The sequence below is a fragment of the uncultured Clostridium sp. genome (assembly GCF_947072515.1).
Taxonomy (GTDB): domain Bacteria; phylum Bacillota; class Clostridia; order Clostridiales; family Clostridiaceae; genus Clostridium.
Genome location: NZ_CAMTIG010000003.1, coordinates 1 through 115,343 on the forward strand (window position 1 = coordinate 1; position 115,343 = coordinate 115,343).

120 protein-coding genes, 2 riboswitches and 1 other annotated feature (1 of these 123 running past the window's edge) are annotated in these 115,343 nt (G+C 29.6%); of the genes, 101 read left to right on the plus strand and 19 right to left on the minus strand.

Features of this window, described 5'->3' with window-relative positions; genetic code table 11:
* The first annotated feature begins 712 nt into the window (after nucleotides 1-712).
* The 46 genes from rpsJ to Q0W06_RS01965 all read left to right on the plus strand — a co-directional run bounded on the left by rpsJ (nucleotide 713) and on the right by Q0W06_RS01965 (nucleotide 32,716).
* Nucleotides 713-1,021: a 30S ribosomal protein S10 gene (gene rpsJ / locus Q0W06_RS01740; protein ID WP_002598903.1), complete on the plus strand. Its 309-nt coding sequence runs from the start codon at nucleotides 713-715 to the stop codon at nucleotides 1,019-1,021.
* Between the two features lie 73 nt (nucleotides 1,022-1,094).
* Nucleotides 1,095-1,724 carry a 50S ribosomal protein L3 gene (rplC, locus tag Q0W06_RS01745; RefSeq protein WP_297630522.1) on the plus strand — a complete coding sequence of 210 codons (630 nt, stop codon included), beginning with the start codon at nucleotides 1,095-1,097 and terminating at the stop codon, nucleotides 1,722-1,724.
* A gap of 25 nt (nucleotides 1,725-1,749) precedes the next feature.
* The gene (gene rplD, locus Q0W06_RS01750; protein ID WP_297630524.1) at nucleotides 1,750-2,370 is read left to right on the plus strand and encodes a 50S ribosomal protein L4; all 621 of its coding nucleotides are present in this window, start codon (nucleotides 1,750-1,752) and stop codon (nucleotides 2,368-2,370) included.
* Entirely contained in the window at nucleotides 2,370-2,663 is a 294-nt protein-coding gene (gene rplW / locus Q0W06_RS01755) for a 50S ribosomal protein L23 (RefSeq protein ID WP_297630525.1), read from the plus strand. Before rplD ends, rplW begins: the two co-directional genes overlap by 1 nt.
* Before the next feature lie 69 nt (nucleotides 2,664-2,732).
* Entirely contained in the window at nucleotides 2,733-3,566 is an 834-nt protein-coding gene (gene rplB / locus Q0W06_RS01760; RefSeq protein ID WP_297630527.1) for a 50S ribosomal protein L2, read from the plus strand.
* 66 nt (nucleotides 3,567-3,632) lie between these two features.
* On the plus strand, nucleotides 3,633-3,908 hold the full coding sequence (rpsS, locus tag Q0W06_RS01765) for a 30S ribosomal protein S19 (protein ID WP_297630530.1): 276 nt from the start codon (nucleotides 3,633-3,635) through the stop codon (nucleotides 3,906-3,908).
* A 23-nt stretch (nucleotides 3,909-3,931) separates the two neighbouring features.
* A complete protein-coding gene (rplV, locus tag Q0W06_RS01770) occupies nucleotides 3,932-4,267 on the plus strand; it encodes a 50S ribosomal protein L22 (protein ID WP_297630533.1) in 336 nt (111 codons plus the stop codon).
* A gap of 18 nt (nucleotides 4,268-4,285) precedes the next feature.
* Nucleotides 4,286-4,954: a 30S ribosomal protein S3 gene (rpsC, locus tag Q0W06_RS01775; RefSeq protein ID WP_297630536.1), complete on the plus strand. Its 669-nt coding sequence runs from the start codon at nucleotides 4,286-4,288 to the stop codon at nucleotides 4,952-4,954.
* Nucleotides 4,955-4,980: 26 nt separating this feature from the next.
* Nucleotides 4,981-5,415: a 50S ribosomal protein L16 gene (gene rplP, locus Q0W06_RS01780; RefSeq protein WP_002598895.1), complete on the plus strand. Its 435-nt coding sequence runs from the start codon at nucleotides 4,981-4,983 to the stop codon at nucleotides 5,413-5,415.
* Nucleotides 5,415-5,630 (plus strand): 50S ribosomal protein L29, encoded by a 216-nt coding sequence (rpmC, locus tag Q0W06_RS01785; RefSeq protein ID WP_297630540.1) that lies wholly within the window; start codon nucleotides 5,415-5,417, stop codon nucleotides 5,628-5,630. The genes rplP and rpmC overlap by 1 nt, the downstream gene beginning before the upstream one ends.
* 23 nt (nucleotides 5,631-5,653) lie before the next feature.
* Nucleotides 5,654-5,908 carry a 30S ribosomal protein S17 gene (gene rpsQ / locus Q0W06_RS01790; RefSeq protein WP_297630543.1) on the plus strand — a complete coding sequence of 85 codons (255 nt, stop codon included), beginning with the start codon at nucleotides 5,654-5,656 and terminating at the stop codon, nucleotides 5,906-5,908.
* 30 nt (nucleotides 5,909-5,938) lie between these two features.
* The gene (rplN, locus tag Q0W06_RS01795; protein WP_002598892.1) at nucleotides 5,939-6,307 is read left to right on the plus strand and encodes a 50S ribosomal protein L14; all 369 of its coding nucleotides are present in this window, start codon (nucleotides 5,939-5,941) and stop codon (nucleotides 6,305-6,307) included.
* A 15-nt stretch (nucleotides 6,308-6,322) separates the two neighbouring features.
* Nucleotides 6,323-6,637 carry a 50S ribosomal protein L24 gene (gene rplX / locus Q0W06_RS01800; protein WP_297630547.1) on the plus strand — a complete coding sequence of 105 codons (315 nt, stop codon included), beginning with the start codon at nucleotides 6,323-6,325 and terminating at the stop codon, nucleotides 6,635-6,637.
* Between the two features lie 24 nt (nucleotides 6,638-6,661).
* Complete coding sequence (gene rplE, locus Q0W06_RS01805) at nucleotides 6,662-7,201, plus strand: 50S ribosomal protein L5 (protein ID WP_297630550.1); 540 nt, start codon at nucleotides 6,662-6,664, stop codon at nucleotides 7,199-7,201.
* 15 nt (nucleotides 7,202-7,216) lie between these two features.
* Nucleotides 7,217-7,402 carry a type Z 30S ribosomal protein S14 gene (locus tag Q0W06_RS01810; RefSeq protein WP_297630553.1) on the plus strand — a complete coding sequence of 62 codons (186 nt, stop codon included), beginning with the start codon at nucleotides 7,217-7,219 and terminating at the stop codon, nucleotides 7,400-7,402.
* 32 nt (nucleotides 7,403-7,434) lie between these two features.
* The gene (gene rpsH / locus Q0W06_RS01815) at nucleotides 7,435-7,833 is read left to right on the plus strand and encodes a 30S ribosomal protein S8 (RefSeq protein WP_297630555.1); all 399 of its coding nucleotides are present in this window, start codon (nucleotides 7,435-7,437) and stop codon (nucleotides 7,831-7,833) included.
* A 61-nt stretch (nucleotides 7,834-7,894) separates the two neighbouring features.
* Nucleotides 7,895-8,434, plus strand: a complete 540-nt coding sequence (rplF, locus tag Q0W06_RS01820; RefSeq protein WP_297630557.1) for a 50S ribosomal protein L6 — start codon at nucleotides 7,895-7,897, stop codon at nucleotides 8,432-8,434.
* Nucleotides 8,435-8,455: 21 nt separating this feature from the next.
* Nucleotides 8,456-8,815, plus strand: a complete 360-nt coding sequence (rplR, locus tag Q0W06_RS01825) for a 50S ribosomal protein L18 (RefSeq protein ID WP_297630560.1) — start codon at nucleotides 8,456-8,458, stop codon at nucleotides 8,813-8,815.
* Between the two features lie 20 nt (nucleotides 8,816-8,835).
* Nucleotides 8,836-9,333: a 30S ribosomal protein S5 gene (rpsE, locus tag Q0W06_RS01830; RefSeq protein WP_297630563.1), complete on the plus strand. Its 498-nt coding sequence runs from the start codon at nucleotides 8,836-8,838 to the stop codon at nucleotides 9,331-9,333.
* A gap of 12 nt (nucleotides 9,334-9,345) precedes the next feature.
* On the plus strand, nucleotides 9,346-9,525 hold the full coding sequence (rpmD, locus tag Q0W06_RS01835; RefSeq protein ID WP_297630565.1) for a 50S ribosomal protein L30: 180 nt from the start codon (nucleotides 9,346-9,348) through the stop codon (nucleotides 9,523-9,525).
* A 17-nt stretch (nucleotides 9,526-9,542) separates the two neighbouring features.
* Nucleotides 9,543-9,983 (plus strand): 50S ribosomal protein L15, encoded by a 441-nt coding sequence (gene rplO / locus Q0W06_RS01840; RefSeq protein ID WP_297630567.1) that lies wholly within the window; start codon nucleotides 9,543-9,545, stop codon nucleotides 9,981-9,983.
* A gap of 2 nt (nucleotides 9,984-9,985) precedes the next feature.
* Nucleotides 9,986-11,266 (plus strand): preprotein translocase subunit SecY, encoded by a 1,281-nt coding sequence (gene secY, locus Q0W06_RS01845; protein ID WP_297630570.1) that lies wholly within the window; start codon nucleotides 9,986-9,988, stop codon nucleotides 11,264-11,266.
* Nucleotides 11,267-11,290: 24 nt separating this feature from the next.
* Nucleotides 11,291-11,935: an adenylate kinase gene (locus tag Q0W06_RS01850; RefSeq protein WP_297630573.1), complete on the plus strand. Its 645-nt coding sequence runs from the start codon at nucleotides 11,291-11,293 to the stop codon at nucleotides 11,933-11,935.
* A 1-nt stretch (nucleotide 11,936) separates the two neighbouring features.
* Nucleotides 11,937-12,683 carry a type I methionyl aminopeptidase gene (gene map / locus Q0W06_RS01855; protein WP_297630576.1) on the plus strand — a complete coding sequence of 249 codons (747 nt, stop codon included), beginning with the start codon at nucleotides 11,937-11,939 and terminating at the stop codon, nucleotides 12,681-12,683.
* A 73-nt stretch (nucleotides 12,684-12,756) separates the two neighbouring features.
* Nucleotides 12,757-13,038, plus strand: a complete 282-nt coding sequence (locus Q0W06_RS01860) for a KOW domain-containing RNA-binding protein (RefSeq protein WP_297630578.1) — start codon at nucleotides 12,757-12,759, stop codon at nucleotides 13,036-13,038.
* Between the two features lie 7 nt (nucleotides 13,039-13,045).
* Nucleotides 13,046-13,264 (plus strand): translation initiation factor IF-1, encoded by a 219-nt coding sequence (gene infA / locus Q0W06_RS01865; RefSeq protein WP_297630581.1) that lies wholly within the window; start codon nucleotides 13,046-13,048, stop codon nucleotides 13,262-13,264.
* A gap of 40 nt (nucleotides 13,265-13,304) precedes the next feature.
* Entirely contained in the window at nucleotides 13,305-13,418 is a 114-nt protein-coding gene (rpmJ, locus tag Q0W06_RS01870) for a 50S ribosomal protein L36 (protein WP_002509257.1), read from the plus strand.
* 222 nt (nucleotides 13,419-13,640) lie between these two features.
* Complete coding sequence (gene rpsM / locus Q0W06_RS01875; protein WP_297630611.1) at nucleotides 13,641-14,006, plus strand: 30S ribosomal protein S13; 366 nt, start codon at nucleotides 13,641-13,643, stop codon at nucleotides 14,004-14,006.
* 16 nt (nucleotides 14,007-14,022) lie between these two features.
* The gene (rpsK, locus tag Q0W06_RS01880) at nucleotides 14,023-14,412 is read left to right on the plus strand and encodes a 30S ribosomal protein S11 (protein ID WP_297630614.1); all 390 of its coding nucleotides are present in this window, start codon (nucleotides 14,023-14,025) and stop codon (nucleotides 14,410-14,412) included.
* 33 nt (nucleotides 14,413-14,445) lie between these two features.
* Entirely contained in the window at nucleotides 14,446-15,066 is a 621-nt protein-coding gene (gene rpsD, locus Q0W06_RS01885; protein WP_297630616.1) for a 30S ribosomal protein S4, read from the plus strand.
* A 78-nt stretch (nucleotides 15,067-15,144) separates the two neighbouring features.
* Nucleotides 15,145-16,092, plus strand: a complete 948-nt coding sequence (locus Q0W06_RS01890) for a DNA-directed RNA polymerase subunit alpha (RefSeq protein ID WP_297630618.1) — start codon at nucleotides 15,145-15,147, stop codon at nucleotides 16,090-16,092.
* A gap of 12 nt (nucleotides 16,093-16,104) precedes the next feature.
* Nucleotides 16,105-16,446, plus strand: coding sequence for a 50S ribosomal protein L17 (gene rplQ, locus Q0W06_RS01895; protein ID WP_297630621.1), 342 nt, complete (start codon nucleotides 16,105-16,107; stop codon nucleotides 16,444-16,446).
* 395 nt (nucleotides 16,447-16,841) lie between these two features.
* Nucleotides 16,842-17,696, plus strand: a complete 855-nt coding sequence (locus tag Q0W06_RS01900; protein ID WP_297630624.1) for an energy-coupling factor transporter ATPase — start codon at nucleotides 16,842-16,844, stop codon at nucleotides 17,694-17,696.
* A complete protein-coding gene (locus Q0W06_RS01905; RefSeq protein WP_297630627.1) occupies nucleotides 17,681-18,541 on the plus strand; it encodes an energy-coupling factor transporter ATPase in 861 nt (286 codons plus the stop codon). Before Q0W06_RS01900 ends, Q0W06_RS01905 begins: the two co-directional genes overlap by 16 nt.
* Before the next feature lie 15 nt (nucleotides 18,542-18,556).
* Nucleotides 18,557-19,357 carry an energy-coupling factor transporter transmembrane protein EcfT gene (locus Q0W06_RS01910; protein WP_297630629.1) on the plus strand — a complete coding sequence of 267 codons (801 nt, stop codon included), beginning with the start codon at nucleotides 18,557-18,559 and terminating at the stop codon, nucleotides 19,355-19,357.
* On the plus strand, nucleotides 19,357-20,091 hold the full coding sequence (gene truA / locus Q0W06_RS01915; protein ID WP_297630632.1) for a tRNA pseudouridine(38-40) synthase TruA: 735 nt from the start codon (nucleotides 19,357-19,359) through the stop codon (nucleotides 20,089-20,091). The genes Q0W06_RS01910 and truA overlap by 1 nt, the downstream gene beginning before the upstream one ends.
* A gap of 168 nt (nucleotides 20,092-20,259) precedes the next feature.
* Nucleotides 20,260-20,694, plus strand: a complete 435-nt coding sequence (gene rplM / locus Q0W06_RS01920) for a 50S ribosomal protein L13 (protein ID WP_297630635.1) — start codon at nucleotides 20,260-20,262, stop codon at nucleotides 20,692-20,694.
* A gap of 29 nt (nucleotides 20,695-20,723) precedes the next feature.
* Nucleotides 20,724-21,116, plus strand: coding sequence for a 30S ribosomal protein S9 (rpsI, locus tag Q0W06_RS01925; protein ID WP_297630637.1), 393 nt, complete (start codon nucleotides 20,724-20,726; stop codon nucleotides 21,114-21,116).
* A 362-nt stretch (nucleotides 21,117-21,478) separates the two neighbouring features.
* On the plus strand, nucleotides 21,479-23,356 hold the full coding sequence (gene glgB, locus Q0W06_RS01930; protein ID WP_297630640.1) for a 1,4-alpha-glucan branching protein GlgB: 1,878 nt from the start codon (nucleotides 21,479-21,481) through the stop codon (nucleotides 23,354-23,356).
* Between the two features lie 11 nt (nucleotides 23,357-23,367).
* Nucleotides 23,368-24,798: a glycogen synthase GlgA gene (glgA, locus tag Q0W06_RS01935; protein ID WP_297630643.1), complete on the plus strand. Its 1,431-nt coding sequence runs from the start codon at nucleotides 23,368-23,370 to the stop codon at nucleotides 24,796-24,798.
* 77 nt (nucleotides 24,799-24,875) lie between these two features.
* Nucleotides 24,876-27,314, plus strand: coding sequence for a glycogen/starch/alpha-glucan phosphorylase (locus Q0W06_RS01940; protein ID WP_297630646.1), 2,439 nt, complete (start codon nucleotides 24,876-24,878; stop codon nucleotides 27,312-27,314).
* 53 nt (nucleotides 27,315-27,367) lie between these two features.
* Nucleotides 27,368-28,534, plus strand: coding sequence for a glucose-1-phosphate adenylyltransferase (locus Q0W06_RS01945; protein ID WP_297630647.1), 1,167 nt, complete (start codon nucleotides 27,368-27,370; stop codon nucleotides 28,532-28,534).
* Nucleotides 28,535-28,750: 216 nt separating this feature from the next.
* On the plus strand, nucleotides 28,751-30,385 hold the full coding sequence (locus tag Q0W06_RS01950) for a Na/Pi cotransporter family protein (RefSeq protein WP_297630650.1): 1,635 nt from the start codon (nucleotides 28,751-28,753) through the stop codon (nucleotides 30,383-30,385).
* Nucleotides 30,386-30,495: 110 nt separating this feature from the next.
* A complete protein-coding gene (locus Q0W06_RS01955; RefSeq protein WP_297630653.1) occupies nucleotides 30,496-31,185 on the plus strand; it encodes an N-acetylmuramoyl-L-alanine amidase in 690 nt (229 codons plus the stop codon).
* A 114-nt stretch (nucleotides 31,186-31,299) separates the two neighbouring features.
* Nucleotides 31,300-32,142, plus strand: a complete 843-nt coding sequence (locus tag Q0W06_RS01960; RefSeq protein WP_297630656.1) for a fumarate hydratase — start codon at nucleotides 31,300-31,302, stop codon at nucleotides 32,140-32,142.
* 16 nt (nucleotides 32,143-32,158) lie between these two features.
* The gene (locus Q0W06_RS01965) at nucleotides 32,159-32,716 is read left to right on the plus strand and encodes a Fe-S-containing hydro-lyase (protein WP_297630660.1); all 558 of its coding nucleotides are present in this window, start codon (nucleotides 32,159-32,161) and stop codon (nucleotides 32,714-32,716) included.
* A 56-nt stretch (nucleotides 32,717-32,772) separates the two neighbouring features.
* On the opposite strand, the gene Q0W06_RS01970 is transcribed toward Q0W06_RS01965, so the two are convergent.
* The gene (locus tag Q0W06_RS01970; RefSeq protein WP_297630662.1) at nucleotides 32,773-33,630 is read right to left on the minus strand and encodes a YitT family protein; all 858 of its coding nucleotides are present in this window, start codon (nucleotides 33,628-33,630) and stop codon (nucleotides 32,773-32,775) included.
* A 219-nt stretch (nucleotides 33,631-33,849) separates the two neighbouring features.
* Here Q0W06_RS01970 and Q0W06_RS01975 point away from each other — a divergent pair, with 219 nt between their 5' ends.
* The 10 genes from Q0W06_RS01975 (at nucleotide 33,850) to iadA (ending at nucleotide 45,316) form a co-directional block, all read left to right on the plus strand.
* Nucleotides 33,850-34,014, plus strand: a complete 165-nt coding sequence (locus Q0W06_RS01975) for a hypothetical protein (protein ID WP_297630665.1) — start codon at nucleotides 33,850-33,852, stop codon at nucleotides 34,012-34,014.
* 98 nt (nucleotides 34,015-34,112) lie between these two features.
* A complete protein-coding gene (locus tag Q0W06_RS01980) occupies nucleotides 34,113-34,796 on the plus strand; it encodes a response regulator transcription factor (protein WP_297630668.1) in 684 nt (227 codons plus the stop codon).
* Nucleotides 34,774-36,693 (plus strand): HAMP domain-containing sensor histidine kinase, encoded by a 1,920-nt coding sequence (locus tag Q0W06_RS01985; RefSeq protein WP_297630669.1) that lies wholly within the window; start codon nucleotides 34,774-34,776, stop codon nucleotides 36,691-36,693. The genes Q0W06_RS01980 and Q0W06_RS01985 overlap by 23 nt, the downstream gene beginning before the upstream one ends.
* A gap of 1 nt (nucleotide 36,694) precedes the next feature.
* Nucleotides 36,695-37,051 (plus strand): Spx/MgsR family RNA polymerase-binding regulatory protein, encoded by a 357-nt coding sequence (locus tag Q0W06_RS01990; protein WP_297630671.1) that lies wholly within the window; start codon nucleotides 36,695-36,697, stop codon nucleotides 37,049-37,051.
* A 370-nt stretch (nucleotides 37,052-37,421) separates the two neighbouring features.
* Nucleotides 37,422-39,644 carry a ribonucleoside-diphosphate reductase subunit alpha gene (locus tag Q0W06_RS01995; RefSeq protein ID WP_297630673.1) on the plus strand — a complete coding sequence of 741 codons (2,223 nt, stop codon included), beginning with the start codon at nucleotides 37,422-37,424 and terminating at the stop codon, nucleotides 39,642-39,644.
* A gap of 11 nt (nucleotides 39,645-39,655) precedes the next feature.
* Nucleotides 39,656-40,699, plus strand: a complete 1,044-nt coding sequence (locus Q0W06_RS02000) for a ribonucleotide-diphosphate reductase subunit beta (protein ID WP_297630675.1) — start codon at nucleotides 39,656-39,658, stop codon at nucleotides 40,697-40,699.
* Nucleotides 40,700-41,203: 504 nt separating this feature from the next.
* Nucleotides 41,204-42,820, plus strand: a complete 1,617-nt coding sequence (gene ptsP / locus Q0W06_RS02005) for a phosphoenolpyruvate--protein phosphotransferase (RefSeq protein WP_297630677.1) — start codon at nucleotides 41,204-41,206, stop codon at nucleotides 42,818-42,820.
* 163 nt (nucleotides 42,821-42,983) lie between these two features.
* Complete coding sequence (locus Q0W06_RS02010) at nucleotides 42,984-43,523, plus strand: chromate transporter (protein WP_297630680.1); 540 nt, start codon at nucleotides 42,984-42,986, stop codon at nucleotides 43,521-43,523.
* Nucleotides 43,520-44,047 carry a chromate transporter gene (locus Q0W06_RS02015; protein WP_297630683.1) on the plus strand — a complete coding sequence of 176 codons (528 nt, stop codon included), beginning with the start codon at nucleotides 43,520-43,522 and terminating at the stop codon, nucleotides 44,045-44,047. Before Q0W06_RS02010 ends, Q0W06_RS02015 begins: the two co-directional genes overlap by 4 nt.
* 96 nt (nucleotides 44,048-44,143) lie before the next feature.
* Nucleotides 44,144-45,316, plus strand: coding sequence for a beta-aspartyl-peptidase (gene iadA, locus Q0W06_RS02020; protein WP_297630686.1), 1,173 nt, complete (start codon nucleotides 44,144-44,146; stop codon nucleotides 45,314-45,316).
* Between the two features lie 105 nt (nucleotides 45,317-45,421).
* Here the strand turns inward: iadA and Q0W06_RS02025 are convergent, their stop codons facing one another.
* Entirely contained in the window at nucleotides 45,422-46,390 is a 969-nt protein-coding gene (locus tag Q0W06_RS02025) for a DUF4003 family protein (protein WP_297630689.1), read from the minus strand.
* Nucleotides 46,391-46,640: 250 nt separating this feature from the next.
* Between Q0W06_RS02025 and pulA the strand changes: the two genes are divergently transcribed.
* Complete coding sequence (pulA, locus tag Q0W06_RS02030) at nucleotides 46,641-48,611, plus strand: type I pullulanase (RefSeq protein ID WP_297630692.1); 1,971 nt, start codon at nucleotides 46,641-46,643, stop codon at nucleotides 48,609-48,611.
* Between the two features lie 24 nt (nucleotides 48,612-48,635).
* Complete coding sequence (locus Q0W06_RS02035) at nucleotides 48,636-49,610, plus strand: ROK family protein (RefSeq protein WP_297630695.1); 975 nt, start codon at nucleotides 48,636-48,638, stop codon at nucleotides 49,608-49,610.
* A gap of 117 nt (nucleotides 49,611-49,727) precedes the next feature.
* Here Q0W06_RS02035 and Q0W06_RS02040 read toward each other — a convergent pair whose 3' ends face one another.
* Entirely contained in the window at nucleotides 49,728-51,080 is a 1,353-nt protein-coding gene (locus tag Q0W06_RS02040; RefSeq protein WP_297630698.1) for an NCS2 family permease, read from the minus strand.
* 68 nt (nucleotides 51,081-51,148) lie between these two features.
* A riboswitch (purine riboswitch) is annotated at nucleotides 51,149-51,247 on the minus strand.
* 358 nt (nucleotides 51,248-51,605) lie between these two features.
* On the opposite strand from Q0W06_RS02040, the gene Q0W06_RS02045 reads away from it, so the two are divergent.
* On the plus strand, nucleotides 51,606-53,174 hold the full coding sequence (locus Q0W06_RS02045) for a nitrite/sulfite reductase (protein WP_297630701.1): 1,569 nt from the start codon (nucleotides 51,606-51,608) through the stop codon (nucleotides 53,172-53,174).
* Nucleotides 53,175-53,372: 198 nt separating this feature from the next.
* Nucleotides 53,373-54,818: an NADP-dependent glyceraldehyde-3-phosphate dehydrogenase gene (locus Q0W06_RS02050; RefSeq protein WP_297630703.1), complete on the plus strand. Its 1,446-nt coding sequence runs from the start codon at nucleotides 53,373-53,375 to the stop codon at nucleotides 54,816-54,818.
* Between the two features lie 43 nt (nucleotides 54,819-54,861).
* Here Q0W06_RS02050 and Q0W06_RS02055 read toward each other — a convergent pair whose 3' ends face one another.
* Both Q0W06_RS02055 and Q0W06_RS02060 read right to left on the minus strand, forming a co-directional pair.
* Nucleotides 54,862-55,524 carry a cell wall hydrolase gene (locus tag Q0W06_RS02055; protein WP_297630706.1) on the minus strand — a complete coding sequence of 221 codons (663 nt, stop codon included), beginning with the start codon at nucleotides 55,522-55,524 and terminating at the stop codon, nucleotides 54,862-54,864.
* Between the two features lie 63 nt (nucleotides 55,525-55,587).
* On the minus strand, nucleotides 55,588-56,580 hold the full coding sequence (locus tag Q0W06_RS02060; protein ID WP_297630708.1) for a hypothetical protein: 993 nt from the start codon (nucleotides 56,578-56,580) through the stop codon (nucleotides 55,588-55,590).
* 154 nt (nucleotides 56,581-56,734) lie between these two features.
* On the opposite strand from Q0W06_RS02060, the gene cdaA reads away from it, so the two are divergent.
* The 7 genes from cdaA to glmM all read left to right on the plus strand — a co-directional run bounded on the left by cdaA (nucleotide 56,735) and on the right by glmM (nucleotide 64,700).
* Nucleotides 56,735-57,586, plus strand: a complete 852-nt coding sequence (gene cdaA, locus Q0W06_RS02065; RefSeq protein ID WP_297630711.1) for a diadenylate cyclase CdaA — start codon at nucleotides 56,735-56,737, stop codon at nucleotides 57,584-57,586.
* Nucleotides 57,556-58,905 carry a CdaR family protein gene (locus Q0W06_RS02070; RefSeq protein WP_297630714.1) on the plus strand — a complete coding sequence of 450 codons (1,350 nt, stop codon included), beginning with the start codon at nucleotides 57,556-57,558 and terminating at the stop codon, nucleotides 58,903-58,905. Before cdaA ends, Q0W06_RS02070 begins: the two co-directional genes overlap by 31 nt.
* Nucleotides 58,906-58,919: 14 nt before the next feature.
* Nucleotides 58,920-60,515, plus strand: a complete 1,596-nt coding sequence (locus Q0W06_RS02075) for an FAD-dependent protein (RefSeq protein WP_297630717.1) — start codon at nucleotides 58,920-58,922, stop codon at nucleotides 60,513-60,515.
* Nucleotides 60,516-60,820: 305 nt separating this feature from the next.
* A complete protein-coding gene (gene ptb, locus Q0W06_RS02080) occupies nucleotides 60,821-61,729 on the plus strand; it encodes a phosphate butyryltransferase (protein ID WP_297630720.1) in 909 nt (302 codons plus the stop codon).
* Between the two features lie 23 nt (nucleotides 61,730-61,752).
* Nucleotides 61,753-62,820, plus strand: a complete 1,068-nt coding sequence (gene buk, locus Q0W06_RS02085; protein WP_297630723.1) for a butyrate kinase — start codon at nucleotides 61,753-61,755, stop codon at nucleotides 62,818-62,820.
* Nucleotides 62,821-62,968: 148 nt separating this feature from the next.
* Nucleotides 62,969-63,280: a YerC/YecD family TrpR-related protein gene (locus tag Q0W06_RS02090; RefSeq protein ID WP_297630726.1), complete on the plus strand. Its 312-nt coding sequence runs from the start codon at nucleotides 62,969-62,971 to the stop codon at nucleotides 63,278-63,280.
* A 73-nt stretch (nucleotides 63,281-63,353) separates the two neighbouring features.
* A complete protein-coding gene (gene glmM, locus Q0W06_RS02095) occupies nucleotides 63,354-64,700 on the plus strand; it encodes a phosphoglucosamine mutase (RefSeq protein WP_297630729.1) in 1,347 nt (448 codons plus the stop codon).
* 90 nt (nucleotides 64,701-64,790) lie between these two features.
* On the opposite strand, the gene Q0W06_RS02100 is transcribed toward glmM, so the two are convergent.
* Nucleotides 64,791-65,006, minus strand: a complete 216-nt coding sequence (locus Q0W06_RS02100; RefSeq protein WP_297630732.1) for a hypothetical protein — start codon at nucleotides 65,004-65,006, stop codon at nucleotides 64,791-64,793.
* Between the two features lie 243 nt (nucleotides 65,007-65,249).
* Between Q0W06_RS02100 and Q0W06_RS02105 the strand changes: the two genes are divergently transcribed.
* Both Q0W06_RS02105 and Q0W06_RS02110 read left to right on the plus strand, forming a co-directional pair.
* Nucleotides 65,250-65,705 (plus strand): LytTR family DNA-binding domain-containing protein, encoded by a 456-nt coding sequence (locus tag Q0W06_RS02105; protein ID WP_297630734.1) that lies wholly within the window; start codon nucleotides 65,250-65,252, stop codon nucleotides 65,703-65,705.
* A gap of 1 nt (nucleotide 65,706) precedes the next feature.
* Nucleotides 65,707-66,393 carry a hypothetical protein gene (locus Q0W06_RS02110; RefSeq protein WP_297630736.1) on the plus strand — a complete coding sequence of 229 codons (687 nt, stop codon included), beginning with the start codon at nucleotides 65,707-65,709 and terminating at the stop codon, nucleotides 66,391-66,393.
* Nucleotides 66,394-66,567: 174 nt separating this feature from the next.
* Here Q0W06_RS02110 and Q0W06_RS02115 read toward each other — a convergent pair whose 3' ends face one another.
* Nucleotides 66,568-67,836: a DUF4317 domain-containing protein gene (locus Q0W06_RS02115; protein ID WP_297630739.1), complete on the minus strand. Its 1,269-nt coding sequence runs from the start codon at nucleotides 67,834-67,836 to the stop codon at nucleotides 66,568-66,570.
* Nucleotides 67,837-68,419: 583 nt separating this feature from the next.
* Here Q0W06_RS02115 and kdpF point away from each other — a divergent pair.
* The 17 genes from kdpF (at nucleotide 68,420) to ilvC (ending at nucleotide 86,935) form a co-directional block, all read left to right on the plus strand.
* Nucleotides 68,420-68,497 carry a K(+)-transporting ATPase subunit F gene (gene kdpF, locus Q0W06_RS19630; protein ID WP_366516746.1) on the plus strand — a complete coding sequence of 26 codons (78 nt, stop codon included), beginning with the start codon at nucleotides 68,420-68,422 and terminating at the stop codon, nucleotides 68,495-68,497.
* Between the two features lie 18 nt (nucleotides 68,498-68,515).
* Nucleotides 68,516-70,201 carry a potassium-transporting ATPase subunit KdpA gene (gene kdpA / locus Q0W06_RS02120; protein ID WP_297630742.1) on the plus strand — a complete coding sequence of 562 codons (1,686 nt, stop codon included), beginning with the start codon at nucleotides 68,516-68,518 and terminating at the stop codon, nucleotides 70,199-70,201.
* A gap of 13 nt (nucleotides 70,202-70,214) precedes the next feature.
* Nucleotides 70,215-72,287, plus strand: a complete 2,073-nt coding sequence (kdpB, locus tag Q0W06_RS02125; protein ID WP_297630745.1) for a potassium-transporting ATPase subunit KdpB — start codon at nucleotides 70,215-70,217, stop codon at nucleotides 72,285-72,287.
* Nucleotides 72,288-72,297: 10 nt separating this feature from the next.
* Nucleotides 72,298-72,894, plus strand: a complete 597-nt coding sequence (locus tag Q0W06_RS02130) for a potassium-transporting ATPase subunit C (protein ID WP_297630748.1) — start codon at nucleotides 72,298-72,300, stop codon at nucleotides 72,892-72,894.
* A gap of 87 nt (nucleotides 72,895-72,981) precedes the next feature.
* Nucleotides 72,982-74,139, plus strand: a complete 1,158-nt coding sequence (locus Q0W06_RS02135; RefSeq protein ID WP_297630750.1) for a universal stress protein — start codon at nucleotides 72,982-72,984, stop codon at nucleotides 74,137-74,139.
* A 36-nt stretch (nucleotides 74,140-74,175) separates the two neighbouring features.
* Nucleotides 74,176-74,559, plus strand: a complete 384-nt coding sequence (locus tag Q0W06_RS02140; protein ID WP_297630753.1) for a helix-turn-helix transcriptional regulator — start codon at nucleotides 74,176-74,178, stop codon at nucleotides 74,557-74,559.
* 107 nt (nucleotides 74,560-74,666) lie between these two features.
* Nucleotides 74,667-75,302, plus strand: a complete 636-nt coding sequence (locus tag Q0W06_RS02145) for an isoprenylcysteine carboxylmethyltransferase family protein (RefSeq protein ID WP_297630756.1) — start codon at nucleotides 74,667-74,669, stop codon at nucleotides 75,300-75,302.
* Nucleotides 75,303-75,837: 535 nt separating this feature from the next.
* A complete protein-coding gene (gene yjeM / locus Q0W06_RS02150; RefSeq protein WP_297630759.1) occupies nucleotides 75,838-77,406 on the plus strand; it encodes a glutamate/gamma-aminobutyrate family transporter YjeM in 1,569 nt (522 codons plus the stop codon).
* 214 nt (nucleotides 77,407-77,620) lie between these two features.
* The gene (locus Q0W06_RS02155) at nucleotides 77,621-78,058 is read left to right on the plus strand and encodes a LytTR family DNA-binding domain-containing protein (RefSeq protein ID WP_297630762.1); all 438 of its coding nucleotides are present in this window, start codon (nucleotides 77,621-77,623) and stop codon (nucleotides 78,056-78,058) included.
* Between the two features lie 9 nt (nucleotides 78,059-78,067).
* Complete coding sequence (locus tag Q0W06_RS02160) at nucleotides 78,068-78,787, plus strand: hypothetical protein (protein ID WP_297630764.1); 720 nt, start codon at nucleotides 78,068-78,070, stop codon at nucleotides 78,785-78,787.
* Between the two features lie 368 nt (nucleotides 78,788-79,155).
* Nucleotides 79,156-79,668, plus strand: a complete 513-nt coding sequence (gene ilvN, locus Q0W06_RS02165) for an acetolactate synthase small subunit (protein ID WP_297630767.1) — start codon at nucleotides 79,156-79,158, stop codon at nucleotides 79,666-79,668.
* 27 nt (nucleotides 79,669-79,695) lie between these two features.
* A complete protein-coding gene (gene leuC, locus Q0W06_RS02170; RefSeq protein ID WP_297630770.1) occupies nucleotides 79,696-80,955 on the plus strand; it encodes a 3-isopropylmalate dehydratase large subunit in 1,260 nt (419 codons plus the stop codon).
* Nucleotides 80,956-80,968: 13 nt separating this feature from the next.
* A complete protein-coding gene (gene leuD, locus Q0W06_RS02175; RefSeq protein WP_297630772.1) occupies nucleotides 80,969-81,463 on the plus strand; it encodes a 3-isopropylmalate dehydratase small subunit in 495 nt (164 codons plus the stop codon).
* Nucleotides 81,464-82,543, plus strand: coding sequence for a 3-isopropylmalate dehydrogenase (gene leuB, locus Q0W06_RS02180; RefSeq protein WP_297630775.1), 1,080 nt, complete (start codon nucleotides 81,464-81,466; stop codon nucleotides 82,541-82,543).
* A 2-nt stretch (nucleotides 82,544-82,545) separates the two neighbouring features.
* Nucleotides 82,546-84,204 (plus strand): dihydroxy-acid dehydratase, encoded by a 1,659-nt coding sequence (gene ilvD, locus Q0W06_RS02185; RefSeq protein WP_297630778.1) that lies wholly within the window; start codon nucleotides 82,546-82,548, stop codon nucleotides 84,202-84,204.
* Between the two features lie 40 nt (nucleotides 84,205-84,244).
* Nucleotides 84,245-85,915, plus strand: a complete 1,671-nt coding sequence (gene ilvB, locus Q0W06_RS02190; RefSeq protein ID WP_297630780.1) for a biosynthetic-type acetolactate synthase large subunit — start codon at nucleotides 84,245-84,247, stop codon at nucleotides 85,913-85,915.
* A gap of 15 nt (nucleotides 85,916-85,930) precedes the next feature.
* The gene (gene ilvC, locus Q0W06_RS02195) at nucleotides 85,931-86,935 is read left to right on the plus strand and encodes a ketol-acid reductoisomerase (protein WP_297630783.1); all 1,005 of its coding nucleotides are present in this window, start codon (nucleotides 85,931-85,933) and stop codon (nucleotides 86,933-86,935) included.
* Nucleotides 86,936-87,040: 105 nt separating this feature from the next.
* Here the strand turns inward: ilvC and Q0W06_RS02200 are convergent, their stop codons facing one another.
* Together Q0W06_RS02200 and Q0W06_RS02205 are read right to left on the minus strand one after the other, a co-directional pair.
* Nucleotides 87,041-87,361, minus strand: a complete 321-nt coding sequence (locus tag Q0W06_RS02200) for a bacteriocin immunity protein (RefSeq protein ID WP_297630786.1) — start codon at nucleotides 87,359-87,361, stop codon at nucleotides 87,041-87,043.
* Nucleotides 87,362-87,422: 61 nt separating this feature from the next.
* Nucleotides 87,423-87,743 carry a bacteriocin immunity protein gene (locus Q0W06_RS02205; RefSeq protein WP_297630789.1) on the minus strand — a complete coding sequence of 107 codons (321 nt, stop codon included), beginning with the start codon at nucleotides 87,741-87,743 and terminating at the stop codon, nucleotides 87,423-87,425.
* Between the two features lie 784 nt (nucleotides 87,744-88,527).
* On the opposite strand from Q0W06_RS02205, the gene Q0W06_RS02210 reads away from it, so the two are divergent.
* On the plus strand, nucleotides 88,528-89,193 hold the full coding sequence (locus Q0W06_RS02210) for a SprT family zinc-dependent metalloprotease (protein ID WP_297630792.1): 666 nt from the start codon (nucleotides 88,528-88,530) through the stop codon (nucleotides 89,191-89,193).
* Between the two features lie 71 nt (nucleotides 89,194-89,264).
* Nucleotides 89,265-89,954: a hypothetical protein gene (locus tag Q0W06_RS02215; RefSeq protein ID WP_297630795.1), complete on the plus strand. Its 690-nt coding sequence runs from the start codon at nucleotides 89,265-89,267 to the stop codon at nucleotides 89,952-89,954.
* A gap of 48 nt (nucleotides 89,955-90,002) precedes the next feature.
* Here Q0W06_RS02215 and thiT read toward each other — a convergent pair whose 3' ends face one another.
* From thiT to Q0W06_RS02230, 3 genes are all read right to left on the minus strand, one after another.
* Nucleotides 90,003-90,695 (minus strand): energy-coupled thiamine transporter ThiT, encoded by a 693-nt coding sequence (gene thiT / locus Q0W06_RS02220; protein ID WP_297630798.1) that lies wholly within the window; start codon nucleotides 90,693-90,695, stop codon nucleotides 90,003-90,005.
* Nucleotides 90,696-90,746: 51 nt separating this feature from the next.
* Nucleotides 90,747-90,848, minus strand: a riboswitch (TPP riboswitch).
* 150 nt (nucleotides 90,849-90,998) lie between these two features.
* Entirely contained in the window at nucleotides 90,999-92,285 is a 1,287-nt protein-coding gene (locus tag Q0W06_RS02225) for a CapA family protein (RefSeq protein WP_297630800.1), read from the minus strand.
* Between the two features lie 2 nt (nucleotides 92,286-92,287).
* Nucleotides 92,288-93,094 carry a M15 family metallopeptidase gene (locus Q0W06_RS02230; RefSeq protein WP_297630802.1) on the minus strand — a complete coding sequence of 269 codons (807 nt, stop codon included), beginning with the start codon at nucleotides 93,092-93,094 and terminating at the stop codon, nucleotides 92,288-92,290.
* Between the two features lie 216 nt (nucleotides 93,095-93,310).
* On the opposite strand from Q0W06_RS02230, the gene Q0W06_RS02235 reads away from it, so the two are divergent.
* The 3 genes from Q0W06_RS02235 to Q0W06_RS02245 all read left to right on the plus strand — a co-directional run bounded on the left by Q0W06_RS02235 (nucleotide 93,311) and on the right by Q0W06_RS02245 (nucleotide 97,072).
* Nucleotides 93,311-94,453, plus strand: coding sequence for a cysteine desulfurase family protein (locus Q0W06_RS02235; RefSeq protein ID WP_297630804.1), 1,143 nt, complete (start codon nucleotides 93,311-93,313; stop codon nucleotides 94,451-94,453).
* A complete protein-coding gene (gene thiI / locus Q0W06_RS02240) occupies nucleotides 94,453-95,607 on the plus strand; it encodes a tRNA uracil 4-sulfurtransferase ThiI (protein WP_297630805.1) in 1,155 nt (384 codons plus the stop codon). Before Q0W06_RS02235 ends, thiI begins: the two co-directional genes overlap by 1 nt.
* Before the next feature lie 70 nt (nucleotides 95,608-95,677).
* Entirely contained in the window at nucleotides 95,678-97,072 is a 1,395-nt protein-coding gene (locus tag Q0W06_RS02245) for a PTS transporter subunit IIC (protein ID WP_297630807.1), read from the plus strand.
* A gap of 66 nt (nucleotides 97,073-97,138) precedes the next feature.
* Here Q0W06_RS02245 and Q0W06_RS02250 read toward each other — a convergent pair whose 3' ends face one another.
* Genes Q0W06_RS02250 through Q0W06_RS02260 form a run of 3 tightly spaced genes read right to left on the minus strand, consistent with a single transcriptional unit; the run spans nucleotide 97,139 to nucleotide 101,182 of the window.
* Nucleotides 97,139-98,992 carry an ABC transporter ATP-binding protein gene (locus Q0W06_RS02250; RefSeq protein ID WP_297630809.1) on the minus strand — a complete coding sequence of 618 codons (1,854 nt, stop codon included), beginning with the start codon at nucleotides 98,990-98,992 and terminating at the stop codon, nucleotides 97,139-97,141.
* Nucleotides 98,985-100,718 (minus strand): ABC transporter ATP-binding protein, encoded by a 1,734-nt coding sequence (locus tag Q0W06_RS02255; protein ID WP_297630812.1) that lies wholly within the window; start codon nucleotides 100,716-100,718, stop codon nucleotides 98,985-98,987. Before Q0W06_RS02255 ends, Q0W06_RS02250 begins: the two co-directional genes overlap by 8 nt.
* Nucleotides 100,715-101,182, minus strand: coding sequence for a MarR family transcriptional regulator (locus Q0W06_RS02260; protein ID WP_297630815.1), 468 nt, complete (start codon nucleotides 101,180-101,182; stop codon nucleotides 100,715-100,717). The genes Q0W06_RS02255 and Q0W06_RS02260 overlap by 4 nt, the downstream gene beginning before the upstream one ends.
* 145 nt (nucleotides 101,183-101,327) lie before the next feature.
* Between Q0W06_RS02260 and Q0W06_RS02265 the strand changes: the two genes are divergently transcribed.
* The 7 genes from Q0W06_RS02265 (at nucleotide 101,328) to Q0W06_RS02295 (ending at nucleotide 108,048) form a co-directional block, all read left to right on the plus strand.
* Complete coding sequence (locus Q0W06_RS02265; RefSeq protein WP_297630817.1) at nucleotides 101,328-101,570, plus strand: GIY-YIG nuclease family protein; 243 nt, start codon at nucleotides 101,328-101,330, stop codon at nucleotides 101,568-101,570.
* A 435-nt stretch (nucleotides 101,571-102,005) separates the two neighbouring features.
* Nucleotides 102,006-103,832 (plus strand): glutamine--fructose-6-phosphate transaminase (isomerizing), encoded by a 1,827-nt coding sequence (glmS, locus tag Q0W06_RS02270; protein ID WP_297630820.1) that lies wholly within the window; start codon nucleotides 102,006-102,008, stop codon nucleotides 103,830-103,832.
* A 43-nt stretch (nucleotides 103,833-103,875) separates the two neighbouring features.
* Nucleotides 103,876-104,031 (plus strand): hypothetical protein, encoded by a 156-nt coding sequence (locus Q0W06_RS02275; RefSeq protein WP_297630823.1) that lies wholly within the window; start codon nucleotides 103,876-103,878, stop codon nucleotides 104,029-104,031.
* Between the two features lie 159 nt (nucleotides 104,032-104,190).
* On the plus strand, nucleotides 104,191-104,661 hold the full coding sequence (locus Q0W06_RS02280) for a pyridoxamine 5'-phosphate oxidase family protein (protein WP_297630826.1): 471 nt from the start codon (nucleotides 104,191-104,193) through the stop codon (nucleotides 104,659-104,661).
* A gap of 173 nt (nucleotides 104,662-104,834) precedes the next feature.
* Nucleotides 104,835-105,623 carry an electron transfer flavoprotein subunit beta/FixA family protein gene (locus Q0W06_RS02285; RefSeq protein ID WP_297630829.1) on the plus strand — a complete coding sequence of 263 codons (789 nt, stop codon included), beginning with the start codon at nucleotides 104,835-104,837 and terminating at the stop codon, nucleotides 105,621-105,623.
* A 12-nt stretch (nucleotides 105,624-105,635) separates the two neighbouring features.
* Nucleotides 105,636-106,646, plus strand: coding sequence for an electron transfer flavoprotein subunit alpha/FixB family protein (locus Q0W06_RS02290; RefSeq protein ID WP_297630832.1), 1,011 nt, complete (start codon nucleotides 105,636-105,638; stop codon nucleotides 106,644-106,646).
* A gap of 1 nt (nucleotide 106,647) precedes the next feature.
* Nucleotides 106,648-108,048 carry an FAD-linked oxidase C-terminal domain-containing protein gene (locus Q0W06_RS02295; RefSeq protein WP_297630835.1) on the plus strand — a complete coding sequence of 467 codons (1,401 nt, stop codon included), beginning with the start codon at nucleotides 106,648-106,650 and terminating at the stop codon, nucleotides 108,046-108,048.
* Between the two features lie 41 nt (nucleotides 108,049-108,089).
* Here the strand turns inward: Q0W06_RS02295 and Q0W06_RS02300 are convergent, their stop codons facing one another.
* Nucleotides 108,090-109,802, minus strand: coding sequence for a cell shape-determining protein (locus tag Q0W06_RS02300; RefSeq protein WP_297630839.1), 1,713 nt, complete (start codon nucleotides 109,800-109,802; stop codon nucleotides 108,090-108,092).
* Nucleotides 109,803-110,045: 243 nt separating this feature from the next.
* On the opposite strand from Q0W06_RS02300, the gene Q0W06_RS02305 reads away from it, so the two are divergent.
* From Q0W06_RS02305 to Q0W06_RS02315, 3 genes are all read left to right on the plus strand, one after another.
* Complete coding sequence (locus Q0W06_RS02305) at nucleotides 110,046-110,420, plus strand: RidA family protein (RefSeq protein WP_297630842.1); 375 nt, start codon at nucleotides 110,046-110,048, stop codon at nucleotides 110,418-110,420.
* 122 nt (nucleotides 110,421-110,542) lie between these two features.
* A complete protein-coding gene (locus Q0W06_RS02310) occupies nucleotides 110,543-111,106 on the plus strand; it encodes a 5-formyltetrahydrofolate cyclo-ligase (RefSeq protein ID WP_297630844.1) in 564 nt (187 codons plus the stop codon).
* A gap of 21 nt (nucleotides 111,107-111,127) precedes the next feature.
* Nucleotides 111,128-112,402 carry an O-acetylhomoserine aminocarboxypropyltransferase/cysteine synthase family protein gene (locus Q0W06_RS02315; RefSeq protein ID WP_297630847.1) on the plus strand — a complete coding sequence of 425 codons (1,275 nt, stop codon included), beginning with the start codon at nucleotides 111,128-111,130 and terminating at the stop codon, nucleotides 112,400-112,402.
* Between the two features lie 55 nt (nucleotides 112,403-112,457).
* On the opposite strand, the gene thrS is transcribed toward Q0W06_RS02315, so the two are convergent.
* The 3 genes from thrS to ispF form a co-directional block, all read right to left on the minus strand.
* A complete protein-coding gene (thrS, locus tag Q0W06_RS02320; protein ID WP_297630850.1) occupies nucleotides 112,458-114,389 on the minus strand; it encodes a threonine--tRNA ligase in 1,932 nt (643 codons plus the stop codon).
* A gap of 60 nt (nucleotides 114,390-114,449) precedes the next feature.
* Nucleotides 114,450-114,662 (minus strand) — a binding site (T-box leader).
* A gap of 73 nt (nucleotides 114,663-114,735) precedes the next feature.
* Nucleotides 114,736-115,146, minus strand: coding sequence for an HNH endonuclease signature motif containing protein (locus Q0W06_RS02325; RefSeq protein ID WP_297630853.1), 411 nt, complete (start codon nucleotides 115,144-115,146; stop codon nucleotides 114,736-114,738).
* 68 nt (nucleotides 115,147-115,214) lie between these two features.
* Nucleotides 115,215-115,343: the end of a 2-C-methyl-D-erythritol 2,4-cyclodiphosphate synthase gene (ispF, locus tag Q0W06_RS02330; RefSeq protein ID WP_297630856.1), read on the minus strand. Its footprint extends 339 nt past the window's final position; only the last 129 of its 468 coding nucleotides appear in the window; its start codon lies beyond the right edge, outside the window; its stop codon occupies nucleotides 115,215-115,217.

The following is a 115,343-nucleotide window of genomic DNA, read 5'->3' on the forward strand; positions in this document are numbered from 1 at the left end:
CTATCAGAGAAGGTGGAAGAACTGTAGGTTCAGGAGTTGTTACTAAAGTTTTAGCTTAATTTCTAAAATTAATAGCAATTTATATAGAAGAGTTAGGAAGACGTTCCTAACTCTTTTTTTTTATATAAAAATATAAAGTTTATAAGTAATAAAATAATGCGAATAGAGTCTGATTTCAAGAATAGAGAAGTTTATTAATATTAAAACCGTATGTTTAAAGAATTGAAAGAAGGTAAAGAATATAAAGAAGGATAAAAAAATTAAAAATTAAAAATTACTATAAATAAAGAATTGGTACTAAAAAGAAAAAGTTGAAATTTAAAAAGTGAGAAAAACAGTGTCTATTAAAAAGAAAATTTAAGAAGAAAAATAATATAAAGAATGAATAAAAAAAGTCTTGAAATTTTATTTAAATACATATAAAATAGAGAAAGCGACGAACAAGAATTGGATAAAAAATATTTATTCAAAAGGCTTGAAATACTTCTTATAAAATAGTATAATATAGAAGTTGTATAGCATGCGGCGAGGATTCAAGAGGTTGCCGGACTTCCGGGTAATTCTTGATGAGTATGTCAGGATCTAGAATCCGACGACAGGGATTTTATATTCTTTCCGTTTGATAAATTTTATGAAACACCAGGAACAGTTTATAGAATAACCGCTGTTGTACGTTAGAAGTAAAGCGTACATGAAAAGGAGGGAAACCGAGATGTCAAAACAAAAAATAAGAATTAGATTAAAGGCTTTTGATCACACTATATTAGATCAATCAGCTGAAAAAATCGTTGAAACTGCAAAGTCAACAGGAGCTAAAGTTGTAGGACCAGTTCCATTACCAACTGAAAAAGATGTTGTAACTATATTAAGAGCAGTTCACAAATATAAAGACTCTAGAGAGCAATTTGAAATAAGAACTCACAAGAGACTTATAGATATCGTTAATCCATCACCAAAAACTGTTGATGCATTAATGAGATTAAATCTACCAGCTGGTGTAGATATCGAAATCAAATTATAATATTATCAAATATTAAGACATTGAACTATTAAGATTGGTAACAATCCGCTAGTAGTTTGGGAGGTGTAAATACATGAAAAAAGCTATAATAGGTAAAAAAATAGGTATGACTCAAATTTTCGATGAAAATGGTAAAGTTGTTCCTGTAACTGTAGTAGAAGCTGGTCCATGTGTTGTTGTTCAAAAGAAAACTGTTGAAAAAGACGGTTATGAAGCAATACAAGTTGGTTTTGGAGACATAAGAGAAAAATTAGTTAACAAACCAAGACAAGGACAATTTGCTAAAGCTGGAGTTTCATTAAGAAGAACTCTTAAAGAATTCAGATTAGAAAATGTTGCTGAATACGAAGTAGGTCAAGAAATAACTGCTGAAGTATTTGCTGCAGGAGATAAAGTAGACGTATCAGGGGTTTCTAAAGGTAAGGGATTCCAAGGTACAATAAAAAGATGGAACGCTCAAAGAGGACCAATGTCACACGGTTCTAAGTTCCACAGAGCACCAGGTTCTATGGGAGCATCTTCAGATCCTTCAAGAACATTCAAGAATAAGAAAATGCCAGGACACATGGGTGCAGAAAATAAAACTGTTTTAAACTTAGAAGTAGTAAAAGTAATTGCTGATAAAAACTTAATACTAATTAAGGGTGGAATCCCAGGACCTAACAAAGGTACAGTAGTAATAAGAAATACAGTAAGAGCTTAATTTCTAGAAGAAAGGAGGAAGCAGGATGCCTACAGTAGGATTATTTAATAAAGATGGTAAAAAAGTTGAAGATATCCAATTAAATGATGGAATCTTCGGAGTTGAAATAAATGAAAATGCTATGCACCAAGTAGTTGTTGCATTATTAGCTAACAAAAGACAAGGAACTCAATCAGCTAAAACAAGAGCTGAAGTTAGAGGAGGCGGAATTAAGCCTTGGAGACAAAAAGGAACTGGTAGAGCAAGACAAGGTTCAATCAGAGCTCCACAATGGATCAAAGGTGGTATAGTATTCGCACCAAAACCAAGAGATTACAGAATGGCAATACCAAAGAGCATGAAGAGAGTTGCAATGCTTTCAGCTTTAACAACTAAAGTTCAAGACGGACAAATGGTTGTAGTTGAAGATTTAGCTTTTGATTCAATCAAAACTAAAAATGTTGTGAACTTCTTAAACGCAATTGAAGCTAAGAAAACTTTAATTATTACAGCTGAATCAAACGAAGTTGTTTATAAGTCAGCAAGAAACATTGAAGGAGTTGCAGTTATACCTGCAAACAACATCAACGTTTATGACTTACTTAAGTTTGAAAAAGTAGTTATGACTAAAGATGCCGTATCAAAAATTGAGGAGGTGTACGCATAATGAATTTAACAAGCCATGATATCATAAGAAAGCCTGTTATAACTGAAAAAAGTATGGCAGCAATGGCAGAAAATAAGTACACTTTCATAGTTCACATCAATGCTAACAAATCTCAAATAAAGAGAGCAGTTGAAGAAGTATTCAACGTTAAAGTTGCTGATGTTAAAACATTAAGAACTATGGGAAAAACAAAGAGAATGGGCGTTCACGTTGGAAAGAGAGCAGACTTTAAAAAAGCTATGATCACTTTAGCTGAAGGAAGCACAATCGAATTCTTCGAAGGAATGCAATAATAGCAGCCCATTAAGTGATTTATTGGCCCCATGAGCGGCCAGATAAGCTAATTCAAGGAGGGAATTTAAATGGCAGTTAAAACATTTAGACCTACCACTCCTTCTAGAAGAAACATGACAATGGCTACATTTGATGAGATTACTACAAGCTCACCAGAAAAGTCACTTTTAGTTTCTTTAAAGAAAACAGGTGGTAGAAATGCACAAGGTAAGATAACTGTTAGACACCATGGTGGTGGTGCAAAAAGAAAATACAGAATAATAGATTTCAAGAGAAATAAAGATGGAGTACCTGCAAAGGTTGCAACTATCGAATACGATCCAAACAGATCAGCATATATTGCTCTTGTTGTTTATGCAGATGGGGATAAGAGATACATAATCGCTCCAAACGGATTAAACGTTGGTGATGTTGTAGTATCAGGACCAGATGCAGATATAAAACCAGGAAATGCATTACAATTAATTAACATTCCAGTTGGTACATTCGTTCATAATATCGAATTACAAGCAGGAAAAGGTGCTCAATTAGTAAGAGCAGCTGGTGGATCAGCACAGCTAATGGCTAAAGAAGGTAAATATGCTACATTAAGATTACCTTCAGGAGAAATGAGATATGTTAGAATCGAGTGTAGAGCTACTATCGGTACAGTATCTAACCCAACTAACGATATCGTTAAGATTGGTAAAGCTGGAAGAAAGAGACACATGGGATGGAGACCTACAGTAAGAGGATCTGTTATGAACCCTTGCGACCATCCACACGGAGGAGGAGAAGGTAGATCACCTATCGGAAGACCTAGTCCTGTAACTCCATGGGGTAAACCAACACTTGGTTACAAAACTAGAAAAAATAAAAAATACTCAGATAAATTTATTATTAAGAGAAGAAATAGTAAATAGTATGAAGAGAATACTAATTCTCTTCATGGCTGAGAATGTAAAAGTTCTGAAGGGAGGCAATATATAATGAGTAGATCAACTAAAAAAGGGCCATTCGTTCATGATAAACTAATAAACAAAATAGAAGAAATGAACGCTAATGGAGAAAAGAAAGTTGTTAAAACTTGGTCAAGAAGTTCAACAATATTCCCACAAATGATTGGACACACAATCGCTGTTCATGATGGAAGAAAACACGTACCTGTTTATATATCAGAAGATATGGTAGGTCACAAACTTGGTGAATTTTCACTAACTAGAACATTCAAAGGACATGATGATAAAACATCAAAAAGAAAGTAGTACCCTGGAAAGGAGGAACATAAATGGAAGCTAGAGCTATAGCTAAGTATGTAAGAATGTCTCCAATAAAGGTAGGAGCTGTTCTTGATTTAATAAGAGGAAAGAATGTTAAAGAAGCTTTTGCTATCTTACAATACACTCCAAGAGAAGCAGCAGTAGTAATTAACAAAGTGTTAAAATCAGCTGTTGCCAATGCAGAAAATAATTTTGCATTAGATACTGACAAATTAGTAGTATCTGAAGCGTTCGTAGGTCAAGGTCCAACTTTAAAGAGATTTAGACCACACGCTCAAGGAAGAGCATTCAGAATCAACAAAAAAACAAGCCATATAACAATAGTTGTTAAAGAAAGAGCTTAGAAGAAGGAGGGAAACGAAGTGGGTCAAAAAGTAAATCCTCACGGACTTAGAGTAGGAGTTATCAAAGGCTGGGATGCAAAATGGTATGCTAATAAAAAAGATTTTGCTGACAACTTAATTGAAGATAACCAAATAAGAAATTTTGTTAAAAAAGAACTTTTCACAGCTGGTATTTCTAGAATAGAAATCGAAAGAGCTGCTAAAAGAATTAAGTTAAATATACACACTGCTAAGCCTGGTGTTATAATTGGAAAAGGCGGATCAGGAATTGAAGCTTTAAAGAAAAAATTAGTTCAATTTACTGCAGGTAGAAACTTACTAATCAACATCGTTGAAGTGAAAAATGTAGAAAGAGATTCTCAACTAATGTCTGAAAATGTTGCAGCACAATTAGAAAAGAGAATATCATTCAGAAGAGCTATGAAACAAACTATCCAAAGAGCTATGAAGCACAATGGAGTTAAAGGGGTTAAAATAGCTTGTTCAGGAAGACTAGGTGGAGCAGAAATCGCTAGAACTGAACAGTACCATGAAGGTACAATTCCACTACAAACTTTAAGAGCTGATATTGACTATGGATTTGCAGAAGCAGATACAACATACGGAAAAATCGGAGTTAAAGTTTGGGTTTATAATGGAGAAGTTCTTCCAACTAAAAAAGTTGAAAAGGAAGAAACTAACGCATAGGACGCATCGGAAAGGAGGAATAAATCATGTTAATGCCTAAAAGAGTTAAGCATCGTAAGGTACAACGTGGTAGAATGAAGGGTAAAGCTACAAGAGGAAACTTTTTAGCTTATGGTGATTACGGAATACAAGCTACAACTTGTGGATGGATCACTAGTAACCAAATAGAATCTGCCAGAATTGCTATAAATAGATATATCAAAAGAGGAGGAAAACTTTGGATAAAGATCTTCCCGGATAAGCCAGTTACTGAAAAACCAGCTGAAACAAGAATGGGTTCAGGTAAAGGTTCACCAGAATACTGGGTAGCAGTAGTTAAACCTGGTAGAGTATTATTCGAACTATCAGGAGTAAATGAAGAAGTTGCAAGAGAAGCTATGAGACTTGCATCACACAAGCTTCCTGTAAAGACTAAGTTCGTTACAAGAAGAGATTTTGAGGAAATGGGTGGTGAAGAATAATGAAGGCTAAAGAATTAAAAGAATTAAGAGCAAGTAATCCTCAAGATTTAAAGGCTAAATTAGGAGAATTAAAAGCTGAGTTATTCAACTTAAGATTCCAATTAGCTACAGGACAATTAGAAAATCCTATGAGAATAAGAGAAGTGAAAAAATCTATAGCCCAAATAAAAACCATCTTAAGACAAGAAGAGTTAAGGGCTGTTGAACAACAGTAATTACTGGAAGGAGGTACGCCCTAATGGAAAGAGGTTTAAGAAAGAAAAGAATTGGTAGAGTTGTTTCTGATAAAATGGATAAAACTATCGTAGTTGCAATCGAAACTAAGGTTAGACATCCACTATACGGAAAAACTGTTAACGTAACAACTAAATTCAAAGCTCATGATGAAAAGAATGAAGCAGGAATTAATGATAGAGTATTAATAATGGAAACAAGACCATTATCTAAAGATAAAAGATGGAGACTTGTTGAGATAGTTGAAAAAGCTAAATAGTAGCTTTGTGACTGAAAGGAGGGTAATTCAATGATACAACAACAAACTAGACTTAAAGTTGCTGATAATTCAGGTGCTAAAGAAATCATGTGTATCAGAGTTTTAGGTGGTTCTAAAAGAAAGTATGGTAACATTGGAGATATAATCGTTGCTAGCGTTAAAAGTGCAACACCAGGCGGAGTTGTTAAAAAAGGTGACGTAGTTAAAGCTGTTATCGTTAGATCAGTAAAAGGAATGAAAAGAGCAGACGGTTCATACGTTAAGTTTGACGAAAATGCTGCTGTTATAATAAAAGATGATAAGCAACCAAGAGGAACTCGTATCTTCGGGCCTGTTGCAAGAGAGCTAAGAGATAAAGAATTCAATAAAATCTTATCATTAGCACCAGAAGTTCTATAAGAGGAGGTGGCTGATTTGAAAATACACGTTAAAAAGAACGACACAGTTATGGTTATATCAGGAAAAGATAAAGGTAAAACAGGTGAAGTTTTAAAAGTATATCCAAAAACTGGTAAAGTACTAGTTCAAGGAATTAATATAATAAAGAAGCACCAAAAAGCAAGTAGAACGCAAGCTGAAAGTGCTATAATCGAAAGAGAAGCTGCTATAAATAGTTCAAAAGTTATGTTATATTGTACAAAATGCAAGAACACTACTAGAATTAGCAACAAAATCTTAGAAGATGGATCAAAAGTTAGAGTGTGCAAAAAGTGCGGAGAAACATTCTAAAAGGTTTGAAAGGAGGGCATTGATATGACAAGACTTCAAGATAAGTATGAAAAAGAAATAATTCAAGCAATGATGGAAAAATTCACTTATGATAACATAATGGAAGTTCCAAAACTTGAGAAGATAGTAATTAATATGGGAGTTGGAGAAGCTAAAGAAAACCAAAAGGTTTTAGAATCAGCAGTATCTGACTTAACTTTAATAGCTGGGCAAAAGCCAATATTAACAAGAGCTAAAAAATCAGTTGCTAACTTTAAAATAAGAGAAAACATGGCATTAGGATGTAAAGTTACATTAAGAAAAGCAAATATGTATGAATTTGCGGACAAATTAATGTCAATTGCTTTACCAAGAGTTAGAGACTTTAGAGGAGTTTCAAGTAAGTCATTTGATGGTAGAGGAAACTACTCTCTAGGAATTAAAGAACAATTAATATTCCCAGAAATTGAGTATGATAAAATCGATAAAGTTAGAGGAATGGATATAATCTTCGTTACTTCAGCTAAGACTGACGAAGAAGCAAGAGAATTATTAAGATTCCTTGGAATGCCATTCGCTCAATAATAAGGAGGGAAACTTATGGCACGTAAAGCAATGATAGAAAAATGGAATAAAGAACCTAAGTATAAGACTAGAGCTTATACTAGATGCAGAATCTGTGGAAGACCACACTCTGTATTAAAGAAATTTGGTATTTGCCGTATCTGCTTTAGAGAACTTGCATACAAAGGACAAATCCCTGGTTGTAAAAAAGCAAGTTGGTAATACTGAAGATATAGCGAAAGGAGGCACAATAAATGGTTATGACAGATCCAATAGCAGATTTGCTAACTCGTATAAGAAATGCAAATGCTGTTAAACACGAAGTAGTTGAGGTACCTTCTTCAAACGTAAAGAAGGCCGTTGCAAATATATTATTACAAGAAGGATACATCAAAGAAATAGATGAATATAACGATGGTGTAGTTCCAATGTTAAGAATAGCTCTTAAATATGGAGCAAACGGTGAAAAAGTAATCACTGGTCTTAAGAGAATATCAAAGCCAGGATTAAGAGTTTACTGTAAAAAAGACGAAACTCCTAAAGTACTTAACGGTTTAGGAATAGCTGTAATATCAACTTCAAGAGGAATCATGGTTGATAGAGACGCTAGAACTAACCAAGTAGGTGGAGAAGTTCTTTGCTACGTTTGGTAGTATAAAATTTTAGAGATTAAGTTAAATTTATATAGATATATAAAATACAGGAGGTGCAATTATGTCAAGAGTAGGTAGATTACCAATAGCTATTCCTGCAGGCGTAACTATTACTGTAACACCAGAGAACGTTGTTACTGTAAAAGGGCCAAAAGGTGAGTTATCTCAAGCTATGAACGCTGACATTAATGTAGCAGTTGAAAACAACGAAGTAGTTGTTACTAGACCTAGTGATATTAAAGAGTACAGAGCTCTTCATGGATTAACTAGAGCGTTAATAAACAACATGGTAATTGGAGTTGAAAAAGGATTCCAAAAGACATTAATATTAAACGGTGTTGGATATAGAGCTCAAAAACAAGGAAACAAACTTGTAATGAACCTTGGATATTCACATCCAGTTGAAATAGAAGCAGTTGAAGGCGTAGAATTTGAAATACCAGAAACTACTAAAATAGTTGTTAAAGGAATCAACAAACAAAGAGTTGGTGAAGCAGCAGCTAAGATCAGATCATGGAGAAAGCCTGAACCTTATAAAGGTAAAGGAATTAGATATGAAAACGAAGTGATCAGACGTAAAGAAGGTAAAACTGGTAAGTAATAAAAGAAAGGAGTGATTTTTATGTTCAAGAAGGTAGACAGAAAATCAAAAAGACTAAAACGTCACCTTAGAGTACGTAAGAAAGTTTTCGGTACTCCTGAAAGACCAAGACTTTCAGTATACAGAAGTGAGAAAAACATATATACACAAATTATTGATGATATAAATGCTATAACTTTAGTTTCAGCTTCAAGCTTAGAAAAAGATTTCTCAGCTAAAGGTGGAAATAAAGAAGGCGCTAAATTAGTAGGTGAATTAGTTGCTAAAAAAGCAATTGAAAAAGGATTAACTGAGGTAGTATTCGACAGAGGTGGATATGTATACCATGGTAGAGTTCAAGCATTAGCTGAAGGCGCAAGAGAAGCAGGACTTAAATTCTAATCAAACAAGGAGGGAAATCAATGAGAATCGATCCTAGTACACTAGACCTTAAAGAAAAGGTTGTTAATATAAATAGAGTTACTAAGGTTGTTAAAGGTGGTAGAAACTTCAGATTCGCAGCTCTAGTAGTTGTTGGAGACGAAAACGGACACGTTGGAGTTGGTATGGGAAAATCTATCGAAATACCTGAAGCAATCAAAAAAGGAATAGAAGATGCTAAGAAAAACTTAGTTTCAGTTTCTGTAGTTGGAAACACTGTTCCTCACGAAATACATGGTATGTTCGGAACAAGTGATGTTCTAATAATGCCAGCTAAAGAAGGTACAGGGGTTATTGCTGGAGGACCAGCAAGAATCGTACTTGAATTAGCAGGATTAAAAGATGTTAGAGCGAAATCATTAGGTTCAAACAATCCAAATAACATGGTTAAAGCAACAATCAGCGGATTAGCTAACTTAAGAGCAGCAGACGAAATTGCTAAATTAAGAGGTAAATCTGTTGAGGAAATATTAGGTTAGGGGGAAAACGCAATGGCTAAATTAAGAATAACATTAGTTAAAAGCTTAATAGGTAGAAAAAAAGAACATATTGCTACTGCTAATGCCCTAGGACTTAACAAGATCGGTAAGACAGTAGAACATGAGGGAACTCCTCAAATAAATGGTATGATCAATAAGATAAGCTACTTAATTAAAGTAGAAGAAATATAAGAGGAGGTGCACTTAGTATGAAACTTCATGAATTAAAACCTGCTGCTGGTAGCAGAAAAGCTCCAAAAAGAGTTGGTAGAGGTACTGGTTCAGGTTTAGGAAGAAACGCTGGTAAAGGTGAAAAAGGACAAAACGCTAGATCAGGCGGTGGAGTTAGACCTGGATTTGAAGGGGGTCAAATGCCTCTATACAGAAGACTTCCTAAAAGAGGATTCACTAACATCTTTGCTAAGAAAATCGTTAGCATAAATGTTGACAGATTAAACATCTTTGAAAACGGAACTGAAATTACTCCAGAATTATTACTTGAAACTAGAGTAATATCAAAAGTTCTTGACGGAGTTAAAATTCTTGGTAACGGAAATTTAGAAAAGAGTCTAACTCTTGTAGGATGTAATTTCTCAAAAACTGCTAAAGAAAAAATCGAAGCAGCTGGAGGAAAAGTTGAGGTGAAATAATAATGCTATCAACCCTACGTAATGCCTGGAAGGTTCCAGAATTGAGAAAAAGATTTTACTGGACAATATTTTTAGTAGCAATTTTCAGGATAGGAAGTCAAATTCCTGTTCCTGGGATTAATACTTCATATTTACAGCAAATGGCTCAATCTGGTAGCTTATTAGGTTTCTATGATTTAATATCAGGAGGAGCCTTTAGTAAATTTAGTATTTTTGCATTAGGAGTAATGCCTTACATTAATGCATCTATTATTATGCAATTGTTAACAATTGCAATTCCACCATTAGAACAACTTTCGAAAGAAGGGGAAGATGGTAGAAAAAAAATACAGGATATAACTAGATATGCTTCAATAGCTATATCTATAATTCTTGCAGTTGGAATGTATATTACAATTTCAAGAATACCTGGTGCAACTTTAGGGATAAGTGATCCTGAAATAATGATCGTTATATTAGCTCTAATAGTTGGTGCTACATTCTGTATGTGGTTAGGAGATCAAATAACTGTTAAAGGATTTGGTAATGGTATTTCAATACTAATCTTTATAAACATTATTTCAAGATTACCTTCCGAATTTAGTTCATTAATAATGCAAAAACAACAAAATGAAATCAGCATAGTTGAAATAGTTATATTTGCTGTTGCTGCACTTGTTGTATTAGGTTTAGTAATATACTTCTCTCTAGCAGAAAGAAGAATTCCAGTACAATATGCAGGAAAAGCAGTTGGAAACAAAATGACAAAAGCTCAATCAACTCACATACCTTTAAGTATTGTTGGTTCAGCAGTTATTGCAATTATCTTTGCAATGTCAGTTATGCAATTTCCACCAACTATAGCAGGATTTTTCCCAGATAAGGCTTGGTCTATCTGGATAAGAAGTAATAGTATGAGCATATTTAATCAACAAACATGGATGTATCCAGTTGTTTATGCCATATTAACTATTTTCTTCACATGGTTCTATACTCAGGTAACTTTTAAACCAGATGAAATGTCAGAGAACTTACACAAGTCTGCTGGATTTGTACCTGGAATAAGACCTGGAGAGCCAACTACAGAATACTTTGAAAAAGTTTTAAATAGAGTTTCTGTTATTGGTGGTTTATTTGCGGCTATTTTAGCTGTAATGCCAATATTGGTTTCAAATTATACGTCTATTAAGGGTGTACAATTTGGAGGAACAGCACTTCTAATTGTTGTAAGTGTTGCTTTAGACTTTATGAGAAGACTTGAGTCTCAACTAGTAGTGAGACATTACAAAGGATTCCTTAAATAAGAATAGATAATGGAGATGATGCCGGTGAAGATTATATTATTAGGTCCTCCTGGAGCAGGTAAGGGAACACAGGCAAAATCAATTAGTAATAGATATTCTATACCACACATATCAACAGGAGATATTTTTAGAAAAAATATTTCTGAAAACACTCCTTTAGGTATAGAAGCTAAAAAGTATATGGATGGTGGGCAATTAGTTCCAGATTCAGTTACTATTGATATGGTAAAAGATAGACTTCAAGATGATGACTGTAAAAAAGGATATTTATTAGATGGATTTCCAAGAACAGTTAATCAAGCTGAAGCATTACAAGAATTCTTAGATAGTAGAAACGAAAAGTTAGATACAGCTTTATGTATAGAAGTACCTAGTGAGTTTATACTTGAAAGAATGACTGGTAGAAGAGTTTGTCCATCATGTGGAGCAAGTTATCATGTTAAATTCAATCCAACAACGGTTGAAGGAAAATGTGATGTTTGTGGAAGTGATGTTATACAAAGAAAAGACGATACAGTTGAAACTGTAAAGGAAAGACTGGATGTATATGAAAGACAAACACAACCACTAATTGATTTTTACAGAGAGAAAAGTTTACTTTCAACTGTTGATGGCACACAAGCTATTAATTTAGTATTTGAAAGTATATGCAAAGTTTTAGGGGAATAAGATGATTTTTTTGAAAAATGATTCTGAAATTTCTAAAATGAGAGCTGCAGGAAGAATAGTAGGAGAAACTCTTTTACTATTGGAAAAAAATATTAAACCTGGAATAAGTACTGCAGACTTGAATAAAATCGCAGATGATTTCATAGTGAGTAGGGGAGCTAAACCTTCTTTTAAAGGATTATATGGTTTTCCAGCAGCATTATGTATTTCTATAAATGATGAGATTATTCATGGAATACCAGGAAAATATATTCTGAAGGATGGGGATATAGTTAGTGTTGACTGTGGAGCTTATTTAGATGGGTTTCATGGAGATGCAGCTAGAACTTTTCCTGTAGGAAATGTAACAGAAGAAGCCAAAAAGCTTATCGAAGTTACAAGACAATCTTTCTTTGAAGGCATAAAGTATGCTAAAAAAGGATATAGATTATCAGATATATCACATGCAATACAGAGTCATGCTGAGGCTCATGGGTTTTCAGTTGTTAAAAATTTTGTAGGGCACGGGATAGGCAGAGATCTACATGAAGATCCTGAAGTACCTAATTTCGGAAATCCGGGTAAAGGTCCAATCCTGAATAATGGCATGGTTTTAGCAATAGAACCGATGATAAACGTTGGATCATTTAGAACAAAAACCTTAAAAGATGGATGGACAGTTGTAACCAGTGATGGAAGCCTATCAGCACATTACGAGAATACAATTGCAATATTACCAGATGGACCCGAAATATTAACACTAATTTAAAAAGTGAGTGTTTCTTAGTTATAAACGAGCAGAAATGCAGTTTATATCTAAGGTAATCATCGAGGTGAATAATTTGCAGAACAATGACTTGATTGGAAAAGTGGTACTTTCTTTATCTGGTAGGGATAAAGATCATTTATATGTAGTTGTAGATTCTGACAAAGCCAAGAATTTATTACTAGTAAACGGAGATAATAAAACTATTAGTAATCCGAAAAAGAAAAATATTAAGCATTTATCTTTTATAGATGATATAGATGATGAACTTAAGACTACCATTATGGATAAAAAGAGAAATGCAGACTTAAGAATTAAGAGATTTCTAAAATTAAGATACATTGTTAAGGAGGGTTGATTACCTTATGTCAAAAGCTGATGTTATAGAAATGCAAGGAGTGGTTTTAGAATCACTACCAAATGCTACTTTCGAAGTAGAACTAGAAAGTGGTCACAAGATCCTAGCACATATATCAGGAAAATTAAGAATGAACTTCATAAGAATTTTACCAGGTGATAAAGTTACAGTGGAACTTTCACCATACGATTTAAGTAAAGGTAGAATTACTTGGAGAGCAAAATAAGATAGCAAAATCTATCTAAATATTACAAGGAGGGTTAGCGATGAAAGTAAGACCATCAGTTAAGCCTATTTGCGAAAAGTGCAAAGTAATAAAAAGAAAAGGAAAAGTAATGGTTATCTGTGAAAATCCTAAGCACAAGCAAAAACAAGGCTAATATAAAATATTAGGCAAAAAATACAGATTAGGTATTTAAAATTAGTTGACTTTTTTTCAAAAGTCAAATATGATTATATAGGCATTTAATTCAATAATTAGATTTTAGGGCGGCTGACAATAGGGAAAAAAATCCACTATTGGCCTAAAATTTTATTATATATATTTTTTAAAATTATCGTAAGATAATATACATTTCAATTACCAGGAGGTGTAAATTTTAATGGCAAGAATAGCAGGTATTGACCTACCAAGAGAAAAAAGAGTTGAAATAGGTTTAACTTACATTTATGGAATCGGGTTACCTACTTCACATAAGATATTAGCAGCTACAGGAATTAGTCCTGATGCAAGAGTTAAAGATTTAACTGAAGATGAAGTTAATGCTTTAAGAACTTATATTAAGGAACTTACTATTGAAGGTGACTTAAGAAGAGAAATCGCTCTTAATATCAAAAGATTAATTGAAATTGGTTGTTATAGAGGAATGAGACATAGAAGAGGTCTTCCAGTAAGAGGACAAAAAACTAAGACAAATGCGAGAACAAGAAAAGGTCCTAAGAAGACAATCGCTAACAAGAAAAAATAGTTAAGGAGGGAAGGCAATGGCAAAGGTTAAAAAAACTAGAAGAAGAAAAGAGAGAAAAAACGTTGAGCACGGTGCTGCACACATCAAATCAACATTCAACAATTCAATAGTTACTTTAACAGATGCAGCTGGAAATGCATTATCATGGTCAAGTGCTGGAGCTCTAGGCTTCAAGGGATCAAGAAAAAGCACTCCATTTGCAGCGCAAATGGCAGCAGAAACTGCAGCTAAAGTAGCAATGGAACACGGATTAAAAAGCATAGAGGTTTACGTAAAAGGACCTGGATCTGGAAGAGAAGCAGCTATCAGATCTTTACAGGCAGCTGGATTAGAAGTAACTTTAATTAAAGATGTTACTCCAATTCCACACAATGGATGTAGACCACCAAAGAGAAGAAGAGTTTAGTACCGATTTAAAACAATAGGAGGTGTAAGTTTAATGGCAAGATATACTGGAGCTACATGTAGATTATGTAGAAGAGAAGGTATGAAGTTATTCCTTAAAGGGGATAGATGTTATACAGATAAGTGTGCTTTTGTAAGAAGAAGTTACGCACCAGGACAACACGGAGCAGCTAGAAAGAAATTATCTAACTACGGTGTACAACTAAGAGAAAAGCAAAAAGCTAGAAGAATATACGGAGTGTTAGAAGGTCAATTCAGATCATACTATGAAAAGGCTGAACACATGAAAGGTATCACTGGTGAAAACTTATTAAAGTTACTAGAATTAAGATTAGATAACGTTATATATAGATTAGGTTACGGAGCTTCAAGAAATGAAGCTAGACAATTAGTTAACCACGGACATTTCTTAGTAAATGGTAAGAAAGTTGATATAGCTTCATTTAAAGTTGGAGTTAATGACGTAATTGCTGTTTGTGAGAAGAGCAGAGGAAGCGAAAAGTTCAAAACTTTCGTTGAAAATCCAAAGACTTTACCAAAATGGTTAGAAGCTAACGTTGAAAACTACGAAGGCAAAGTAGTTGCTATGCCAGAAAGAGAAGACATTGATGTACCAGTTAATGAAACTCTTATCGTTGAGTTATATAGCAAATAATTAAAGTATTTGTTTTAAACAGATATGAATCAGTTGCCCTCAGAATAGGTTGCCATTTTATAATATAGGAGGGTTCGTATGTTAGAAATCGAAAAGCCAATAATTGAATGTGTAGAATCTAGTGAAGATGGTACTTATGGTAAGTACTCAATTGAACCACTTGAAAGAGGATATGGTATTACTCTAGGAAATGCTCTTAGAAGAATACTATTATCTTCTTTACCAGGTGCTGCAGTTACTTCAGTAAAAATAGATGGAGTACTTCATGAGTTTTCTACTATCCAAGGAGTTAAAGAAGATGTTACTGAAATTATTCTTAACATTAAAGCTTTAGCTTTAAAGATGAATGGTGAAGGTCCTAAAACTATATATATAGATGCAAAAGGACCAGGTGTAGTTACAGGTGCTGATATAAAAACTGACGGAGATGTTGAAGTTGTTAATAAGGATTTACATATTGCAACTTTAGATAACGATGGAAGACTTTATATGGAGTTAACTGTAAATAGAGGAAGAGGTTATGTTACTCAAAATAAAAATAAGAGTGATGAATTACCGATATCAGCAATAGCTGTAGATTCTATATATACACCAGTTAAAAGAGTTAACTTTAAAGTTGAAAATACTAGAGTAGGTCAGATCACTGACTACGATAAGTTAACTTTAGAAATATGGACAGATGGTACTGTTAAGATTGATGAAGCTATAAGCTTATCAGCTAAAATCTTAATAGAACATTTTAAATTATTCATGTCATTAACTGATAACACTAATGATGTTGAAATAATGATTGAAAAAGAAGAAGACAAGAAGGAAAAAGTACTAGAAATGACTGTAGAGGAACTTGATTTATCAGTTAGATCATATAACTGTTTAAAGAGAGCTGGAATCAATACAGTTCAAGAACTTGCTCAAAGATCTATGGATGATATGATGAAAGTAAGAAATCTAGGAAAGAAATCCTTAGAGGAAGTTGAAAAGAAACTTAAAGAATTAGGTTTAAGTTTAAAATTAAGCGACGAGTAAGGAGGTAAATCCATGGCAAAACAACGTAAGTTAGGTCTTCCTACTGACCAAAGAAGAGCTATGTTAAGAGGTCTTGTAACTAGTTTTTTAAAGTATGGTAAGATTGAAACAACTGAAACTAGAGCTAAAGAAACTAGACGTATTGCTGAAAAAATGATAACTCTTGCTAAAAGAGGAGATCTTCATGCTAGAAGACAAGTTTTAGCATTCGTTCAAGAAGAAGTAGTAGTTAAAAATTTATTTGATAAAATAGCTCCACAATACACTGAGAGAAACGGTGGATACACTAGAATGATCAAAAAAGGTCCTAGAAGAGGAGACGCAGCTGAAATGGTTATACTTGAATTAGTATAATTTTTTCAGAAGGGATTAGGTTTTTACTTAATCCCTTTTTTGTATAAAAAAATATTATTACAAATAATGGAGAAAATATTAGGATATAAGTTAGGCAATTTAATTAAATAAAAATTAAATCTCAAATATTTATATTATATAATTTTAAAAGATAGATAAATTAGTATATAATAGTCTTGGATTATATGAACTAATAAAATATATAGTTGAATTTTATTAGTGAGTAAGATATTCTTAATATTAATTTGATTTTAAAATTAAAAAAAATCAAATTCATTAATAAAATTTAATTATTAAAATATTTAGAGTTATTTTGGGATAAAATTTAATTATTTAAAAATAGTTAGAGTTATTTTAAAATGAAAATTTAATTATAATTTTAATTGGAGGTATTTATGGCTAGTGAAGATATGATTAAATGTGAGAAATTATCTTTTAAATATACAGCTGATGAAGGCGATAATGTTGTAGAAAGATATGCAATTAAGGATATAGATTTAACAGTTGAAAAAGGAGAATTTTTAGTTGTCTTAGGACACAATGGATCAGGTAAATCTACTGTAGCAAAACATATGAATGCGTTGCTTATTCCAAGTAGTGGAGTAATATATGTAGATGAATTAGATACAAGAGATGAGAAGAATGTTTGGACTGTAAGATCTAAAGCGGGAATGGTATTTCAGAATCCAGATAACCAAATGGTTGCAACAATAGTTGAAGAAGATGTTGCCTTTGGTCCGGAAAATTTAGGAGTACCACCAGAAGAAATAAGAAGACGTGTTGATGAAAGCCTAGAAAAAGTGGGAATGACAGAGTATAAAAGACATGCTCCACATTTGCTTTCAGGAGGACAAAAGCAAAGAGTAGCTATTGCTGGAATACTTGCAATGCAACCAGAATGTATAATATTTGATGAACCTACAGCTATGCTAGACCCATCGGGTAGAAAAGAAGTATTGAAAAATATTAAAGAAATAAATGAAGAGTATGGAATAACCATTGTATTAATAACACATTACATGGATGAAGCAGCAGAAGCAGATAGAGTGGTTGTAATCGATGGTGGAAAAGTAGTTCTTGAAGGAAAACCAAAAAAAGTTTTTTCAAATGTAGAGAAAATGAAGGAGTTAGGATTAGATGTTCCACAAGTAACAGAAATAGTATATGAATTAAATAAATGTGGATTTAATCTTGATGAGGAAATATTAAATGTAGATGAAATGGTGGATGCGTTATGTCAATTAAAATAGAAAATTTAAAACATGTGTATATGCCAGGTAGTCCTTTTGAAAAAGTTGCACTTAATAATATAAATCTTGAAATAAAGACAGGAGAATTTGTAACTTTGATTGGGCATACTGGTTCAGGAAAGTCTACTCTAATACAACATATGAATGGGCTTTTAGAAGCAACAGAAGGAAAAATAATAGTTGATGGAGAGGATATTACAGCTAAGGGTGTAAAACTTGCTAATATAAGAAAAAAAGTTGGATTAGTATTCCAGTATCCTGAGTATCAATTATTTGAAGAAACAATAGAGAAAGATATTCAATATGGACCAAGAAACTTAGGTCTTGATGAAGAAGAAATATTTAGAAGAGTTAGAAGATCTATGGAAATGGTTGGACTTGATTATGAAAAATTTAAAGATCAATCACCTTTTGATTTAAGTGGAGGACAAAAAAGAAGAGTAGCAATAGCAGGAGTTATAGCTATGGAACCTACTACACTTATTTTAGATGAGCCTACGGCAGGATTAGATCCTAAAGGAAGAGATGATATATTAAAACAAATTCAAATTCTTCATAAAGAATATGGAATGACCATAATCTTAGTTAGCCATAGTATGGAGGATGTAGGAAGAATAGCTGAAAGAATAATAGTTATGAATAAGGGTGATATTACTCTTCAAGGAACTCCAGGGGAAGTTTTCAAGGAGATTGATACGTTGGAGGCAATAGGACTTGGAGTACCACAAGTAACTTACTTAGCTAGAAGACTAAGAGAAAAAGGATACCCAATTAAAGAAGAGGTATATACAATAGAACAATGTAAAGAAGAATTAATAAGAATTTTTGGAGAGAATAATGCCTAGAAGGGAGAAATATTTGTGTTAAAGGATATAACTATAGGACAATACATTCCAGGAGAAAGCTTTGTCCATAAATTAGATCCAAGAACTAAAATAATTATAGCAATATTATTTATAGCAATATTATTTATAATAAATAAGTTTGTTGGATATATTTTTATAGTAGCATTTTTAGCTGCAATTATAATAAACTCAAAAGTACCAGTTAAATTTATATTAAAGGGACTTAAACCAGTTGTATTTTTAGTAATTTTAACTTCAATTTTAAATATATTTATGATAAGAGGAACTGAAAGTACTTTAATATTTCATTTTAAATTTATATATATTTATAAAGAAGGGTTAGATACTGCTGCTTTTATGGCATTAAGATTAATATTCTTAGTTGCAGGCACATCATTATTAACGTTAACTACATCACCTATAGAGCTTACAGATGGAATGGAATACCTTTTAAGACCTATTGGGAAAGAGTTATCACATGAATTAGCAATGATGATGACAATCGCGCTTAGATTCATTCCTACGCTAATTGATGAGACTGATAAGATAATGAAAGCTCAAAAGGCAAGAGGAGCAGATTTTGATAGTGGTGGATTAATTAAAAAAGCAAAAAGTTTAATTCCATTATTAATTCCACTTTTTATAAGTTCATTTAGAAGAGCAGATGAATTAGCTATGGCTATGGAAGCAAGATGTTATAGAGGTGGAAGTGGAAGAACAAGAATGAAAAAACTTGCATTTACAAGTAGAGATATAGTAGCAGCTATAATATTTTTAGTTTTATTTGCTATAAGTATTGGAGTGAGATTTATATAATGAGAAATATAAAGTTAACTATAGAATATGATGGAACTAATTATGCAGGATGGCAAAAACAAAACAATGCAAAGACAATACAAGAAACTATTGAGAAAGCCTTAAGTAAAATACTTAAGGCTGAAATTTCGATTACAGGGAGTTCTAGAACAGATTCAGGAGTACATGCAAAAGGAATGGTAGCTAATTTTATTACAGATGCTAAAATACCTGCTGATAAGTTTAGAGAGGCTATAAATACTAAACTTCCAGATGATATTGCAATAATAAAATCAGAAGAGGTAGATTTAGAGTTTCATTCAAGATATTGTAGTAAAGGAAAAACATATTGCTATACAATTATAAATAGATATGAAAAAGCTGCATTGTATAAAAATTATATGTATCAGATAAAAGATAAACTAGGTTTAGAAGCTATGGAAGAGTGTTGTAATCTATTTATAGGTAAACATGACTTTAGTGCTTTTAAGACGACAGGAAGCTCTGTAAAAACATCAGAGAGAACCATAAGTGACCTGCATATAGAAAAAACAGAGGAATTTATAAAAATATATGTTACAGCAGATGGCTTTTTATATAATATGGTAAGAATAATAGTAGGAACATTAATAGAAGTAGGATTAGGAAAACGTTCATTAGCTACTGTAGAAAAGGCTATAAAAGAAGGAAATAGGGGCGATGCTGGATATTGTGTTCCACCAAATGGCCTTATTTTAGAGAAAGTTTACTATTAATATAAAAAAAATATATAAATTTGTTGACACGCCCGTAAGCGTGTATTATAATAATGTATGTTTGTTAGAATATTTATGTATTTGAGATCCATGAAACCTGGATCTTGACATAAATGCGGAACTTTATAAAAGTAAAGCACACAATGTAAGTTCAGGGAGGGAAATAAGATGAAATCATACATTGCAAAAGCACAAGATGTTCAAAAGAACTGGTACGTTGTTGACGCTGCTGGTAAGCCACTAGGAAGAGTAGCTAGCCAAGTTGCTTCAATATTAAGAGGTAAACATAAACCAACATTTACACCAAATGTTGACTGTGGAGATTTCGTTATCGTAATCAATGCAGAAAAAGTTGTTTTAACTGGTAAGAAGTTAGATCAAAAAATGTTAAGAAAGCACAGCTTATACGCTGGTGGATTAAAAGAAACTCCATACAGAGAAGCTTTAGCTAAAAAACCTGAATTCGTTTTTGAAGAAGCTGTAAGAAGAATGCTTCCAAGCGGAGTTTTAGGAAGAAAAATGTTAAAGAAATTAAATGTGTACAGAGGTGAAGAGCACGATCACGCAGCTCAAAAACCAGAAGTACTTGAATTAAAGTACTAATTTAAGGAAGCTCGGGAGGAGGAGTAATAATGGCAAAAGTTCAATACATGGGAACTGGTAGAAGAAAAAAATCAGTTGCAAGAGTAAGACTAGTACCTGGAAATGGGAAAGTTGTAATAAATAAAAGAGACAGTGAAAACTATTTTGGATTAGAAACTTTAAGAGTTATCGTTAACCAACCATTAGTTTTAACTGGAACTAAAGAAAAATTTGACGTATTAGTTAACGTTCACGGTGGTGGATTCACAGGTCAAGCTGGAGCTATCAGACACGGTGTTGCTAGAGCGTTAGTTAAATCAGACGAAGCTTTAAAATCAGAATTAAAAAAAGCAGGATTCTTAACTAGAGACCCAAGAATGGTTGAAAGAAAGAAATACGGCCTTAAAAAAGCAAGAAGAGCTCCACAATTCTCAAAAAGATAATTTGTTGGAACTTGTATGGAAAGAGCATTATATGCTCTTTTTTTTATGCCGAAAATTAAGTATAAAAGTTTAATAAAGTAAAAATTATGTAAAAGAGGGATTTTATATGGAAAAGTAAAAAAATGATTTAATAGTAGGAGTATAAGTTTTACTGCGTAAAATTTTAAGAATAATATAAAAGACTAAAAATTTTTTTAAGAAAGCTGGAAAACGTTATCAAATTTAAAAAAATTGTATTATATATCATAATTATACATTATATTCAATTATTTGGTATAATGAAACAAATTAGAGGTTTTGAAAAAGCTAAATTTTAGAATATTAAATAAATGTAAATTAATAGATATAGGAGTTGGTCAATAATGTTTAGTGAGTATGATAAATATCTATTTCATGAAGGGAAACATTGTTATTGCTATGAATTCATGGGAGCTCATATGAAAATTGAGGATAAAAAAAAGGGTGTGAGATTTACAACTTGGGCGCCAAATGGAGAAGCGGTCTATGCTGTAGGAGATTTTTCAAATTGGGAAATAGAAGAAAAAAATAAATTGATAAAAGTAACAGAAAGTGGAATGTGGACAAGTTTTATTAGAGGAATTAATAAAGATGAGAAATATAAATTTGCTATAAAAACTCGAGATGAAAGAATTTTATTAAAATCAGATCCATTTGCTAGAAAATCAGAATTAAGACCAGATACAGCATCCATCATAACTTCAAAAAGTAAGTTTAAATGGACAGATAAAAATTGGTGGAGACGTTGTAATACAGATCATTATAAAAAGCCTATGAATATATATGAAATGCATTTAGGATCATGGAAAACCAGAGAAGGAAAATTTTATAGTTATGAAGATTTAGCTAATGAACTACCAAAATATTTATTAGAAATGGGATACACACATGTAGAGTTTATGCCATTAACAGAACATCCCTTAGATAAATCATGGGGATATCAAGGAACTGGTTTTTATTCACCAACATCTAGATATGGAGATAGTGATGGATTAAAACATCTTATAAATGAACTTCATAAATTAAATATTGGAGTTATATTAGATTGGGTTCCAGGACATTTTTGTAGAGATGATCATGGATTAGCTTATTTTGATGGTGAAGCTGTATATGAATACGCAGAAGGATGGAAAGCGGAAAATAAAGGTTGGGGAACATTAAATTTTGATTTAGGAAGACCAGAAGTAAAGAGCTTTTTATACGGAAGTGCATTTTATTGGGTTAAAGAGTTCCATATTGATGGGTTTAGAGTGGATGCAGTAAGCAATATGCTTTATTTAAGTTACGGAAGAAATGAAGGTGAATGGATTCGTAATGAAGATGGAACTGATATAAATGAATATGCAGTAGAATTTATTCAAGAGTTAAATATTTTATTAAATGAGAAATTTCCTAACATACTTTTAATAGCAGAGGAATCTACTACATGGGAAAAAGTTTCTTATCCAGTTAAAGACGGTGGATTAGGATTTAATTATAAATGGAATATGGGGTGGATGAATGATACTTTAGAATATGTTGAAATTGATCCTATATATAGAAAGTATGATCATAATAAGATGAATTTTTCTATGATGTATAACTATAATGAACATTTTATACTGCCATTATCCCATGATGAAGTTGTTCATGGAAAAAAATCTATTCTAGATAAAATGTGGGGAGATTATTGGACTAAGTTTGCAGGATTTAGAACTTATATGACTTATATGATGGGTCATCCGGGAAAAAAATTATTGTTTATGGGTGCAGAGTTTGGACAATTTATTGAATGGAGAGAATACGAAAATTTAAATTGGGAATTAATAAATGAGTTTGAAATGCATGAAAAAACACATAAATTTTTTAAGGATTTAAATAGATTTTATAAAAAAAATAGAGCATTATGGGAAAAAGATTATGAAAATGATGGATTTAAATGGATAGATGCTGATAACAAGGAAAAAAGTATTTATAGTTTTATAAGAAAAGGTGGAAGAAAAACAGATACTTTGATTTTTATATGTAATTTTACACCTGTATATTATGAGAAATTTAAAATTGGGGTTCCGTTTAAAGGTGTATATAGTCAGTTATTTAATTCAGATTTGGAGATTTATGGAGGAACAAATAAAGTATTAGAAGAAAAAATAAAAGCAAAAAAAGAAGAGGTTAATGATATGGAATATTCTATAGAAATAGCCGTCCCACCAATGGGAAGTATAGTATTGAAGATAAATTAGGAGGAGAGAGTATGAGGATTTTATTTGCAGCAACAGAAGCACATCCATTTATAAGAACAGGAGGACTAGGTGATGTAATAGGTGCTTTAAGTAAGGAATTAGCAAGTTATGGGGATGACGTAAGAGTAATTATTCCGAAGTATGAGAATATAAGGGAAGATTTAAAAAATAATATGAGGCATATTAAACATATTTTTGTAGATGTAGGATGGAGACATCAATATTGTGGAATAGAGGAATTAGAAGTTGATGGAGTACATTTTTATTTTATAGATAATGAATACTATTTTAAGAGAGATGGATTATATGGATATCCAGATGATGGTGAAAGATTTGCATTTTATGATAGAGCAGTCTTAGAAGTATTAGGAGCTATAAATTGGTATCCAGAGGTAATTCATTGTAACGATTGGCAATGTGGAATGATACCTGTTTTATATAATCTTGAATATAAATATAAGTGGGAGTATCCAAGTATAAAGTTTGTATATTCAATTCATAATTTACTTTTCCAAGGAAATTTTGATAGGTCAGTACTAGGAGAATTATTTAATTATGATCAAGAACAATATAATAATGGAATGTTAGAGTTTCATAATGGAGTAAGTTATATGAAAGGAGGAATAAATTATTCAGATAAAGTATCTACAGTAAGTAATACTTATGCTGAAGAAATAAAAACTTCTGAATATGGGGAACAAATGGATGGATTACTAAGGATGAAGGGAGGAAATCTACGAGGTATTTTAAATGGAATAGACTATGAAGAATATAATCCTTTAAGAGATAAATTTATTTATAAAACTTTTAATGAGGATTCTTTAAATAATAAAGAAGAAAATAAAATGCAATTACAAAGAGAGCTAAATTTAGAGGTAAATAAAGATATATCTGTAATATCAATGATAACTAGATTAACTTGGCAAAAAGGATTAGAACTAGTAAAAGAAAGCATGGATGAAATTTTAACTAGACGAGTACAGGTTGTTATTTTAGGAACAGGAGATAAGCAGTATGAGGACTATTTTAGAGAATTAGAATATAGATATCCAGATAAAGTGAGAACTAGAATTGCTTTTGATAACGGATTATCTCATAGAATATATGCAGGTTCAGATATATTTTTAATGCCATCTAAATTTGAGCCTTGTGGTCTAGGACAGTTAATAGCATTAAGATATGGAGCAATACCAGTAGTTAGAGAAACAGGGGGTCTTAAAGATACGATAACAGCTTATAACAAGTATGAGAAAACAGGAAATGGGTTTAGTTTTTATAATTTCTTATCTTGGGAACTTAAAAATTGTATTTTTGAAGCCTTAGAGATTTATGAAAATAGAGATGAATGGATAACTCTTGTAAGAAGAGCTATGCAAATTGATAATAGTTGGAAAAAATCAGCATTAGAATATAAAAAACTTTATGAGGAGCTTATATATTAAGAAATAAATGCATTTTGAATTTTGAAATTATATGAAGCAATAAAAGTGATTGAGATTAGAGTTTAGGAGGGGAAGCTATGTTAAAACAAATGACAAAAGAAAAATTAAAAGAAGATTTTACTAAGAAATTTAGAGAAATGCACGGAATTAATTTAAAGGATGCAACTATTCAATATGAATATGAAACTTTAGGTACATTAATAAAAGATTATATATCAGAAATGTGGATAGATACTAATTTTGATTATAAAGCTAAAGATGTAAAACAAGTTTATTATTTTTCAATGGAATTTCTTGTTGGAAAATTACTTGGGAATGTACTTTTAAATCTTGGAATTAGAGATATGTGTAAAGAGGCATTAGATGAAATTGATATTAATTTAGAAGACTTAGAAGAATTTGAACAAGACCAAGGACTTGGAAATGGTGGACTTGGAAGATTAGCATCTTGCTTCCTAGATTCTATGGCTTCATTAGATATACCAGGTCATGGATGTGGAATAAGATATAAATATGGTTTTTTTGAACAAAAGATAATAAATAATGTACAAGTGGAAGCAACTGATTCTTGGCTTAAAGAAAGAAATGTATGGGAAATTAAGAAACAAAATAAAGCTGAAGTTGTTAAGTTTGGTGGAAAAGTAGAATCATATGATGAAAATGGAGTATTAAAGTTTAAACATGTAGATTATGAACCAATATTAGCTGTTCCATATGATACTCCAGTTACTGGATATAAAAATGGAGTAGTAAATACACTAAGACTTTGGAGTGCAGAACCAGTAGAAGATGGATTTAATTTTTCTTCTATTAGCAGAGGAGATTTCTTAAAAGCAATGGAATATAAAAACTCTGTAGAGGCTATATCGAGTGTTCTATATCCTGATGATTCAGTATATGAAGGGAAGTTACTTAGACTTAAACAACAATACTTTTTTGTATCAGCAGGATTACAAAGTATAATAAGACATTTTAAAGAAACACATGATAGCTTAGAGTTATTAGATGAAAAAGTAGCAATTCAAATGAATGATACACATCCTATATTAGCAGTTCCAGAACTTATGAGAATTCTTTTAGATGAAGAGGGAATTGGTTGGGAAGATGCATGGAGAATTACAACGCATACATTAGCATATACAAATCATACTATTTTAGCTGAAGCTTTAGAAAAATGGCCAATAGATATGTTTAAAGAGTTGTTACCAAGAATTTTTATGATTGTAAATGAAATAAATGAAAGATTTTGTGCAGAACTTTGGAACAAGTTCCCAGGACAATGGGATAAAATAAGAGGGATGGCTATAGTAGCTGATGGACAAGTTAAAATGGCCAATTTAGGAATTGTAGGTGGACATAGTGTAAATGGAGTAGCGAAACTTCATACTGAAATTCTTAAAAAGGATGTTATGAGAGATTTCTATTATATGTATCCAGAAAAATTTAATAATAAAACTAATGGAATAACTCATAGAAGGTGGCTTTTAAAAAGTAATCCAGATTTAACAGCATTATTAAAAGAGTATATAGGAGATAGTTTTGTAAAGCATCCTATGGATTTAATTAAATTTAAAGATTTTGCTGAAGATAAAAAAATAATAAAAATGCTTCATGCAATAAAGAAAAAAAATAAGATTAGATTAGCTGAATATATAAAAGAAACAAAAAATATAGAAGTAGATGTAGATTCAATATTTGATGTACAAGTAAAGAGAATACATGCGTATAAAAGACAATTATTAAATGCATTAAGAATAATGGATTTATATAATAGACTTTTAGAAAATCCAGATTTAAATATAGAAAATAGAACATTTATATTTGCAGGAAAAGCAGCACCAAGCTATTATTTAGCTAAAAATACTATTGAACTTATAAATGTATTAGGTGAAAAAATAAATAGTGATGAGAGAGTTAATAAAAAAATAAAAGTAGTATTCCTTGATAACTATAGAGTATCTTTAGCAGAGAAGATTATTCCAGCAGCTGATGTTAGTGAACAGATATCAACTACGACTAAGGAAGCATCAGGAACTTCTAATATGAAATTTATGATGAATGGAGCAATAACTATAGCAACATTAGATGGAGCAAATGTTGAAATAAGAGATGAAGTTTCAGATGATAATATTGTAATCTTCGGATTAAAGGAACAAGAAGTTTTAAATTATTATAAAAATAGTGGATATATGGCTACAGATATTATAAAAGATGATCCAAGACTTCAAAAAATTTTAAAACAATTAATAGATGGAACATATTCTAAAGATTTAAATAGATTTAGAGCAATATATGATCATTTAGTAACTTATAATGATGAGTTTTTTACATTAAGAGATTTTAATTCTTATTTAGAAGCACAAGAAAAAATAGATAAATTATATAGAGATAAAATAACATGGGGAAGAATGAGTGCTGTAAATATAGCACATTCAGGTATATTTTCATCGGATAGAACAATTCATGAATATGCTACAGGCATTTGGGGTTCTAATACAATGTATAAAAATTTATAATCTGTAATTAGCTAATAACTAAAAAGAAATTAAATGTGGGAAGGGTGACCCTTATGGAAAACGGTAAAAAAGAAATTATTGCTATGATATTAGCAGGTGGACAAGGTACTAGATTAGGACATTTAACAGAAAGGTTAGCTAAACCAGCAGTTCCTTATGGTGGAAGATATAGACTTATTGATTTTCCTTTGAGTAATTGTGTTAATTCAGGAGTAGATACTGTAGGAGTAGTTACACAATATAAGCCAAAAGCTATATATAAACATATAGGAAATGGCGAGGCTTGGGATTTGAAAAAAGTAGATGAAACAGGAGTGAGTTTTTTACCACCGTATACGGAAGAAGATAAGGATAATTGTTATACGGGAACAGCAAATGCTATATATCAAAATATGGAATATATAGATAAATATAATCCAGAGTATGTATTAATACTTTCAGGAGATCATATTTATAAAATGGATTATTCTAAAATGTTAGGTCATCATAAAGAAATGAGAGCAGATGCAACTATTGCTGTATTAGAAGTTTCAATGAAGGAAGCAAGTAGATTTGGGATAATGAATACAGAAGAGGATACTACAATTTCCTCATTTGAAGAAAAACCAAAAGAACCAAAAAGTAATAAAGCTTCTATGGGAATCTATATATTTAATTGGAAAACATTAAGAAAATATTTAATAGAAGATGAAAAAAAAGAAAGTTCAAGTCATGATTTTGGTAAAGAGATTATTCCTAATATGCTAAGGGATAATAAAAAAATGGTGGCATTTGAATTTGAGGGATATTGGAAGGATGTTGGAACAGTAGAAAGTCTTTGGGAAGCTAATATGGATTTATTAAATAATAAATGTCAGTTAAGTGTTAATGATAAATGGAAGATATCGTCTGCGAATGTATCAGATTATGAGAAGTGTCAAATCAGTAAAACTGCAATAATAAAAAATTGCATATTAGGAGATGAATGCGAAATTGAGGGATGTATAGATACAAGTATTTTATCTTCAAAAGTAAAGATAGGTGAAGGAGCTGTAGTAGAACATTCAGTTATACTAGGAAACACAGTTATTGAACCATATGCAATTATAAGTAATGCAATTATTGGAGGCGACACAATAGTTAAAGAGGGATCAGTAATAGTAGAAAAAGATGCAATCTCAGTAGTAGGACCAAAAAGAATTGTAGAAAATGGGAAAATTTCTTTGAAATTAGATGCATAAAAGAAGAAAAAAGGTGCCTTTTTAAGGTGCCTTTTTTCTATGTAGTGGATAAAGTTTATGTAAGATAAATTAAATAAACAGCATTATTTGGGAATAAAAGGAATATTATGTTAAAATTAAGTTAAAAATGTTTCTATAATATTAACAAAAATTAATAAATAATGTACACTTAGAATAAGAAGTGAACAAAATGAAATTATTTAATAAATTATTTAAATGGGGGAAACGATTTTGAATTCTACAATAACTATGATTGTAACTTTAATGGGTGGATTAGGATTATTCATCTATGGAATGAAACTTATGGGAGATGGGCTGGAAAATGCAGCTGGAGAAAGTTTAAAGAAAATATTAGAGAAGGTAACATCTAATCCAATTAGTGCAGTTTTAGTAGGTGCAGCTGTAACCGCAGTTGTTCAAAGTAGTAGTGCCACAACAGTAATGGTAGTTGGATTTGTTAATGCAGGACTTATGAATCTTGCACAAGCAGTTGGGGTAATAATGGGAGCAAATATTGGGACAACCATTACAGCGCAACTAGTTGCATTTAAATTAACAGATATAGCGCCGCTTTTTGTATTTGCAGGAACTGCAATAATAATGATGGCAAAAGCTAAGAAAAGAAAAGAAATTGGTCATATAGTACTTGGCTTTGGTATTCTTTTCATGGGAATGGGAATCATGAGTGGGGCAGTAAAACCACTTGCATCATCACCAGTATTTGAGCAAATATTAGCACAAGTAGCAAATCATTGGTGGATTGGAATTATAGCTGGAGCAGCAATTACAGCAATACTTCAAAGTTCATCAGCTACAACAGGAATATTAATAGCTTTAGCTGGATCAGGAGTATTAAGTATTCAAATGGCACTTCCAATATTATTTGGATGTAATATTGGAACTTGTATAACTGCTATGATAGCAACAGTTGGAACAAATAAAACAGCACATAAAGCAGCATTATTACATTTAATATTTAATGTAGGGGGAACAGTAATTTTCTTACCATTCTTAGGGATGTTAGGTAATTTAGTAGTTAATATGAGTCCTGGAGATGTTGAAAGACAAATTGCAAACTCACATACAGTATTTAATATTATAAATGTGCTAGTAATGTTACCGCTTAGTGGTTGGTTAATAGTTGTAGTTAATAAATTAGTACCAGGAGATGATGAAATAGAAAAAGCAGGACCTAAATATATTGATGATAGATTATTAGAAACGCCAGTAATTGCAGCGGGACAAGTTATTAAAGAAACTATAAGAATGGCAAATAAAGCGAAACATAACTTAGAAATATCTATGGACGCATTTGTAAATGGTGATGAAGAATTAATTAAAAAAGTTCATGATAATGAAAAAATAATAAATATTTTGGAAGAATCAATTACAAGTTATTTAGTTAAACTTTCAAAATGTGATTTATCAGATAAAGAAAAAGGAATAGTTGCATCAACATTCCACATAGTTAATGATATTGAGAGAATAGGAGATCATGCTCAAAATTTAGTTGAGCTTGCAACACAAAAAATAAATGAAGGAATCACTTATAGTGAAGAAGCTGTAGGAGATTTAAAAGAAATCTTTAACTATACAAATATGGCACTTCAAATATCAGTAGATAGTTATGAGAATAGAGATGTAAGTAAAGCAACAAGTATTATTCCAATTGAGGAAAGAATAAATAAAGCAGAAAAGACTTATAGAGATAAGCATATTAAGAGATTGTATGATGGGAAATGTAATGCATATGCAGGTGCAATATTCTTAGATGCAATAAGTAACTTTGAGAGAATTGGAGATCATGCAACGAACATAGCAGAGAGTGTTATAGAAAATAACGCGATATAAATGAAGGTGGAGATTAGTCTCCACTTTTATTTTTTATGGAAAATAAATTATAGTATTAAAAAGATAGATAGTGGGATACTAAATTAAGAAAGGTATTTGGAGGGATTCTAATGAAGAAAGTTAGTAAGTATATCGTATTAGTATTGATTTTTATAGTGATAGGAACTAGCATGAAGGTTTTTGCTACTGAAGATGAATTTGAATACAGAGAAGAAGAGGGACTTCAAAGAGTAATATTAATAGATCCAGGACATGGAGGTAGCGATGGGGGAGCTACTTCTAAAAATGGAATATTAGAAAAAGATTTAAATTTAAAAATAGCATTAAAGCTAAAAGAAGAATTAAAATGCAAGGGATATGAAGTATTCTTAACAAGAGAAAAAGATGAGGAATTATCAAAAAAGAAAAGGGATGACTTATATCTTAGGTGTAAAATGAAAAAAGAAGTAAAAAGTGCTGTATTTATTTCAATTCATCAAAATAAATTTGGGAAAACAAATTGTAAAGGGGCACAACTTTGGCATGCTAGTAATAAAAAAAGTAAAGAACTTGCAAATTATGTACAGGAATCTATAAAAGTAAATCTGCAAAAGGATAATGAAAGGATACCTAAAGATGCAAAGCAATCATTTTTTATACTGAAAGATGGAAATAAAGAAGCAAACGTAATATTAGAATGTGGATTCATTTCAAATGAAGAAGATGAAAAAAGTTTATCTGATGAAGTATATCAGAATAAATTAACAAATAGTATAGCTAAAGGAATAGACAATTATTATAAAAATAAAATTAAAAAATAAAAACTAAGGAATTTAAATTTAAAATTTGAATTCCTTTTTAGAATGTAAGAGAAGCACTTGTAAAAAGTTTTTTTTAAAACTAAACTATAAATATAAGTACAAGGAGTTGATAATATGAGAGAACTAGATGTAAAAATAATTACACAAAAGGTTAAGGAACTTTGCATAAATGCAAATTATTATTTAGGAAAAGATATAGATAATGCACTTAAAAACTTTAAAAATATAGAAAAAAGTATTATAGGTGAAGGGATTCTAGATAATATAATACAAAATGCAGAAATTGCAAAAAATGAAAAGCTTCCAATATGTCAAGATACAGGTATGGCATGTATTTTTCTTGAAATAGGACAAGATGTTCATTTTATAAATGGAAATTTAGAAGAAGCTATTAATCAAGGTGTAAGAGAAGGGTATGAAGAGGGGTATTTAAGAAAATCTGTAGTTAAAGACCCGATAGATAGAGTTAATACAAAAGATAATACACCAGCTATGATCTATTATGATATAGTACCAGGTGAAAAAGTTAAAATAACAGTTGCACCAAAAGGCTTTGGTTCAGAAAATATGAGTAAAATAGGGATGCTTAAACCTTCAGATGGAATAGAAGGAGTTAAAAGTTTTATTTTAAAAACTGTGGAAGAAGCAGGGCCTAATCCATGTCCACCAATGATAATTGGAGTAGGAATAGGGGGAACTTTTGATAAAGCAGCATATTTAGCTAAAAAAGCATTATTAAGAGAAATAAATGAGAAAAATAAAAATGAATTTTATGGTGATTTAGAAGAAGAATTATTAAAGAAAATAAATGCATTAGGAATAGGACCACAGGGATTTGGTGGATTAACAACAGCATTAGGAATAAATATAGAAGTTTATCCAACACATATAGCAGGCTTACCAGTTGCAGTTAATATAAGTTGTCATGCAACAAGACATAAAGAATGTATCATATAAGGAAAGGGAGAGAAAAATGGATAGAAAATTAACTACACCCTTAACAGAAGAAAAAATAAAAGACCTTAAAGCTGGAGATTCTATTTTATTAAGTGGAGTTATCTATACAGCTAGAGATGCAGCACATAAAAGATTAGTTGATCTTTTAGATCAAAATAAAGAATTACCTATAAATATAAAGGATGAAACTATATACTTTGTAGGACCATCACCTACTAAGCCAGGATATGCAATAGGATCTGCAGGACCAACTACAAGCTATAGAATGGATGCATATTCACCAAGACTTTTAGATATAGGATTAAAAGGAATGATTGGTAAGGGAAAGAGAAATGAAGAGGTGGTTAAATCTATAATTAAGAATAAAGGAATTTATTTTGGAGCTATAGGTGGAGCTGCAGCTTTAATTGCAAGAAGCATTGTAAAAGCTGAAATAGTTGCATATGAAGATTTAGGTGCGGAAGCTATTAGAAGATTAGAAGTAAAAGACATGCCATTAACAGTGGTAATTGATTGTGAAGGAAATAATCTCTATGAAATAGGAAGAAAAGATTATTTAGAAAGTTTAAAATAAAAAAAGCTCCTAAAAGGAACTTTAAATTAAAAAAGGAGGACTGTAAAAACAGTCCTCTATATATTTTTAAAGCCTTTTCCTTTAACTTCGGAAATATCCATTATAGTTATAAAGGCTTTCTCATCTATTGAATAAATTTTACTTTTTAAAGAAACCATTTCACGACTTGTTACGATACAATAAAGCATTTTTTTCTTTTCATGAGTATATTCACCTTCAGCAGGTAAAGATGTAACTCCTCTATTTAAGTCTTTAAGAACGAATTCAATAACAGCTGAATCTTTATCAGTTAAAATAAGCATAAGTTTTCTACTATTCAGTCCTTTTAGAACTTTATCTAAGACTAATCCTTGTATAAGGATAGAAATAAGTGTATATAATGCTTTAGGTAGACCAAAAATTATAGCACCAATTATAACGATAATGCAATTAAGTATAAATCCTAATTTCCCAATTTCAAAATTAGAATATTTTTTACGAATTAGCATTGTTATAATGTCTGTTCCACCAGTAGAACCATTTCTTAGAAAAACAATTCCATAACCAGCACCGCATAAAGCGCCCCCATAAATACAGTAAAGTAATACATCATTAACATTTATAATTGTTGATAAAGGTTTAGTTATAATAAGTGAAGCTGATAAAGAAAGCATTCCTATACCAGAATAAATAGTAAAAGAAGGACTAAGCTTCTTAAAACTTATTATAAATAAAGGTACATTAAGTAAGAATACAACAATACCAGCAGGAACATTGGCAAGATATTGAGCTATTAAAGCTAGTCCTGTGGCACCACCACTAAGTAGTTTGGCATGAGTTAAAAATAAGTTTACCCCTAATGAAGCAATTAAACATCCGATAAAAATAAAAATTACATCAAGAATGAATGTCTTGCTTTTAAAAATACTGTTCATAAAAATCTCCTATGTCTCCATTAATTTTCAAACTACATTATATAGAAAAAGTAATTATAAGTTAACCTTTAAAAAAAGGAGAATTTGATGAAATTTAGTTGAATTTGTGTAAAAAATCCCTTAGAGAGTGCAAATACTCCTATATAATAGAAAATAATCTTATTTAAATAAGGTTAAAAGATATGATAAGATTTAAGTAAAGATTAAGGAGTGGATTTTATGTTTAGAATAAATTGGCCAGGAAGCACAAAACAAAAGAAGTGGGTGGTTGTAATACTAGTTATAATAGTACTTGGAGTGTTATTTAACTATATGCAACAAAATAAGAAAAATGGGAAAATAGATAATAAAATAAATATAGAAACTACAATAAAACAAAATTAGAGAAGGATAATTAAGAATTTTGTAACAAAAGTAAATATTATTTTTAGAGGAATTAAGTTAAGATAAATATATAATAATAAAATAAAGGAGATGATAGTATGTTTAATATATTAGTAGTTGATGATGAAAAAGAAATAAGAGATGCAATAAACATATATCTTAGAGGTGAAAAGCTGCAAGTATTTAATGCTAGTAATGGATTAGAAGCATTAGATATAATTGCTGAAAAAAACATACATTTAGTTATTTTAGATTTAATGATGCCTAAAATGGATGGAATAGAAGCCTGTCAAAAAATAAGAGAAACAAATAATATTCCAATAATTATGTTATCAGCTAAAGGGGAAGATTCAGATAAAATATTAGGACTAAATGTTGGAGCAGATGATTATATTACAAAGCCATTTAATCATTTAGAGTTAGTTGCAAGAGTAAAATCTCAACTTAGAAGATATGAAAGTCCTTTATCTATAGATAGTAAAGACTTTATAAAGGTTAGAGATTTAGAGATAGATACAGTAGCTAAGAAGATAACTGTGAGAGATGAAGAGATAAAAGTAACAGCAACTGAATATAAAATTTTAGTTCTTTTAGCATCAAACTTAGGAAGAGTATTTTCAATAAAAGAAATATATGAAAAAGTTTGGGAAGAACCATTTTATAAAAGTGAAAATACAGTAACAGTTCATATAAGAAGAATTAGAGAAAAAATTGAGATAAATACCAAAGAACCTGAGTATATAAAGGTGGTATGGGGAATTGGATATAAAATTGAAAAATAGCATAAAAAAATATTTTAAGACTTTATGGTTAATAGAAATAATATTGCTTATAGTAGTATCAGTAATAAATGTAGAGGTAATGATTGGCTATATTGGAAGTTCAGCTAGTCAAAATGGAACAGGGCCATTAAATGCAATAGTTAATAGAAGTGGCTTTTATGAAAGTCTTTTAGAAAGCGATGCAAAAGTTATAAGCCAAGAAGTGTATAGTAGAACTAATAGTTTAAGTGATTTATTAACAAATTCTCCAGAAAAGATATCAGCTATAAGAAAGATGATTTATAATGGGAATTTTTATAATGAACAACCACCAGAAGTGGGAATAAATGCAGGGAATATAGATAGTATTCCTAATAATATATTTTTTATAATAAGAGATAAAGCAAATGGAAGAGTTTATTCTAATGATCCATTTTTGCAAGGAACAGATACTCTAAGTGAAAAAGAAATGTATGATGCAATTAGTGAAAAGTACAGAGGCCAAAAAGTGATTATATATACTTGCAATAATACTAATTTATATAATAAAAGTGTTCAAGAAGGACTTGTAACATATTCAACAAAGATTTTAAAAAACTTTGTTGAAGTTTATTATACACCACAATCTACTTTTTCAAGTGCAGTAAATGATGCTATAGATGATATTATTTTCTTTGGAGTAAGTTTAGCAATAAATATAGTTCTAATATTAAAACTGATTATTGTATTTGCAAATTCAAAGGGAAATATTGAAATTAGCGGAAACTTTGTAGGAGATATAATATATATATGGAAATATGCATTTAAATATAAGGGGCCAAGAAGAGCTCTTATAACAACTATAATATTAAGTATTATATTTTACATAATTTATTTATACTTATTAGCAATAGGTGGAACACAAAATAATATAATAGCAAAATTCTTTGGATCATATCCATTCAAAGGAAGTTTTCTTTTAGTATTAATGCCGATGATAGGTATTATGTATTCTATAAAAAGAAATATAGAAATAGGAATGGTAAAAGATTCTTTAAAAATAATAAATGACGGAAACTTTGAACATACAGTAAAGGAAATTGGTGGAGTAGAGATAAGAGAGCTTATTAGAAATATAAATAAGATGAAAAATGGATACAATATAGCGGTAGAAGAGGCTCTTTATAATGAAAAATTAAAAACAGAGCTTATATCAAATGTATCTCATGACTTGAAAACACCATTAACGTCTATAATAAACTATGTTAATATACTTCAAGATAAGGGCTTATCAGAAAAAGAAAGAACGGAGTACTTAAAAATCCTAGAAACAAAATCAAGTAAGCTTAAAAGACTGATAGAAGACTTATTTGAAGTATCAAAAATAAATTCAGGTAAAATAACATTGGATAAAATTAAAATTGATATAACGGCTTTAATTTATCAAGTTATTGGAGAGTACTCATCTTTATATGAAGAAAAGAACATTGAATTTAAAGTAGAATGTGCTGAAGATGAAATAACAATTGACTTAGATGGAATAATGATATCAAGAGTTATAGAAAATATAGTTATTAATTCTTTAAAATATTCTATGGAGAATACGAGAGTGTATGTTTCTATAATAAAAGAAGATAATGGAGTATTAATTTCATTTAAGAATGTAGCAAACTATGAAATGGATTTTGATGAAGATCAAATGTTTGAAAGATTTGCAAGAGCAGATAAATCAAGAAACTCCACTATTGAAGGATCAGGATTGGGGCTTGCTATAACAAAGAGTATAGTAGAACTCCATAATGGAACTACAAGAATAAAAAGAGATGGAGATGTCTTTAAAATATATGTATTTTTACCGTTTGCAGATGAGACAGATGAATTTATTAATAAAATAAATGAAAAAAAGGTCTTAAAAGAAATAAAAAAGGAGGAAGAGTAAAATGAAAGTTTTATTTATAGAATATCCTAAATGTACAACATGTAAAAAAGCTAAAAAGTGGCTTATTGAAAATAGGGTAGAATTTGAAGATAGAGATATAAAAGAAAATAATCCAACTAAAGAAGAATTGAAAACTTGGCTAGATAGAAGTGGACTTGAAATTAAAAAATTCTTTAATACAAGTGGGGTTCTTTATAGAGAACAAGGAATGAAAGATAAAATTAAAGTTCTATCAGAAGATGAACTTTTAAATATCTTAGCATCTGATGGAATGATGGTTAAAAGACCAATAATAGTTACTGAAGATAAAATTTTAATTGGATTTAAAGAAATTGAGTGGAAAGAAAATTTAATTTAATGGGAAGGACTCGCTGTAAAGCGAGTTTTTCTTATTTAAACTTAAATTTTCAAAAATTGAAATGTAAATTATATAGAATTTTAAGAAAAAAAATTAAAATTTAGAGAAGATTTTAATAGGAATGTTTTGAAAAAATCAATAAGAAAATTTATTAAAAAGATATTGTTGTCAAAGGATAAAAATTATTAAAAAAGTGAGATATTTAAAGATTAAAGGATAAAACATATATATTTAAGATTGTATCGGAGAATTTAAAATTTTACATAATAAAATATTAAAACTATAATAGATAAGTCAATATATTGTATTTAATAAGAAAGATTATGATATAGATATACTACATGTTGTTGAAAGGGGCTTGGGCGGATCAATGGAAGAATTGTGTAAAAGCGTAATAAAAGATATACAAGATGAATGTGGAACTTATACAGAAGAAGTTTTAATAGAGAAAATGGAGTTAATTCTTAGAGAGGATATGTCTGATGAAGAAATCAGAGATTCATTAATACAAGTTGCATTAGAATTGACTACAGATATGGAACCTAACTGGCAAAGTATAGCAGCTAAGTTATATGTAGAAAAACTTTATGATGAAGTAAGAAAAAATAGAAATTTAAAAAGTAACGATGAGTTATATAAAAATTTATATGGATTTATAAGTGATGCTGTAAAAGATAAATTATATGGGAAATATATATTAGAGAATTATACAGAAAAAGATATAAATGAATTGGAAAAAACTTTAAAGCCAGAAAGAGACTTTTTATTTACATATAGTGGGATAAAATTGCTATCTGGAAGATATCTTGTGGAAAACTATAGTAGAGAGGTTTTAGAACTTCCACAACAAATGTTTATGGGGATAGCAATGCATTTAGCAATTCCAGAAAAGAAAGAAAATAGATTATATTGGGCAAAGAGATTTTATGATGTATTAAGCTCATTAAAAGCAACAATGGCAACACCAACAATGGCAAATGCTAGAAAGCCATTTTATCAATTAAGTTCATGTTTTATAGATACTGTAAATGACAGTTTAAAAGGTATATATAAATCATTAGATAATTTCTCGGAAGTATCAAAGTTTGGTGGTGGAATGGGAATCTATATAGGTAAAATTAGAGCCTTAGGATCGCCTATAAGAGGTTTTAAAGGAGCATCAGGAGGAATAATCCCTTGGATTAAATTGTTTAATGATACGGCGATAGCAGTAGATCAATTAGGTGTAAGAAATGGATCAGTTGCAATATGGCTTGATGCATGGCATAAAGATTTACCAGAATTCTTACAAATAAGAACAAATAATGGTGATGATAGAAAGAAAGCACATGATGTATTCCCAGGGCTTTGTTATCCAGATTTATTTTGGAAGCTTGCAGAAACAGATATAGAAGCAAATTGGTATATGATGTGTCCACATGAGATAAGAAATCAAATGGGATATGCATTAGAAGATTTCTATGGAGAAGAGTGGGAAAAAAGATACTATGAATGTGTAGAAAATGAAAAAATTGATAAAAGAATAATGAAAGTTAAAGATTTAGTTAGACTTATAATTAAAAGTGCTGCTGAAACAGGAACACCATTTGCATTTTATAGAGATACAGTAAATAAAATGAATCCTAATAAACATAAAGGAATGATTTACTCATCAAATCTTTGTACAGAAATAATGCAAAATATGAGTCCTATGGATATTCAAAAAACAGAGATAATTGATGAAAATGGAGATAAAGTAATAGTAGAAAAAACTAAGGCTGGAGATTTCGTTGTATGTAATCTTTCATCAGTAGTTTTAGGGAATATAGATGTAACATCAGAAGAAGAAATTGCTTATGTTGTGGAAACTCAAATTAGAGGAATGGACAATGTAATAGATTTAAATTATTATTCAGTACCTTATGCAGAGGTAACAAATAAAAAATATAGAGCAGTTGGACTTGGAACGTCAGGATATCACCACATGTTAGTTAATAATAGAATACACTTTACAGATGAAGTGCATAGAGAGTTTGTCGATAAAGTATATGAAAATATAAATTACTATGCTATAAAAGCTAGTATGCAAATAGCAAAAGAAAAAGGTAGATATGTTGCATTTGAAGGTTCAGATTGGGATAATGGACAATATTTTGAATTAAGAGATTATAATTCAGAAAGATGGCTAAGCTTAAAAGATGATGTTAAAGAGCATGGAATGAGAAATGGATACCTTATGGCAGTTGCACCAAACGGATCAACTGCAACGTTAGCAGGAACATCAGAAGGAGTAGACCCAGTAATGTCAAGATTCTGGCTTGAAGAGAAAAAAGGAAGCATAACACCTAAAACAGCTCCAGGGCTTTCAGAGGATACGTATTGGTACTATAATTCAGCTTATAATATAGATCAAACTTGGTGTGTAAAAATGAATGGTGTTAGACAAAGACATATAGATCAAGGACAATCGTTTAATCTTTATATTACAACTAACTATACTATGAGAGGAATAATGAATCTTTATATAGAAGCTTGTAAAAATGGAGTTAAATCAATTTATTATGTTAGAAGTAAATCACTTACAGTTGGTGATTGTGAAAGCTGTTCAGCTTAGGAGGAATTTTTATGGTAGGATTTGATATAAATAAAAAACCACTTTTCAATGAATTTGGAGATACTGAAACTTCAAAGAAAATGATGATAAATGGGAATACAACAAACTTAAATGATTTTAATAATATGAAATATAATTGGGTATCTGATTGGTATAGACAAGGAATGAACAACTTTTGGATACCAGAAGAAATAAACTTATCACAGGATTTGAAAGATTATAAAAGATTAACAGAATCTGAAAGAACTGCATATGATAAAATTCTTTCATTCTTAATATTTTTAGATTCGATTCAAACAGCAAATTTAGGAAATATAAATAACTATATAACAGCAAGTGAGGTAAATCTTTGTCTTACAATTCAAGCATTCCAAGAGGCTGTTCACTCACAAAGTTATAGTTATATGTTAGATACTATATGTTCACCTGAAAAAAGAAATGAAATTCTTTACCAATGGAAAGATGATGAAATTCTTTTATCAAGAAATAAATTTATAGGAGATTTATATAATAACTTTTTAGAAAGTCCAACTAAACAAAATTTATTAAAAACCATTATGGCTAATTATATATTAGAGGGAATTTATTTTTATTCAGGATTTATGTTCTTCTATAATCTAGAGAGAAATGGTAAAATGCCAGGTTCAGCTCAAGAGATTAGATACATAAATAGAGATGAAAATACACATCTTTGGTTATTTAGAAGTATAATAAGAGAACTTCAAAAAGAAGAACCAGAATTATTCTCATATGAATTCACAGAAGAATTGAGAGAAATGATGAGAATTGGTGTAGAAAATGAAATTGCTTGGGGACACTATGTTATTGGAGATAGTATTCAAGGAATCAACAAAAAACTCATTGAGGATTATATAAAATATCTTGGAAATATGAGATTAGAAGCGATTGGACTTCAAAGATTATATAGAGGATATGATAAAAATCCAGCAGAATGGGTAGATAGACAGGCTGATGCAAATTCAGTAAAAACAGATTTCTTTGAAGCTAAATCAACTGCTTATGCAAAAGCAGCTACATTAATAGATGATTTATAAGAAAATTAGATGAAGTGAAAAGTAGAAACAGAAAAAATTATAATTCTTTATGAAATATGATAGAGTGATGTTTAAACTTTTCACTCTTTTTTTCTTTTTTATGAAATGTTGAAAACGTTATTTAAAAATATTTAATTAAATATTCAGAAATTTAAAAAAGTTTTGACTTGAAAAGGTGTACAATAGAAGAAGGGAAAAATTAAAGTAAGTTAAACCCAAAGATGTATTATTTATTAAAATAGGCATTGCTATTTTAATAAATAATATAAGTGTTAATGTCTTAAATTGAAAAAATAGTCGCAGTAAATTTGCAGATTTTATGAATAAATTGCAATAAAAATTAAAAAAACTCAGAAAAAAGTTCATAGGGTGTTAACAAAAGTACAATTTATGATATAATTAAGGTGGTTGTACTTAATATGTAAAAGTTATCAACATGTATAAGTGATAACAAATGGGTTTATGTGCTTATTTTAAGGACATAATTAAGGAGGATTTTTTATTATGATTAAAGGTATTGCAGCTTCAAAAGGATATGCTATAGGAAAGGTATTCTTACAAGAACATGAAGAAATAGTTATAACAGATGAAAGAGTTTCAGACGTAGAAGGGGAAAAAAGCAAATTACAAGCTGCTTTAGACGCGTCAAGAGAACAATTAGAAAAAATTAAAGCTAAAGCTATAGTGGAAATGGGAGCTGAAAAAGCAGAAGTTTTCGAAGCACACATCACACTTTTAGATGACCCAGAGTTCACAGGGCAAATGGCTATGGAAATAGAGAACAATTCATTAAATGCAATGAAGGCAGTTGAAACTGTTACTAATACATTCGTTATGATTTTTGAATCAATGGACGATGCTTATATGAGAGAAAGAGCGGCTGATATAAAAGACGTTTCTAAAAGAATAATCGCAAATTTAGCTGGAAAAGGTGGAGAGGCCTTTGCAATTACTGAAAATAATACAATAGTAGTTGCTCATGATTTAACTCCTTCAGATACAGCACAATTAGATAGAAGTAAAGTAGTTGCTTTCTTAACAAACATTGGAGGAAGAACTTCACATTCAGCTATTATGGCTAGAACATTAGAAATTCCTGCAATTGTTGGATTAGGAGACATAACTACAGTAGCGAAAACTGGAGATATGATTATAGTTGATGGGATTGAAGGTATTGCTATAATTAATCCAGATCAAGCAACAATTAATGAATATACAGCTAAAAAAGAAACATTCTTAAAAGAACAAGAAGAATTAAAGAAACTTATTGAAGTTAAAACTGCTACTAAATCAGGTAAGAGAATAGAAGTATGTGGAAACATTGGTAAGCCAGAAGATGTTAAAGCTGTTATAGCAAATGGTGGAGATGGAGTTGGACTTTTCAGAACAGAATTCTTATATATGGATAGAGAAACTGCACCAACTGAAGATGAGCAATTTGAAAGCTACAAATATGTTTTAGAAAATATGAAAAGACAAGTAGTTATCAGAACTCTTGATATTGGTGGAGATAAAACTTTACCTTACTTACCATTACCAGAAGAAATGAATCCATTCTTAGGATATAGAGCAATAAGACTTTGCTTAGATAGAAAAGAGATATTTAAAGTTCAATTAAGAGCATTATTAAGAGCTTCTATATATGGAAAACTTGCAGTAATGTTCCCAATGATCTCAGGACTTGAAGAATTTGAACAAGCTAAAGAAGTTGTTGAAGAATGTAAAGCTGAATTAAAAGCAGAAGGAAAAGAATATTCAGAAGATATCCAATGGGGTATCATGGTTGAAATTCCAGCTGCAGCAGTTTATGCAGATGAATTAGCTAAGCATGTTGATTTCTTCTCAATAGGAACTAATGACTTAATCCAATATACATTAGCTGCAGACAGAATGAGCGAAAAGGTATCATACCTTTACAATCCAATGCATCCAGCAGTATTAAGATTAATAAAAATGACTATTGATGGAGCACATAAACACGGTAAATGGTGTGGAATGTGTGGAGAAATGGCAGGAGATGAAGCAGCTATTGCAACATTAGTTGAATATGGATTAGATGAATTCTCAATGAGTGCATCTTCAATCTTAACAGCTAAGAAAATTATTTTAGATCAAGAATAGAATTTTAAAAGTTAAATATAAATTTAGAGTTCCAATCATTAAAATGATTGGAACTTTTTTTATTGAAATAGAAAGAACAAGTGTTTCTAAAGTGTGTATATTTTGTATATATAGGAAAGGTTTTATGATAATATATTAATAGATAAAAGTTAGGGGGATAAAAATGAAAGGTCTATTAGAAGTATTTATAAGCTTTTTTAAAATAGGAGCATTTACCTTTGGTGGTGGATATGCAATGATTCCTCTTATTGAGGACGAAGTAGTTAATAAGAAAGAGTGGGTAACTAAAGAAGAATTTTTAGATGCATTAGTTGTTTCTCAAAGTTTGCCAGGAGCAATTTCTGTAAATTGCTCTTTATTTGTAGGAAATAAATTATATGGAATAAAGGGAGGAATAGTAGCTTTACTAGGGGTAGCACTACCTTCTTTTTTCATAATACTTGGAGTAGCAAGTATATTTATGAGTATTAGAGATAATTCAATAGTTAATTCTGCATTTAATGGAATAACAGCTGGAGTACCAATTTTAGTTTTGGCAGGTGTTATAAGTATTTCAAAAGGTGTGGATAAAAGTTTAAAAAATGTGATTATTTTTGGAACTTCATTAGTATTGTTATTAGTTGGATTAAATCCTGTTTTTGTTATTTTGATTTTTGCTATATATGGTGGAATCAGTTTTAAAAATAAGGAGGAGAAGAAATGATACTAGCAAAGTTATTTGGTATATTTTTTAAGATTGGAGCATTCAGTTTTGGTGGAGGATATGCAATGCTTCCATTTATTCAGAAAGAAATAATAGAAAATAATCATTTTATAAGTGTTAGAGAGTTTTTAGATATTATAGGAATATCACAAATGACACCAGGTCCTGTAGCAATAAATTCTGCAACGTTTGTTGGATTTAAAGTGGCAGGGATTTTTGGTTCTATAGTTTCAACAATAGGAGTGGTACTAGCTTCGTTTATTTTAGTTTTGATAGTATCTAAAACATTAAATAAATTCAAAGAAAATAAATTTATTAAAGGTGCTTTATTAGGAATGAGACCAGTTTTAGTAGCATTAGTTGTGAAAGCATTTATTGATTTAGCTAAAACATCATACACTAGTATTAGTACTGTTATAATAGGTGGAATTATTACTGTATTAATTTTTTATAAAAAAGTGAATCCTATAATTTGTATAGTAATTTCAGCGGTATTAGGGCTAATTATTTATAGTGGAATATGAATATAAACAAAGAAGTCTATAATGGAAAGAATTAATTGTTAAAATAAAGGAAAAGATAATGAGGTATGTAAAAAAAGATTCTAGGATGTGATAAAGTTGATAAAAGTTATAAAAAATGCAGAGGTTTATGCACCAGAGAAATTAGGGAAGAAAGATGTAGTTATAATAGGAGAAAAGATTGGAGGTATATACGATAATATTGATATTCCAGAGAATTTTGGAAATATTGAAATCATAGATGCAGAAGGAAATATATTGGTATCAGGATTCATTGATGCACATGTACATTTAATCGGTGGCGGTGGAGAAGGTGGATATACTACAAGGACACCTGAACTTGGATTGACTAGTTTAACTAAAGCTGGAATAACAACAGTAGTTGGAGTTTTAGGAACTGATGGTGTATGTAGAAATATGAGAAGTCTTTTAGCGAAGGTAAAATCTCTTAGAGCGCAAGGAATAACAGCGTATTGCTATACTGGATCATACGATGTGCCAGTAAAAACTATGACAGATAGTATAAAAGGGGATTTACTTTTGATTGAAGAAGTTATAGGTGTTGGAGAAATTGCACTATCTGATCATAGAAGTTCACAACCTACGTTAGAGCAATTTATAAACACAGTTGCACAAACTAGAGTTGGAGGACTTTTATCAGGAAAAGCAGGAATTATAAATGTACATTTAGGTGGTGGAGCAAGGAGATTGGAATATCTTTTTAAAATGATTGAATTAAGTGAAATTCCAGCAACACAGCTCTCACCAACACATATGAATAGAACAAAGGAATTATTAGATGCTGGAATAGAGTGGGAAAAAATCGGCGGATTTATAGATTTAACTACAAGTTCAGATCCAGAACATTTAGAAGAAGGAGAATTTTTAGCATCTACAGGATTAAAATATCTCCTAGAGCAAGGAGTTAATATAGAAAATATAACTTTTACATCAGATGGAAATGGAAGCATGCCAGTATTTGATGAAGAAGGGAAACTTGCAGGACTTGGTATTTGTAGCGTAGGAACACTTTTTTCTGAAATGAGAAAAGCTGTATTAAAAGAAAATATTCCTTTAGAGGAAGCCATAAAAGTTATAACATCTAATCCGGCAAAAGTATTAAAATTACCATGGAAAGGGAAGATTTCAAATGGAATGGATGCAGATTTAAATTTATTAAGAAAAGATGATTTAACATTATTAACTGTTATAGCTAAAGGAAAAATAATGATTGACAAGGGTGAAGTTTTGGTAAAAGGAACCTTTGAATAAAAAAATAAGCATAACTTTGAAAATTTATTCATAAACATACTTATAAATAAAATCTATTTAAACTATTCTCTAAGAATTAAATTCTTAGAGAATAGTTTTTTATATTTAATAATCTTCAAACATTTTGCGAGAAAAAGGTTCAGATATAAAATTTACATCACGAGTAACTAGATTTAATAAGAAAACAGTCAGAGGAATTAATAAAGCGGAATCTTTAAGAGAAATTGAGTTAGATATACATAAAGAAATACCGATGGCAAGTTCAATATCATCATCAAGAGTATAAGTCATAAATCTAACATTTTCTCTAAGAAGTTTTTGTGTAGATATAATTTTAGAAACTAAAGATTCGATTGGTTCATCTAGCATAGTAGCAAAACCTAGAATCGGTAAAGCTCTACCATCAATCACAAAATTTCGCTGTTCTAATAAATCATGGAGTCTTACAGTTGCTAAAGTTTTACTTTCAATATCTTGGTTTGAAAAAATTAATGCTTGTGATAAAAGAATAAGATTTTTGCTAGGAAAGAATCTTATATCATTTAAATGTTTATAGCATTGATTAGCTTCTTCGATTTTAAGCTGAATATTTTCAAAATATGTAGCTATAAGAGCACAAATACTTAAATCTTCTTTATCGGCTAAAAAGTTATGATGTTTTTGAGTATAGGAAAATGCAGAGCCTAATTTATTTGCTAAGTCGTCCATAGACATGTCATTGGACGAACTGCAAAGAATTTCTGAAGTTAAAGCTAAAAAACTATTTGAATCAAAATAAGTTTCTAAAATGCTGTAAGAACTTAAAGTGCATTTTATGTGTTCTTCAGGATTCTTAGATATATGCATTAAAACAGCAAGTAATAATGCATTTTCTCCACGGAATACAGAGCCTACATCGGTATAAAGTTGAATTGAATGGAGATTTTTAGTTAAAGTATCACCATTTAATTTTTGATTATTTAAAGTAGCAATGAGTGCAGAAAATTTTATTGTAATGTTATGAGCTTTTGCACCAAATAAATCTTCTAGTAAAAAAGTATTCTCTAAAAATAAATCGATATTAGTACTTTTCATATAATTCACCTCAGTTTAGTTTTTTTATTCACAGAAAAATTATACAAATAAAATAAAAAAAGTTATGTAAAAGAGAGAGAAAGTGATAAAATTATATTAAAATATAGATAAAATTCAATATAATGTAAACTTGCAATTCGAAGATGAATAGTATTTAATAAGAAGTTATAAATTATAAGGAAATAGAGAGATAGTTAGACTAAGGGCAGAATATGATAAGTTTAAGATTTATTAAAAGTGAGGAACCAATATGGACATAAAAGGAATTTACACTGAAAAGAAGAATGAAGTAGTAAAGGTGTTTTCATCAGATGAGTTTAAAAATTTATATCATTTTAATGGAGCACTAGGGAATATTTACTCTAAAAGTGAGACTATGTTTAGGGTATGGACACCAGTTGCAACTAATGTATGGGTAAATATTTATAAAAAAGTAGGGAAAAATAAATTTGAGTTAGATAAAAGCTTGAAGCTTTCAGATTTAGATGGAATATTTGAAGGAATTATAGAAGAGGATTTAAACTTAAAATATTATAGATATTTAATTGAGATAGATGGTAAAAAAGAAGAAGTGGTAGATCCATATGTAAAGGCTGTTTCAGTTAATGGAATGTATGGAATGATAATTGATTTAGAAACTACAAATCCAAAATATTGGAACAAAGATAGGAAACCAGAACTTATAAGTCCAACAGATGCAATAATTTATGAGATGCATATAAGGGATTTTACAATAGATAAAAACTCAGGAGTTAAAAATAAAGGTAAATTCTTAGGAATAGTAGAAAATGAAACTAAATTTAAAGGAATAAAAACAGGTCTTGACCATTTAAAAGAATTAGGAATAACGCATGTGCATTTATTACCAATATTTGATTTTAAAACTGTAAATGAAGAAAATCCTTCAGAAAAATATAATTGGGGATATGATCCACAAAACTATAATGCATTAGAAGGATCTTATTCTATTAATCCATATGATGGAGAAGTGAGAATAAAAGAATTTAAAGAAATGATTTTAAGATTACATCAAAATGGAATAAGAGTAGTTATAGATATGGTGTTTAATCATATGTTTGAAGTTGAAAATTCAAATTTTGAAAAAATAGTTCCTAAATATTATTTTAGAGAAAATCTTGATGGAAGTTTTTCAAATGGATCAGGTTGTGGAAATGAAACAGCATCAGAAAGATCAATGGTTAGAAAATTTATAGTGGATTCTATATTATATTATGCAAATGAATATCATATAGATGGATTTAGATTTGATCTTATGGGATTACATGATATTGGAACAATAAAAGAGATTAGAGATGAACTAAATAAAATAGATAAAACTATTTTAATTTATGGTGAAGGCTGGACTGGAGGAGATAGTCCTCTATATTATGAAGATAGGGCTATAAAGGAAAATATTTATAAGTTTGGAGAACTTCAAGTAGCAGCATTTAATGATACTATAAGGGATGGAGTAAAAGGAAGTGCTTTTTCAGCAGGAGAAAAGGGATTTGCAAGTGGAAGTAAGGAGTATTGTGAAAAAGTAAAATCAGGAGTAGTAGCTTCAACAAGAAATGATGGAGTATACTATGGTTGGTGGGCAAATGAGCCTTATCAAACAATAACTTATGACTCAGCACATGATAATTACACACTTTTTGATAAAATTAAGAAAAGTTTAACAAATGGAACAGAAGAAGAATTAATTCGAATAAATAAATTGATAGCAGCTATAATCCTTACATCCCAAGGGATAACATTCCTTCATTCAGGAGAAGAGTTTTTAAGAAGAAAAATTTCTGAAAATGGAAATATAGTTGAAAATAGTTATAATTCAAGCGATAATATAAATAGGATAGACTGGGAAAGAAAATTTATATATCTAGAGGTATTTAATTATTATAAAAAACTTATTGCTTTGAGAAAAAATCATAAGATATTTAGAATGGATAAAAGGCTAGATATTGAAAGAAATCTTAAGTTTAGAGCATGTGGAGAAAGCTTCATTCATTATGAAATTAATGGAGAATTACTTGCAGACGGTTTCAAAAAAGCAATAATAGTGTATAATGGATACGGGTGGAATCTAGATATAGAAATTGAAGATGGTGAGTGGGAAGTAATATTAGATGGGAATGATATCTCAGAAAATGGACTTTATAAAGTTACCAAAAAAGTTTCTGTTGAAAAGACAACTGCTAAAATACTAGTCAAGAGAGAATAAAAGTTTTACATGAGGTGAGAAAATATGCAAAAAGGATACTACATTGGAGTAGATTTAGGTGGTACTAAAATATGTACTGCACTAGTAAATGAAGAAGGAACAATTTTTAAGGAAGTAACAGTTCCAACTGAAGCTGAAAAAGGTGTGGACAAGATTGTAGAAAATATAAACGACACTATTAAACAAGTTTTAGGTGACAAAAATATAAAAGATATATTAGCAATTGGAATTGGTTCACCAGGACCATTAGATGTTAAAAATGGATTAATAGTAGAAACTCCAAATTTACCATTTAAAAACTTTAATATAGTTAAGGCTGTAAAAGATATATATGATACAAAGGTATTTTTAGATAATGATGCAAATGCAGCTACACTTGGAGAGTTTTTATTTGGAGCAGGTAAATTAACAACTAATATGGTATATGTAACTGCAAGTACTGGAGTTGGTGGAGGTGCTGTTCTAAATGGAAGAATATTTAGAGGAAGTACTTCAAACGCTGTAGAAATTGGTCATACAACTGTAAATGTTCATGGAAGAAGATGTGGATGTGGAAATAGAGGTTGTGTTGAAGGTTTAGCATCAGGAACTGCAATAGCTAAAACTGCAAATGAAGCAATTAAGAGTAATGCTGTAACATCATTAAAGAAATATGATGTAGTAACTTCAAAGGAAGTTTTTGAAGAATCAGCTAAAGGTGATAAAGTTTCACAAGAAATTTTAGATGAAGCATTATCATATTTAGGAATTCTTTTTGCTAACTTAGCAAATTCATATGATCCAGACGTTTTAGTTTTAGGTGGAGGAGTTTCAAATGGTGGGGAGATCGTTTTTGAAAAAATAAACGAAGAAATCCAAAGAAGAGCTTTAAAACCAATAAGAGAATATTGTAAAGTTAAAAAAGCAGAATTAGGTGGAAGAGCTGGTGTTCTTGGAGCAGCTGCACTTGCAATAACTGAACTTGAACATAGTTTAAGAGAAGGATATATATATAGCTAATAAAAGGCTAAAAAAGATGAAGCAAAGCTTCATCTTTTTTTTTGCCTTGGTTTAAAACAAGGTAATATCGATTTATATTTTATAATTAAGTAAAGAAAAACTTTACTTAAGGAGTAGCTAAATTAATTTAATTACAAATAATACAGCGAGCACCAGTAAAATTGGGTTAATATTTACTCTATGATGCTTCTTGCTAGAAAGATTAGTAATTAAATTTATAATTACATAAGATAAAATACCATAAATAATTCCATCACCTATTGAATACGAAAGTGGCATTAGAATTATTGTTATAAAAGCTGGAAGAGCTTCTGTAATATTTGTAAAATCTAATGCTGTAATAATGCTAAGCATTAAATATCCAACATATATTAAAGCTGGTGCTGTAGCACATGAAGGAATAGCTACAAATAATGGTGAAAAGAATAAGGAAATTGTAAATAAACATCCGACTACAAATGCTGTAAGTCCAGTTTTTCCTCCTTCTGCAATACCAGTACTACTTTCTATAAAAGTTGAAATAGCTGATGTTCCAAGTAATGCACCGGATGTAGTTCCGACAGCATCAACTAAAAGTGCTTTACCTATTCGAGGAAATTTTCCGTCTTTTTCAACTAAACCAGCTTTAGTTGCTAATCCTAATACAGAACCAACAGTTCCAAAGAAATCAACAAAAAGAAAAGTAAAAGTTATACCTATAAAAGACATAAGTGCTTTAGTTGAGTGAATAAAAGAAAAATCAAGCTTTCCTACAATAGGCATTGGCGAAGCAAAAGCTATAATTCCAGTAGGTAAAGAAATAGAATATTCTTTAGCACCAGCTGGATCAATCAAGGCATAACCCCAGGCAACTAGAGTACAAGTAACTATTCCGATTAAAATTGAGCCTTTGATTTTTTTCTTTTCTAAAACTGTAATTATGATTAAACCTAAAAAAGCTATAAGAACTGTAGGTGATGCAAAGTTACCAAGACCTACTAAATTTGATTTGTTTGCAATTACGATATTTGCATTTTGAAGTCCTATAAAAGCTATGAAAAGTCCGATTCCGGCAGTTATAGAAATTTTTAAGCTATGTGGTATAGAATGAGCAACAGATTCACGAACATTAGTTAAAGATAAAATAACGAATATTACTCCTTCTACAAAAACAGCTGTTAATGCGATTTGCCATGGAATTCCGTATTCACGACAGACTGTATAAGCAAAGAAAGTGTTAAGCCCCATTCCAGAAGCTAAAGCAAACGGTAATTTTGCATAAAAAGCCATAAGGAAAGTAGCAATAATTGCTGATATACATGTTGTTGTTACGAGAGGAGCTAGAGGCATTCCAGTGCTATGTAGAACTAGTGGATTAACTGCAATGATATATGACATTGCTAAAAATGTTGTTATCCCTGCTCTAATCTCCTGTTTGACATTGATTTTTTCATCTTTATAAGAAAAAATCTTATTTAATGATAATTTCATTAGTATCCCTCACAATCTTTAGTATAGATTTTGAGAAATTTGAAATTTAAAAGAATATATTGAATTCTAAAAAATCGCAAATAACTCATAGCCAAGACATTACGGTGTCTGGTAGAAACTTCTAGACCAATTACTAGAATTATATGATTATTACGAATATAATTATAAAATTAAAACTCAATATATGTCAATATACGAAGTATATAGTTAAAGGAATGTTAAAATGTTTGAGATAAGTGAAGGGGATAAAATTTATATATAATGAAATAAGTAAAAGAAAAAAATAAAATAATTTTAGTTTAATATTCAAATACTAATAGTAAAGAGTAATATTTATACTGAAAATTAAAAAATATCAGAAAGAATACCACTTTAAGAGAGAAGATAAGAGAGCAAAAAAATAAAGTGTGATAAATGTTATATAATATAAAATTATCAATAGGTAAAATTATATTAATGCAATAAAGGAAATATATTTTACTAATTTGGACAATAGAGATAAAATTTAATATAGAGGTGATTATTTTGAAAAAGGAATTAGTAAGTAAAGAACTTAAAGAAGTTTTAAGAGAAGAGATTAAAGTTTATAGAGAAAATGGACATAAATTCTTAAATAAAGAATTAACAGTACCACAATTTAAAAAGCTATCAGGTGGAATGGGTTCTTATGCACATAGAGGTGGGCAAGAATTCATGATTAGATTAAAAACGCCATCAGGAGTTATATCTAAAGAAGATTTCAATCAAATATATGATTGGGCAGTTAAATATAAAAGAGAATGGATACATCCAACAACTAGAGAAGCAATACAGTTCCATGGAATGACTATTGATGAGGTTTGTGATTTAATGGAAGAAGCTTTAGATTATGGAGTATATTCAAGAGGTTCAGGTGGAAATTATCCAAGAAATGTTGCGATGTCACCACTTGCAGGTTCAAGTATAAGTGAAGCATTTGATGTAAGACCATATGCAGAAAAAGTAAATGAACACATAATGTCACAAGTAAATAAATATAAATTACCAAGAAAAATAAAAGTTGCTATGGCATCAGATTTTAATGATGAGCCTCATGCAACAACTACAGATTTAGGTTTTGTAGCTGTTAAAGAAAATGGAAAAGATATGTTTAGATTATTTATAGGTGGAGGTCTTGGAAGAAATTCAAGAGTAGGTGTTGAATTTCCAGAATTAGTAGATCCTATGGACGTAGTGTACCATGTAGAAGGTTTGACAAGAATGTTTATAGCTGAAGGTGATTATGAAAATCATAATAAAGCAAGAATAAGATATATAGTTGAAAGAATGGGTGAAGAGGAATTTATAGCTTGCTATAAAAAACACTTTGCTGATGTAAAAGAAAATTTAAATCTTGATATTACTATAGAAAATAAAGAAATCACTAAAAAAGGAATAAAGACTTCAATAAAAGATGAAAGACTAGTACCTCAAAAGCAAGAAGGTCTTTATGCAGTATATTTTCATCCTCAAACAGGAATTTTAAAGACAGACTTTCTAGGGGAATTATTAAAACTTACTAATTCTATGGAAGATGTATCATTTAGAATAACAATGGAAGAAGGATTATATATTATAAATCTAAATGGAGAAGAAGCGGATAGAATTCTTCAATTTACTAAAGGTAAAGGGGAAGAATTAAAAGTAATGCAAAGTATTTCTTGTATCGGGGTTCCAATATGTCAATTAGGAATTGGAAACAGCCAAGGACTTGTAGATACTATAATTAAAAAATTAAAAGCAGAAGGCGTAGACAAAGATTTATTACCAAGAGTACACGTATCAGGATGTATGAATTCTTGTGGAGTACATGAAATTGGAGAAATTGGATATACAGGAAAAACTAAAAGAGTTAATGATGCACCAAGAAAATGTTTTGAACTACATGTTGGTGGGAAATTTGAAGTTGAAAATACTGCTTTAGCAACTATATATGGAGATATGTTAGAGGATGAAATTCCAAACTTCCTATTTGATTTATATAAAGAATTAGAAAAAACAAATGCAGTATTTGCTAATTGGTATGTTCTAAATAAAGAAACATTTAAAGAGATTGCAAGTAAATATTTAGTTTAGTTATGAAAAAAGTGATGCATCTAAGATGTATCACTTTTTTACAATATAAATAACTAGAATATAAAATAAATTATATGAAAAACTATTAATAATCGAATGAAATTTTAAATTCAGATTAAATTTATCTGAATTGTGTAGATTTTTCAGAAAAATGCTGTATAATAAGAATTAAATAATAACTATTATCGGAGGTAGAATATGTTTTGCACAGATAAAAATGTTTATGGAAATCTTCTCGATGGAGAATGGATAAACAATGAGAAAAACTTAATAGAAATAAAATCACCAATTAATAAAGAGACAGTTGGATTTGTTCATGCTATGGGAACAGAGGAAGTAGATGAAGCTATAGAAGTTGCAAAGGAAGCACAAAAAAAATGGGCTGAAGTACCAACGAATGAAAAAGCTAAATTACTTCATAATGTAGCAGATATATTAGAAGAAAGAATTGAAGAAATTGCTAAAGTTATGGTACTAGAAATAGCAAAAGATAAAAAGAGTGCTATGTCAGAAGTAAAAAGAACAGCAGACTTTATAAGATTTACAGCTGATGCAGCAGAAAATATTAAGGGTGAATCATTACCAGGGGATTCATTCCCAGGATTTAAAAATGATAAAATATCAATCGTAACAAGAGAAGCATTAGGAGTGGTATTAGCTATATCACCATTTAACTATCCAGTTAACTTAGCAGCTTCTAAAATAGCACCAGCATTGATGGCAGGAAATTCAGTTGTATTTAAGCCAGCAACACAAGGAGCTATTTCAGGAATGTATTTAGCAAAAGCATTTAATGAAGCTGGACTTCCAAGTGGACTTTTAAATACAGTTACAGGTAGAGGAAGCGAAATTGGTGACTATATAGTTACTCATGAAAAAATTGATTTTGTTAACTTTACAGGAAGTAGTGAAATAGGAAAAAGAATTTCAAGAATTACAGAAATGAAGCCTATTTTAATGGAGCTTGGAGGAAAAGATGCAGCAATAGTTTTAGATGATGCAGATATTGAATTAGCAGCTAAAAATATTGTCTCAGGAGCATTCTCATATTCAGGACAAAGATGTACTGCAGTTAAGAGAGTCTTAGTAATGGACTATGTAAGTGATTCATTAGTTGAAAAAGTAGTAGAAGATATGAAAAATGTGACTTATGGAAATCCATTAGAAGGAGATTTTACTGTAGGACCATTAATAGATTCGAAAGCAGCAGACTTTGTTGAAGGATTAATTAAAGATGCAATTGATAAAGGTGCTACATTATTGTGTGGAGGAGAAAGAATAGGAAATATGATAACTCCAACATTATTTGATAATGTAACAGAGGATATGAGAATAGCATGGGAAGAACCATTTGGACCAGTTTTACCAATAATAAGAGTAAAAACTATGGAAGATGCTATAAGAATAGCAAATGAATCAGAGTATGGATTACAATCATCTGTATTTACACAAGATATAAATAGAGCTTTCTATGTAGCTAATAAATTAGAGGTTGGAACAGTTCAAGTTAATAATAAGACTGAAAGAGGACCAGATCATTTTCCATTCTTAGGAGTAAAATCATCAGGAATGGGAATTCAAGGAATTAGATACTCAATAGAAGCTATGTCTAGAGTTAAAGCTACAGTTATAAATTTAAACTAGTTTTAAATAGCAAAAGGAGAGATAATATTATCTCTCCTTTTGCTTATTGTTTGAAAAATGTATGATTTCCAATGACTTTAGAATCTTTCTTTGAAGTTTCTTTCATCCAACTGCAAGTTGCTATAGATGGATTATAAAAGAATAAGGCCTCATTAGTTGGATCTTTTCCTTTAATTGCTTCATAAACAGCTTCATAGCAAGATTCATTTGTCTGGGTTTCTAGTTTGCCATTAACTACACATGAAAAAGCATTTTTTTGAAAAATAACTCCTTCAATTGAGTTTGGAAATTTTGGGTTCATAACACGATTTAAAACTACAGAAGCAACAGCTACTTTACCTTGGAAAGGTTCACCACGGCTTTCTGCATAGACTAATTTAGATAATAAGTCTATATCGCTTTTTGTTATTTTTAGTTGAGAACCATTGTGGTTAAAAACTTCTATTTCATTATTAGTGTTTTCTTTGTTTATAGCTTCATTATCAGCAGTTTTATTTTCTTCGGGACTTACAGCTGCACTTGACTGAACCGCCTCTTGGTTTTCAAGTTTAAAAGCTATCCTATTTATTATTGACTCTTTTCTATATATGCTTGAAGAATAGATTTGTTCATTGTTGATTAAATCTATTTCGGCTGCTAAAGCAGTGATAGTTTGGCCTCCAAACATTATTATAGATAGTAAAAAAAGACTGAAAAATTTTTTCATAAAAAACCTCCTTTTTACAACCCAGTCCAAATGATATTATTACCTGATTTAGAAAGTTTTATACTAATTTGCTGTAAAATCTTCTATTTTAGATAGCAAGTCTGCATAAAATCTTAGAAATTCATTATGCTTTTCAAATGCAGAATCATATAATTTTTTTGCATCTTCTTCATTATTTGTTTGAATATCATCAAGTAGAGCTTGAGATAAACTATTCATGTAAGAATCATAGCTATTTATAGATTCTTCTAAGCTATCAGAAATTTCACGAGTAGAATCAGGAAATGATAACATATAATATTCTTCTTCAATTTTAGAAAAAATATTCTTTTTTTGGTCTAAGTCTCTTAAGAGTGTTGAAATATCACGATTATTTTCTTTAATATTTATAATGGCAGGTTGTAAATCTTCTTTTATTAAATTGAAGTTAGAGGTTATATCCGATATTTTTAATAAAAAATCTCTTTCAGAAGATTGTGAAATATCATTAAGAATATTTAAGTCAACTAAAGTTTCAAAATAAGAATAGGTATTATGAAAAAATTTTAATGAGGTATCACTTATGGTTTTTTCTAAATTATAAATTTTTAAAGTCTCTAAGCTTTCAAGGTAAAGACTTAAAGTATCCTTAAATTCTATTATTTTTTTATCTAATGAGTTACTATCAGGACTCATATACATAGATAAAGCTTGGTTAACTAATGAAATATTTTTATCTAAAGATTTACGAAGAGAATCAACTAGTTTTTCACTACTAGGAGATGCCTCTATAATTAATAGATTTTTTTTTGCTGTTTCTAAGTCTTTAGAGACAGTAGGTAAAATAGTTTTAGCATTATCTGTATTTACAGAATTTTCATCTAACGCTGATGATAAGGATAAATTGATCTTATGAATTTCCTTACAAAGATAATTTATATTTCTAATATCTGCGTTTTTAGGATTAAGTTTTGTAATAATGAGCAACATTAAAGGTATTAAAATAATTATTGAGGCAAAGGATAATGCTTTAATATTTTCCTTAATGCTTTTTTTAGCATTATTAATAAAACTCATATAAAAAAATCCCCCCTTTTTTATAGTCTCATAAAATTATATTAAGCTTTCTAATAAAATATTATAAATTTTGAAAAAAAGTAGTATCATTTGAATGATAGAGAATAATATTTAGTGTATAATTTAACATGAATAATAAGCGAGGTGAGAAGCTGTGCAAGAATTTTTTCAAGGAACAATTAATGCTATAACGAATATTTCGATATGGTCCATAATTGATATATTAGTTGTTTCATATATTTTCTATAAAGGATATATGTTAATAAAAGAAACAAGAGCAGAACAATTATTAAAAGGGATTTTACTTATAATAGCATTAATACCAATTAGTTATCTTTTAAGATTAAATATGCTTTACTTTATACTAAATAAAACATTAACTATTGGAGTATTATCTGTAGTAATTATATTTCAACCAGAAATACGTCGTGCATTAGAGCAGTTAGGGCAAAGAGCGTTTAAGGATTCTAATGGGCATAGGGATGTTGAAACAACAGAAAAGATAGTACGTGAAATTACCACAGCTACAAAAAACTTAGCTGATACAAAAACAGGGGCATTAATAGCAATAGAGAAAGCAACTGGACTTGGTGAAATTTTAGAATCAGGAACAATAATTGATGGAGCAATAAGCTCAGCATTATTAGAAAATATATTTGTCGTTAATACACCATTACATGATGGGGCAACAATAATAAGAGGAAATAGAATTCATGCATCAGGATGTGTATTGCCCTTAACAAAGGATAATACAATAAATAAAAAATTAGGAACAAGGCATAGAGCAGGGATTGGATTATCGGAAAACTCAGATGCAATAATAATAATAGTTTCAGAAGAAACAGGAATTATATCTCTTGCAATTAGAGGAAGATTAACTAGAAATTACGATAAGGAAAAATTAAATACTACATTAATGAATCTTATGGGAAGTAAAGAAAATGTTAGAAAATCAGCAAGTGAGAAGGTGAAATCATGGATAAGGGATCTGCAAAAGAAAGATTAATAATAAAATTAGTTTGTGTATTATTATCATTCTGTCTTTGGATATATGTAACGAATGTAGAAACTATAGTTAAAACTTATACGTTAAAAGATGTGCCAGTACAAATAGTAAATACAGACGTGTTAAAAGACTCTGGATTAGCTTTAGCACCAGGGCAACAATTTAATGTTAATTTAAATTTAGAAGGACCATCAAAATACATTTATGCAGTAAATAAAAATGATTTTACAATAAATGCTGATTTAAGTGAGTATGCTTTAAAGAAGGGTGAAAATAATATACCAGTACAAATAATAAATTATCCACAGCAGATAAATATAAAAAATAATGGATATTTAATAGTAAAAGTGAAATTAGAAGCTTTAGAAACAAAAACTTTTAAAGCTGTGTCGCAAGTAACTTTTAACTTTGCACCAGATGTTTATGAGGATGCTGTAAATTATACTCCAGAAAATATAGAAGTATCAGGACCTTCAAGTGCTGTAAATCAAGTTGCGAAAGTTGCATTAGTAGGAAGCTTAGAAGGTATTTCAGAATCAGTAACTAAAACATTCAAGTATGAACCTTTAAATACAAATGGGCAAATAGTTAAAGATGTTCAATTAAGTAAAACAACGGGAACATTAGGTGTTACCACAAATACTGGAATACAAGTTCCTATAACAGCACAGTTAAAAGGAAACTTACCAAATGGAATGAATTTAGTAAGTACACAATTATCACAAAATTACGTTACTATTATTGGGAATAAACAGGTGTTGAGTGGAGTGAAATCTTTAAATACGGCGCCGATTGATTTATCACAAATAACAGGGAATACTACTCAAACAGTAAAAATATTATTACCAGAAGGTGTTACTATAAGCAATGGAAATAGTAATGTAGATGTATCAATAAATGTATCAAAACCAAAAGAGGATACCAATACTAGTACAGATACAGAGAATAGTGGGAATAATAGCAATAATAATAGCAGTAATGATAATAATAGTAATAATAACAATAATAATAACGAAACAGTAAATAAGACACTTACTATTCCACTAACGAATACAGGTTTACAAAATGGATTAAAAATAGATAATATTCCAAATAGTTTAAGTATACAAATTTCGGGTACACAAGATATTATGAAAGAAATAAGTACAAGTGACTTTACGGCAGTAGTAGACTTAAGTGAACATAAAGAAAGTGGAACATTTAGTTTAACACCAAAGGTAACAACAGATAAGAATGTGAAAATAGATAATATACCGAGTGTGAGTGTAGTATTAAGCAAGGCCGAAGTTGCAAGTGCAGAAAATAAAAAGAAACAATAGATTAGGAGAAAAAAATGGCTATAAGAATAAATAGTATTACATTATCTATAGAAGAAGACATGAGTCTTATAAAAGAAAAAGCATGTAAAAAATTAAAAATCTCAGAAAAGAATATAAAAAGCTTTAAAATATTAAAAGAAAGTATAGATGCAAGAAAAAAGGATAATATTAAATTTAATTATTGCGTTGAGATTGAATGTGATAATGAAGAAAAAGTTGTATCAAAAGCAAAAGATAGAAATATAATTTTAGATAAATATGAAAAAGAAGAAATTATATTTGGAGATAAAGAGCTACAAACTAGACCGGTGATTGTAGGATTTGGACCAGCAGGAATTTTTTCAGCATTAACTCTTGCACAAAATGGATATAAGCCTATTGTGTTTGAAAGAGGAGAAGATGTGGATAAAAGAACTGAAACTGTGGAGAAGTTTTGGAATAATGGAATCTTAAACTTAGAATCTAATGTTCAATTTGGAGAAGGTGGAGCAGGTGCTTTTTCGGATGGAAAATTAACGACTAGAATAAAGGATAGAAGATGTTCTTATGTATTAGAAGAACTTGTAGCACATGGAGGACCAGAGGAAATTATCTATTCAGGAAAACCTCATATAGGAACGGATGTTTTAAAAGTTGTTGTAAAAAATATAAGAGAAGAGATAAAAAGACTTGGTGGCGAAGTGCATTTTAGTTCAAAGTTAGAAGGGATAAATTATTCTAATGGAAAATTAGAAAGTATAAAAGTAAATGGAAGCGAAATTCAATGCGAAAATCTTATTTTAGCAATAGGACATAGTTCAAGGGATACTTATGAAATGTTACATAGAGAAAAGATATTTATGGAACAAAAACCTTTTGCTATAGGAGTTAGAATTGAGCATCCACAAGAAATGATAAATATATCTCAATATGGAAAGTTTGCAGATCATCCTAGGCTTAAGGCAGCTGATTATAGATTAGCTTATCAAAGTGAAAAATTCAACAGAGGTGTGTATTCATTTTGTATGTGTCCAGGAGGGGTAGTTGTAGCAGCTGCATCAGAAGAAAAAAGACTAGTATCTAATGGAATGAGCTATCATGCCAGAGATTTAGAAAATGCAAATTCTGCGTTAGTTGTAACTGTTGGAGGAGATGATTTTGAAGGAAATCATCCATTAGCAGGAATGGAATTCCAAAGGCATTATGAAAGATTAGCATATGAGTTAGGTGGTGGTGATTATAAAGCACCAGTTCAACTTATAGGAGATTTCTTAAAAGATAGAAATTCAACTAAAGTAGGGAAAGTTAATCCAAGTTATAAACCAGGATTTGAGTTTAGAGAAATGAAGAATTGTTTACCAAGTTATGTAATAGATACATTAAAAGAAGGAATAACTGTTTTTGATAAAAGAATCAAAGGTTATGGAATGGAGGACGGTGTTTTAACAGGAATCGAAACTAGAACATCTGCTCCAGTAAAAATTGCAAGAAATGAAAAGCTACAAAGTATTTCAGTTGAAGGGCTTTACCCAACAGGGGAAGGAGCTGGATTTGCAGGTGGAATAATATCAGCAGCAGTAGATGGAATTAAAGTTGCTGAAAATATTATGAAAGAATTTAAAATGAATTAATAAAATAAAAAAGACTTACATTTTTAAAAATGTGAGTCTTTTTTATTTTAGGCGAGAGGTTTTATATGGTATCTATAAAATCAATGAATATACAATATAGTATGTAAGAAAATCTATATAGGTTAATAAAAGTTTTAATTTTCTGACAATTCAAATTTTTGGAGTTTTTTCTGATACAATATATAAAGATATTGTTATAAAATTAACGAAATAAAATTCCAAAATTGTATTAAAAGTCTAAAATATGAACTTGAGATAGTTAATATAAGATTTAAATAAATAAATTAGTAAGAGGTGCATTAGTTATGAGTAAAAATTTTGATGAATTATTATCAAAGGTTAAAAGCGTAAAATTAAAAAAGGTGGCAGTAGCAGTAGCACAAGATGAACCGGTATTAGAAGCAATAAAATCGGCAAAAGAAAAAGAAATAGCAGATGCAATATTAGTTGGAGACAAAAAGAAAATAAAAGAAATCGCTGATAAAATTGAAATGGATTTAACTCAGTATGAAGTGATTCATGAACCAGATACAAAAAAAGCAGCACTTTTTGCAGTTCAATTAGTATCAAGTGGTAGAGCAGATATGGTTATGAAAGGATTAGTTGATACAGCTACATTCTTAAGAAGCGTATTGAATAAAGAAGTTGGATTAAGAACAGGAAAACTTATGTCACACGTAGCAGTTTTTGAAGTTGAAGGAATTGATAGATTACTTTATATTACAGATGCTGCATTTAACACATATCCTGACTTAAAAGATAAAAAACAAATAATTGAAAATTCAGTATTAGTTGCTCATGCCTGTGGATTAGCAATGCCAAAAGTTGCACCAGTATGTGCTGTTGAAGTAGTAAATCAAAATATGCCAGCTACTATTGATGCATCTTTATTATCAAAAATGAATGAAAGAGGTCAAATCAAAGGATGTATAATAGATGGACCTTTAGCTTTAGATAATGCTTTATCAGAAGAAGCTGCACATCATAAAGGAATCGGAGGACCAGTTGCAGGGAAAGCCGATATAATAATGTTACCTAACATTGAAACTGCAAATGTAATGTATAAATGTTTAACTTATACAGCAAAATCAAGAAATGGTGGATTACTAGTAGGTACATCAGCACCAGTTATATTAACATCAAGAGCAGACTCATTTGAAACAAAAGTTAACTCAATAGCTTTAGCAGCTTTAGTTTCAGAAACATTAAAATAATATAAAGTTTGGAGGAAATGAATATGGCATATAAATTATTAATAATTAATCCAGGATCAACATCAACTAAGATCGGTGTTTATGAAAATGAAAAAGAAGTTTTAGAAGCAACACTTAGACATTCATCAGATGAAATCGGAAAATATCCAACTATATTTGATCAATTAGGATTTAGAAAAGAAGTTATATTAAATGTATTAAAAGAGAAGAAATTTGATATAAAAGAATTAAATGCTGTTGTAGGAAGAGGGGGAATGCTTAAACCAATTCCAGGTGGAACTTATGAAGTAAGTGATGCATTAATGGCAGATTTAAAAGCTGGAATTCAAGGACAACATGCCTCAAACTTAGGTGGAATATTAGCTAATGAGATTGCTAAAGAAGTTGGAGTAAGAGCGTTTATAGTTGATCCAGTAGTTGTTGATGAGTTAGAAGCAGTAGCTAGGATTTCAGGAGTTCCTGAACTTCCAAGAAAAAGTAAATTCCATGCATTAAATCAAAAAGCAGTAGCTAAAAGATTTGGTAAAGAAAGTGGAAAAGGATACGAAAATTTAAATCTTATAGTAACTCACATGGGTGGAGGAGTTTCAGTTGGAGCTCATAAAATGGGAAGAGTTGTAGATGTTAATAATGCATTAGATGGAGATGGACCATTCTCACCAGAGAGAGCAGGGGCAGTTCCAGCAGGAGATTTAATAAAAATGTGTTTCTCAGGAAAATATACTGAATCAGAGGTATATAGTAAAATCGTTGGTAAAGGCGGAATGGTTGCATACTTAGATACTAATGATATGAGAGATGTAAGAAAAGCGGCTGGAGAAGGAAGTAAGGAAGCACAATTAATATATGATGCATTTATTTATCAAGTAGCTAAAGGAATCGGAGAAATGGCTACAGTATTAGAAGGTAATGTAGATAAAATAATATTAACAGGTGGAATAGCTTATTCAGAAGACGTAGTTAGAGATATAACTAAAAAAGTTGCATTTATTTCAGATGTAAAAGCTTATCCTGGAGAAGATGAATTATTAGCACTAGCACAAGGTGCAATAAGAGTTCTTGATGGAGAAGAAGAAGCTAAAGAATATTAATATTAATTAGAGAAAGAACTTACAGATATAAATGTAAGTTCTTTTTTTATTATAGAAGAGAAGAGAAATACTTTTACTAAGTAAAGCTATAAATTATAAAAGTAAAATGATATAATAAATTTAATATAGAAATGCGGAGGATGAGAAAATGGGGATATTAAATTCTAAACTAAGAAGTGAAGAAATGGACTTGTTTTTTAGAGCTATTTTAGAATTGGACAACATAGAAGACTGTTATAAGTTTTTTGAAGATGTAGCTACGGTTAATGAAATAAAATCACTAGCACAGAGAATCCACGTAGCAAAACTTTTAAGTGAAAAAAATACGTATATAGAAATAGCTGAAAAAACAGGAGCGAGTACAGCAACTATCAGTAGAGTAAATAGATCTTTAAATTACGGTAGTGATGGATATAATATTATATTAAATAGGTTAAAAGAGCAAAATATTGTCAAATAACAGAGAAAATTATATACTATATATTATGAAACAGACTTAATTTATAAGTAATTTTTAAGAAAGAGGTAGAACTATGAGTAGAATATTTGGAACAGATGGTGTTAGAGGAATAGCAAACTCTGAACTTACAGCTAGATTAGCATATAATTTAGGGAGAGCAGGTGCGTATGTTTTAACAGAAGGTGCACACAAACCTAAAATTATAGTTGGAAAAGATACAAGAATATCAGGAGATATGCTTGAATCAGCTTTAGTAGCAGGAATATTATCAGTAGGTGCAGAAGCAATTATATTAGGAGTAATTCCAACACCAGCAGTTGCACATTTAGCAAGAGAATATGGAGCAGATGCAGGAGTTATGATTTCAGCATCACATAACCCTGTTGAATACAATGGAATTAAATTCTTTAATGGAAATGGATATAAGCTATCTGATGAATTAGAAGATCAAATCCAAAGTGTAATAGAAAGTGATTTTGAAGGAGTTCCAAATCCAGTAGGAGCACAAGTAGGAAGAAAAAGAAAAGAAGCATCAGCTTTAGAAGACTATATAGAATTTGCAAAAAATACTACACCATTTAAATTAGATGGAGTTAAAGTAGCTTTAGATTGTGCAAATGGAGCAGCTTATGCAGCAGCAGTTCAAGCATTTAGAGACTTAGGAGCAGAAGTATTTGTAATAAATGATAATCCAGATGGAACTAATATAAATGAAAAATGTGGTTCAACTCATCCAGAAGAACTTATGGATTATGTAGTTAGAAAAGGATGCGATATGGGATTTGCATTTGATGGAGATGCAGATAGATGTTTAGCAGTTGATAATAAAGGAAACTTAATAAATGGAGACTTTATTTTAGCAATATGTGCAAAATACTTAAAAGAAATAGGAAGATTAAAAGATGATACTCTAGTAGTTACAGTTATGAGTAACTTAGGACTTGATATAGCTTGTAAAAACTTAGGAATAAATGTATTAAAAACTAAAGTTGGAGATAGATATGTTCTTGAAGAAATGGTTAAAGGAAAATATTCTTTAGGTGGAGAGCAATCAGGGCATATTATACTATTAGAAAACAATACTACAGGAGATGGACTTGTAACAGCCCTTCAAGTAGCATCAGTAGTTAAGAAAAGTGGTAAAACATTAAATGAATTAGCATCAATAATGAGAGAATTACCACAAGTTTTAGTAAATGCAACAGTTCCAAATGATAAAAAAGATATTTATTTAACGGATGCAGAAATTAAAGCTGAAATAGAAAGAATGGAAAAACTTATGGATGGTAAAGGAAGAGTGCTTATAAGACCTTCAGGTACTGAACCGTTAGTAAGAGTTATGTTAGAGGGTGAAAATCAAGAAGAAATTGATAAACTAGCACATAACTTAGCAGATATGATATTAGCAAAATGTAAATAGAAATTATAAAAACTACTAAAAATAAGTAATTTATTTTTAGTAGTTTTTTTAGTTAAATAGTATGTAGTAATAACTAAACATTATAGTTATTTATTTTTGATTTTTAATATTTTCATCTTTAGCAGGAACATATTCCTTTGTGTGAAGGTTAGAGTTATTTCCATAAAGATGTTTATTTTCTTCTGTTAATAATGGATTTTCTACATCATAGCTATAAGATATGACAGAAGTAAGATTATTTTCTTTTGCATAGCTATTGATTGATTTAGTTGTATCAGCATTTTGGGCTGAAGTTTTCTTTTTCATAAATATCATCTCCTTTATAATAGTTTGTGCAAAAAGAGAGCTTTTATAGCTTGTAATTATTGCAATTTAAAAAGAAAACATGAAATTGAAAAATTAAAAAGTAAAAGTCGATTTTGAGTTTAAAATAAAAGTTAGTTTTAATGTGATTTTTTAACGACTTAGAGATAGAATATTACCACTTATGCAAAAAATATTTACAATGACTATAAGAAACATATAATAAGTAGAGTGGAGCGTGATTGAATGAGAATAAAAATAGAGATTAATAATCAGATAGATGATAATGAAATTATTATTAGATGTAAGGATTTTAATAATGAAATAAAAGATATTCAAAATCTACTTCTAGATAGAGTAAACAAATATGCATCATTAGAATTTTTTAAAAATAATAAAGAATATTACCTATCATTACAAAATATTTTATTCTTTGAGACTAATACAACTAATTTAGATGCGCATACAAAAGATGATATTTATAAAGTAAAATATAAATTATATGAATTAGAAGAAATATTACCTAGTGAATTTGTAAGGGTATCAAAATCAGCAATTATAAATATAAGACATGTATATGCTATAACTAAAAATATAACATCAACAAGTTTAGTTGAGTTTAAAAACACAGAAAAGAAGATGTATGTTTCAAGGAATTATTATAAGAATTTAAAATTAAAATTATCAGAAAAGAGGATATAATATGAAAAAGAGAAGTGTTTTTTGGGGGTTATTATTAATAATAGCTAGTATTTTATTAGTTTTAACTGATATAAAAGGATTTCATTTGAGAAGTGGACTTGATATAGTAGTAACAATAATATTATTAGGGATATTTATAGAAAGTTTAATTAAAATAAATTTTTATGGAATTATATTTCCTATAGGGTTAACTTATTTAATCTATCAAGAAGAGTTTAAGTTATATAAATTAAATATAATAATAGTACTTCTAGGGTCACTGTTATTAAGTGTAGGATTATCGATGATTTTTAAAAGGAATAATAGAAAGATGATAGATATATTTAGCAGAAAAGAAAAAGTAAAATTAAAGGAAAGTTATGATATTGAAGCAAAAGTTCATTTGGGAGAAACAATTACATATGTAACAAATGAATTTAGAGATGGATATTTAGAAAGTTCATTTGGGGCAATAAAGGTATATTTTGATAAATCAAATATTGAAGGTACTGATGCTAGTTTTGAAATAAACTCTTTATGTGCAGGAGTTGAGCTTTACGTTCCAAAAGAATGGCAAATAGTAAATGGAATAACTAATATATTGAGTGGTGTAAATGAAGAAGGCAAGTATATAAATGTAGAGAAAAAATCTGTTCTAAGATTAACAGGAATTTCAAAGCTTTCGGGGATAACTATAAAATATGTATAGTAATATAATGCAATCATATATTGTATTATAAGTAGTTAATGTGGAGCATTATATAAAATAAATGTTATATTAATTATATAAGTTTAAAAATAAACACAGCAGGAGAGATTAAATCCTGCTGTGTTTACTTTTGAAAAGATTTATAATAATTATAGCTAAGTTTTTTAGTATTTATTATATTAAATCCTCTTGTCCATTAATTGTAGTTTGTTCATCATCATTAATGGGGATAATAATACATTTTTGTCCATCAATAATTTGAGATTTTATTTGAGGTAGTTTTTTAGGTTTTACGTGAAGAACTACATCATAATTAGAAGATTCATTTTCAAGGTCTTTTTCTGAATCAGAAGTTAGTGCAATTTCGCCCTTTGCTTCTTCTAGTTCTTCTTGTAGAAGTTGAACTTGTTTTTCAAGACGTTCCTCTTTTTTTCTTTGCTCATTAATCTTAATAAGTTTTATGTCAACTAAGTTTTCAGCAAGTGGAGGTTCTTCACTAAAGTTTTCTAAATAAGATTCCTCTATTTTAGTAGTTATTTCTTCAGGAATACCACTATTAATTAAAACTTCTTGGATATTTTTATCTGTTAATATCATTGGTTCTGCTTCAGGATCATCATAAATAGCATTATGTTCTTCTATAGTGTTATTTAAAGTCTCTTGAATATCCATAAATATTTCATCAGCCTTTTCTTCATCAGCACCCATTGTATCTTTAATGATAAACTTAAAGTTTTCTTTTTGAATAGTTGCTGTTTGCTTAGGAGAACATCCTAGAGCATTCTCCATTAACTCAGGATGATGTTCTTTTGGATTCTTAGTGTAATACATTAAAGAGTTTACATCAGCACTACGATCGATAAAAGCTGGGAATATAAAGCCATTTGTAGGCAAATCAACCACCCAATCTCTAATACGTGCTTTTATTTTGTTTTCTTCTTCAAAACATCTAAGTCCTGGTTTAGATAAAGAAACAGGACATATTGCACATAAAATATATTCATAAACCTCATCAGATTCATCTAATTTTAGGTTGTCCTTAGTTTTTGTAATAACATCATATGCATCATGGAAAAGAAGAATCAGAAAATTTCCAGTATAATCATAGTTTTCAATAATTGAAGTATAAAAATTTTCTAGAAGACTATCATCTTTTAAAGCACTCTTTTTTAATTGAGTAAGAGAAAGCTGTTTCTCATTAACAAAGTCCTCGTTAAGTGGAAAGTTTAATTCTAAGATATTATTTCCAATACTTCCGGAAAGAATCTTTTTAGCTATTTCTAAATATTTGAAATACTCATCATCTTCTAAATTTAAGAAAGTTTCTCTAAAATTAAAAAGAATATTTTTTTCTCCATTTACGTAACATCCACACATTTTAGTGAAAGTACATTGCTCTTTTTTATAACGTTTTTTTAATTCAAGAATATCTTTTTTTCGCATATAAGCCCCCTTGAGTTAGATTAATTTATATTCTATATTAGTAAGTATAAGCTTTTTCTTATATTTATTCAAAGAGAAACTTGTATGAATAAATATAGAAAAAATGAATAATTATAAAAGAAGTAAAGTGTAAAACTTTAAAAAAATAAAATATCTCAATATTATTCAAAAATAGCTAAATTTTTTAAAAAATATAGTAAAGGTTTAAAGTTGAGGCTAAATAGTTAACAAGATATAAATTTGAGTATATTTAATTCAAAAAGGTCACTATTTATTAATTAAATTAACTAGTTTGGGTAATGAAGGAAAATAAACAATTGCAATAAAGTTAATAAAACTTGCAAAAGATAAATAAAAAATCTGATTTTTTTATGCAAATATATTTAAAATTGAATAAAATGATTTATATTTATTCAAATTCAAATAAAAAATAGTCAAGCATATGCATGGAAATATAAAACAATTAATTCAAGGAAATGTAATAAATAAACTGTGGAAAGTTAGGGTAATATATATATAATTTTAATAAGTAGAGTAAAGTAAATTGTAAATAATAGACACATATAGAGTGGAGGATTAAAGTATGATATTACTAGGAATTATCATTATATTGATATTTGGATATTTATTTTATGCGTTATTTAATCCAGATAAATTTTAACTTTAGGAGGAATATAAAGTGGTAGGAGTACAATTAATTTTATTTTTAATTGTTTTCTTAGTTTTAATAGCCATAGTCGGAAAATATATTTCTAATATAATTAATTTTAGAAATTATAAGACAAATGGTTTTTTTGACAAGATAGACAATTGCATATATAAAGTTTGTGGAATTAGGAAAGAGAGTATGTCTTTTAAAGAATATGCAAAAGCACTTTTAATAAGTAACTTTTTTATGTTTTTATTAGGATTCATTATTCTAAAGATTCAAGGGTTAATTCCAATATTTAATTCGGCAAGTCATGCAAAGAATTTTAGTTTTTCTTTAGCGTTTAATACAGCTGCATCATTTGTGACAAATACAGACTTACAACATTATGCTGGAGCTAGTGCAGTATCAAACTTTACACAAATGTTAGTGATAACATTTTTAATGTTTACATCTGCTGCTACAGGTTGTGCTATAGCTGCTGGATTTATCAGAACTGTTGCAGGAAAAGAAAAAACTTTAGGAAATTTTTATGTTGATTTTACAAGATTTTTAACAAGATTATTAATTCCATTTTCTATAGTAATAGGAATAATATTAATATTCTGTGGAGTACCACAAAGTCTTAAAGGAATAGTTGATTATAAGACTATAACAGGTAGCTTCCAAAGCATAATGCTTGGACCGATAGCATCTTTAGAAGCTATTAAACACTTAGGAACAAACGGTGGAGGATTCTTTGCAGCTAACTCTGCACATCCATTCTCAAACCCATCTATTATAACTAACTATATAGAAATGATTTCTATGACAATAATTCCAGGATCATTTATAGTAGCGTTTGGGGACACTGTAAAAAATAAAAAACAAGCTATTGTTATAATAGTTGCTTTACTTGTTTTAGTAGCTGTATCATTTGCTATTATGTATTGTTCAATCACAAAAGGAAATGCAATATTACAGCACATGGGGTTATCAAAAGCAATGAGTGGCTCAGAAGGTCAGGAACTAAGGTTTGGAAATCTTGGAACGTCCTTATTTAGTACAATAACAACAACATTTACAACAGGAAGTACAAATGTAGCATTAAATGCTATGAATCCAATGTTTATTTTCGCAACTCTATGGGGAATGATGTTAAATACATTATTCGGAGGAGATGGAGTTGGTTTCTTAAATATTATAATGTATGTACTTTTAACAGCATTTATCTGTGGACTTATGGTTGGTAGAACACCAGAGTTCTTTGGTAAAAAAGTTGAAGCAAAAGAAATTAAACTTATTGCAGTTGCAATATTAATTCATCCAATTTTAGTATTATTCTCTACTGTTATTACTTTACTTGGTGGATTTGCAGCAACAGCAGGTGTTCATAGTGGATTCCATGGATTTACTCAAGTTCTTTATGAATTTACAAGCGCAAGTGCTAATAACGGTTCATTAATGGGCGGATATATGAATAATAATGCCTTCTTTAATATAATAACTGGTGTAATTATGTTAATTGGAAGATTCGCACCAATATTACTTCTTTTAGGAGCGGCTGTTTCATTAGCAAACAAAAAAGCAGTTCCAAAAACTGTAGGTACTTTCAGAACAGATAATGTTATTTTTGGTGTAATGTTAATTGTAATAATTTTAGTTATTGGAGCATTAACATTCCTTCCAGTATTGGGACTTGGACCGATAACAGAGCACCTAAGATTTCTAGCTTAGTGAGGTGAAGATTGTGAGCGAAAAAGAACAAGAGAAAAAGAAACTTTTAAGTAAGGATATCGTTGGGAAAGCTTTTAAAGATTCATTTGTAAAGCTTAATCCTAAACATATGATAAAAAATCCAATAATGTTTTTAGTTGAAATTGGAACAGTGTTAGTTTTATTACTAGCTATATTCCCTAATATTTTTGGGCATACAACAGTTAGTGGCGATGTAAGAGTATATAACTTTATAGTGGCAATAATATTATTTATTACTATACTTTTTGCAAACTTTGCAGAAGCTATTGCAGAAGGAAGAGGTAAAGCTCAAGCAAGTACATTAAAGCAAACTAAACAAAATACAAAAGCAAAATTACTTAATGATGATGGTAGTTATAAAATAGTAAATGCAGATGAGCTTCAAAAAGGAGATATAATCTTAATAGAAGCTGGAGATTTAGTTCCAAATGATGGTGAAGTTATAGAAGGTATAGCTTCAGTTGATGAAAGTGCTATTACAGGAGAATCAGCACCAGTAGTTAAAGAGTCAGGTGGAGACTTCGCATCTGTAACAGGAGGAACAAGAGTAGTTTCAGACTGGGTTAAAGTTGAGATAACAGTTACTCCAGGGGAATCTTTCTTAGACAAGATGATTAAACTTGTTGAAGGAGCAGAAAGAAAGAAAACTCCAAATGAAATTGCACTTAGTACACTTTTATTATCATTAACTATTATATTCTTAGTAGTAATTGTTACATTATATCCTTTAGCAGGATACTTAAATGTTCAAATATCAATAGCAACTTTAGTTGCATTACTTGTTTGTTTAATACCAACAACAATTGGTGGTTTATTATCAGCAATTGGAATTGCTGGTATGGATAGAGTTACAAGATTTAATATGATTGCCATGTCAGGTAAAGCAGTTGAATCTTGTGGTGATGTAGATGTAATGATTCTTGATAAAACAGGAACAATTACATTTGGTAACAGACTTGCAGCTGACTTTTTACCTGTTGGAGATGTAAAAAAAGAAGATTTAATAAAGCAAGCACTTATTACTTCTCTTTTAGATACAACACCAGAAGGAAAATCAGTAGTTGATTTAGCAGAAAAGTTAGGAATAACTGATGATATAAAAAATTATCCGGATATGGAGTTTGTAGAATTCCAAGCACAAACAAAAATGAGTGGAGTAAACTTAAAAGATGGAACTAGAATAAGAAAAGGTGCTAGTTCAGCAATTAAGTCTTTTGTTGAAAACTTAGGTGGAAATATTCCAGCAGACTTAGATGGAAAAGTTGATGAAGTATCAAAACTTGGAGGAACTCCTTTAACAGTTTGTGTTGATAATAAAGTATACGGAGTTATTTATTTAAAAGATACAGTTAAACCAGGTCTTGTAGAAAGATTTGAGAGACTTAGAGAAATGGGAATAAGAACTGTAATGTGTACAGGAGATAACCCATTAACAGCAGAAACAATAGCTAGAGAAGCTGGTGTAGATGATTTCGTAGCAGAATGTAAACCAGAAGATAAAATAGCTGTTATAAAGAAAGAACAAGATCAAGGTAAAATAGTTGCAATGACAGGAGACGGTACAAACGATGCTCCAGCTCTTGCACAAGCAGATGTTGGTATAGCAATGAATACAGGAACAACTTCAGCTAAAGAAGCTGCAAACATGGTTGACCTAGATTCTAACCCAACTAAGATTTTAGAAGTAGTTGAAATAGGTAAACAACTTTTAATTACTAGAGGAGCTTTAACAACATTTAGTATTGCAAATGATATAGCAAAATATTTTGCAGTAATTCCAGCAATATTTATTACTGCAATTCCACAAATGAAAGTATTAAACGTAATGCATTTATCATCACCTGCATCAGCAATACTTTCAGCATTAATATTTAATGCAATAATTATTCCAATACTTATACCAATCGCAATGAAAGGTGTAAAATATAGACCAATGAAAGCAGAAAGATTACTTCTTAGAAATGTTTTAATATTTGGTGTGGGTGGAGTTATTACTCCATTTATAGGTATCAAAATAATTGATATGATAATAACACCACTTTTAAGAATGTTAGGAATAATGTAGGAGGATAGATATGAAGCATATAAAAATAGGTATAAAAATAACAATATTTTTTGCAATTGTCTGTGGACTAATCTATCCCTTAGTTTTAACTGGAATAGGTCAAGTGGCAGCTAATAAAGATGCAAATGGAAGTTTAATTTATATAAATGGTAAAGCTGTAGGTTCTAAATATATAGGTCAAGACTTTAATAATGATCCAAGATATTTCCATGGTAGACCATCAGATATAAATTATGATACGACTCAAAAGAATGAAAAAATAGTACCTGAATCAGGAACAAATGTATTAGCACCATCATCTAAAGAACTACAAGTTAGAGTTAAAGCTGAAGTAGATAAGTTTATAAAAGAAAACCCAGGAGTAAATCCAAAAGATTTACCAGCAGAATTATTTACACAATCAGCATCAGGATTAGATCCAGATATAACTCTTCAAGGAGCACAAGTTCAAATTGATAGAGTAGCTAAAAATACAGGAATAAGCAAAGAACAGTTAAATAGCTTTATTAAAGAAAGTGAAGAAGCACATTCACCATCAGGAGAAACTTTAATAAATGTATTAGAACTTAACTTAAAGGTTGCTAAAGCAGGAAACTATATAAAATAAAAAAAAGGCAGTCCTTAGGGCTGCTTTTTTTATATAGAAAATGTAAGATAATATAATTAAGATATATGAAAAGAAAGGAAAATAAAGATGGACAGTAAAGTTACAAACTATAGAATAGAAGAATTTCATAGAGACAAACAAAATAAAAAACCAAACAAAGGAATATTTAAAGTTTATCTTGGATATTCGCCAGGAGTAGGAAAAACTTATAGAATGCTTGAAGAAGGAAACAAGATGCTAGAATCAGGTAAGGATATAGTTATAGGATATGTAGAAGATCATGGGAGACTTGAAACTAGAGAAAAGATTGGGGCATTAGAGGTAATTAAAAGAAAGCAAATAAAATATAAGAGTATAGACTTAGAAGAGATGAGTGTAGAAAATATAATTACAAGAAAACCTAAATGGGTTATTGTAGATGAGTTAGCTCATACAAATGTACCAGGCTCAAAAAATAAAAAAAGATATGAAGATGTATTAGAAATATTAGATAGTGGAATAAATGTTATGACCACAGTTAATATACAACATATAGAAAGTCTAAATGATATGGTACAAGAAATTACAGGAATCAAAGTAAGAGAAACTGTACCAGACAGAATGCTTCAAATAGCAGATGACATTATGGTTATAGATTTACCACCAGAAATGTTAATTAAAAGACTTAAAAACGGACTTATATACAAAAAAGAGAATATTCAAAGATCATTAGAAAACTTCTTTGTGAAAAGTAATCTTATAGCATTAAGAGAACTTGCATTAAGAGAAGCAGCGAACGAAATTGATGATGATTTAACAATATTAAAGAGAAATAGAGAGTTTAAGGATCATATAAATATAAATGAAAAAGTATTAGTTTGTATAAGTTCAAATCCAAATAGTTCTAAACTTATAAGACATGCGTATAGAGTTGCAAGAAGATATAAATGTAATCTATATGTTCTGATAGTAGATTGTACAAATGTAGTTGCTAAGAGAGAGTATAAGGAAACAGATAAAACTTTAGAGTCACATAAGGTATTAGCCAAGAATTTAGATGCAATAATAGTAGAGAGACAAAGCAAATCAGTTTCAAGGGCTATTGTAGACTTTGCAAAAGAAGAGGGTATTACACAGATAATACTAGGACACAGTAGAAGAAGTAAAATGCAAACATTATTTAGAGGTTCAACAATAAGTAAAGTATTATCAGAAGCACCAAATGTAGAAGTAAGAGTGATACCATATATAGAAGAAATAGAGTAGAAAATTTTAACGCTAGCAAAAATAGAGGAGAAAAAAATGAGTATTGCAGAGCGATTAAGGTATTTTAGAGAGAGAAGCGGATATTCACAAGAGGACTTAGCTAAAAAGCTTAATATTTCAAGGCAGTCTATTTCTAAGTGGGAATTAGGAAAAAGCACACCGGATATTAATTATATTATTCAAATGAGTGAAATTTATGATGTATCTTTAGATGAACTATTAAAAGGTGAAGAGAAGAAGGGTGAAGTAATAAACAGTGAGATAAAAGAAAAAGATTTAAGTATAATAAAAAAAGGCTTTTTATATTATAAAAAGGATTTTAAATATAGACACACTAATCCGGAGTTGGTGAAAATAAAAACTATAGGATGGTTAGTGATAATTGGATTAATTTTAATTCTAGGTATTATAATGCATTAAAAGGACGCAACCACAGGATGCAACTAAAAGTTGCATAAGAAATGCTTTAGATTTCTTTTAAAATATTTGATTATAGAAATATAAAAAATAGAAAGAAGGAATCTAAAATGGAAAAACTGTTATCGACACCTATGACATCTATAATTGGTATTCCAATTAATACATTTAAAGAAGTATGGCAATTTAATATATTTAATATTGCATTAGGAGGAATATTTCTTTTAGAAATATTAATTTTTATAATAACGTACTCACCAAAAAATAGAGAAAATAGAGATAAAGGAACAGTATATGTGGTTGTAGTGGGATTTATGGGAAGCATATGGATTAATACATATTTCTTAAAAGGTAGTTTCATATTTCCTAAAATTAAATTGCCTTATGAAAGTTATATAATAGGAATATTATTGATGATACTAGGCATTATAGTCAGAGCTATTGCGGTGGGGACATTAAGAAAAAATTTCACATTGGAAGTTAATATATCAAGTAAGCAAAAGTTAATAACGAGTGGAATATATAAATATGTTCGTAATCCAGCTTATACTGGAAGTATAGTTAGTCTTATGGGAATAGCGATTTCATTTAGATGTGTAAACTCAATTATATGGAGTTTTATATTATTAATAGTATGTTATTCATATAGAATTAAAGTAGAAGAAAGGGCTCTTAAAGAAAGATTTGGAGATGAATTTTTACAATATTGTATTAAGGTCAAGAAGCTGATTCCTTTTATATATTAAAATACGAAAAAAGAACTTAGTAAAAGATAAATCTTCTGCTAAGTTCTTTTTTTATGTAAAGGTATAGGAATGATTAAATAAAAAAGAATAGAATGAAAGAGTTTTTCATGGGTTATTCGGAAAAATATTAAATGCAGAAGAAAAACACAAATGTTGCATTTTGTATGCGTATAAAAAATAAAAATAGAAAAATTCTATTGAAAAATGAAAGAAAATAAAATAATACTTTCATTAAAATGTTAAAAAAAAGTGAAGACACGAAAATGCCAAATAATCAAAAAAAGATGGAATATTATTAAAAATAATTAGAATTTTGATAAAATGAATAGGTTTTTTTAGTGAAAGCATTAAAAAATAGTATATTAACTTGAAATAAAATTATTTTAAACACCTATTTAATAAAAAGTTAATTTTTGAAATGTTGAGAAAAATGCATAAAAAAGATATTATCTTATTAAGATGTTTCTGAACGAAAAAAAAATATTAAGGATTAATATTCGTTAGGATATAAACTAAAGAAGAAAGGGTGAAAACAATGAAGGATGCTAGCTTAAATAAAGGCGAGTACGCAGAAGAAATACAAGAAAACTTAATAGGAGAGGATAATAAGCAAACCAAGGTTGCAAAAGTTGGATTCTGGTCATTCGTAGCTATGATATTTATGACATGCTATGGATTAGCAAACGGACAACAAGTTTATTACCAAATGGGATATGCGGCGATAACTTATATAATTATTGGTGTTGTAGTATTCTTTATTCCATATACTTTTATAGTATCGGAAATGAGTTCGGCATTTCACCAAGAAAAAGGTGGAATTTTCTCATGGATGAAAAACTCAGTAGGGTTAAGATTTAGTACAGTTGGTGTATTCCTTTGGTATATTTCAGCAGTTATTTGGTGGTTTAGTACAAGTTCTATTTGTATCACTTTTTCAACAATGATTTTTGGTAAAGATGAATCTGAAACTTGGAGATTATTTGGGTTAAGTAATACAGGAACTACAGCAATTATAGGTGTTATTTGGTTTTTAGTTATAGTATTTTTCTGCAGAAGAGGTATTAAAGCAATCGCGAAATTAACTAATATTTCAATGCTTGTTACTATTCTTATGCACATAATAATTTTAGGAGGAGGACTTTTAGTATTTTTCTTAAATGGGGCACATTTTGCACAACCTTTAGATTATCACGGAATTTCTTCTTTATTTATGGGACCTAATAAAGCCTATGATACTCCAATTGCAGCACTTGCATTCTTAGTATTTGCTATCTTTATTCTAGGTGGAATGGAAGCTAGTGGTGGACTTATAGATAAAGTTGATAAACCAAAAAAGAATGTTCCAAGAGCAATGATTTTATCAGGTATTATAATAGCAGTTTTATATGTGGCTATAGTTCTTATTTCAGGAATGGCAATAAATTGGAAGTCAGCTTTTAGTGATCCAAATGTAAATTTATTTAATTATGCAATTTATATGGTACAACAACAGTTCTATATGTTAGGTAGAGAAATTGGAATGTCTCCAGCAGCTTCATTAGCTTTAGGAGAATGGGTTAATAGAATTACAACATGGGTTGGATTTATAGCTATGCTTAACTTACCATTAATGTTATTCTATCCAATTAAGCAAGTATTTGAAGGAATTCCAGAAGGAATGTTACCAAAATTCTTCCTTAAAAAGAATAAACATGGAATTACAGCAAATGCATTATATGTACAAGCGGCTATTATTATTGGAGCTATGCTTCTAATTGGATTCGGTGGAAATGTTGCAAATACAGTATATAATAACTTAACATTTATGGTTACTATAACAACAGCAATACCATGGGCATTTATAGTATTTGCATATATAAAATTCAAGTTAAATGATGATATAAAGAAAGAATATGAATTCTTTAATAAAAAATGGGGTGTTATCGTAGGTTGTATAACTCTCATAGCACTAGTATTTTCGATTGTATTCTCAATTATACAACCATTCTTAGAACATAATTATCAACAAGGAATATGGATAGTATCAGGTCCATTAATCTTTGGAATAATAGGATTCTTCCTAGCACAAAATTATGTAAGAAAAAGAAAAAAAGGCTTAATTTAATATATAAAATAAAAAGGAATTGCAATATGTAGTTCCTTTTTTGATTGTAGAAAGGATTTATATGCATTTGGGAAATAAAAAGATGCATGTTAGTTATGATTGGTTCATTTTAGAAGGAAAGAGAAATATAATAAAATTGTAGTTATAACTATTAATGAAAATATTTTTAAATCGATAGATAAGGGATAAAGAACTAGTTAAAGGGAGAAAAGAGATGAAGATAATAGTAGATGAGAGGCAAGCGGTTGATGAGATAGAAGTAATTATTAGATGTAATAAAGTAACTGATGAAGTTAAGAATATTATTAAGCTGCTGGATACTAGTATAGCGCAGATTAAAGGGCGTAGAGCCGGTTGTATAAGATTGATAAATATAAGTGAAATATATTATTTAGAAAGTGTAGATAAAAAAACTTTCTTATATACAGAAGATAAAGTATATGAAATAAAAGAAAGATTATATATGATAGTTGAAATGCTTAAAAATAAAGGATTTATAAGAATATCTAAAAGTATGATAGTAAATTTAATGTATGTTAGAGGAATAAAACCTAAAATAAATAAAAGATTAATTTTAAATTTAGAAAATAAAGAAAAATTAATTGTATCACGAAGTTTTGTTGATGAATTTAAAAGAGAATTAGGAATGTAGGTGAAGAAGATGTATATTAATATTTTAATTATTGTTGGAATTCTTATAATAATAGGAATAGTGATTAATTTGAAGTTAAAGAGAGAAGAAAAAAATTTAAATAATCATTTAGAAAAATACAGAGAGAATTTAAAAGAGCAAACTTTAAGTGAACAAGTTAAAGAGAGAATGAAAGAAGCAGAGAAAAATGTAGCATTAAAAGTACTTATTTTAAAAGGTGAGGAAAAATTTGCGAGAAATATTAGATGGGACAGCGATGCAGTGTTTTTAATAGAGTTAAGTGAAAAGGGAATAGAACAATATAATATAAATTTTCTTACAAAGAAAAAAGGAAAAATATTTGAAGAAATATTATGTGAAGCAATAAAAGAGATAAAAATAGATATTGGAATTGTTTATAGAAATAGAGGGGCTGCAATTTTTCCAAAATGGGATTATGGGAGTGAGGAAAAAAAAGATGATGTCTTTGGAAAGATTCTATTTACCTTAGAAATAGAGATAAAAACAATTACTGGAGAAATTAAAAGGTTTGCATCAGATGAATTAAGAGATAAATTAAGGATATTAGTAGAGTGGGCAAAAGAAAATAATATTAAAATAGTAGATAAAAATAATATTATAAACCAATTAGAAAAAATGAGTGATGGAGAAATATATAAATATTATAGAAATAGAAAAGAAGAAAAATATTTAGGAGTGAAAAATCATAATAAAATATATGAGGATTAGAATTATAGAAAAATGTGATTTTAGTAAATAAAAAAGAGTATTTAAAATTAAATATGATGATCAAGTAATTGGCTTAGAAAATTAAAAAATTTTTAAGTCAATTTTTTTATTAGGTTTTAAAAAAATAATAGGATAAATAAATTAAAAATTGAATGAATGATAATAAAATATATAGCACAGAAGGACAAATTTTTATATTTGTAAAAAATATTTCCAATAATTGACAGTTGGAAAGAGGAGTAGTAAAATTAACGAAAGATAAAAAGAGTTTTGTAAAAAGTAAGTGTTTAATTTCCACTTTTATGAGTAAATCAAAAAGTGGTTTTTTTATATAGATTAGTAGAAAAAGAAGTGAAGGGAGGCATATTATGAAAAGACATGTATTAGCTGTATTAGTAAAGAATTCTTCAGGAGTTTTAAGTAGGGTAGCAGGATTATTTTCAAGAAGAGGATACAATATTGATAGTTTATCAGTTGGGCAAACTGAAAATCCTAATATATCAAGAATGACTATTTGTTTAAATGGAGACGATAATATATTAGAACAATTTGAGAAGCAATTAAGTAAGTTAGAAGAGATAATAAGTGTTGAAAATTTAAGACCAGAAACATCTGTGTATAGAGAACTTGTATTAATAAAAGTGAAGGCAACACCAGAAAATAGAGGAGCTATAAATGAGGTTGTTAAGATATTTAGAAGTAAGATAATAGATGTTTCAAAAGATACATTAACAATAGAGCTAACAGGGGATGAAAGTAAAATAGAGGCATTGATTAATTTAGTAGAAGAGTATGGAATAGAAGAAGTTGTGAGAACGGGAATTACAGCTATAGAGAGAGGAGATACAACTATAACTAAAAGAGATAATTTTAGAATTTAAGTTATAAGAAATAAGGGGGGATTATGTATGGGAATGACTATGACACAAAAGATATTAGCTAAACATGCAAATTTAGACTTTGTTAAAGACGGACAACTTATTGAAGTTAGTTTGGATTTAGTTTTAGGAAATGACATTACAACGCCAGTTGCAATAAATGAGTTTAATAAATTTGGTGTAAGAAAAGTTTTTGATAAGGAGAAAATAGCAATAGTTCCAGATCATTTTGCACCAAATAAAGATATAAAAGCAGCAGAACAGTGCAAATGTATAAAAGAATTTTCAAGAGAAAAAGATATAAAAAATTATTTTGAAATAGGACAAATGGGAATAGAGCATTGTTTAATTCCTGAAAAAGGGCTTGCAGTTGCTGGAGATGTAATTATTGGAGCAGATTCGCATACTTGTACCTATGGTGCACTTGGAGCTTTTTCTACAGGAATTGGTTCAACTGATATGGCAGCAGGAATGGCAATAGGAAAATGTTGGTTTAAGGTTCCAAAAGCTATTAATTTTATTCTTAAAGGAAAACCGAGTAAATGGGTATCTGGGAAAGATATAATTCTTCATATTATTGGAGTGATAGGTGTAGATGGAGCATTATATAAATCTATGGAGTTTATTGGAGAAGGAGTAAAAAATCTTTCTATGGATGATAGATTTACTATGGCAAATATGGCTATAGAAGCTGGTGGAAAGAATGGGATATTTAAAGTTGATGAAAACACTATTGAATATTTAAAGGAGCATACAAAGAGAGAATGGACTATATATGAAGCAGATGAAGATGCCGAATATGAGAAAGTATATGAAATAGATTTAAGTAATATAAGACCTACAGTTTCGTTTCCACATTTACCTGATAATACAAGAACTATTGATGAAGTTGATGAGATTGATATAGATCAAGTTGTAATAGGATCTTGTACTAATGGAAGAATTTCAGATTTAAGAGTTGCAAGAGAAATATTAAAAGGAAATAAAGTTGATAAAAATGTTAGATGTATTGTATTTCCAGGCACTCAAAAGATATATTTAGATGCAATAAGGGAAGGCATAATTGAAGATTTAATAGAAGCGGGAGCAATAGTTTCTACTCCAACTTGTGGACCCTGTTTAGGTGGTCATATGGGGATTTTAGCTAAAGGTGAAAGGTGTGTTTCAACAACCAATAGAAATTTTGTGGGAAGAATGGGACATATTAAATCAGAAATATATTTAGCAAGTCCAGCTGTGGCAGCAGCTTCAGCTATTAAAGGTAAAATATTTAATCCAGAAAAGATATAGGGGGGTAGGTTTTATGAAAGCAAAAGGGAGAGTTTTTAAATATGGAAATAACATTGATACAGATGTAATTATTCCAGCAAGATATTTAAATACATCAAATCATTCAGAACTTGCAAAGCATTGTATGGAAGATATAGATACAAATTTTATTAAAGAAGTAAAAGATGGCGATATTATAGTTGCTGATAAAAACTTTGGATGTGGTTCCTCTAGAGAGCATGCACCAATTGCAATAAAAGCTTCTGGAGTAAGTTGTGTTGTAGCATCTACATTTGCAAGGATATTTTATAGAAATGCAATAAATATTGGGTTACCTATATTAGAATGTGATGAAGCTACAAGAAATATTAAAGATAAAGATGTAGTGGAAGTAGATTTTAGTACAGGAGTAATAAAAAATATAACTAGAAATGAGCAATATAAAGGGGAAGCTTTTCCAAAATTCATGCAAGAAATCATAAATAGTGGAGGACTTGTGGAATATATAAGAAAAAAGGAGGGGAGGTAAATGGAGTATAAAATAGCAGTAATACCAGGTGATGGAATAGGACCCGAAGTAATTAATGAAAGCTTGAAAGTATTAGATAAAATTGGAGAAAAGTTTAGGCATAAGTTTAAATATAAAATTCTTCAAGCTGGAGGTTGTGCAATAGATACAGAAGGTGTACCTCTTCCAGAAGCTACTTTAGAAGAATGCAGAAAAAGTGATGGAGTAATTATGGGAGCTATAGGTGGAGTAAAATGGGACAATCCTACAGCTAAAGTAAGGCCGGAACAAGCTATTCTAGGATTGAGAGAAGGATTAAATTTATATTGTAATTTAAGACCTATAATTTTGCATAAAACACTTAAGGAGGCTTCACCATTAAAGAATTCAATAATCGAAGAAGGAATAGATATTTTAGTAGTTAGAGAATTAACTGGTGGGATATATTTTGGAGAAAGAGCTACAGAAGAGATAAATGGAATAAGAGAAGCTTATGATACATTAAAATATAATGAAGTAGAAATTAAGAGAATAGCAAAGTTAGCTTTTGAATCAGCAATGAAAAGAGATAAAAAAGTAACTAGTATAGATAAAGCAAATGTTTTAGATTCATCAAGACTTTGGAGAAAAGTAGTTGAAGAAGTAGCTTTGGAATATCCAGAAATTACTGTAAATCATTTGTATATAGATAATGGGGCAATGCAATTAATTAGAAATCCAAAACAATTTGATGTTATTTTAACTGACAATATGTTTGGAGATATTTTATCTGATGAAGGGAGTATGATAACTGGATCTATAGGAATGCTACCTTCAGCATCACTTGGAGAAAATAGTTTTGGGCTGTATGAGCCTATACATGGAAGTGCACCAGATATTGCAGGAAAGGGAATAGCAAATCCATTAGCTACAATTTTATCAACTAGTATGATGCTTAGATATACTTTGGGATTAGAAACAGAAGGAAAAGCTATAGAGAATGCAGTAACTAAAGTTTTAGAAAAAGGATATAGAACAGCCGATATTATTAGTAAGGGAATGACTTTAGTTAAAACTAAAGAAATGGGGAATTTGGTGATTAAAGAACTAATGGAGGGATAAATATGAGAAGTGATATGGTAAAAAAGGGAGCAAGTAAAGCACCTCACAGATCTTTATTTAAGGCAGCAGGTTTAACACAAGATGAAATAGATAAACCGCTTATAGGGATAGTTTCAGCACAAAATGATATTATTCCAGGACATATTCATTTAAATACTATAGTAGAGGCTGTTAAAAAAGGAGTTCTTGCAAATGGAGGAACACCATTGGTGTTTCCGACAATAGGAGTTTGTGATGGGATTGCAATGGGCCATGTGGGAATGAAATACTCCCTAGCAACAAGAGAACTTATAGCAGATTCAATAGAGTGTATGGTAAATGCACATGGGTTTGATGCATTAGTATTTATTCCAAATTGCGATAAGATAGTTCCTGGAATGATTATGGGAGCATTAAGAATGAATATACCTTCAATTTTTGTAAGTGGAGGACCAATGCTTTCAGGCAAAGTAAAGGGCAAAAATATTTCTTTATCTACAATGTTTGAAGCGGTAGGAACTTTTGAAACAGGAAAGTTATCAAAAGAAGATTTTCGTGAAATGGAGGATAATGCATGTCCTACATGTGGTTCATGTTCAGGAATGTTCACAGCAAATTCGATGAATTGTTTAACAGAGGCATTAGGACTAGGACTTCCTGGGAATGGAACTGTACCAGCTGTGTATTCAGAGAGAATAAGACTTGCAAAAGATGCAGGAAAAGCTGTAATGAAGTTATTAAAAGAAAATATTAAACCTAGAGATATAGTAATAAAGGATGCAATAAAAAATGCATTAACAGTTGATATGGCACTTGGATGTTCAACAAATTCTGTTTTACATTTAACTGCAATATCAAATGAAGCAAATGTAGAAATGAATTTAGATATAATAGATGAAATTTCAAGTAAAACACCAAATTTATGTAAACTTGCACCAGCTTCTGATACACATATTGAGGATTTGTATTGGGCAGGTGGAATACAAGGAGTAATGAAAGAATTATCTAAAAAGAGTTTATTAAATTTAAAATGTATTACTGTAACTGGGAAAACTCAAGGCGAGAATATTGAAAGTGTAGAAGTTAAAGATCATAAGGTTATAAAGACAATAGAAGAGCCTCATAGTAATACTGGTGGAATCCGAGTTTTAAGAGGAAATATTGCTATAGATGGAGCAGTAGTTAAAAAATCAGCAGTAGTATCTGAAATGATGAAGCATGAAGGCAAAGCAAAAGTTTTCAATTCAGAAGAAGAGGCTATAGATGGAATAAGAAATGGAAAAATAGAAGCAGGAGATGTTGTTGTTATAAGATATGAAGGGCCAAAAGGTGGACCTGGAATGAGAGAAATGCTTTTACCAACATCAGCAATTGTAGGAATGGGACTTGATAAATCAGTTGCATTAATAACTGATGGCAGATTTAGTGGAGCAACTAGAGGTGCAGCGATAGGACATGTTTCTCCAGAAGCAGCAGAAGGTGGAAATATAGGATTAATAGAAAATGGGGATATAATTTCTATTAATATTTTAGAAGGGAAATTAGATTTGTTAGTTTCAGAAGAAATTTTAGAAACTAGAAGAAAAAATTTAATAATGCCAGAACCAAAAATTAAAGAAGGATATTTAGGAAGATATGCTAAATTAGTTAGTTCAGCAAGTATGGGAGCAATATATAAGTAAAATATAAATTGAGAATTTTAAAATTAAAGGAGGGGGATATATGTTATTAACAGGTGCAGAGATATTAGTAAAAGCATTAATTGATGAAGGTGTTGATGTTATTTTTGGATATCCAGGTGGATCGGTATTAAATATTTATGATTCACTTTATATATATAAAGAAAAAATAAATCATATTTTGACTTGCCATGAACAAAATGCAGCGCATGCAGCAGATGGATATGCAAGAGCAACTGGTAATGTTGGAGTATGTCTTGCAACATCAGGACCAGGAGCAACAAATTTAGTCACTGGAATAGCAACAGCATATATGGATTCTATACCTTTAGTAGCTATAACTGGTAATGTTCCGAAAGACCTTCTAGGAAAAGATAGTTTTCAAGAAGTTGATATTCAAGGGATTACTATGCCAGTAACAAAACATAATTATATAGTTAAAGATGTAACTCAACTTCAAAAGATAATTAAAGAAGCATTCTATATAGCTAGAACAGGAAGACCAGGACCAGTTTTAATTGATATTCCAAAGGATATAACAGCAGCAAAAGCAATTTATAAAAATAGAGAGGAGATTTCTATTGAAATAAAAGAAATTGAAATTCTAGAAGAAGATTTAAATAAAGTAGCTGAAATGATAAATGAAAGTAAAAAACCATTTATTTATGCAGGTGGAGGAGTTGTATCAGCTGGAGCAAACTTAGAACTAAAAGAATTAGTAGAAAAAATAGATGCTCCAATTTGTACATCATTAATGGGGAAAAGTGCTATAAATAGCGAGCATTATTTATGCACAGGAATGATAGGAATGCATGGAACAAAAGCATCAAATTTAGGGGTAACTAAGAGTGACCTAATAGTAGCCTTAGGAGCAAGATTTTCAGATAGAGTTATAACTAATCAAGAAAATATAAAAGATGCAAAAATAATTCATATAGATATAGATAGAGCTGAAATAAATAAAAATATTAAATCAGATGCATGTATAGTGGGAGATTTAAAAGAAATTTTAATAAGATTACTTCCTAAATTAAGAGAAGTAAGGCATAAAGAATGGAATAAGACAATAAATGATTATAAATTATTAAAAGAAAGAGTTGAAGGAGATAGTTTAACGCCAGAATTCTTTTTTGAAACTTTAAATAAAGTAAATAATGGAGAGATAATTTTAGCAACTGAAGTAGGACAGCATCAAATGTGGGCAGCTCAATATTTTAAATTTAGAGAAGAGAGAAGTTTTATATCATCAGGTGGACTTGGTACTATGGGATTTGGACTTGGGGCATCTATCGGAGCCTCTATGGCTAAACCTAATAAAAAAATAATAAATATAGCTGGTGATGGAAGCTTTGCCATGAACTGTAATGAATTTGCAACAGCAGTAACTCATAATATGCCAATAATAGTTGTAGTAATGAATAATAGTGTTTTAGGAATGGTAAGACAATGGCAAAATTTATTTTATGATAGAAGATACTCTCAAACTACATTAAATAGAAAAACAGATATTGTTAAACTTGCAGAGGCATTTGGAGGAAAAGGATTTAGAGTTACTGAAAGGGAACAATTAGAAAGTATATTAGTTAAAGCTATAAATACAGATGGACCAGTAATAATAGATTATATGATAGATAGTGATAAAAAAGTATTTCCAATGGTTGCACCTGGTGCACCAATTAATCAAATAATAAGTGAAGAGGATATGGAGAAATAAAGAGGGGGAATAAAGATGGCAAAAATGTTTTATGAAAAGGATACAAATTTAGAACTATTAAATGGAAAGAAGGTAGCAGTAATTGGTTATGGAAGCCAAGGACATGCACATGCATTAAACTTACATGAAAGTGGAGTAGAGGTAGTAGTTGGATTGTATGAGGGAAGTAAATCTTGGAATAGAGTAAAAGATGCAGGTCTAGAGGTAGCTACAGTAGCTAATGCAGTAAAATCGGCAGATATAATTATGATTTTAATTCCAGATGAAAAACAAGCAAAATTATATAGAGATGAAATTGCACCAAATTTAGAGGCAGGAAATGCTTTAGTATTTGCGCATGGATTTAATATTCATTATACGCAAATAGTGCCACCAGTAGATGTAGATGTATTTATGGTAGCACCTAAAGGGCCAGGACATATGGTAAGAAGAACTTATACAGAAGGTTCAGGTGTTCCATGTTTAATTGCAGTATATCAAGATGCAACAGGAGATGCTAAAAACTTAGCACTAGCTTACTCTAATGGAATAGGAGGAGCAAGAGCAGGAGTTTTAGAAACTACATTTAAAGATGAAACAGAAACAGATCTTTTTGGAGAGCAAGCAGTTTTATGTGGAGGATGTACAGCCCTTATAAAAGCTGGGTTTGAAACTTTAGTAGAAGGGGGATATGCACCAGAAAATGCATATTTTGAATGCTTACATGAAATGAAACTTATAGTTGATCTTTTATATCAAGGTGGTATGGAAATGATGAGATATTCAATTTCAGATACAGCAGAATATGGAGATTACGTAGTTGGAAATAGAATAGTAACAGAAGAAACTAAAAAAGAAATGAAAAAAGTATTGTCAGAAATTCAAAATGGAACATTTGCACGAAATTGGCTTACTGAAAATGCAGTAGGAAGACCACATTTTAATGCAATGAGAAGAATTGAAAAAGAACATCAAATTGAAACAGTTGGAAAAGAACTTAGAGAAATGATGAGCTGGATAGATACTAAAAAATTAGATTAGCCCAAAACCTTTTTAAAATATATAATAAAAAGCTCCTTGTTCAATAAAGAATGAGGAGCTTTTACGTAAAAGATGGAGAAAAGAATACAATTATTATATTAGTAATTAAAATTGTGATTCATTTCTAAAACCTGAATAGGCACCATTTAATCCAGTACGTTTTCCAATATCACTTAATTGGCGTATTAAATCTTCTTGTTGAAGTGTAAGATGAATTTTATTATTAAAAGTAGTCCAATAAAGATATTTTACTATTCGTTCTATATATAATGAAAGCCCACTAATATTAGAGGAGTCTAATTTTTTATAAGCTTTCAATAAAACTTTTTGAGCATTATCTAAGTCATTATTTTTTGTTTCAGCAAAACAATTATATAAAGAATGAATTATATCTTTAGCCATAGTACATTGTTCTTTTTTATTCATAAAAGTGCCTCCTTATAACATTAAAAAAAGTATATGATTTAATTAAAAGTTATATAAATGATTAGAAAGGTTTTTTGTTCCAAAAGTTAAAATAAAGACCATTTAATCCACCATGATTTACGATATCGTTCAATTGGATTATCAAGTTTTCTTGTTCAGATGTAAGATGAATTTTTTTAGTAAAAGCAGTCCAATAAAGATATTTTACTATTCGTTCTATATATAATGAAAGACCAGTGATATTAGAAGAATCAAGTTCTTTATAAGCTTTTAATAAAACTTTTTGAACATCATCTAAGTCATTATTTTTTGCTTTAGCAAAACAATTGTATAAAGAATGAATTATATCCTTAGCCATAGTACATTTTTCTGTTTTATTCATAAGAGTTTCTCCTTATAAGAATATTTATGGATTTAATCTATAAATATTTTTGAGGTAATAGTTATTTATTAAATTGAAAATTATATTTATGGGAATTATATTTTATAATATTTAACAATGTTTTAAAGTCATTTTTAAAAAGGTAGTTTGGAACTGAGTATTCACCACCAGTTATAGCAATATTAATTAGAAAAATAGGATTTTTTTTCTTATAGGATTTCTTTAATTTAATTACAAGCATATCCTCAAATTTTGAATTATAAATAGAAACATTTTTAATTGATATATTCTCTATGTGATTCCAGTTAATTAAAAAAGAAAAATTTAATAGCCCATGACTATAAATCCCATTTTCATTTAAAATAAGCATTGGGATATGGTGTTTAATGTTATAAAAATAATTAAATGTAACATAGAGAGTTATTCCTAATAAAAATATAATAGGAATAAGAATGAGTTTTGAAGTAAGTGAAATAGAAAAACTTAGAGAAAAAAGAAGTGCAATTAAAATTAAAAGAAACTTAGGAAGTAAATATTTAAATTTATTTTGAGAAAAATAAATTATTAATTCAGAATTCATTTTAATAGCCCCCTTTTAATAAAATAATTATACATATCATTAGAATACCTTTCAAAAAGGTAAAGTTATGAAATTATTAGTGAATAATATATAGAACTATTATTGAAGAATGTTAAAGGAAAAATACTATGAAAGAGTAATAGAATAAAAAAGAAGTTATTGATAAAATAATATTATTGAAAGTATGGGGAGCGGATAGTATAAATGGATTTTAAAGATAAAGTTATTATAAATAAAAAAAAGATGAAAAGTATAAGTATCAGGATTCGTGATGGAAAAGTTTTAGTTTCTGCACCTTTAAATGTATCGGAAAAATATATATTGGAGTTGTTAGAAAGTAAAAGAGGATGGATAGAAGAAAAACTAACCATTAAAAGAGATTTAAAGATAGCAGATTTATTGAAAAGAGATACTTTAGGAGTGGATGAGAAGGTAAGATATTTAGGAAAAGAATATGTTATAAAAATAAAAGAAAAAAGTAGTGGTGGTATTCAGCTTATAGGGGACAATTTAATTATTAATTGTTATAAAAAAGAGAATGCATTAGAGTTATTGAAGAAATTTTACATAGATAATATAAATAAAATATTTAAAGAGAAGTTTGAAAAAATAGAGAAATTGACAGGATTATATGCACATAAATTAACTATTAAGTTTATGAATACACGATGGGGAAGTTGTAATAAAGTGAAAGGATATGTTAATTTAAATGGAGAACTTATTGCTAAAAAAGAGAGCTCTATAGACTATGTAATATTACATGAGTTATGTCATTTAGTTCATGGAAATCATTCAAAAGATTTTTATAGTTTAGTAGAAAAATATATGGAGAATTACAGAGAAGAAGAAATCTATTTAAATGGAAAGTAATGCTTTTTGTATCATTCAAGAAAATGCATACATAGTATATTGTAGAAATATTTTCTTGAAGGAGTATACAAATGGTGAAGAGAGCGAAAAACATATTGATTTCAATGATAGTATTGTTATGTCTAATTATAATTCCAAGTATAGCAATGGCAAATGGGATAGTATTAGAAAAAGTTGAGCTTAATTATAGTTATTATGTAGCAGTTATAATCTTAGTAGTTCTTGTAGGTGCAAGAGGAATAGTTGCTATATATGAGCTAAATAAAATTACTAGTTTAGCAAAAGCTGAAATTGAAAATGCAAGGGAAGCTATAAGAAATCCAAGTGATAGTAGTTGGATTTATGAGAATTTAATGAGCAGAGCTAAAATATGTATATATAAGTTCAATGAAGCTTTAGAGAAGAGAGATATATCTATTGCAAAAGGATATATAAGTGAAAAGCTAGAGAAGAAATTAAATGGGAAAATTAATAGATTAATTCAGAATAATCAAAAACAATTATTGCCTAACTATAAAATAATAAAATTATTACCTGTAAAGGCAGTTGATGATTTAAATAATGAAAAAGATTTTATAAAGATAGCAATACAGATTGAAACTTTTGATTATTTAATAGATTGTAGTGTAAATAGAGTTGTAGAGGAAGATAATGTACCAATAAAAGTTATAGAAAAAACTTGGAGTTATATAAAGGTTGATGGTTTTTGGATTGCTGATGAAATAGAGGATTTTGAACTAGAGATAAATGATTTTATGTAAAATAATAGAACTCGCTTTATATTTAAAGCGAGTTCTTATTTTAAATATTTATTTCCTTATAGATTTCCTTGAAATATAGTTAGGATTGATAATTTTTAAAAGTCTCTCCACAGGAAGAAGCTTTAATAGTATCATACAAATAATCATATTACCTACTAAATATGGGATATTATAAACAATTGAATATATAAAAACATTCATTCCAGCTGGTGCAGAAGACCCAAAGAATGCAACACCAGAAATAAAGTGAGCAAGGAATGCAAAGAAAAATGCAACTATAGTTCCAAACTGACGACGTTCCATAAAGAAACCAGCTACACCCATTGCTATTCCAGGTAATGGATAATCAAATAAAACTTGAATAGGCTGAAGAATATAAGGATCAGTTATTAAAGCGATAAATCCATATAAAAATCCAGTAATGAAACCAACTTCTTTTCCATAAGCAAATGTAATTAGAAGAATTGGAAGCATTGCGCCTAAAGTAATATCTCCACCTTGTGGAAAATGAAAAAGTCTTAAAAGATCTAAAATAGTAGATAATGCAAGAGCAATGGCTATTGATGTTAACATTCTTGCATTAAATTTGACTTTTCTAGCTTTAAAGAAAGCTAAAAATATTAATAATAGACCCACTAAGGCAAGAATAACCATAGGATCTTTAACTACTTCATGAAATTTACTTGGTAAATCAGAAAAAGCTTTACTCATTTCATGAAACCATTCTTGAAAAATATGCATAAAAAAAACCTCCACGTTGTGCTAGAAGGCTATAAAAATGAATCATTTAATTTTGAAACATCTAAGCTTCCCTACGCTAGTATTATCTAGATCAGGTAAAAGGGTTAATGATTTAAAATCATCTCTCAGCCAAAGGCACCCCTAGCACGAATATTAATTATTTTAAATAAATTGACAAGCTTATTTTAAGTCTAAAATAAAGAGATGTCAAATAAAAATATAATTAACAAAAAGAACCAACTATTCATTAAAAACGGGAGTAGAGTGTTTAAAATGAATAATTGGTCTTTTGGATTTATATATTTAGTTTGATTGCTGGCTATATAATTTGTTTTCACCTAAGATACTTTTTGTATCAGAGAGAGAACGATTTAATTTTGATATAGAATCATTAGAAATATTGAAAGAAGCAGGGGATTCTATGGCTTCTTTTACAGGAATGATTCTATGGGTCATTGTTCCATTTTTATTTGGTTCTCTATAAACCCAAGTAGGAATTACATCATAGGACTTTAAATAAAGTTTATTTTCCTTAACACCTAGTGTGAAATCGAAAATAAGACCATCTTCAGATTTAGAGATACCAATCTCCTCAAAGCATTGGTTTGAAAGTGTATTGCCCTGAGAATAGATAGCTAATGTCTTATGACCACTTTTACTTGTTAATGTTTCATAAGGCTGAATAACATGTGGATGACCACCTAAAATAATATCAACTCCATTAGAATTAAGCATAGTAGCAATTTCTTTTTGAGAGTTGTTTTGAGTAGTATCATATTCAGTACCCCAATGAATAGAGCTAAATATAAATTCTACACCTTCAGCTTTCATTGATGAAATAATTTCTTTAACTTCAGTTTCCATCTCAGAAATTTTATTATAGCTAAATGTATTTATAAGTGGTGATAAATCAGGTGATAATGGGATACTATTTATAGACTCACCATTATTTGCAGCTGTTTTAAAAGTATAAGCAAAAAATCCCACTTTATGATTATCTAACTCATAAACTGTATACTTTTTGTCAGAAGTAGAGCTACGAGCTCCTATAGGTAACATATTACTTTCCTTTATTTTCATTATGCCCCTTTTAAAACCATCTATACCTCTATCTATAGAATGATTTGTAGCAAATGTAATTAAATCTAAACCAGCATTCTTACAGCTAGTTAAAAATTCGTCAGGCATATTGAATAAAGGATAACCAGAGAAATTTTCACCAGAAAATGAACCTTCAACTATTCCTAAAGATAAGTCGGAGGATTGAAGAAGTGGTGATATATATTCAAAGCTCTTATCAAAATTATATGTAGTACCATTTTTAGCTCCACGAAGTTGAGCATCGTGTACAATTAAATTTCCAAGAGAAGTAATTTTATAGGTTTTATTTGAAGGCTTTAATTGGTCATCAGATAAATCTTCTTCATCTGAAATAGAAGGAGTTTTAGATGTAGCTTCAACATTTTTATCAATAAGATTAGATAGTGAAAAATATGAAGAAAGTAATAGTATGAGAAGTAAACAACTACTAAAAGATAATATAAGAATAGTTTTTTTATTATTTTTTAAAGTATTATTTTTTTTCCTCAAAATTAATCCTCCTTTAAGCTTAACTCAAGAAATGAGATTTTTTCATTAATAGCATTTACATACTCCTCAAGAGTTAGATTATTTTCTTTTATATATTTAGCATGATTTACTCCAACATATCGGTAGTGCCAAGGCTCATACTTATATCCTGTAATAGATTCTTTAGATTTAGGATAACGAAGGATAAATCCGAATTTATGAGCATTTTTATCTAGCCAATTAAAAGCATTAGTTTTTTCAAAGCTTTCTGAAAGTTTAGTATGAGTGGTAGATACAATATCAATAGCATATCCAGTTTCATGTTCACTTGCTCTTGGAGGAGCAGAATACTCAGAAGCTTTTTCAAAGCCCAGGGAATTAACTTTTTCATTAAATAAATTTTTTTGGATTGATTGAGATCTATATCCTGAAGCTCCTAAAAGCTGAATATTTTCTTTTTTGGCAGATTCGAACATTTCTTTAGCATTCGTAGCTGTAATTGCGTTTAATTTTGTAGTCGTTATATATGAAAGAAAAGGTAAGTTTGATTCTATTAAGTTAGTTCCTTCATAATTTTTAGGTAGTAAAGTCTGTTTATTACATAAAAGTAAATTAGCATCGTTTTTGTAGCTTATAAGTAAAGAAAGTTCTTTTTTTAAGTTGTTATTAGCATTAGTAACTTCTAAAGATGTATCTTTTTGTATAGCATCAGCCTTAGAGAAAATTAAATTACTCATATAGTCATTTAATATATAAATGCACATAAGTAATGTTATAGAACCGATACTAATAGCAAAGAAGTTCTTTTTATTAATGTGTTTTTTTAGCATAATTTCCTCCTTTTTCAAAATACTTGTATATTACAATATTACCATAATAAGTAATAAATAAACATTAAAATAAAATTACTTTATTTTAATAATATATAAGAAGTTTGAATTATTGGCGGTTTATGATAAAATTAAATCCATATTAAACCTATCGGAATACTTAGTTTGAATAAACTAAGAGATAACAATAAATAATAAATAAAAAGGAGGATTATGATGGAAGTATATTTTGATAATTCGGCAACAACAAAGCCTTATAGAGAAGTTATTGATGAAGTAGTTTATGGAATGGAAAATTTTTATGGAAATCCATCATCTTTACATGCTTTAGGTATAAAAGCTGAAAAGGAACTTACTAAAGCTAGAAAAATTATAGGTGAAGAGATAAAAGGTACAGGAGAAGAAATTTATTTTATATCAGGTGCTAGTGAGGGGAATAATTTAGTATTCAAAGGAATTGCTAGAAGTGGGCAACATATAATAACTACGAAATTTGAACATCAGTCAATATTAAAAACTTGCGAATTTTTAGAAAAAGAAGGAGTGAGTATTACATATTTAAATGTTGATAATGAGGGAAAGATATCTTTAGAAGAACTTAAAAATGCTATAACAAAAAATACTGTGTTAGTTTCTATTATGTTTGTAAATAATGAAATGGGAGCAATACAAGATTTAGAGAAAATAGGAAACATTATAAAGGAAAATAGTACAAGAGCAAAATTTCATGTAGATGCAGTTCAAGGATATGGAAAATTTAAAATAGATGTAAAGAAAATGAAAATAGATATTTTAACTACTACGGGGCATAAATTCCATGGACCTAAAGGAACAGGATTTATTTATATAAGAAAAGGGATAAATATAAATTCTCTTATTCATGGAGGGGAGCAAGAAAATTCATTAAGAGCAGGAACTCAAAATATTGCAGGAATATTAGGTCTTAAAAAAGCAGCAGAAATAGTTAGTAAAAATATAGAGATTAATTATAAAAAAGTTTTTGAGTTAAAAAAATATATGATAGAAAAAATATCTGAAATTGAAGATATAAGAATTAATAGTCCGTTAGAAACTACATCTCCATATATATTAAATATATCTTTTAATGGAGTGAGAGCAGAAGTATTATTGCACTATTTAGAAGGAGAAGGAATTTATGTATCTACTGGATCAGCATGTACATCCAAATCTAGTGGAGTAAATGGGAGTTATGTAATAAAAGCATTAGGGCTTTGTGAAAAAGAGGTAAATGGAGCTATAAGATTTTCTTTTTCAGAGAATAATACTAAAGAAGAAGTTGATTACACAATAGATGTATTAAAAAAAGGACTTAAATTTTTAAGGAGAGTAAAAAAATAATGAGAAAATTAATATTAGTTAAATATGCATCAGAAATATTTTTAAAGGGTCTTAATAAAAATAAATTTGAAAAGAAATTAAGAGATAATATAAAGAAAAAACTTAAGGGATTAGAATATGAATTTATAATAGATCAAGGAAGATATTTTATAAAAGTAGATGATTTAGAAGAAGGAATAGATAGAGTAAAGAAAGTCTTTGGAGTTGCAGAAGTATGTATAGTAACAGAAGTAGAAAGAGACTTAGATGTTATAAAAGCAGAAGTAGTAAAAAAGATAAATGAAGTTAAACCAAAAACTTTTAAAATAGTTACAAATAGAGCAAATAAAGTATTTCATATGAATTCAATGGAGATATCACGAGATATTGGAGGGTTTGTATTAGACAATTATAAGGGTGAACTTTCAGTTGATGTGAAAAAACCTGAATGCTTAGTAAATGTTGAAATAAGAGAGAGAGCGTACGTATTTACAAGTAGTGATAAAGTAAAAGGTGCAGGTGGACTTCCTTATGGAATGAATGGAGGAACAATGCTAATGTTATCAGGAGGAATTGATTCGCCTGTAGCAGGATATTTAATGGCTAGAAGAGGAGTAGAGCTTAACTGTGTTTACTATCATAGCCATCCTTATACATCAGAAAGAGCAAAAGATAAAGTTAAAGAATTAGCAGAAATTTTAGCAGGATATACAGGAAAAGTTAGATTGTTTATTGTTCCATTTACAGAGATTCAAATGGAAATTATAGATAAATGCCCAGGAGAAGAATTAACAATCATAATGAGAAGATTTATGATGAAAGTTGCTTGTGCAATAGCGGATAAAGATGGAATACAATCTGTTGCTACAGGAGAGAGTATAGGGCAAGTTGCAAGTCAAACTATGGAAGGATTAGTAGTAAGTAGTGACTGTGCAGATAGACCTGTATTTAGACCTTTAATTGCAATGGATAAGGGTGATATAATGGATATTGCAAGAGAAATAGGAACATATGAAACATCTATACTTCCATATGAAGATTGTTGTACAATATTTGTTCCAAAACATCCCAAAACAAAACCAAGATTAGAAGAAATAAAAAAATCAGAATCAGTGTTAGATGTAGATAGTTTAGTTGAAAAAGCAGTAAACGAAGCAGAAATAGTTGTATTTTAATATGAATGGGCTATCTTAAAATAAAGGTAGCCTATTTTATGTGAGTAAAAAAAGGAGAAACAAAAGAAAAATGATTTTAGAGAATATAAAAAACTTTTTTACCATTTTTGGTGCACCAGTATTTTTACCGGTGGTTATTTTTATAATATGTAAGGCTTTAAAAATTAATAGTAAAAAAGCCTTTTTATCAGGACTTTATGCAGGCGTTGGACTAGAAGGATTTATGCTTTTAATAGGAGCTTTTACACCAATAATAATGCCTGTCATAAAACAGATGGTAAGTTCAACGGGTATAAATTTACCTGTATTAGATTTAGGATGGCAAACTGCAGCAATTATAGCTTATTCAAGTAAAATTGGATTAATATTCTTTGCATTTGCAATAGTGATACAAATAGTTTTATTTGCAAGTAAATGGACAAATATTTTTCTGCCATCAGACTTATGGCTTAATTATACATACATGATATGGGGATCTATGCTTTATGTAGCAACAAAAAATGTTTGGCTATCGATGATCTTTATGTTAGTTATAATGATGTATAGCATATTAAATATAGAAGTTATCTGTAAAAGTTGGTCTAAATATTATAATTATCCAAGTTGTACTATAATATCTATGCATAATACGGAAGTTACATTGCTTTTATATGTATTAGATCCTTTATTTAATAAGCTTGGGATAAATAAAATAAAATTCAATCCAGAAAAATTAAAAGAAAAATTAGGAGTTTTTGGAGAACCAGGAACGATAGGTCTTATATTAGGAATATTTATTGGAATTTTAGGAAATATTAAAAGACTTGATACAATGGTTGCATGGGGACAGATAATGAAATTAGGAATAGTTTTAGCAACTTTAATGATAGTATTTCCTAAGATAGCCGAAGTTTTTGGAAAAGCATTTAAACCAATGGCAGAAGCAGCAACAGAAGGTTTAAATAAAAATAATAAAAGAAAAAGACCTTGGTATATAGGAGTTGATGATGCTACAGGATACGGTGAGCCAGCAACACTTATTTCAGGAACATTATTAATTCCAATAATGGTTTTAATGGCATTAATACTTCCTGGAAATAGAACATTACCAATGGTAGATTTGATAGCATTGCCATTTATGGTGGAAGCGTTAGTTGCAATGACAAAAGGAAATATGTTAAAGGTAATAATCGTGGGAGGAATATGGTTTTCAATAGGGCTATATACCTGTTCTGCATTAGCACCAATCTATACACATGCAGCAATAGTAGCTGGAGTTGCAATACCAGCAGGTGCAATATTTATTACTAGTTTTAATATGATGGCACAGCCTGTTGCATCATTAATGTTTTTTGCATTTTTAACACAGTCAATAATTTTAATTATAGGAATCATAATTTTATATTTTGTATTATATTTTGTAGTTATGAAAAACTTAGATAGGATTCATGGGTACATTGAAAGGCAAGCAGAGAAAAATATATAAATAATCCACAAATAAAAAATAATCCTCACAAAATGTGAGGATTATTTCTATTTATGTGGATTGTTTTTATGCACTAGCATCTTCTTCATGTGCAAATTGACTGTTGTAAAGATCAGCATAGAAGCCACCTTGATTCATAAGTTCATTATGGTTTCCTTGTTCAATAACATTTCCTTTATCCATAACTAAGATTAAATCAGCATCTTTTATAGTTGATAATCTATGTGCAATAACGAAGTTAGTTCTTCCTTCCATAAGTCTAGTCATGGCATTTTGAATATAACTTTCAGTTCTTGTATCAACTGAACTTGTAGCTTCATCAAGTATTAAAACTTTAGGGTTAGCTAAAATAGCTCTAGCTATAGTTAAAAGTTGTTTTTGTCCTTGTGAAATATTAGAAGCTTCTTCATTTAAAATTGTGTCATAGCCTTCAGGAAGAGTTCTAATAAAGTGATCTGCATGAGCAGCTTTAGCAGCTTCTATAATATCATCCATAGTAGCACCTTTTCTACCATAAGCTATATTATCTTTAATGCTTCCATTAAATAACCATGTATCTTGAAGAACCATACCAAACATACTTCTTAAATATTCACGACTAAATTTAGTAATATCAACACCATCAAATGTGATAGCACCATCATTAAGTTCATAGAATCTCATCATAAGATTTATAAGAGTAGTTTTACCAGCTCCAGTAGGTCCAACAATAGCAACTGTTTGACCAGCTTTAACATGAATATTCATATCATCCATAAGAATTTTATCTTCTGAATATCCAAACTTAACATCTTTGAAATCTACATTTCCTTCTGGTGACTCTATAACATCTGGGTTAATAGGATCAGCAATAGCATCAGGTTCATCTAAGATTTCAAAAACTCTTTCAGCTGCAGCCATTGTAGTTTGTAATACACTAGCAATATTAGTAGTTTGGCTAATTTGTTGAGTAAATTGTCTTGAATATTGAATAAATGATTGAATATATCCAACTTGTAATCTACCATTAATAACCATAATACCACCAACAACAGCTATACCAACATAAGCGATATTACTTATAAGACTCATAATAGGCATTAATATGTTTGCCATAAATTGAGCTTTCCAAGCTGAGTTATAAAGTTTTCCGTTTATTTCATCAAATTTTTTGATTGATTCATCTTCTTGACCAAAAGATTTTATTACAGTATGTCCTGAATAAATTTCCTCAACGTGTCCACTAAGAGCACCAAGTTGTCTTTGTTGGTTAAAGAAAAATCTTTGAGATTTTTTTATTAAAGGCATTGCTATTAAAAAACATATTGGTAAAGTAATGATACAAATTAAAGTTAAAATTGGACTTATAGTAAGCATCATAATTGTAATACCAATAATAGTTATAACAGCAGTTATAAGCTGAGTTAAACTTTGTTGAAGAGTACTAGCGATAGTATCTATATCATTAGTAACACGGCTTAATACATCTCCTTGTGGATGAGTATCAAAATAATTAATAGGTAATCTATGAAGTTTTTCATCTACTGCAGTTCTTAAGTTTAATACAGTATTTTGAGCAACTTCTGACATAATAAATTTTTGTAAGTAAAGGAATAAGGAACTAAATACATACAAACATAAAAGTATGATAATATAGTGTCCAAGTTTAGTGAAATCAATAGATGCACCAGGAATTCCTTTAAATTTTTCCATCATTCCATCAAGTATTACGTTTAAAGTATCACCAAGTATTTTAGGGCTTAAAACAGTAAAAGCGGTACTTAAAATAGTCATTATAATAACGAATGTAAGTTTTACTTTAAAAGGTTTAAGATATTTTAAAAGACGTCTTCCAGAACCTTTAAAGTCTCTAGCTTTTTCACCAGTACCGACTTGACCTCTACCGCCTCCAAAGCCAACTGAGGATTTTTTATTACTCATTTTCAAGCTCCTCCTTTGAAAGTTGTGAAGATGCTATCTCTTGGTAGACAGAACAATTAGTTAAAAGTTCTCTATGAGTACCATGACCAACGATTTTTCCTTCATTTATAACAAGGATGTTATCGGCATCTTTTATAGTATTTATTCTTTGGGCTACTATTAAAACAGCAGCAGTACGAGTTTCTTTTTTTAATGCAGAACGAAGATTTGCATCAGTTTTAAAATCAAGTGCAGAGAAACTATCATCGAACATATAAACATCAGGTCTTCTAATTAATGCTCTTGCAATAGAAAGTCTTTGTTTTTGTCCACCTGAGAAGTTTCTACCACCTTGCTCAACTAAAGAGTTAAATCCATCTTCTTTATTTAAAATGAAATCATAAGATTGAGCAACTGTGCTAGCATGAATCATATCATCCATTGAAGCATCTTCTTTACCAAACTTTAAGTTATCTTCTATAGTTCCAGAGAAAAGCACAGCTTTTTGAGGAACAAAACCTAATTTACTTCTTAGAAGTTCTAATGGTAAAGTTTTAATATTAGTTCCATTTACTAATATTTCACCTTCAGTAGAATCATAGAATCTACTTATAAGATTTAAAATAGTAGATTTACCAGAACCAGTACCACCTATAATTGCTGTTGTTTCACCAGGATTGATTCTAAAATTAATGTTTGAAAGTGCATTATTTTCAGCTCCAGGGAAAGCAAATGAAACATTCTTAAATTCAATTGATCCTTTTTCAGGGAAATTTGAAGTAGAATTTTCAGGATCAACTATAGAAGGTTCTATAGCAAGAACTTTGTTTATTCTGTCAGCAGAAGCAGCAGCTCTTGGAATCATGATAAATAACATACTAACCATTATAAGAGCAAACATAATTTGCATAGTATATTGGATAAATGCCATTAAGTTACCAACTTCCATAGCACCACTATTTATTTTATCTGCACCAAACCATAAAATAGCTACAGATGTTAAGTTTAAAATTAACATTAAAAGTGGCATTAAAATAGAAATTATTTTATTTACCTTAATAGCATTATCAGTAAAGTCATAGTTTGCTTCTTCAAATCTGTCTTTTTCAACATCTTGTTTATTGAAAGCTCTAACAACTCTAATACCAGTAAGGTTTTCACGAAGAACTTTATTAATTCTATCAAGTTTAGATTGCATAGCCTTAAATCTAGGCATTCCAATTTTACCGATAACTAATATTGCGATAACAACTAGAGGCATTGATACAACTAATACTAGTGAAAGACCAGGTTCAGTCTTTATAGCCATATAAATACCTGCAACGCAAGTAAGTGGAGCAACAACCATCATAGTTAAGATAGTCATTAATAACTGTTGAACTTGAGTTACGTCATTAGTAGTTCTTGTAATAAGAGAAGCAGTACCTACATTATCTACTTCAGCAAGAGAAAAACTTTCTGTTTTAGTAAATACGAATCTTCTAACATCACGTCCAAATCCCATAGCAACACGAGAGGACAAGAAGCTAGCACAAATAGTTGCAATGCTTCCGATAAAAGTGATTCCAATCATATAGCCACCAATTTTCATTATGTAGTTAACATCTTTACCTACAATACCTTTATCAACTATCTTAGAAAGCATAGTTGGAAGATATAACTGAGTTACAGTTTGTATTAAAAGAAGTAATACAACAAAGAAAAGAGGTAGACTATAGGGTTTTAATTTTTTAAATAGTTTTATCAATTTAAACAACTCCCATCCTTTGTTTTATTATAATTCTCAAGATTAGTTTTAACCTTAAGAATCAAATTATTTAAAGTTTCGATTTCCTTATCTGTAAAATTTTCTAAACAAATTTTATCAAGTTTACGAAAAACGATTTTTAATCTTTCGCAAGTTTGAAAGCCTTTTTCAGATAAGAAAATTCTAGAAACACGCCTATCTTTTTTATCAAATTCTTTAAAAAGAAATCCAGATTTCTCAAGTCTTTTAATCATAACAGTAATAGTAGCAGGCTTAATTTTAAGTTTGTCAGCGATTTCTCTTTGACTAACACCATTTGCTTTATATAAAGTGAATAAAAGTTGAGGTTGGCCAGGATAAAGCCCTTCTTTTTCAAGTTCGCAATGAGTAACTGAGAAATGAGCACGCATTAGACTTCCTAAATTTTTTAAAAAGACTAATTCTTTTTCGTCATCCATATCCATTTTAAACACCTCCTTCTAAATAAGATTAGGTGGCTAATTATTAGCCGCCTAACTAATTTTAGTTCAAAATAAATTTAAAATCAATGAAAAAATTTGTAAAAAATGATATTATTTTAAGGGAAAAGAGACGAAAGGAGGAGGAAAAATGAATTATGTGTATATAGTAAAATGTAAAGATAATACATTGTATACGGGCTGGACAAACAATTTAGAGCAAAGAATAAAAGCTCATAATGAAGGTAAAGGAGCAAAGTATACTAAAGGGAGAGGACCCTTAGAATTAGTATACTTTGAAGAATTTGAAGAAAAAGTAAAAGCTATGAAGAGAGAATATGAGATTAAGAAAATGAATAGGAATTCAAAAGACAAATTAATAAACAAAAAATAGAAAAATTAGAAAATTAATAAAAAAATAGTAACGAAAATAAAGAATCTTAATAAAATATTAATATAAAAAGTAAAAAGAATATGATATTATTATTTGCAAAGGTATAAGAAAAAACATGAAGGAGTGATTTTATAGAAAAAAGATAAATTATAAAACAATGTAAAGCGCCAGAACTAAAGTAATTTAGTTGACGAGGATGGGGAGTTTATCGAACTTTCGGCGGGTGCCCCACGGTAACGCACTACCGTTAACAGTTAGCCAAAACTATGGAGTAATTCGTAGGACAAATCTAACTTGGTGTTAAAGCCTTCAATATTAAATTTTAGTAGATTCCTAGGATTATTATACCTACTATTAATATTCTTTTAGCTAGGACTAAGATTTATAGAAGATGAAAACTAAATATATGTGATATGAAGGAAGGATGAAACTTTTATGTGCGGAATAGTAGGATATGTTGGAGATAAAAAAGCAACAAACTTTTTAGTTGAGGGATTATCAAAGCTGGAGTATAGAGGATATGATTCAGCAGGAGTAGCAGTAATTGAAGGAGAAAACCTTATAGTTAAGAAAAAGAAAGGAAGACTTACAAATCTTGCGGACGAATTAACTAAGAGTCCTTTAATGGGAAGTGTTGGAATTGGACATACTAGATGGGCAACACACGGAGCACCATCAGATGCAAATTCACATCCACATCTAAGTAATAATGGAGAAATAGCTGTTGTACACAATGGTATAATAGAAAACTACATTGAACTTAGAAGATTTTTAGGAGAAGAAGGATACACTTTCAAATCGGAAACTGATACTGAGGTAATACCAAACCTTATTCAATATTACTATAATGGAAATCTTTTTGATGCTGTAGTTAAAGCAACTAACAGATTAGAAGGAAGTTATGCTATTGGAGTAGTCTCAAAAAATGATGTAGACACTTTAATTGGTGTAAGAAAAGATAGTCCATTAATAGTTGGTCTTGGAGATACTGAAAACTTTATTGCATCAGATATACCAGCGGTTTTAAGTAACACAAGAAAAGTATATCTATTAGAGGATAACGAATTTGTCGTAATGAACAAAGAAGGGGTAACTCTTTTAACAAAAGACGGCGAAAAGATAGATAAGGAAATCTTTAATGTAACATGGGATGAAAAAGCAGCTGAAAAAGGTGGTTTTGATTCATTTATGTTAAAAGAAATCCATGAGCAACCAAAAGCGATTCGAGACACGATGACTTCTAGAATATCAATGGAGCATGGTGTTTTTTTTGATGACTTCAAGTTAACAAAAGAAGAATTAGAATCTATTGATAGAATTTATATGGTTGCATGTGGAACTGCATATCATGCAGGGCTTATGGGAAAAGCATCTATAGAAAGATATGCAAGAATATCTGTTGAGGTTGATATAGCATCTGAATTTAGATATAGAAACCCATTAGTTACAGATAAATCTTTAGTAATAATCCTTAGTCAATCAGGGGAAACTGCAGATACTTTAGCAGCACTTAGAGACTGTAAAAAAATAGGAGCAAAAGTATTAGTTGTAACAAATGTAGTTGGAAGTACTATGTCAAGAGAAGCAAATCATGTTATTTATACAATGGCAGGACCAGAAATCTCTGTAGCTTCAACAAAAGCATATACAACTCAAGTATTAGTAATGCATATGATAGCAGTTTACTTTAGTCAGCTAAGAGGATTATGTGAAGGTGAAGAATTAAAAAGAATAATAAAAGAAATGCTAGAGCTTCCAGAAAAACTTGAGGAAGCCTTAAATATAAAAGAAGAAGTAGAACAAATGGCCAAGGGAATAAAAGATGAAAAAGATATTTATTTCTTAGGTAGAGGAATGGATTACTTCTTAGCATTAGAAGGCTCATTAAAGCTTAAAGAAATTTCATATATCCACTCAGAAGCTTATGCTGGTGGTGAATTAAAGCATGGTCCAATAGCTTTAATAGAAGAAGGAACAAAAGTTGTATCAATATTAACTCAAAAAAACTTAATAGATAAAATGATAAGTAACGTAGTAGAAATAAAATCTAGAGGAGCTAAAGTATTTGGAATTACATTCCAAAGTGAAGCAAAAGCATGTGAAGTGTTAGATAATATATTATTTATACCAGAAACACATGAAATATTAGCCCCAATAGTAGGAGCCGTTGCACTTCAATTATTGGCATATTATGTAGCTAGTCAAAAAGGTTTTGATATAGATAAACCAAGAAACTTAGCTAAGTCAGTAACAGTTGAATAGAATTTATTGTTAAAATTAAGATTTAAAAAGAGGAGATATTAAAATGAGCGATAGATTAGAAAAATTATTAAATGATTATAGAGAAACAAGAAGATGTTTAGAAATGGGAATCGAATGGTTACCAAATAATGAATTTGCAAAAGCAAAACTAGAAGTAGTAAACATGATTATTGCAGATTTAGAAAATATAGAAGCATAAAATTAAAAATTAATATAAATGTACGTCAGAAAAAAGAGCCAATTTGGCTCTTTTTTTAATTGATTTAAATATTATAGATAAGTTTTTTTATATTTCATAAGTAATTAATAAATGAGGAGTAATGTAAAGGTAGATAAATTAAGAAAGAAGGTTTACTTTATGTTTAAGGAAATGAGAAAAGCAAAACAAGCAATTAGTGCAGAAAGAATTGAAGAAATATTAAAAGCTGGTGAATATGGAGTTTTATCAACAGTAGGAGAAAATGGATATCCTTATGGAGCACCAGTTAACTATTCATATATAAATGGCAAATTATATTTTCATGGAGCTGTTAAAGGTCATAAAATAGAAAATATAGAATTTAATAATAAAGTATCATTTACAGTTGTAGGAAATACTAAAGTATTAGCTGAAAAATTTGATTCAGAATTTGAAAGTGTAATAATGTTTGGTAAAGCTGTTGAAGTAAAAGATAAAGAAAAAGAAGAAGTTTTATTATATATTGTAAATAAATATTCAAGTGACTATGTAAAAGAAGGAAAAGAATACATTGAAAGAGCATTTAATGCTGTAAAAGTAATGAGAGTAGATTTAGATCATATAACAGGAAAATATTATAAAGATAAATAAACTTCAAACTGTAATAAATTTGTAGTTGAACAGTTCATGAAAATTTAATAGAATCTAAGTAGGAACCACGAATCATATAAATCTTATGTTTAGTGGTTCTTTTATATTATAGAAGAGAATTTTATAATAGATTATAGTTTGAAAAAAGAGCGAGATATTAGGAGGACATTACTTTGAAAATAGCAGTATGTATAAAACAAGTACCAAGTAGTGAAAATGTTAGTGTTGATACTGAAAAAGGTATCTTAATTAGAGATAATTTAGAAAATAAAATGAATCCATTAGACTTACATGCATTAGAAGTAGGTATTAATATAAAAGAAAATAAAGGTGGGGAAGTTTCAGTTATAAGTATGGGACCACCACAAGCGGAAGAAATAATAAGAGAAGCTTATGCAATAGGAGCAGATAAAGGATATCTTTTATCAGATAGAAAATTTGCAGGAGCAGATGTTTTAGCAACAAGTCATGCTTTAGCAGAAGGAATTAAAAAAATGGGGCACATAGATTTAATTCTTTGTGGAAAACTGACTGTAGATGGAGATACAGCACAAGTTGGACCAGCTTTAGCAACTATTTTAAATATACCACACATAATTGCAGTTAAAGAAGTTATTGAATGTAAGGAAAAATCTATTGTTGTTGAAAGAGAAATGGGTAATGGAACTCAAGTTGTAGAAGTAAGTTTCCCATGTCTTTTAACTATAGATAAAGAAGCTTCATATCCAAGACTTCCATCGTACATAAAAATGAAAGCTAGTAAAGATAGAGAAGTAAAAATGTTCTCTATGAATGATTTAGAAGATAAAAATGAAGAAAACTATGGATTAGCAGGTTCACCAACAAAGGTTGGAAATATCTTTAATTCAACTACGGAGAAAGAAAAAGAACAGTGGGAAGGTTCAGGAGATGAACTAGGAAATAAATTTTCTCAAAAATTAAAAGAATTAAAGTTTATTTAGAGAGGTAGAGAGATGAGTAATAATAGATTAGATAAAAGCTTATGGAAAGGCATATTAGTTTATGTTGATTTTTTAGGAGATAAAATACATCCTGTAACTTTTGAACTTATAGGAAAAGCAAGAGAGCTTGCGGATAAAGTAAATGAAAAAGTATATTGCTTAATGATAGGTAATGATTTAAAAGAAAAAGCAGAAGAGTTACTTCATTATGGAGTTGATGAAATTCATATATTTGATAATAAAGAATTAGAAGAGTTTAAAATTGAGCCATATACAGAAGCTTTTAAAGAGTTTGTAGAGAAGGCAAAACCATCAGTTATAATAACTCCTGCAACTTCAGTTGGACTATCTGTAGCTCCAACAATAGCTGCAAAATTTAAAACAGGATTAACAGCAAATTGTACAATTCTTAATATTAATGAAAATGGAGATTTAGTTCAGACAAGACCAGCTTTTGGCGGAAATATAATGGCAGATATGCTAACTCCAAATCATAGACCTCAAATGGTTACAGTTAGATATAAAGCAATGAATCCTGCTGAAAGAGAAGAAACTGCAAGAGGAGAAATAATAAATCATACTATTGAAAATTTTGAATCAAAGATAAATATAATAGAAACTAAACTTGAAGCAAATGAAGATGATTTAACAGATGCTGAAGTTATAGTTGTAGCTGGTAGAGGAGTAAGAAGTGAAGAAGATATGAAAATGATTCATGAGCTTGCAAGATTACTAGACGGACAAGTTGGAGTTACTAGACCTTTAATAGAAAAAGGTTGGGCTGATGAAAAATTACAAATTGGTATAAGTGGAAGAATGGTTAGACCGAAACTTATAATAACTTGTGGAATATCAGGAGATGTTCAGTTCTCAGCTGGAATTGATAAATCAGATTATATTTTTGCTATAAATAATGATAAAGATGCACCAATATTTGATGTTGCAAATTATGGTATCGTAGGAGACCTTTATGAGGTTGTTCCAAGATTGATAGAAAATATAAAAAGGGAAAAGGAACTGTAAAATGAATTATAAAGTAATTGATTCTAATGATATAAAAGCTTTAAAAGAGATAATTAAAGATGAAAAAAGAGTACTTTTAGGTGGAGATATAAGAGAAGAATATAGCCATGATGAACTTTGTGGAATAAGTGAATACCCAGAAGTAGTAATTAAAATAAAAACAACTGAAGAAGTTTCAGAAATAATGAAATATGCTTATGAAAATAATATTCCTGTAACACCAAGAGGAACAGGAACAGGACTTGTAGGAGCAGCAGTTCCTATATATAAAGGAATACTTTTAGATCTTTCAACAATGAATAAGATACTTGAGATAGATGAAGAAAACTTAACTGTTACAGTAGAAACAGGAGTTTTATTAATGGATTTAACTAAGTTTGTAGAAGATAATAATCTTTTCTACCCACCAGATCCAGGAGAAAAAACGGCTACTATAGGTGGAAATATCGCAACTAATGCAGGTGGAATGAGAGCTGTTAAATACGGTGTTACTAGAGATTATGTAAGAGGACTTGAAGTTGTTCTTCCAAATGGAGAAGTAATAAGAGTTGGAGGAAAAATAGTTAAAAATAGTTCAGGATATGCATTAAAAGATTTAATGATAGGTTCAGAAGGAACTTTAGGTATTGTAACAAAAGCAATATTAAAACTTTTACCACTACCTAAAAAGTCTATAAGTCTTTTAGTTCCATTCCCTAATTTAGATAAGGCTATAGGAACAGTTCCCAAAATAATAAAATCAAGACATATACCAACTGCTATTGAATTTATGCAAAGAGCTGCAATTACGGCATCAGAAGAATTTTTAGGAAAGAAATTCCCTGATAGTAAGGCAGATGCATATTTAATTCTTTCATTTGATGGAAATAGTAGAGACGAAATAATAAAGAATTTTGAAGAAGTTGCAGAAATATGTATGGAAGAGGAAGCTTTAGATGTACTAGTTTCTGATACAGCAGAAAGAAATGCATCAATTTGGTCAGCAAGAGGTGCTTTCTTAGAAGCTATAAAAGCATCTACAACTCAAATGGATGAAGTAGATGTAGTTGTTCCAAGAAATAGAATTGCTCAATTTGTTAATTACACACATGAATTAGAAGAAAAATATGATATAAGAATTAGATCATTTGGACACGCTGGTGATGGAAATCTTCACATTTATATTTTAAGAGATGAATTAAATGAAGAAGAATGGGAAAGTAGAATGAAAAATGCTATGAATGATATGTATGCAATGGCTAAAGAAATGAAAGGTCAAGTATCAGGAGAGCATGGAATTGGATATGATAAAATTGATTTTATGAAAGATTCAATTGGTGAAGCTAGTTATCTAGCGATGAAATCTATAAAAGTAGCTTTAGATCCAAAAGGATTACTTAATCCAGGAAAAGTAGTTAAATAAAATAAGATAAAAAAACTAGGTTTTCACCTAGTTTTTCTTTTTTATTGTATATTTTCAGTTTCTTTAGTTTCCATTTTAGCATTTGGAGTAAGAGTATCATTAACGAAACCATTAACAAGCATGTATCTATTATCACCTATATTAATGTAGTTAACATTTACTTTATCACCAACTTGGCTTATAGCAACATCTTTTGAAGTGCTAGTAGGAACTGAGAAAATTTTATCTGAATCATTTAATTTTACTTCGTAAGTAGAGTTACCATTATCAATAACTAAACCAATTCTAGAAATTGATCCAGAAATAGTTGAATTTGATTTATCACTACCTTGCAGACTTATATTATTAGAAGATATTTCTTCTAAATAAGAGTTTAAAGTTTGTTGTAAGCTAGTTCCAACAGCAACGATACTGTAGTTTTTAACATTAACCATTGCATATTGTTTTACAAGTCCAGTTGCATCTTGTAAAGTCATAAAATATGTTGGTTGGTTTTGAATATTTATAAGATATGGGAATGTAGCTTTATAGCCAAACTGTTGAACTTTTCCTTCAGCTGACTGCATTGCAGCTTCTTCTGTAGCACCAGAAGTTTTATACATAATAGTCTTACCAGTTCTAGTATTAGTAAGAGTAAATCCAACTAAACTTTGATCTGCACCAACAGAAGTAAGTCCAGTGTAGAAATAGCATTGACCATCATTATAAATCATATTCATACCTTGAGTAGTTTGAAGTTTATCTCTACCACTAAAGTTAAAGATACCATGAACAAGTTCTCCCCATTTATTCAAATGTCTTGTTATAATGCTTTTTGGTTGAATTCTATCTACCCATGATGGAGTATCTTGAACATTATAGATTTTAGTTTCACCAGTTTCAGCATTAATTATTTCTGTACCGATGACTTTTTGTTCGTCTATTCCTATGGCAGCTGTATATCTAGTAACAACCCAATAAGGAACACCTTGATCATTAAGTTCAAAAGTAAAATCCATATGACCACAAGTTGGATCTTTTAAGTAAGCCCATCTTTGAATATTATCAAAGAAATAAGCCGAGTTTAAATATTTTAAATTAAGAGGCTTACCATTAAGTTCAGTTACTAGTTCAGTATCATTAGGATTTGTAGCACTAACTACTACATAACCAGGAGTACCATCATTAAATATCCATTTTATAAATGACGATGGTTCTAAAGGTCCAACATAAACTAATTTACCGTTTACACTTTGAAGAGTCATAGTTCCTACAGTTACTTGACTTCCAAGACCCTGAATACTACCAAGTTTTTTATCAGCTAAGGTTTGAGCTAAAGCTTGATTTACTACTGGAAGTTGATTTAAATCTACTGGTTGAATTTGATCGGAAAAATTAACTTCATTAACTGTTCCAATTAAATTTCTTTGAGCTTGTGTTGAGATTAGTGGGCTAAATATTATAACTAAAATAATATAAACAATTAAAATACCCCCACCAGTTAACATAAATTTTTTATTTAATTTAATAAAACCATAAATTAAACATGATACTATGACTGGTAAAATAAAATTGAAAAGTCCTAAACGTAGATTTAAAATAAAATCATTGTTAATAGCTAAAAATAACCAATATATAATAGCAAGTGGAATAAATAATTTTAAAAAGCCAGAAAAGCTTGCCTTTGGAGCTGGAGTTGTTCCCTTATTTTTAAATTTAAAAATAAGATCACGAATAAAGTTTCCAAAGTAATCGTAATTATTATTTTGCTGCATAAAAAATCTCCTTTATAAAAATTTGTATTAGTTAATTGTAATAATAATTTAGTAAACTGCTATTAACAAAGGAAAAAACTTTTATTAATTTTGAAAAAATTAGAAAAAGATGAATAATTTTTACAAAAACTAAAATATGTAAGATTAGTTTTAAAGTAAAAAATAAACTTACTTCAAGAAAGTAAGAAATTATATTATAATAATAGAAGAAATAAAATAATTGAGATTCTTAGGAGGCAGGTTATGTTAGAAAAGATAAGTACAAAAAAAGCACCACAAGCTATAGGACCATATTCACAGGCAATAAAGGTTGGGAGTATGTTATTTACATCAGGACAAATTGCATTAGATCCAGAAACGATGGAAATTGTAGGAGAAAATGTACAAGAACAAGCAGAAAGAGTAATGAAAAATTTACAAGCAGTATTAGAAGAAGCTGGAACAAACTTTGATAAAGTAATAAAGACAACATGCTTCTTAGTTAATATGGATGATTTTGCAGCATTTAATGAAGTATATGGAAAATATATTACTAATGCACCAGCTAGATCATGTGTTGCAGTAAATACATTACCTAAAAATGTTTTATGCGAAGTGGAAGTAATAGCAGAAATATAGAATATATAAACAACCTTAAAGGGTTGTTTTTTCATTTGAAAGAAAAATAAATAATTTACAATTGGTAAAAAATAGAAAATATATGATATATTATAAATATATTTTTTATTTATAGAAAGTAGGTGTCTAAAATAGATAAAAAATTTGTACGAAAAACTATATCTATAAAAAGAGATAGTTTAAATCAAAACGAAAAAACTATTTATGATAAAAAAATAATACAATATTTCATAGAATTAGAAGAATATAAAAAGGCTGAAAATATTTGTATTTATGTAAGCTTTAAATCAGAAATAAATACAAGAGAAATAATAGAAATTGCATTGAGAGATAGAAAAAATATATATGTTCCAAGGGTTAAAAAGAATAGAGAAATGGAGTTTATAAAAATAAATTCATTAAGAGATTTAGAAAAAAATAAAATGGGGATTTTAGAACCAAAACTAAACTTAACAGAATTAGTTGAAAAGGTTGATATAAATGTTCTTCCAGGGTTAGCTTTTGATTTAGAGAGAGGAAGAATAGGTTATGGTGGAGGGTATTATGATAGGTATTTTCAAAATATAAATTGTTTAAATGTTAGTTTATGTTATGAAATTCAAATAATAGAAAAAATACCGATGGAAAAGCATGATATAAAATATGATTATTTAATATCAGAAAAAGGAATTTTAAAAAAGATATAGTGTAAAAGGGGGAATTAATTTATGAGAGAGTATAAAAGGGGAACAATATGTATTCAAGGAGGGTATGAACCTAAAGTTGGGGAACCGAGGGTTTTACCAATTATTCAAAGTACAACTTATAAATATGATGATCCAGATCATTTAGAAAAATTGTTTAACCTAGAAGAAACTGGACATTTATATACAAGAATATCTAATCCTACAGTAGAGGCCTTAGAAAAAAAGTATGTAGAACTTGAAGGTGGAGTAGGAGCAGTAGCAACATCTTCAGGACAGGCTGCTATATTGAATGCTATATTGAATATTTGTAAAGAAGGAGATAATTTAATTTCAGTTGCAACATTATATGGAGGTACTATAAATTTATTTACAGTACATCTTAAAAATATAGGAATTGAAGTAAGATTTATTAATCCAGATGCAGCAGAAAGTGAAATATTAAAGCTTGCAGATGATAAAACAAAATTAGTATATGGAGAAACTATCGGAAATCCAAGTTTAAATATTTTAGATTTTGAAAAATTTTCAAAAGTATCTAGAATTATAGGAGTTCCACTAGTAGTTGATAATACTGTAGCAACACCAATACATTGCAATCCAATAAAGTATGGAGCAAATATAGTGATTCATTCTACAACGAAATACTCAGATGGACATGCACAAGCTGTTGGAGGAATAGTAGTAGATGGAGGGAATTTTAATTGGAATAATGGTAAATTTAAAGATCTTACAGAAGGAGATCCAAGCTATCATGGAATTAAATATGTGGATGTATTTAAAGAGGCAGCATATAGTGTAAAGTTAAGAGTTACCTTAATAAGAGATTTTGGAAATGCATTAACTCCATTTAATGCATATCTAACAAATTTAGGTTTAGAAACATTACATTTAAGAATGGAGAGACATTCAAATAATGCATTAAAATTGGCGGAGTGGCTTTTACAAAATCCAAAAGTAAGTTTTGTAAATTATCCTTTTTTAAAGAGTAATTCAGAGTATAGAAAAGGAAAGAAGTACCTTGAAGGTGGTGCAAGTGGAATTTTAAATTTTGGAATTAAAGGTGGAATTAAAGAAGCAAAGGAATTTATGAAAGGATTAAAATTGGTAGCTTTACTAGTACACTTAGGTGATGCAAGAACATCTATACTTCATCCTGCTACTACAACACATAATCAATTAAGTAAAGAAGCACAGGAGAATAGTGGAGTAAGAGAGGATATGATGAGAGTATCAGTTGGAATAGAAGATATAGAAGATATAATAAAAGATTTTGAAAATGCATTTGAAAGAATTTAATTTATAATAAAAAGCTAGGAAAATAAATTTCCTAGCTTTTACTATTGTATTAAAATTAGATTTCTTTAGTTTCGATTTCGTTTAATAATCTAGCTTTGAATTCTTCAAAGTTTATTGAACCTTCATCACCATTTTTTCTACTTCTAACAGCAACAGATTTTTCAGCAGCTTCTTTTTCTCCAACAACAATAATGTAAGGAGTTCTTTCAAGTCTAGCTTCTCTGATTTTATATCCGATTTTTTCAGCTCTAAAATCACCTTCAACTCTAATTCCGCTTCTTCTTAAGTTTTTAATAACTTCATCAGCGTAATCATTGTATTTATCTGATATTGGAAGTATTTTAGCTTGAACTGGTGCAAGCCAAGTTGGAAGTGCTCCAGCATATTTTTCAATAAGCATTGCAAGAGTTCTTTCATAGCATCCAATTGATGATCTGTGAATGATGTAAGGTAATTTCTTTTCACCATTTTTATCGATATAAGTCATGTTAAATCTTTCTGCAAGAGCAAAGTCGATTTGAACAGTGATTATTGTATCTTCTTTTCCATGAACATTCTTGAATTGAATATCAAGTTTTGGTCCGTAGAATGCAGCTTCATCATCAGCTTCAACGTAATCTATTTTTAAGTGATCTAAGATAGTTTTCATTATAACTTGAGTTTCTTCCCAAGCAGTAGGATTATCTATATATTTAGCTTTATTGTTTGGACTCCATTTTGAGAATCTATAAGTGATATCATCAGCGATTCCTAAAGTTTCCATAACATATTTAATTAAATCAACAACTGATTTAAATTCTTCTTCTAATTGTTCTGGAGTTACGACTAAATGTCCATCAGCTAAAGTAAATTGTCTAACTCTGATAAGGCCATGCATTTCTCCTGAAGATTCATTTCTAAATAAAGTAGAAGTTTCAGCATATCTTATTGGTAGATCTCTGTAACTATGTTGTTCAGCATTATAAATTGTATATTGGAATGGGCAAGTCATTGGTCTTAAAGCAAAAACTTCATCATCTTTTTCTTCATCACCTAAAACGAACATACCATCTTTATAATGATCCCAGTGTCCAGAAACTTTGTAAAGGTCACTTTTAGCCATTAATGGAGTTTTAGTTAAAACATAACCTCTTCTTTCTTCTTCGTCTTCAATCCATCTTTGAAGAACTTGAACAACTTTAGCACCTTTTGGCATTAATAATGGAAGTCCTTGACCAACTTTTTCATCAGTCATGAATAATTTTAATTCTCTTCCAAGTTTATTATGATCTCTTTTTTTAGCTTCTTCCACAGCTTCTAAATGTTCTTCTAAATCTTTAGCTTTTAAGAATACAGTTCCGTAAATTCTTGAAAGCATTTTATTTTTTTCATCACCTTTCCAATAAGCCCCAGCACTTCTAAGAAGTTTTATAGCCTTCATTGGTTTTAATGACATTACGTGTGGACCAGCACAAAGATCAGTAAAATCACCTATTTTATAGAATGAAATAACTTCTCCTTCAGGTAGGTCATTTATAAGTTCTACTTTGTAAGGTTCATTTTTCATAAGATCTAAGGCTTCATTTTTTGGAAGTTCAAATCTTTCAATAGAAGGATTTTCCTTAACTATTTTTTTCATTTCAGCTTCGATACTTACTAAATCATCAGCTGAGAATGAACCATCTTTATCAAAATCATAATAGAAACCATCTTCTATAGCAGGTCCTATAGCAATTTTTGCATCATTGAAAAGTCTCTTTACGGCATACGCTAACACGTGAGAAGCAGTATGTCTTAAAGCGTCTTTTCCTTCTTGTGAATCAAATGTGCAGATAGAAACCTCTGCATCTTCATTTAAAATAAATCTAAGGTCAACAACTTTATTGTTTACCATTGCGCAAAGTGCATTTCTAGCTAACCCTTCGCTAATTCCTTTAGCTACGTCTAACATTGAAACGCCAGCTTCGAATTCTTTAACCGAACCGTCTTTTAAAATAACTTTAATCATTTTTATTATCTCCTCTCGTTTTAAATTATAAAATAAAAAAACTCCGACTCTATAGAAAACTATAGAGACGAAGTAATATCCGTGGTTCCACTCTAATTATTCATATAATAAATATATGAATCACTTTAGTTATCGTAACGTGATAAATCCGGACTGTATTAAAGTCGCTCGGAGATGGTTTTCTGTTATGCTCAAGTAAAAATACTTTCAGCTACTGTATTTTCTCTCTTTAAGTGAGGAATATAACATACTCGTTCTCGTCAATGCGTTAATTATTGATTTGTATTTATTATAGTAACTCAATCTATTTATGTCAACAGATAATATATGAATATATTATCTGTTGTTAAATTTTATAGATTTCTTTACATATATTTTCTAGCTCAATCTTTTGTAAAAGCTCTTCAGGATAATAAGCATTGCCCATTATTGAAAAAATTATATGGTCAGTCTTAAAGCCCTCTTTGTAAAGTTTTAGATGTTTAGTTATCCTTTTGATGGTATTTTTAGGAGCATTTAAAATTATCCCTAGATCTCGTGAAGAATAGAATTTTTTTGTAAGCAAATTATAGAGGCTTTTTTGAAGCTCTATTTTATACTCGATATCTTTTGTTAGATTTTGATGTGGTCCAAGCTTTCCTCTATGATGTTTCTGACATAAATACATATAATTTATTTCAATATCAAATCCACCTTCAGAGCGATGGACAATATGATGAATGTCAGCAGGTTTATTACATATTTGGCAAAAATACAAAGTATATCCCCCTTTATTATAAAATTATGTGTATAACTTTATAGAGATATTATAAATTAATATTTAGACTAAAGAAGAAGGCAGATTGCTTGTGATGAAATTCCAAGTTCTTCTCCTGTAAAACCAAGCTTTTCCTCTGTTGTAGCCTTAACATTTATTTGATTTAAACTAATATTTAATGCATTTGCAATATTTTC

Coding starts and splice junctions, on each gene's coding strand:
- Q0W06_RS02050 (WP_297630703.1), top strand. CDS start 53,373: ATGTTTTGCACAGATAAAAATGTTTATGGAAATCTTCTCGATGGAGAA.
- map (WP_297630576.1), top strand. CDS start 11,937: ATGATTTTTTTGAAAAATGATTCTGAAATTTCTAAAATGAGAGCTGCA.
- ilvD (WP_297630778.1), top strand. CDS start 82,546: ATGAGAAGTGATATGGTAAAAAAGGGAGCAAGTAAAGCACCTCACAGA.
- infA (WP_297630581.1), top strand. CDS start 13,046: ATGTCAAAAGCTGATGTTATAGAAATGCAAGGAGTGGTTTTAGAATCA.
- Q0W06_RS01975 (WP_297630665.1), top strand. CDS start 33,850: ATGTTTAGAATAAATTGGCCAGGAAGCACAAAACAAAAGAAGTGGGTG.
- Q0W06_RS02315 (WP_297630847.1), top strand. CDS start 111,128: ATGAGAGAGTATAAAAGGGGAACAATATGTATTCAAGGAGGGTATGAA.
- rpsD (WP_297630616.1), top strand. CDS start 14,446: ATGGCAAGATATACTGGAGCTACATGTAGATTATGTAGAAGAGAAGGT.
- Q0W06_RS02010 (WP_297630680.1), top strand. CDS start 42,984: ATGAAAGGTCTATTAGAAGTATTTATAAGCTTTTTTAAAATAGGAGCA.
- Q0W06_RS01945 (WP_297630647.1), top strand. CDS start 27,368: ATGGAAAACGGTAAAAAAGAAATTATTGCTATGATATTAGCAGGTGGA.
- Q0W06_RS01960 (WP_297630656.1), top strand. CDS start 31,300: ATGAGAGAACTAGATGTAAAAATAATTACACAAAAGGTTAAGGAACTT.
- thrS (WP_297630850.1), bottom strand. CDS start 114,389: ATGATTAAAGTTATTTTAAAAGACGGTTCGGTTAAAGAATTCGAAGCT.
- Q0W06_RS02260 (WP_297630815.1), bottom strand. CDS start 101,182: ATGGATATGGATGACGAAAAAGAATTAGTCTTTTTAAAAAATTTAGGA.
- Q0W06_RS02245 (WP_297630807.1), top strand. CDS start 95,678: ATGATTTTAGAGAATATAAAAAACTTTTTTACCATTTTTGGTGCACCA.
- rplE (WP_297630550.1), top strand. CDS start 6,662: ATGACAAGACTTCAAGATAAGTATGAAAAAGAAATAATTCAAGCAATG.
- Q0W06_RS02135 (WP_297630750.1), top strand. CDS start 72,982: ATGGACAGTAAAGTTACAAACTATAGAATAGAAGAATTTCATAGAGAC.
- Q0W06_RS01955 (WP_297630653.1), top strand. CDS start 30,496: ATGAAGAAAGTTAGTAAGTATATCGTATTAGTATTGATTTTTATAGTG.
- secY (WP_297630570.1), top strand. CDS start 9,986: ATGCTATCAACCCTACGTAATGCCTGGAAGGTTCCAGAATTGAGAAAA.
- Q0W06_RS02025 (WP_297630689.1), bottom strand. CDS start 46,390: ATGAAAAGTACTAATATCGATTTATTTTTAGAGAATACTTTTTTACTA.
- leuB (WP_297630775.1), top strand. CDS start 81,464: ATGGAGTATAAAATAGCAGTAATACCAGGTGATGGAATAGGACCCGAA.
- rpmC (WP_297630540.1), top strand. CDS start 5,415: ATGAAGGCTAAAGAATTAAAAGAATTAAGAGCAAGTAATCCTCAAGAT.
- leuD (WP_297630772.1), top strand. CDS start 80,969: ATGAAAGCAAAAGGGAGAGTTTTTAAATATGGAAATAACATTGATACA.
- Q0W06_RS02290 (WP_297630832.1), top strand. CDS start 105,636: ATGAGTAATAATAGATTAGATAAAAGCTTATGGAAAGGCATATTAGTT.
- rplV (WP_297630533.1), top strand. CDS start 3,932: ATGGAAGCTAGAGCTATAGCTAAGTATGTAAGAATGTCTCCAATAAAG.
- Q0W06_RS02060 (WP_297630708.1), bottom strand. CDS start 56,580: ATGAGTTTTATTAATAATGCTAAAAAAAGCATTAAGGAAAATATTAAA.
- glmM (WP_297630729.1), top strand. CDS start 63,354: ATGAGTAGAATATTTGGAACAGATGGTGTTAGAGGAATAGCAAACTCT.
- rplO (WP_297630567.1), top strand. CDS start 9,543: ATGAAACTTCATGAATTAAAACCTGCTGCTGGTAGCAGAAAAGCTCCA.
- Q0W06_RS02280 (WP_297630826.1), top strand. CDS start 104,191: ATGTTTAAGGAAATGAGAAAAGCAAAACAAGCAATTAGTGCAGAAAGA.
- Q0W06_RS02300 (WP_297630839.1), bottom strand. CDS start 109,802: ATGCAGCAAAATAATAATTACGATTACTTTGGAAACTTTATTCGTGAT.
- pulA (WP_297630692.1), top strand. CDS start 46,641: ATGGACATAAAAGGAATTTACACTGAAAAGAAGAATGAAGTAGTAAAG.
- Q0W06_RS02265 (WP_297630817.1), top strand. CDS start 101,328: ATGAATTATGTGTATATAGTAAAATGTAAAGATAATACATTGTATACG.
- Q0W06_RS02075 (WP_297630717.1), top strand. CDS start 58,920: ATGGCTATAAGAATAAATAGTATTACATTATCTATAGAAGAAGACATG.
- rplB (WP_297630527.1), top strand. CDS start 2,733: ATGGCAGTTAAAACATTTAGACCTACCACTCCTTCTAGAAGAAACATG.
- ilvB (WP_297630780.1), top strand. CDS start 84,245: ATGTTATTAACAGGTGCAGAGATATTAGTAAAAGCATTAATTGATGAA.
- rplC (WP_297630522.1), top strand. CDS start 1,095: ATGAAAAAAGCTATAATAGGTAAAAAAATAGGTATGACTCAAATTTTC.
- Q0W06_RS02230 (WP_297630802.1), bottom strand. CDS start 93,094: ATGCTAAAAAAACACATTAATAAAAAGAACTTCTTTGCTATTAGTATC.
- Q0W06_RS02105 (WP_297630734.1), top strand. CDS start 65,250: ATGAGAATAAAAATAGAGATTAATAATCAGATAGATGATAATGAAATT.
- Q0W06_RS01810 (WP_297630553.1), top strand. CDS start 7,217: ATGGCACGTAAAGCAATGATAGAAAAATGGAATAAAGAACCTAAGTAT.
- Q0W06_RS02215 (WP_297630795.1), top strand. CDS start 89,265: ATGGTGAAGAGAGCGAAAAACATATTGATTTCAATGATAGTATTGTTA.
- Q0W06_RS02130 (WP_297630748.1), top strand. CDS start 72,298: ATGAAGCATATAAAAATAGGTATAAAAATAACAATATTTTTTGCAATT.
- Q0W06_RS02090 (WP_297630726.1), top strand. CDS start 62,969: ATGGGGATATTAAATTCTAAACTAAGAAGTGAAGAAATGGACTTGTTT.
- Q0W06_RS01940 (WP_297630646.1), top strand. CDS start 24,876: ATGTTAAAACAAATGACAAAAGAAAAATTAAAAGAAGATTTTACTAAG.
- Q0W06_RS02110 (WP_297630736.1), top strand. CDS start 65,707: ATGAAAAAGAGAAGTGTTTTTTGGGGGTTATTATTAATAATAGCTAGT.
- truA (WP_297630632.1), top strand. CDS start 19,357: ATGAGAAATATAAAGTTAACTATAGAATATGATGGAACTAATTATGCA.
- Q0W06_RS01980 (WP_297630668.1), top strand. CDS start 34,113: ATGTTTAATATATTAGTAGTTGATGATGAAAAAGAAATAAGAGATGCA.
- rpsM (WP_297630611.1), top strand. CDS start 13,641: ATGGCAAGAATAGCAGGTATTGACCTACCAAGAGAAAAAAGAGTTGAA.
- rpmJ (WP_002509257.1), top strand. CDS start 13,305: ATGAAAGTAAGACCATCAGTTAAGCCTATTTGCGAAAAGTGCAAAGTA.
- Q0W06_RS02015 (WP_297630683.1), top strand. CDS start 43,520: ATGATACTAGCAAAGTTATTTGGTATATTTTTTAAGATTGGAGCATTC.
- Q0W06_RS01890 (WP_297630618.1), top strand. CDS start 15,145: ATGTTAGAAATCGAAAAGCCAATAATTGAATGTGTAGAATCTAGTGAA.
- thiT (WP_297630798.1), bottom strand. CDS start 90,695: ATGCATATTTTTCAAGAATGGTTTCATGAAATGAGTAAAGCTTTTTCT.
- Q0W06_RS01950 (WP_297630650.1), top strand. CDS start 28,751: ATGGGGGAAACGATTTTGAATTCTACAATAACTATGATTGTAACTTTA.
- rplW (WP_297630525.1), top strand. CDS start 2,370: ATGAATTTAACAAGCCATGATATCATAAGAAAGCCTGTTATAACTGAA.
- rpsK (WP_297630614.1), top strand. CDS start 14,023: ATGGCAAAGGTTAAAAAAACTAGAAGAAGAAAAGAGAGAAAAAACGTT.
- Q0W06_RS02210 (WP_297630792.1), top strand. CDS start 88,528: ATGGATTTTAAAGATAAAGTTATTATAAATAAAAAAAAGATGAAAAGT.
- Q0W06_RS01905 (WP_297630627.1), top strand. CDS start 17,681: ATGTCAATTAAAATAGAAAATTTAAAACATGTGTATATGCCAGGTAGT.
- ptb (WP_297630720.1), top strand. CDS start 60,821: ATGAGTAAAAATTTTGATGAATTATTATCAAAGGTTAAAAGCGTAAAA.
- glgB (WP_297630640.1), top strand. CDS start 21,479: ATGTTTAGTGAGTATGATAAATATCTATTTCATGAAGGGAAACATTGT.
- yjeM (WP_297630759.1), top strand. CDS start 75,838: ATGAAGGATGCTAGCTTAAATAAAGGCGAGTACGCAGAAGAAATACAA.
- rpsS (WP_297630530.1), top strand. CDS start 3,633: ATGAGTAGATCAACTAAAAAAGGGCCATTCGTTCATGATAAACTAATA.
- rplF (WP_297630557.1), top strand. CDS start 7,895: ATGTCAAGAGTAGGTAGATTACCAATAGCTATTCCTGCAGGCGTAACT.
- Q0W06_RS02145 (WP_297630756.1), top strand. CDS start 74,667: ATGGAAAAACTGTTATCGACACCTATGACATCTATAATTGGTATTCCA.
- Q0W06_RS02250 (WP_297630809.1), bottom strand. CDS start 98,992: ATGAGTAATAAAAAATCCTCAGTTGGCTTTGGAGGCGGTAGAGGTCAA.
- Q0W06_RS02115 (WP_297630739.1), bottom strand. CDS start 67,836: ATGCGAAAAAAAGATATTCTTGAATTAAAAAAACGTTATAAAAAAGAG.
- Q0W06_RS02295 (WP_297630835.1), top strand. CDS start 106,648: ATGAATTATAAAGTAATTGATTCTAATGATATAAAAGCTTTAAAAGAG.
- Q0W06_RS01965 (WP_297630660.1), top strand. CDS start 32,159: ATGGATAGAAAATTAACTACACCCTTAACAGAAGAAAAAATAAAAGAC.
- Q0W06_RS01900 (WP_297630624.1), top strand. CDS start 16,842: ATGGCTAGTGAAGATATGATTAAATGTGAGAAATTATCTTTTAAATAT.
- rpsJ (WP_002598903.1), top strand. CDS start 713: ATGTCAAAACAAAAAATAAGAATTAGATTAAAGGCTTTTGATCACACT.
- rplM (WP_297630635.1), top strand. CDS start 20,260: ATGAAATCATACATTGCAAAAGCACAAGATGTTCAAAAGAACTGGTAC.
- Q0W06_RS02100 (WP_297630732.1), bottom strand. CDS start 65,006: ATGAAAAAGAAAACTTCAGCCCAAAATGCTGATACAACTAAATCAATC.
- Q0W06_RS02205 (WP_297630789.1), bottom strand. CDS start 87,743: ATGAATAAAACAGAAAAATGTACTATGGCTAAGGATATAATTCATTCT.
- rplQ (WP_297630621.1), top strand. CDS start 16,105: ATGGCAAAACAACGTAAGTTAGGTCTTCCTACTGACCAAAGAAGAGCT.
- Q0W06_RS02305 (WP_297630842.1), top strand. CDS start 110,046: ATGTTAGAAAAGATAAGTACAAAAAAAGCACCACAAGCTATAGGACCA.
- rpsH (WP_297630555.1), top strand. CDS start 7,435: ATGGTTATGACAGATCCAATAGCAGATTTGCTAACTCGTATAAGAAAT.
- Q0W06_RS02155 (WP_297630762.1), top strand. CDS start 77,621: ATGAAGATAATAGTAGATGAGAGGCAAGCGGTTGATGAGATAGAAGTA.
- kdpF (WP_366516746.1), top strand. CDS start 68,420: ATGATATTACTAGGAATTATCATTATATTGATATTTGGATATTTATTT.
- Q0W06_RS02035 (WP_297630695.1), top strand. CDS start 48,636: ATGCAAAAAGGATACTACATTGGAGTAGATTTAGGTGGTACTAAAATA.
- rpsQ (WP_297630543.1), top strand. CDS start 5,654: ATGGAAAGAGGTTTAAGAAAGAAAAGAATTGGTAGAGTTGTTTCTGAT.
- thiI (WP_297630805.1), top strand. CDS start 94,453: ATGAGAAAATTAATATTAGTTAAATATGCATCAGAAATATTTTTAAAG.
- rplP (WP_002598895.1), top strand. CDS start 4,981: ATGTTAATGCCTAAAAGAGTTAAGCATCGTAAGGTACAACGTGGTAGA.
- glgA (WP_297630643.1), top strand. CDS start 23,368: ATGAGGATTTTATTTGCAGCAACAGAAGCACATCCATTTATAAGAACA.
- Q0W06_RS02200 (WP_297630786.1), bottom strand. CDS start 87,361: ATGAATAAAAAAGAACAATGTACTATGGCTAAAGATATAATTCATTCT.
- Q0W06_RS01990 (WP_297630671.1), top strand. CDS start 36,695: ATGAAAGTTTTATTTATAGAATATCCTAAATGTACAACATGTAAAAAA.
- Q0W06_RS01970 (WP_297630662.1), bottom strand. CDS start 33,630: ATGAACAGTATTTTTAAAAGCAAGACATTCATTCTTGATGTAATTTTT.
- Q0W06_RS02040 (WP_297630698.1), bottom strand. CDS start 51,080: ATGAAATTATCATTAAATAAGATTTTTTCTTATAAAGATGAAAAAATC.
- rplR (WP_297630560.1), top strand. CDS start 8,456: ATGTTCAAGAAGGTAGACAGAAAATCAAAAAGACTAAAACGTCACCTT.
- ilvC (WP_297630783.1), top strand. CDS start 85,931: ATGGCAAAAATGTTTTATGAAAAGGATACAAATTTAGAACTATTAAAT.
- Q0W06_RS02160 (WP_297630764.1), top strand. CDS start 78,068: ATGTATATTAATATTTTAATTATTGTTGGAATTCTTATAATAATAGGA.
- leuC (WP_297630770.1), top strand. CDS start 79,696: ATGGGAATGACTATGACACAAAAGATATTAGCTAAACATGCAAATTTA.
- Q0W06_RS02275 (WP_297630823.1), top strand. CDS start 103,876: ATGAGCGATAGATTAGAAAAATTATTAAATGATTATAGAGAAACAAGA.
- Q0W06_RS02055 (WP_297630706.1), bottom strand. CDS start 55,524: ATGAAAAAATTTTTCAGTCTTTTTTTACTATCTATAATAATGTTTGGA.
- Q0W06_RS02140 (WP_297630753.1), top strand. CDS start 74,176: ATGAGTATTGCAGAGCGATTAAGGTATTTTAGAGAGAGAAGCGGATAT.
- rpmD (WP_297630565.1), top strand. CDS start 9,346: ATGGCTAAATTAAGAATAACATTAGTTAAAAGCTTAATAGGTAGAAAA.
- ptsP (WP_297630677.1), top strand. CDS start 41,204: ATGATTAAAGGTATTGCAGCTTCAAAAGGATATGCTATAGGAAAGGTA.
- Q0W06_RS02235 (WP_297630804.1), top strand. CDS start 93,311: ATGGAAGTATATTTTGATAATTCGGCAACAACAAAGCCTTATAGAGAA.
- buk (WP_297630723.1), top strand. CDS start 61,753: ATGGCATATAAATTATTAATAATTAATCCAGGATCAACATCAACTAAG.
- rplD (WP_297630524.1), top strand. CDS start 1,750: ATGCCTACAGTAGGATTATTTAATAAAGATGGTAAAAAAGTTGAAGAT.
- ilvN (WP_297630767.1), top strand. CDS start 79,156: ATGAAAAGACATGTATTAGCTGTATTAGTAAAGAATTCTTCAGGAGTT.
- rplN (WP_002598892.1), top strand. CDS start 5,939: ATGATACAACAACAAACTAGACTTAAAGTTGCTGATAATTCAGGTGCT.
- glmS (WP_297630820.1), top strand. CDS start 102,006: ATGTGCGGAATAGTAGGATATGTTGGAGATAAAAAAGCAACAAACTTT.
- Q0W06_RS02000 (WP_297630675.1), top strand. CDS start 39,656: ATGGTAGGATTTGATATAAATAAAAAACCACTTTTCAATGAATTTGGA.
- rpsI (WP_297630637.1), top strand. CDS start 20,724: ATGGCAAAAGTTCAATACATGGGAACTGGTAGAAGAAAAAAATCAGTT.
- Q0W06_RS01995 (WP_297630673.1), top strand. CDS start 37,422: ATGGAAGAATTGTGTAAAAGCGTAATAAAAGATATACAAGATGAATGT.
- rpsE (WP_297630563.1), top strand. CDS start 8,836: ATGAGAATCGATCCTAGTACACTAGACCTTAAAGAAAAGGTTGTTAAT.
- Q0W06_RS02070 (WP_297630714.1), top strand. CDS start 57,556: ATGGATAAGGGATCTGCAAAAGAAAGATTAATAATAAAATTAGTTTGT.